This is a genomic window from Bacillus sp. FJAT-27231 (assembly GCF_001183975.1).
GTDB lineage: Bacteria > Bacillota > Bacilli > Bacillales > Domibacillaceae > Pseudobacillus > Pseudobacillus wudalianchiensis.
In genome coordinates, this window is sequence record NZ_LFZU01000001.1 from 3,917,234 (window position 1) to 4,032,576 (window position 115,343).

Below are 115,343 nucleotides of genomic sequence, written 5' to 3' on the forward strand. Positions count from 1 at the left end.
TAATTTAATAAATATACAAAGATATTCATAGAAAGGAACTAGAATTGAATGGAAATTACTACTTCTAGAAGCTCTTTACCGAGTATTTTACGCTTTGTCATTCCTTCCTTAATAGGAATTTTCTTTTTTATGACGCCCGTGCCTATTGATGGCGAGCTGACTATTCCCATTGCTATTTTATCTAACTCTTTGCAGTCAGCCATGGGCAGTGCAATCCCAACCATTATGACTTATTTAGTCATACTGGCAGCTGCAGGCACCATTTTCGTCAAAACAGTACGTCCGGCTTTTGTCCGCCGCTCTCCATTTCTAGCTTCATTGTTTGATGTAGCGCCTGTTTGGGCGTTTGTACGTGTGATCGGCGCGGTGTTCGCTGTGATGACACTTTATAAGCTTGGACCCGAATGGGTACATTCAGAAAATACTGGCGGCATGCTGCTATATTCATTGTTACCTATTTTGTTTTCTACCTTTTTATTTGCCGGATTGTTGTTGCCATTGTTACTTAATTTTGGTCTATTAGAGTTCTTCGGATATTCTTTAACTAAAATTATGCGCCCGCTTTTCAAGCTGCCAGGCCGTTCATCTGTCGACTGTCTCGCTTCCTGGCTCGGCGATGGAACGATTGGCGTATTATTAACGAGCAAGCAATACGAAGAAGGATTTTATACAAAAAAAGAAGCCGCTATTATTGGGACTACCTTCTCTGTCGTATCTGTTACATTCTGTTTAGTCGTAATCGACCAAGTGGGTCTGGCTCGCCATTTTCTTCCTTTTTATGGAACCGTTATTTTAGCAGGAATTGTCTGTGCTTTAATCTTGCCGCGTATCCCGCCTCTTTCAAAAAAAATGGATACGTTTGTCAATGGTGAGAAGAGAAAGAACGATGATGAAAGCATTCCAGAAGGTTATACACCATTCAGCTATGGCTTTAAACAAGCTGTTGCCCAAGCTGAGAAAAATAAACCTGCAGCCGTTGTGAAAGATGGGCTGCAAAACGTAATCGACATGTGGCTCGGGGTCGCTCCTATCGTAATGGCGATCGGTACCCTTGCTCTAATCATCGCTGAAACAACACCGTTCTTCCAATGGCTTGGTACACCGTTCATTCCGCTGTTAGAATTGCTGCAAGTGCCATTTGCGAAAGAAGCGTCGGAGACAATTGTTGTTGGATTTGCGGATATGTTCTTGCCCTCTATTATCGGTACGGGCATTGAGAGCGATTTAACACGCTTTGTGATCGCCAGTCTTTCTGTTTCTCAATTAATTTATATGTCTGAAGTCGGAGGCCTTCTTCTTGGAACAAAAATTCCAGTCTCAGTTAAAGACTTGATTCTTATTTTCCTATTAAGAACACTTATTTCTCTGCCTATTATTGCAGGCATGGCGCACTTATTATTTTAATGAAGCACGTTTACGCACGCTTTCGATTGAAAGTGTGCGTTTTTTGTTTTGTCTTAATAGTTTCTTTATTCCAGTAAGTACCGGTATAATGTGAATAGCAGTTTCAGAGGGCGGAAGGAAGTGTAAAGTTGAGTGGTCAATAAAACGTGGTTTCAAACGGGAATTGCACTAGTGCTAATTCTGATTATTATTTTGTTATTTAGACAAATAAACGATATTTTCAACCCACTAGTCATTGTGGCGAAAACCGTCTTTTTACCTCTTGTTCTTGCCGGGGTTTTGTTTTATTTAACCCGCCCCGTCGTCAACTGGCTAGAAGGAAAAAGATTGCCAAGATGGGCCTCTATATTAAGCGTATTCTTCTTGTTAGTTGTCACCTTTTGGGTTTTATTCTCTATGATTGGTCCAATTGTGAATGAGCAAGGAGCAAGGCTGGCGAAAAATACGCCACAGATGGTCCAAGTTGCAGAGGATGCTATTAATTATTTAATGAACCAGAAAGAGCGGCTTCCTCAGTTTGCGATTCAGTCGCTTGAAGATGCGGAAGGAAAAGTGGAAGATTGGGCGATGGCCTTTGGAACGTGGCTCATTAACTTTTTGCAAGGATTGCTGCAAACCGTGTTCTTAACCGTACTCGTCCCTTTTTTCTTGTTTTATATGCTGAAAGACAGAGAAAAATTTGCTCCGTTTTTAGCTAACTTCTTTTCAGGCCACCGCCGACAATGGATACTGCGGACGTTGAAAGATCTCGATGAAACTCTGCAATCCTATATTCAAGGACAGCTGCTCGTTAGCTTTCTCGTGGGAACTATGCTATTAATCGGCTACTTGATCATCGGCCTGGACTATTCATTAATTTTAGCGCTGATCGGCATGGCAACCAATGTGATTCCTTTTCTTGGCCCTTATCTCGCCGTGACACCGGCGTTATTAGTCGCTTGGGTTCAAGATCCACAGATGGTGATCTGGGTCGCAATCATTATGCTGATTGCCCAGCAAATTGAATCAAACTTAATTTCACCAAATGTGATGGGAAAAGCGCTCGATATCCATCCGCTTACCGTTATTACCTTAATTTTAGCTGCCGGTAATATTGCGGGTATTTGGGGAGTTATTTTGGCAATTCCTACGTATGGCATTCTAAAAACGATCGTTGTGAATTTATATGCAGAACGCCGTGAAATCAAAGATGCTGCCACTAAAGATATTTAATGATGAAGACCGTCTGGCACTCACAGGGCGGTCTTACATCTGGTCTTTCTCCTCTTCTTCGCTGCAGTCAAAACAGAAAACAGCTCCGCTTTCTTTGACACCATTAAAAAAACCATCTAAACAATAAAGGGCTTTTCCACACTTTTTACACGTACCTACTGGCTCTTGCATTTTCCCCTCCCCTTTCCTTTGATTCTTAGTGTTTTATGTTCATTTTTCTGTCATTATTTTTGCATAAACACCTCGTCATTTTTTATATAATAAAAACACTTGAATATCCTCTTTACAAGTGTAGAAAGCTAAAGAAAAAACCACCTAAGAAGGAGATTACAGCTTGTGACAAAGCGACATAGACTTGTATTAGCCTCTCTGCTTGTTTCTCTTCTCATTTTTATCGGTTATGATACCCTCATAGCTAGTTCAAGGACTAATGCTTCTCCTCCCAATGTCACTGTTTTCGTACATGGATATAAAGGGACAGCTGTTTCGTTTCGTTCGATGCTAGAGCGGTTTGAAAAAGATCATCGATGGGGCAAAACAACGATTATTTGCCATGTAAAAGCTAATGGTCAAGTGGTCTTTAACGAAATCGGTAAAGTGCCATCAAGCGGCCGTCTATTTGTTCAACTAATCTTCGAAGACAACCGGGCGAGCTTTCAGGATACGGCCTACTGGCTGTCTAAAGCGCTGCATGCTCTGCACGAAACGTATAAGTTTGAAAATGTAAATATCGTCGGCCATTCTATGGGAGGCATCGTGTCAGTTAAGTTTCTTGAAGAATACACGAAAAAACCAGGTTATCCATTCATTCATAAATTAGTTGTCATCGGCAGTCCGTTTTCCGGATTAAAAGATAAGGATTATTTAAAAAGAAACTGGGGTCCGGCAGCAGCTGATTTGATGCCGAACTCAGCAGCCCTGCAAACTCTGCTCAAACAGAAAGACTCCTTCCCTTCTGATATGAATGTATTGGCAATTGCCGGCACCGGAGACCAGCTTGTCTCAGTTGACAGTGTTCTTACCCTAGAAAAGATTGTTCCACGCTCACGCTTTCAGAAAGCGGTAATAGCGGATCGTCGTATTGATCATAGCGGCCTTCACGAAAGTGAAAAAGTGGATCGTCTTATTGGACGGTTCCTATGGTCAGAATAATAATACAAGGGAATGTTTCTAAACTTAGAAACATTCCCTTTAAGCTGTTGACAGACGTTCGCTTCAACCAGCCTGATGGCATGTACAGGAGACCTGGTCTACCATCTCATTCCGTTTTACGTATTCCATGATTCTGCTCTTTTCCCTATAGCTTCGATATAATGTCATTGCATGTGCTCGCTAGCACCTGCTGATTTGGCGCTTGCGGATAGCAGGCTTGAATCTTTTCCCTGCACTTCTTGCTTTCAGCTAAGTACGCCGTGCCTTTATTCATGAGCTGCCGGTAACGCTCAGCAATCTCTTTAATTTCCGACTCAAACTTTTCATCCGTTCCAGCGGGAACAATTTCTTTATATAAATCAATAGTGCTATCGGTTGCTCTTTCTGGAAAATACTCATGGGGTGCGGTGCTATCAAAAATAGCAAATCCAAGCTCGCGGACAATGACCATGTCCAGACTTGCTGGATCAAACCCGCAGTGGTAAATTTCCACGTCATATCCCTTCTCCTCGGCAGCGGCAGCAATTTTTTTCAGCATCGTTGACTTGCCCGTTCCAGCACGGCCTTTAATAAAATACCTTTTGGAAAGACCATCCGTTAAGTTTCCGACAAAGTCTACTGCTCCTTTTGGAGTGGCTGCTCCTAAAAAACGGTGCCTAACCGTCCCTTTTGCATTTTTAGACGTCCGTGAGATTAAGCGAGCAACAAGCTCATCTGCTAGCTCATTTGCTCTTTTTTTATCAAGCCGTTGAATATAAATATCTTCCCATTCATCATGAACGGCTAATGCCTTTTGAAAACAAGTGTAAGCATTTTGCCGGGCGATCTCCGCCTGCTCTGCCAGCTTTGTGATCTCCTGCTGTTTATCAGCTGGGACTGCTGCTTGCCCTGAAATATTTACATAGTGTACGTGCGGGCCTGTAATAGCAGAGGCAGCCTGTTTGATAAGAATAGCGGCGCCTTTTTCCGTTGCAATAATTCCCTCTAATTGATCAGGATCACCCGGACAATGCAGCAGTTCCATCGCCACTCCTTCTTCCAGCAGCCGATCAGCCAGCTGCTTAAGGCAAGCCGCTCTTTCTGCCGGTGTACCCCCATCTACAAGGAAAACCTGCTTTACCCCTTGTATATTTGACTCAAGAAGACTATGAAGCCCCTTTGCCGTGTTCCCCCTTGCAAAATAGCGAATGACGTTCCTGCTCATTTCTGCACCTCTTTGCATCAGATTTAAAAGTGATCCTCTATCACTATATGCAAGGGCGATTGTCCTTGTGCCATTTTAATATAGTAAACCATCAGGGTAGCAGCGGTGGCACCTCGGCTTGCTTACGGTCATTTTATTTATTTTACAATTTCATGCTCAGTTACTGCATTTGTAATCGCAATTAAGTCCGCTGCTTTTAATTCTATTTGCTGACCGATCTTTCCAGCGCTCACGATAATGTTTTCCTGGGAAATGGTATGGGAATCGAGAAAAGTAGGATAGAGCTTCTTCATACCAATTGGTGAACAGCCGCCTCTTATATACCCTGTGTACTTTTGAATGTCTTTTACAGGAATCATCTCAAGCTTTTTCGCCCCTGCTGCTTTGGCAGCTTTTTTCAGATCAAGCTCTTCAATAACCGGTATAACGAACACATAAATTTGTTTATCCGTCCCGATCGTCACGAGCGTTTTGAACACGCTATCCGCACTTTTCCCAATCTTCTCAGCAGTAGACACGCCGTCAATTTTCCCATCAGCGGAATCATAAGAGTAGGTCTCATACGCCAGCCCTTCTTTATCGAGTATGCGCATCGCATTGGTTTTTCCTTTCATCCTTCCAGCTTCCTTTCTTCTTCAAAATAAGCCTGTTATGATAATTAGTATAAACGATTAAAGGGATGAGGTGTAATCTATGGATCCAGTCACTATATCTTCCATTATGAACGTGATGAAAGAGTTTCTTCCACCGTATACATCGGTTGCGGTAGCTGATTCAGAAAAGTTTATTTACTATCAACCGAGTAAGCTGGTAGACTTGCGCATTCGTGCAGGAGAGCCCTACAAAGCTGGCAGCGGGGCAGCGAAGGCTATCGCGGAGAGACATGAAATCTCTGAATACATTGATAGTGATGTATATGGTATTCCTTATTATGCTGTATCTGTTCCGTTATTTAACGATGCCCAGGTTGTCGGAGCAGTTACGACTATTTTCCCAGCAAAGCCTTCTCCGATCGCCGCCAATTTTTTTACGATTAAGTCTGAAGACTGCTGGTACCCAGTTGCTTATGAAAACATTGTTTATTTAGAAGCGGAAAATAGAAAAACAAAGGTGCAATCTGTTAGTGGAGAAGGCTATCACAAAATGAATTTAACAGAACTGGAATTTATGCTGCCGAATGATTACTTTATTCGCGTACACCGCTCCTATATTGTGAACGTCAAGCATATTGAAGAAATCCAGCCAGATTCCCACTCTACTTTTTTGCTCGTGATGAAAGATCGGACAAAGATTCCTGTCAGCCAAACATATGCAAGCTCGTTCCGAAAAGCACTTAATTTTTAACTTCTGCTTCATGCTTGTATTTTTCTGCTTTGTCCCTTTTTAAAGGCTTTTCATGCGAAAACGAATGAGTAGATGCTGAAAGGTTGTTAGAATTATTTTAAAAGTGGCAAAGGGGGATTTTTGATGAACTCACATATCACTAAACAGCTGCGCAGCAAAGAGCTGCAAAAGAAAATTGTTTCGGCGGGTGAAGCCGCCTCGTGGATTAAGGACGGCATGACTCTTGGTTTGAGCGGGTTTACACGAGCAGGGGACGCAAAAGCAGTACCTTTGGCGTTAGTGGATAGAGCGAAGGATGAAAATTTTCAAGTAAATGTATACACCGGAGCTTCTCTCGGATCGGATATTGATAAATTAATGGCAGAAGCAGGCATTATACATAAACGACTACCCTTCCAAGCCGATGCCTCCATGCGGAAAAAAATTAACGAGGGCGAGCTGCTTTTTACCGATCAGCATTTATCACACGTGGCTGAGATGGTGCGTTCTGATGTATTGAACCCAATCGATTTTGCCATTATTGAAGCGGTCGCTATTACAGAGGAAGGAGACATTATTCCTTCTACTTCTGTTGGAAACTCAGCCATTTTCTTAGAAAAAGCTGAGAACATCATTATTGAATTGAACTTGGCACAGCCTGCTGCACTTGAAGGAATGCACGATATTTATGAAGCAGGCGCATACGGAAAGCGCTTACCAATCGCTTTAACATCGGTGGATAAGCGAATTGGTACAAATAAAGTGAAAGTGAACTTGGACAAAATTAAAGGCATTGTGTTAACGCATGATCTCGATTCTCCTTCAACTATTGTGCCGCCGGATGAAGAAACAGCTATTATGGCTAACCATTTGATTGAATTTTTACGAGAAGAAATCAAAGCAGGCCGCCTTACAAAGGAACTGGCACCACTGCAATCAGGTATTGGCTCTGTCGCTAACGCTGTGTTACATGGGCTGCTTGATTCTGAATTTGAAAATTTAGAAGTGTATTCGGAAGTACTGCAGGATGCCGTATTTGATTTATTAGATAGCGGTAAAGTTCGTTTTGCTTCCGGCTGCTCTATCACCTTGTCGCAAGAAAAGATGAAAACGGTTTTCCCAAAGCTTGATCAATATAAAGACAAGCTCGTCCTGCGCCCCCAGGAAATATCCAATCACCCTGAGATCATTCGCCGACTCGGGCTTATTTCGATCAATACGGCGATAGAAGCCGATATTTATGGAAATGTAAATTCTACTCACGTTTGTGGAACAAAAATGATGAATGGAATTGGCGGTTCCGGCGACTTCGCCCGCAACAGCCGGTTAGCCATCTTTGTTACAAAGTCTATCGCTAAACATGGGGATATTTCCAGCATCGTTCCTTTCATCTCCCATGTAGACCATACGGAGCATGATGTCGATGTATTAGTGACAGAGCAAGGCTATGCAGACTTACGCGGTCTCGCCCCTGTGGAGCGTGCTCGCCTCATTATTCAAAATTGCATGCATCCACTTTATAAAGAACAGATGACAGCTTACTTTGAAGAAGCGCTTAAGCGTGGCGGCCAGACACCTCATGTGCTGGAAAAGGCTTTCTCTTGGCATTTGAGTTATGCAGAGACAGGTACGATGCTGCAGCCTGAATTTGCTGCTGTAAAACAGCATAATATGTAAGTTTTTACTTTTGTAACGTCCGCATGGCGGTCTTTCGCCCAAGTGAAAAGTCACCCCATCTTTTCACATTAAAAAGCGCTTTCGCAGAGGCCGTCCGGCGTTAACTATAAAATATTTATCTTCTTAAATACACTGTCTACAAGGCTGCCTTGACACTCAACATCAGGCGGCCTTGTAGTTTTTATGAAGAGCATTTGTGTATCAACCCCTTATTCTAGAAGCAAAAAAGCCTGATCTGCTAGAGATCAGGCTTGTCTTTATTTGTTAGCTGTCATCGAGCGCGTCGGAGTTTCCTCTTCCACTACAGCCGGGTTAGCTTCTTTCGGTTTAATGTTAGATGGGTCTAACCCATGACCAAGTGTTCCGTAAGCATCTCCACCGACAGGATCAACAAGCTCTACTTGATTGCTATACAAGCGTGGTGTCTTATAAAGAGCAGCAAGCGCTTGGATCATCGGCATTTCATGATATCTTTCCGGCCAGCGTTTTTTGAGTTCCTCTTTTACGAGCGGATAATATTTAGAGCTCATACCTGGGAATAGATGATGCTCCGTGTGATAGGAGAAGTTAAAATGCAACACATCTACCCATTTAGGCACGGTCACTGTCAAACTATTAGCCAGCGGATCGTTGACAGGTACAAGCGGATTTAATCGATGATTTGTTGCAATATAAGCCATCACAATGAAGTTGGCAATTAAAAGTGGAATTAAAAAGGCAAACGTCCACTTTAACGGTCCAATTAATACGAGCAGTCCAATCCACGTTGCCCATGGAAACAGTAATTGCAGCCATACAGATAAACGCTTTTCTGGATTAAACTCTTTTATAAAGCGCTTGAACATCCGGGAAGAGTGCATCGTAAATGTAATCGCCAAAAAGGCCAGCCCTAAAAATCCACGCACTGACAGCGGCAAACGATAAAAAGGCTTTAATATTTTAGCTTTTGAAAACTGCTCAATCGTTGGCCACGCATCCGGATCTTTCTCTTCATCTTGCGTGTGGCGGTGGTGCGTCATGTTATGCCACTTCACCCATAGTTTCGGCCCTGTACTTAATGGAAAGAAAGCGATGCCTCCAGTCAATTCACGAAGCCAAGCTTTTCTTACGACCGTTCCATGTAAAATCTCGTGTCCTAAAAAGCCCATAGCCGCAAAAGATGTACCTAATACAATTGAAATCATTAAACTTATCCATATATTAAAATCAGTTAAACTAATCGTCAGAATTCCCGATACGACGACAATTAAGTAGGCTAGGCCTCCCCATAGACGCTCGGGAGCAGGCTTGAATGCTTTCTTAGGAAGATGCGGTGCTACGCGAGCAGCATACCAGCCAAATGTTTGAAGCTCTTTCAATGTGCTTTCCCTCTTTTCCAATTTTATCTCATTTTATACAATTAACTGACTTGAATCCTCTTAACTAGGGCTAATCGTATCACCTTATTTTCACATTTGTCAATAAATTTGTGACTAGGTATTAAAATCAAGTGGTAGTTCCTGGTACTGTTTTGTTCATAGCAATTATTGTACATAGAAGAAGAGATTGTTTTAAAATAGAATAAACACTGTAGCCGGAAAGGAAGAAAGCTTGTGAAAAACTTCTCTCTTTACCGCATGTTTATTATTATTACGATGTCTGTTAAATTCTTTTTGCAGGTTACTTTTTTTCGCAAAAGACACCGAAAGCGTTGGACAAGCAGAACAACTCAAAAATGGGAAGCGCTGTTAAAGCGCCAGGCCGCAGAATATCGGCAGACTGCTCTGCGTTTGGAAGGCCTGTTAATTAAGCTTGGACAGTTTTTAAGTACACGGGCAGATATTATGCCTCCAGCTTTTATTGAAGAATTAGAAGATTTAATCGACCGGGTGCCAAGTGTTTCTTGGACAGCGGCAAAAGCTGTAATGGAAAAAGAATGGAACAAGCCATACGATAACATTCTCCACCAAATTAGTGAGGAACCTGTTGCTTCTGCTTCTATAGGGCAAGTGTATAAAGCGCTGCTGCCAAATGGAGATACGGTTGCTGTAAAGGTCCAGCGGCCGGGCATTGACCGCATTATCTCCACTGACTTTAAAGCTGTCCGAATTGTTATGTGGCTCGCAGAATTTTTTACCCCCTTTGGCAAGCAAACAAACCTGCCCGCCTTGTATCGTGAAATGGAGGCAACCATTAGTCAGGAGCTGGACTTTTTAAAGGAACTGCAAAATGGTGCCTACTTTCGAAAAAGGTATGAACTGTTTGATAAAGTAAGTGTTCCTTTTTATTACAAGGAATATTCAACAAAAAAAGTGCTAACGATGCAATGGGTTGAGGGTGCCCGAATAACAGATTTGAAATTTCTCCAAGAAAATGGGATTAACCGCCGAGATTTAGCCGCCCGATTAGTTGAAATGTTTCTAGAACAGCTTCTTCAAGAAGGGCAATTTCATGCTGACCCTCATCCAGGAAATATTTTAGTAAAGAAAGATGGCACTATTATTCTAATCGACTTTGGAATGGTTAGTGAGATTCAAAAGAGCGATTCTATTTATATACGCCGGCTCGTAGAAGGTGTGGTGCTCGAGGATTATGATCAAGTAGTAGCTGCCTTAGAGGACTTGCGCTTCCTCCTCCCGGGAGCAAATAAAGAGTTGCTGAAAAATATTATTCGGACGCTCGTCGATAATTACACGAAACACAACTTGTCCGTAACGGACGATTTTGTCATGAAACAGCTGCTAGCCGATATTGAAAAAACCGTGCGGGATCAACCAATTCAAATGCCGAGCGAGTTTGCCTTTTTTGGCCGGGCCGTTTCTACATTTGTTGGTATTCTGTATATTCTTGATCCTGATATTGACTTGCTTGAAGTAAGCAAGCCGCTCATCTTTAAATGGCTGCAGGAAAACCCGGAACCTGGTCCTGCTTCCGACCGGGCAGCTTTCAATTTACTTCTTCAATCTGTTCGTCCCTTGCTATCCATCCCCCGGCAAATCCAGCAGACGCTTGAGGAGCCGCAAAGATACCGAGAATGGAAGCAGCAGCATGAACAACGTCGGTTAGAGCATGATTTCTTATTATCAAAAAAACGCGATGCCTTCTTTTTCATCATCATTAGTTTAATCTTGACGGCCGTTACAAGCTTCTTTGAACAAAAAATTTGGCTTTACGGAAGCGGCCTTCTCGTCCTGATTAGTTTTCTCTATTATATAACGAACCTACGCGCTCATCGCCGGCTGCTCAAACGTTCAAGGTGAACAATCGGTTATTGATTATCGTTCTGGGACGGTTCTTCACACTTCTTACAATGATTATCATAAACAAAAAGAAAGTCCAGCAGACAAGCTTCTGGACTTTCTTTTTGTTTATTTTTTTAGCATATCAAATACTTGCTCGACATCCTTATCACCACGGCCTGAAATGTTTACGATAATAATTTGCTCTTTTTCCATAGCCGGCGCTAGTTTAATCGCTTGAGCCACAGCATGAGCACTTTCCAGAGCCGGGATAATCCCCTCAGTGCGCGATAGCGTTTGGAATGCTTCTAGTACTTCTTCATTTGTTACAGTGTAATATTCTGCACGTCCTGTTTCTTTCATGTAGCTATGCTCTGGACCAACACCTGGATAATCTAATCCGGCAGCGATTGAATAAGTCGGAAGCGGGTTCCCTTCTTCATCCATTAATACGAGACATTTAAAACCGTGCAATTCAGCTGGTCTTCCTTTCGTGAGCGTAGCCGCCTGCTCTGGTTCTGCACCAATAAGGCGAACGGATGGCTCATCAATATAGTGGGCAAAAGCGCCAATTGCATTGCTGCCCCCTCCCACACAAGCGATCACAGCATCTGGCAAGCGGCCTTCTTTTTCTAGAATTTGCTTTTTCGATTCTTCACTAATCACCCCATGGAAATGCTTCACCATCGTTGGATACGGATGAGGCCCCACTGCTGAGCCCAATAGGTAAAACGTGTTTTTATAATTAGCCACATAATCGCCAAGTGCAGCATCAACCGCGTCCTTGAGCCGTCCCTGTCCGCTCTCAACCGCTACGACCTTTGCTCCTAGAAGCTCCATCCGGAAAACGTTCAATGCCTGACGGCGTGTGTCTTCTGCTCCCATATAAACGACACATTCCATTCCAAACATCGCACAGACCGTTGCTGTCGCTACTCCATGCTGACCGGCACCCGTTTCTGCGATGATTCGCTTGGCGCCCATCTTTTTAGCTAGCAAAATCTGACCCATGACATTATTAATTTTGTGTGAGCCTGTATGGTTTAAATCTTCCCGTTTTAAATAAATTTTTGCTCCGCCAAGCTTCTGTGTCAACTGGCTTGCATAGGTTAGCGGGTTCTCCCGGCCAACATATTCTTTTAAATAATATTTGTATTCGCCCATAAACTCGGCATCGTCTTTATACGTCTCAAATTGTTCAGCTAGGTAATCTAGCGCTTCCTTCAAATCTGGCGGAACGAAGCTGCCTCCAAACTGGCCAAAATAACCTTTTTCTGTCTCTACTCTACTCATCTTTCTCTTCTCCTCTCAGTACTAAGACTATTCTGAAAATTAATTATTACTATATCAAGCCTTTGTTTATCCGTCAATCTCTCCTTCTTTCTTTACATTTTTAATTAAAACAAGTTAATTTTTGCCGATATATAAATAGTAAGAAAACTAATTTCCCTTGTACTTCTTAGTCTCTTACTCTACTAATTTATCATATAGGGGATGAATCAATAGATGAACAAACAATGGATCAAATGGATGGCTGTTCCTGCACTTCTTTTATCATTCACTTCTCACCCGCTTGCTGCTCAGCCGGCTGATAATCATAAGGAAGAAGTGATTGTTGTTTATAAAAATGCCACTGGAAAAAAGAAGGCATTAGCGGAAAGTGTGGAAGTAGATCATCAATTTAAATATGCTCCCGCTGTATCTGTCACGATGGAGCAAAGTGATGTTAATAAATTAAAGAAAGACCGCAACATTGCTTATATCGAAAAAAACGTTGTTTTTAAGTTAAAAGGAACAAAAAGTAAAGTCGTAACTAAAAAACAAGTTGATAACGCAAAAGCAAGTGCCTTTGTTTCTAGTGAAGAATCGCAATGGAGCTACCAAACAGTTAAGGCGAATGAGGCTGCTCAAAAAGGGATTACGGGGAAAGGTGTCAAAGTAGCGGTGATAGATTCTGGTATTGCTCCTCATTCTGATTTAGCGATTGCAGGCGGGACTTCCACAGTTGACTATACGTCTTCCTGGGTTGATGATAACGGTCATGGCACCCATGTCGCGGGAATTATAGCAGCACGCCGTAACGGATCAGGTATCGTCGGTGTGGCACCGGATGCAAAACTTTACGCCGTTAAAACAATGAATAAAGATGGCGAAGGTACACTACAAGACATCCTTGAAGGAATTGATTGGTCGATCGCTAACGGAATGGATATCATCAACATGAGCCTCGGTACGGAAGCAGACTCTCGCATGATGCACGATATGATTGACAAAGCTTATCAAAAAGGAATTGTCGTTGTTGGAGCGGCAGGAAATGACGGGACAGCAGACGGTACTGGCAATACGGTTGACTATCCTGCTAAATATGACAGTGTCATAGCTGTAGCAGCTATTGACAATTACTTAAAAAGAGGTTCTTTTTCTTCTACTGGCAATGAAGTGGAAGTGTCCGCACCAGGAGTAAAGGTTCTCAGCACCTATACAAGCGGTTATTATGCCTATATGAGCGGAACATCTCAGGCTACTCCGCACATTACTGGACTGCTCGCTCTTTTAAAACAGCAAAACCCAACTCTATCAGGAAGCTCTCTGCGAAAAGAATTGTTGAAGCACATCACAGACCTTGGTGCAGCTGGAAGAGATCCACTATACGGATACGGCCTGGCTACTTACGGAGAAGCAAGCCCAACAACTCCTGTTTCGACTGTTACTCCGGCACCTGCTCCTGATAACACACTGTTGACTGCTTTAGAAGAAGCAGCGAACAAGCTCGTTCAAGCGAATTCCACGAAAAGACTGTGGGATTATGATTCTGCCCGGCAGGCTATTAGCAAACTTCCAGATCAGCAAGAGAAAAGCAAATTACAGCTTCAATTGGATCAAATTCGCCAGCAGCTTGGCTTAGTGGAATTCTCTTCTCTACTAAACATTAGTCCAACTCATACGTTAACCATTCGGTTTAGTCAAAGCATTGATCCAAAATCAGTCACCCCTTCAAGTGTATTTGTTCGCAATGAAGGAGAATTTGTCAATGGCCTTGCCTTATCAACTAGTTCTGATGGCAAAACCGTTACGATTCAAGCACCATCAGCCGGCTATGTGTCTGGTGGAACTTATTTTTTATATGTAGACACTACCGTTACCTCGCCTGCGGGAAAAGCGTTAAAGGCTCCAGTTATCGTTAGATTTACTATTTCTTAAGTTAAAGAGACTGCTCTTCATAAAAGCTTCTTTTTTCCTATTAGAGCAAGGACTATTGATAGGAAGGCAGAGGCTTTGGAGAGCAGTCTTTTTATTATTTTATAAAAAATCTTTCTATTTGAGTAAAAAATGAGGTTTAAACAAAATATAAATAGGGTATGAGACATAGGAAATTATAACTATATAGGAGAAAAACCATCATGTCTCTTCGTCAAAAAATAATTTTATTTTTCACTGCCGGTGTTGCTATTGGACTGTCTATTTTATATTTTTCCGCTCATCTTTTTATATTAGATCACTTTAAGTCTCTAGAAGACAACCAAGCTCGAGAAAACATGCAACGCACTTTGCATACGCTTACAACATTTGAAGACCATCTCGCTTCCCGCTTAGTAGATTATGCTGCCTGGGACGATACATACGAATACACTCTCAAGCCTAATAAAGAATACGGGACACATCCCTTGCCTAATCAAACATTCTTTACGAATGAATTTAATGTAATGATCATCTTAAATAATGAGCAGGAAATATTATTTAAAAAGGCCGTCAAGCTAGAAGAAAAAAAAGAAACCGCTGTGTCTGCATCTCTTTTGGAAAAATTAGCAACAGACCCCCTCTTGTCGCGCGCTTTGAAGCAAGGTGACTTTTCAGGGATTATTAAGCTAAATGAAGGGCCGATGCTAATTGCCTCTCATCCAATATTAAAAAATGATTTAATGGGACCACGCGCCGGCACTATGATCGCAGGGCGTTATTTAGATGAGAAATTGATTGGTGAATTACAAGATAATACGCTTTTGCCAATAGAACTAGCTGACGTAAAACAAATCATCGTTCCGAAAGTGGCGGCATCATCTAGTCAATCGCCCGCGATTTGGCTGGAGACAAACAATACAAATGACTATAGTGCTTATGCGGCGCTTCCTGACTTACACGGCCAGCCCGCTGCTATATTACATATTACAAACGACCGTTATCTCTATAATCAAGTCAGAAAAAGTGTCTTTTATTTACTGATCTTAATCGCGGTGGCTGCTTTATTATTGTTAAAAGGAGCCCTTTCCTTTGTCGATCGCATGGTTTTTCGTCGTCTGAACCGCTTAATGAGGAACATGGTTGCCATTCAGCAAAGCAACGATCTGTCTGCCCGAATACGAATAAGGGGAAAGGATGAAATTGCTTCATTAGAACGTGAATTTAATACGATGATGGATTCCCTTGACACCTTTCGCCAACATATTACGAAGCTCGCTTATAAGGATAGCCTAACCCATCTGCCGAATCGTACTTTTTTCTATAAAGAAGTCTCTGCACTTTTAGAAAAATTAAAGAGATCGGAACGAATGGGAGCCATATTATTCATTGACCTTGATGGCTTTAAGCAAGTAAATGACGAGCATGGACATGACCACGGTGACTTGTTGCTTCAAAAGATAGCCGATCGAATAAAAGGAGTGATTCGTGAGCAGGACATGGTCTCTCGTCTCGGCGGAGATGAATTTATTATTTTTTTATTTGATTTGAGAAATGAAAAAGAGTCTGCTCATATCGCTGACCGGGTTTGCCAAGTGATCGTCCAGCCGATTGACTTAAACGGAGTACAAGTCAATGTGTCTGCCAGTATTGGTATTAGCTTATTTCCAAAAGATGGACAGCACCCGGATGAGCTTATCAAAAAAGCAGATCAGGCCATGTACGAAGCGAAGAAAGCGGGGAAAAATCAGCTGCATATCTTCGAAGAAAAAATCTGCCAACCATAGACAGGGTTGAAATGGCAGATAAAGTCTATTTACAATATCCAGGCTGATTGCAAGCATTTGTCTTTCAAGGCGCGAAGCTTGGCGAGGAGCGGAGTGAACATGAAGGTTATGAGCACCACTGCTTAACGAGCAACGCAGAAAGCGAACATTTGTCAACAGCCTGAAAACCCGCCAATTAAAGGCGGGTTTTACTTTTTCTTATTGAAAGACAATCGTTTTATTTTCGTGAACAATCACACGGTCCTCTAAGTGCCACTTAACGGCTCTTGCCAGCACGCGTCGTTCAATCGAACGGCCAATTTTCTTCAGATCTGCAATGTGATCACGGTGGTTCACCCGTTCAATATCCTGCTCAATAATCGGACCTTCATCTAAGTCATTTGTTACATAATGTGATGTTGCCCCGATCAACTTGACGCCGCGTCCATAGGCACGCTCATAAGGACGAGCGCCAATAAACGCCGGCAAGAAGGAGTGATGGATATTGATAATTTGATTCGGGAACGCACTAACAAAATCAGACGTTAAAATTTGCATATAACGAGCGAGAACAATTAAATCAATATTATTCTCTTTTAACAAAGCAATTTGTTCTTGTTCCACTTGCTTGCGGATATCTTTATTAGCTGGAATATAATGGAATGGAATGCCTAACGCTTCTACCATGTCTCTTGCCGCTTCATGATTGCTAATCACGAGTGCAATATCTGTCGGCAAGTCCCCGCTTTGCCACTCCCATAACAGCTCGAGCAAACAGTGCGGCTCTTTGGACACGAAGATGGCTGTCCGCTTTCTATCTTCTGTATAAGTGAATTGGTATTCCATCGAAAAGGTATCTGCCAATCCTTTGAAATCAGCTTCCATCATCGTTTTCTTCTCTTCTAAATTAGGACAGTCAAATTCAATGCGAATAAAGAAGGTGCCGCCTTCCGGATCACTAGAATATTGACTCGATTCAATAATATTGGCTTGAAAGTCGGACAAAAACTTAGAGATCGCGGCGACAATACCCGGCCGGTCTGGACATTTGACGAGCAATCTCCCCCGGTTTTTCCGCCCTTTTTCCTGTACCAAAGGGTTTGATGTTGCGTTTGTTTCCATAATAAGCCCTGCCTTTTTCTGATAATTAATTACCCATTATACTGTAAAAAAAAATAAATGAAAACCATTTTCTTTAAGAAGGGTATTGGCAGCCCTATCCAATTGAATTATAGTCAAGTTATCAAGCCATTGATAACTGAATCATTTTTATTCCTACCATATATACGATGAGGAGGAACACTCTGAATGACAGCGAAATGGATAGATATTTCCCAGCCACTTAACGAAAGGATTGCCCACTGGCCCGGCGATACCCCTTTTTCTTATGATCTTTCTTTTACAAAGAAAGAAACCGGATCTGTAAATATTGGCAGAATTACGACGAGTCTTCACACCGGCACACATATTGACGCTCCTTTTCACTTTGAATCTAGCGCTCAAACGATTCTTGATCTCGATTTATCCATCTTTATCGGCAAAGCCCGGGTGATTGATGTGTCCCACTTAAGGAACATTGGAGCAGAACAATTACAAGCATTTTCTCTAGACAAAGCGGAACGGCTTCTCTTAAAAACACTGCCGATAAGCAAGCCAGATACATTCCCTGAAGAAGTGATTCGGCTCGACCCAGATCTTGGCCCTCTCTTGAAAGAAAAAAATATTTGTTTAATAGGCGTTGATGTTCCATCCGTTGACGCGCTTGATAGCAAAGAAATGGCTGTCCATCATTCTTTTCATCAACATCATATCCACATTCTAGAGAATATCATACTTGATCATATTCCACCCGGCGATTATGAATTAATTGCCCTCCCTTTGCCGATTGAAGGAGCGGATGGCAGTCCTGTCCGTGCCGTTTTACGCCCACTTGCTGATCCATTAGGAAAGGAAGGTGCATATGTCAATCCATAACAATGATTCCTCAAAAGAGTCCTCTATTCATACCGACTTTACAAATAATATGACTTATGGCGAGTACCTAGCGCTTGATCGCCTGCTCTCCAGCCAAAAACGCTTATCCGGCCATCATGACGAAATGCTGTTTATTATTATTCATCAAGTGAGTGAACTGTGGATGAAGTTAATTATTCATGAAATGCAAGGGGCTATTTCTGCTATTCAAAAAGATGAACTGCAGCCGGCGTTCAAAATGCTGGCACGTGTATCAAAAATTCAAACTCAAATTATTCAAGCATGGGATGTTCTATCGACAATGACTCCTTCTGAGTATATGGAATTCCGTAAAAAATTAGGGCAGGCGTCAGGGTTCCAATCTTATCAATACCGGCAAATTGAATTTTTGCTCGGTTATAAAACTCCTCACATTTTAACGATTTATCAAAAAGATCCGGAACTTCATGCTATATTAGAAAAAGCGTATCGTGCACCAAGCATTTACGATGCAGCAATTGAAGCACTTGCGCGTGCCGGCTTTCCGATTGATCCTGACTTGCTGCAGCGTGATTACTCGATTACCTACACAGGAAATCCGACTGTTGAGGCGGCGTGGCTAAGTGTCTATAAAGATGTAAAAACGCATTGGGATTTGTATCAGCTCGCTGAAAAGCTCATCGATATTGAAGATTGGCTGCAGCAATGGCGTTTCCGTCATATGAAAACGGTCGAGCGAATTATCGGATTTAAGATGGGCACAGGCGGTTCATCAGGTGTACAATATTTAAAAAAAGTACTCGATCATCGCTTCTTTCCGGAATTGTGGGATTTGCGTACGAAGCTTTAACTTCTTAGATAGAAAAGGTGAATGTTTATGGAAAAAAAAGAACAATGGTCCTCCCGCCTCGGCTTCATTTTATCTTCAGCCGGAGCCGCGATTGGTCTGGGTGCCATTTGGAAGTTCCCTTATGTCACCGGCCAAAGCGGAGGAGGGGCTTTCTTATTACTATTTGTCTTGTTTACTTTATTAATTGGATTGCCGATGCTCATTTCCGAATTTATTATTGGCCGCGGTTCCGGGAGAGAAGCTGTCAGTGCTTATAAAAAGCTAGCTCCGAACAGTTTATGGACCATTATTGGCAAATTAGGGGTTGCAGGCTGCTTTCTTCTCCTTTCTTTTTACAGCGTCGTAGGAGGCTGGGTGCTCATTTACACATTAATGGCACTTGGCGGCCAGGTGATTAGCAGTGGAGCAGATTACGGCAAGCTTTTTGGAGATATTACAGGCTCTCCTATTATTACGATCAGCGGTCTGGCTGCTTTTTTAGTCATTAATGTGCTCGTTATTGCTTCCGGTGTGCAAAACGGCATCGAAAAAGCAAACAAATATATGATGCCGCTCTTATTTTTATTTTTTATCGTACTCGTCATCCGGTCGCTAACGCTTGATGGCGCAATGGAAGGCGTGCGTTTCTTCTTACAGCCCGACTTTTCACAGATAACCGGAGAAGCTGTTCTGTATGCACTTGGGCAATCATTCTTTTCTCTGGCTGTTGGTTTTTCGTGCATGGTTACGTACAGTTCATATTTAAATAAAAGTGTGAGCCTTCCCACATCTGCCGGTTCAGTTGCCTTGATGAATATTTTTGTATCCGTCCTTGCAGGCCTTGCCATCTTTCCAGTCGTATTCGCTTTTGGCTTTGAGCCGACGGAAGGGCCGGGATTATTATTTATCGTTCTCCCTTCCGTATTTTCGAAAATGCCGTTTGGCGGCTTGTTTCTCTTTTTCTTCTTGGCGTTGTTTTTATTTGCTACTTTAACCTCTTCGTTCAGCTTATTAGAAATTATCGTAGCCGCCTTTCTAAAAAATCGGACGTCCCGAAGAAAAATAGCAGCTATCGTTGGCGGCATTGTGTTTGTGGCAGGGATTCCAGCCGCCCTTTCGTTCAGCTCACTAGCCGATGTTCAGTTTTTTGGCAAAACCGTTTTTGATGCGACGGATTATCTTGTGAGCAACATTCTTCTGCCGTTAGGTAACTTACTCATTGCCTTCTTCATCGCTTGGCGAATGAACCGCGAGCTTGTAAGAGAGGAGTTTATGCTCAGCCACCCATTTAGCAATGGCGTGTATTCTACCTGGTATCTTCTAATGAGATGGCTTGTGCCTTTAACCATTATCATCGTTTTCATCAATACACTTGGTTTATTACATTAATTCTGTTTTATGAGGAGCCTTCTTTATATAGAAGGCTTTTTTGTTTAATCTCATTTCGGCATTAATCGCATGTCTTAATGGCATTGACGGTATTATTTAGTGTGCCGTAAGATATAAATATGAGTTTTAACTATTCATAAAATTCTTTATACAGGTGGGAGAGATGGTAATGAACGTAACGCAAGAAACACCTAATCAAAATATACAAGCAGCAAAATCTTATGTAGATAGCGTCTATGAAACAGTTCAAAAACGAAATCCTGGAGAAGAAGAATTTCACCAGGCTGTAAAGGAAATCTTCGACTCACTCGTCCCTGTGTTCGCTAAATATCCTCAATATATGCAAAATGGAATCTTGGAACGAATGGTAGAACCTGAACGTATGATTACCTTCCGCGTACCATGGGTCGATGACCAAGGGAAAGTTCAAGTGAATCGCGGTTTCCGTGTTCAATATAACAGTGCTCTCGGTCCTTACAAAGGCGGCCTTCGCTTTCATCCTTCCGTTAATGCAAGCATTATTAAATTCCTAGGTTTTGAACAAATTTTTAAAAACTCATTAACAGGCCAGCCTATCGGCGGCGGTAAAGGTGGATCTGACTTTGACCCGAAAGGTAAGTCAGACAGTGAAGTTATGCGTTTTACCCAAAGCTTTATGACAGAGCTCGCTCGTCACATTGGGCCAGATACAGATGTTCCAGCAGGTGATATCGGTGTAGGAGCTCGTGAAATCGGCTTTATGTTCGGTCAGTATAAGCGCCTGCAAAACGCTTATCATGCCGGTGTACTAACTGGTAAAGGCGTTAACTATGGAGGTAGCTTAGCGAGAACAGAAGCAACGGGCTATGGCACTGTCTATTTCGTTGAAGAGATGCTGAAAGACAACCGCCTAAGTTTCGCAGGCAGCACTGTGGTCGTTTCAGGCTCTGGAAACGTCTCTATCTATGCGATTGAGAAAGCAACCCAGCTCGGGGCCAAAGTGGTTGCCTGCAGTGACTCGAACGGTTATATTTATGATAAGAACGGCATCAACCTTGAAACGGTTAAACGTTTGAAAGAACAAGAAAGAAAACGGATTAGCGAGTACACAAACGAACATCCGGAAGCTGTATACGTAGAAGGCTGTTCGAACATTTGGAATATTGCTTGCGATATCGCCCTTCCGTGTGCTACACAAAATGAAATTGATGGAAATGCAGCTCGTCTGTTAGTGGAAAACGGCGTAAAAGCTGTCGGTGAAGGAGCCAATATGCCATCTACGCTTGAAGCCATTGATGTCTTCCTGCAAGCAAACGTTCTCTTTGCCCCTGCAAAAGCAGCGAACGCTGGAGGCGTTGCCGTATCCGCTCTAGAAATGGCACAAAACAGCTCACGCATGCCGTGGTCATTTGAAGATGTCGACCAAAAGCTTCATACGATCATGAAAAATATCTACTCTAGCAGCGTTGAGGCTGCCGCTGAATTCGGCTATGAAGGAAACCTTGTCATCGGTGCGAACATCGCCGGATTTATGAAAGTAGCTAATGCGATGCTGGATCAAGGCATCGTATAAGAAGAAACGATCCTAAAAGAGCCAGGCACCTCCTGCCCATTCGGAGATGTTTGGCTCTTTCCTTTTTGAAAAATCCTTTTCATCCTTTCATAAACATACTATGATAAGGAAGCTGGATATTTTTGAGAAAGGCTGGAAATTCATTGAGACATTTTTTAAAAAACTATCAATTTACTTTTTTATTACTTGCTTCTATCCTTCTTGGCGGAGTTGCTGGTGTCTTTTTCGGCCCTAAGGCAGCTGTCGTAAAACCGCTCGGGGATTTATTTTTAAATTTGATGTTTATGATCATTATCCCGCTCGTCTTTTTCAGTATCTCTTCTGCTATTGCTAGTATGGATGGCATGAAACGCCTCGGGAAAATTATGGCGGGCATTGTCATTGTCTTCCTGGCTACAGCTGCCACTGCGGCTGTTATAGGACTTGCTGGTGCCTTTTTATTTAATCCGCTTGAAGGAACAGATCTAACGGCCATCAAAACGATCATGAAGGAATTTGATCCAGCTGCTGCCAAAACAGAAGATGTATCCTTCGCTGCTCAGCTGGTGAATACCTTTACCGTTAATGACTTTTCACTGCTTTTATCAAAGAGTAACATGCTGCAGCTTATCGTCTTTTCGATCTTGTTTGGTCTCGCTGCTGCCATGGCACAAGAAAAAGGCAAGCCAATCGCTAACTTTCTAGCATCCGGAACAGCTGTCATGATGAAAGTTGTATCCATCGTGATGTATTATGCGCCCATCGGTCTTGGCTGTTATTTCGCGACTGTTATTGGAGAGCTAGGTCCGCAAATCCTGGGCGGTTATGCTCGGACGTTTGTTCTTTATCTTGGTTTGACAGTTCTTTATTATCTCGTCTTCTTTACGTTATATGCTTTTATTGCGGCTGGGAAAGACGGCGTAAAAACTTTTTGGAAGCACGCAGCAGCCCCTTCTATCACAGCTATTGCTACTTGTTCAAGCGCGGCGAGCATTCCTGTTAACTTAACAGCTGTGAAAAAAATGGGCGTTCCAAAAGACATCGCGGAAACAGTCATTCCACTCGGTGCAAATACGCATAAAGATGGATCTGTCTTTGGTGGTGTGCTGAAGGTGGTCTTCTTGTTTGCTCTTTTCGGTAAAGAGATGACGAGTGTCACTAGCATTCTAGCGATTCTTGGCGTTTCGTTCCTCGTTGGCGCTGTAATGGGAGCCATTCCTGGCGGAGGCATGATTGGAGAAATGCTGATTTTGAGTGTATTTGGCTTTCCACCAGAAGCATTGCCGATTATTGCCGTCATCAGTACGATTATCGATGCGCCTGCTACTCTGCTAAACTCAACAGGCAATACCGTTTGCGCCATGCTTGTTACACGGCTGGTAGAGGGGAAAAACTGGATGCAGCGTCAGCTTTCTACCGATTCTTAAAAGCTGGGAGTGCCGCTTTTTGGCGCTCTCTTTTTGTTACGATCATTCATAATCATATTGTCCAAATGGAGATGAAACTCGTGGAATTGCTAATGATTATATTGCCCGCCTTTATGATCTTTTTTGCCGGCTTTCTCGGCCAAAAAATCATTGGCTTTGACATCCGATCCATTTCTAAAGCAGCTCTTTATATCATGTCCCCCTTTCTCGCTTTTCGGACATTTTACACGAATGAGCTGACGATGGAATACTTCTATATTATTTTATTCTGCCTTGTGCTTTGTATCGTGCTTGTGTTGATCATTGGCCTCACAGGTTATTTCATGAAAGCATCAAAACCGCAAATGTCAGCTATGATCCTTGGCGGTGCTTTTATGAATAGTGGAAATTATGGAGCTCCTGTCGTTCTGTTTGCCTTCGGAGCAGCCGGTTTCGATTACGCTGTCATTATGATGGTCTTCCAATCGCTTCTCATGAATACGGTTGGGCTCTTCTTTGCTTCGCTTGGCGGAGAAGACGAGTCCTCCCTTACCCAGTCTCTTAAAAGCGTCGTTCGGATGCCCGTCATTCACGGGGCATTTGCTGGTGTGACGTTACAGCTTCTGTCTATACATATCCCTCAAGCATTTATGGAAGCAGTCAGCCTCGTTGCCGATGCTTCGATTCCAACTGTTATGCTCGTTCTCGGTATGCAGCTCGCTGTGATTGCTAGAAAACGGGTCGCTTACCGTTACGTCTCGGCCGTTACGATCATCCGGATGCTCGTATCACCCGTGCTAGCGGTTGCTATTATTGCTTTTATGCCGATTAGTGAACTGCTAAAAGACGTTCTCATTTTGCAAGCAGCCATGCCAGCTGCAGCCAACACGACGATGTTTGCCATTCAATTTGGCACTGAGCCTGATCTCGTCTCTTTTACTACGTTAGTTACGACGCTGCTCAGCATTGGAACGATACCAGTTGTGCTTTTTTATCTAGGTGTTTAATCGCGGCAAAATAAAAAGACAGTCGTGAATCAATTGACTCATGACTGTCTTTTTTGTTCATTTCTTTTATTTCAAAGCAGCAGAAGGCGTTTTTTCCCACACAACCTCGCCGTCCATTAACGTCATGTCCACTTCTGTCTTAAGAATTTCTTCTGGAGACACTTCAAATAAATTGCGATCTAATATAATCAAGTCAGCTAGTTTGCCTGCTTCAAGCGTTCCTAGTTCATTCTCTCGGAAAACGCTGTAAGCCGATCCTGCAGTGTAAGCTTTTAAAGCTTCTGCCAGCGTCACCCGTTCTTGCTCGTTCCAAGTGTCGTTTAGCGTGAAGTCTTTTCTTGTAACTGCGTGATAAAGCTCAATCATTGGCTCAAGCGGAACAATTGGATAATCACTGCTATACGATACAACGGCTCCCGATCTCAATAAAGTAGCATTCGGATAAATATACGATTGCTTCTCTTCCCCCACTCTTGTTGTATGACTCTCTCTCGGCATTAGGGCCATGTGGTACGGCTGAATGGAAGGCATAACGCCTAGCTCTTTAAAGCGAGGAATATCCTCTGGGGCGATGACTTCAATATGCTCAAGCGCATGGCGTGCATCCCGTGGTCCATTCACTTGCTGAGCCTTTTCATAGAGGTCAAGCCCTAAACGAACAGCCCCGTCACCAATCGTATGGAAACGGATTTGGAAGCCTTCCTTGTCCGCTTCAATGACCCATTTTTCCAATTGTTCTTTCGTATAAGCCGTTTCTCCTTTTGTTTCTGGCTTATCTAGATAAGGATCAAGCATGTAGGCTGTATAACCAGTCACTACACCATCGATAAACTGCTTTAGTCCTGCTGTCCGAAGTTTATCTGAAGAATAGTTTTCTCTAAATTTCTTCGCTTGTTCTATTTGGCCATTTAACGGCGGATAAAGGTGGAAGCGGCATGATAAATCTCCTTTATCCTCAAATTCCTTATAAACGGAATAAGCTTCGAGTTTCTCATGAGCACGGCTCGCATACAAATCATTGACGGATGTGACACCAAGCTTCGCGGCGTGCTGCAAGAATTGACTAACCATATCATGCAGCTGCTCCTTCGGAAAATCGTAAGCAAAGTCTGCAGCTAGGGCAATCGCTGTTTCAATTAAAATACCGGTTGGTTCCCCTTTGTCGTCTTTATAAATAATGCCGTACTCTGGATTTTCTGTTTCACTCGTAATGCCGGCAATTTCAAGCGCCTTTGAATTCACCCAGCCGTAGTGCCCTTCCGCATGCAATAACATAACCGGACGGTTCGGCAGCTCCTGATCTAATATATAACGATCTGGAAACTCTTTCTTATCCCATGCTGTATGGTCCCAGCCAGTACCAATCACCCATTGGCTCTCTGGCTTTCCATTTGCATACTCCCGCACTTTAAGAGCCGCCTCTTCCGCTGATGTGACATCCGCTAAAGAAACACAATAATGGCTGAACAAACTGCCTAACATAATATGCAAATGTGCATCATGGAATCCCGGCATGACCAATTTATTACCAGCATCTATCATTTTGGTTTGCTCATCTTGAAATGCAGCGATCTTTTCTTTTGTATCCACTCCAATAATCTTATTGCCTTTAACGGCTACCGCCAAAGCTTCGGGCTCATTCTCCAGCCCGGTAAAAACAGCATTGCTTTTTATAATTAAATCCGCTTTCATTATTCGTCATTCTCCTTTTCTATTGAGATACTAAGCTGATAAATCCATAACTGGCGGCTTTTGTTTAAAGCCTTTCGTTAGAACAACCATATAAATAAAACCGAGTGCAAACCAGATTCCACCTAACACTTTTGAATGGACATCCAAGTTAATAAGCAGCCATAAATCAAGCAGGGCTCCAACTGCCGGTATGATTAAATAAAGTAGAGTTCCTTTTGCAGAACGCTCTTTTTTCCCAACAAAGTAATACATGATAACGGCGATATTTACACTTGTAAATGCAAGAAAGGCGCCAAAATTAATAAATGAAGCAACCAGTGATAAGCTTAGGAACAAGGCAAGTAATGAGATGGCACTAATTAACAAGATGTTATTAACAGGGGTGTTGTATTTGGGATGTAACGAGCCGAAAAATTTCTTAGGAAGCTGACCATCACGGCCCATTGCATAGAGCACACGAGAGGCACTTGCCTGCGAAGACATCGCCGATCCAAACGCAGTAACGGCATATACAGCTAAAAAGACCGAAGCAAACGTTTTGCCACCGACAAATGTAATAATTTCATGGGCAGCAGAGTCTGGATTAGCAAAGGTGCTATAATCCGGCCAGACGTTTTGGGCAAAGTAGGAAACGGTGATAAAGATGGCTCCACCTACCAATGTGATAATGAAGACGGCACGCGGAATATTTTTTTCTGGCTGAACGGTTTCCTCGGCAAAGGCGGTAGCCGAATCAAATCCGAGAAAAGAAAAGCATAGAAGGGCTGCACCCGCCACAATAAATGAAACAGGCTCTTCAGGATTATAAAACGGTTTCAAAGAGAGCAAAGTGCCAGTGCCTGTTCCGCCTGCAATTTCTTTAATGGATAATCCGATAAAGAGAAGGATAAATGCAATAGCGAAGATCGTAATAAAAGCATTAGCCTTTGTTGCCAGCTTAACTCCTCTCACATTAATGACAGTAACTAATATCAACATTCCCAGCACCCAAACGTAATTTGGCACAGCCGGAAAGGCCGCAGAAAAGAAAATTCCAAATAACAAATAATTGACCATGGGGATAAAAAGATAATCCATTAAAATCGCCCAGCCGACGAGAAAACCGACGTACGGATTAATCGCCTTTTGTGTGTAGGCATAAGCAGAACCGGCAGATGGAATAGATTTAGACATTTGCCCATAGCTGTAGGCAGTAAACAGCATGACAATCAAAGCTACTAAATAGGCTCCCGGCACCATTCCATGTGATAATTCGGCCGCGATTCCATACGTGCTGAAGACCGTGGCAAGCGCCATAAATGAAAAACCGAAGAGAACTACGTGAATAAGCCCCAGCGACCTATTCATTTCTTTTCCCTGTGACATAAAACCCCCCCTAAACCTTTTAATTAAATTAGTGCAAATATTATGCCAATTCAAAACTTTATAAAAACCGATCATTTTTTCTTTTTTCGACTTGTTTTTCATTCAAAATGACATAAATTATTCCAAAATGAATAAAATTGGTCAGTTTTTTTGCTTCTCCACATGTTCAGCATTTACATCATAAAAAAAACAGCTGCTAAACTTTATAGTTAACAGCTGTTAAGAACTTTTTATTTACTTATTCTATGACACGCTTTAGTAATTCTCCATAACTATCCGGGCGTCGATCTCTATGAAACTGTAAAACATTACGAGCATGAGTAATCTCCGCAAAATCAACCTCTGCCATAATAATTTCATCCTCTTTCGTTTCAGCTTCTTTAATAATCGTTCCCCACGGATTACTAATAAAGCTGCGTCCATAAAACGTCATATGTCCTTCCTTGCTGTCTTCACGTCCCACCCGATTCACCGCTGCAATAAACATATTATTATGAATACCGTGAGCACGAATAGCATCTACCCAGGTTTGCGACGTGTCTAGGTCTAGATTGTCCGGCTCTGAGCCAATAGCTGACGGATAAAATACAATGTCTGCACCTTTTAAAGCTAGAATACGAGACGGCTCTGGGAACCATTCATCCCAGCAAATTAATACGCCAATGGTGCCGTATTTCGTTTTAAATACCGGGTAGCCCGTGTCTCCTTCAGTGAAATAATATTTTTCAATATACTGAGGGCCCTCCGGAATATGGTGCTTGCGATATTTTCCTAAGTACTTGCCGTCTTCATACACCACAACGGTGTTAAAGTATAAGCCATCACGTACATACTCATACAGTGAAACAATGATCACCACGTTAAGCTCTTCCGAAAGGCGTTGCATCCGGTTAGAAATGGGGCCTGGAATCGGTTCAGCCCACTCATATTTATTTACATCAATGGTCTGTGGAAAGTACTGCCCGCCGAAAAGCTCCTCTGTACAAATAACTTGAGCTCCCTGCTCGGCAGCTTCTCGAATTAATCCTTCTGCTGTTTCTACATTTTTTTCACGATCTTCTACGCATTTATGCTGGATTAGCGCAATATTCACTTTTCCTCTTCCCATCATTCTCTCCCTTTCTGTAAGCAGTGCCTAGTATCATTCCGTTTAATAAAAGATCCATATAACAGTTTCACTATTCTGAATCCTTTTATTGCTAAATGCAAATATTATGCCAATTGAACATAGCCGATCTAACATGGTCTTTTCCTAAAGGATAGAAGGAAGACATAGACAGGGCTTATTTTCCAACCTGGAGGCGGGGTAAATACGTTTGACAACAGACTGAAAAGGACTCTATGCTCACATGCATAAGTCCTTTTCAATTGACCTCTCTCTTTCTTATGATGCTGCGTCTACATCATCCATCGCCATTTCTGGAGGAGCTTTACGAAACATCTTTGTTAAAAATAGTAAATAGATAAAGCCTAATAAGGCCCATATCCCTCCGAGAATGAGTGCATGTTTGTCTAAATTGATGAGCAGCCAGGCATCGAATAACGCTCCGATTAATGGGATCGTCAAATATAAAGATATATTTTTTCCAGAGCGGAAACCTTTCTTGACATAATAGTGGCCAATGACTGAAAGGTTAACAAAAATAAACGTCACAAAGGCACCAAAGTTAATAAAAGAAGTAGAAGTAGCTATATCCATTTTTAATGCAAGCAAGGCGATGAGTGCTACCGTGACAAGGTTAAGAATTGGCGTGCTAAAACGCTGATGAATAAAGCCAAATATTTTCTTTGGAAGTACATTATCGCGTCCCATAGCAAACAGCAGGCGGGCTGCACTTGCTTGAGCAGATAAACCGGAAGCAAATTGAGCAGTGATCATCCCTGCTAGAAAAATAGCGCTAAATAAGTTTCCCCCAACAAGGGAAGCAATTTCAAACCCCGCTGAGTCAACATTCTGAAATTTAGTAAAATCCGGGTAGACAAGATAAATAAAATAAGAGGTAGCAACGAAAATTCCTCCACCAATTAGAGCAACAAGAAAGATAGCACGTGGAATTGTTTTCTTAGGATTAATGGTTTCTTCTGACAATGTGGTAACTGCGTCAAATCCGAGAAACGAATAACAGGCTACTGAAGCACCTGCCAAAACTAAAGAAAAAGACATATCACTATTAAAAAATGCACTTGCTGAGAAAAGTGTTCCGAGTCCAGCCCCGCTTGTTAAACTCGTAATGGAGAAAATGATAAATAAGAAAATAACGAGAAACTGAAAAATCATCATGAGTAAATTCACTCGTGAAGTTGTTCGGATCCCAACAACATTTATAAGGGTCGTAATAATGATAAAAGATATAACCCATATCCATACGGGTACATTTGGAAAAGCAGCTTGTAAGTATACGCTGCCAATTAACCATATCACCATAGGAAGAAATAAATAATCGAGTAAAACTGACCAGCCTACGAGAAAACCTATATTCGGATGAATAGATTTGCGTGTATACGTATAGGCAGAACCAGATACAGGATACGCCTTCACCATCTTCCCATAACTGTACGCTGTAAATAGCATAGCTATTAAGGCTATCAGATAAGCGGTTGGCACCAATCCGTTTGTTGTTTCGGCCAATACACCATAAATACCAAATGAGATCATCGGTGTCATGTAAGCTAATCCAAACAATACAAGCGGTGCTAACGTCAGTGTTCTTTTTAAAGAGTTTTGCTCATTTCCCATTAATGCCACCCCTTTTTTATTTCTTCTCTTTGCCTGTCTAATCTTCTGCGCGCAAAGAGGAAGAAAGCACTTATTAAATCAAATTAGTCAGGTTGTTCTTAACACTTGAATGCAAATTACTCGTGTAAGCAAGCTTAGGATCTCGATTCCCATCCGTTTGAATGTCTATTGTATGAATGGTTTCTTCCGAAGCGAGCTTAGACACTATTCTTCCTTCGCCATCAACAGCCATACTGTGTCCAAAAAAATCAAGATCCCCTTCTTTTCCTATTCTATTGCAAATAACTACCGGCACTTCGTTCTCCATCGCTCTGCTTTGCATGTATACATGCTGATGATTTTCATAAGGTGTCATGTTGGCGGTATTCACTAAAATAATTTCCGCTCCATTCAAACGAAGAAGTCTTGCTACTTCGGGAAACTCTAGGTCGTAACAGATCATCGCGCCCACTTTTCCAAATTTCGTTTGAAATACCGGCCAGCTATCACCACGCGTAAAATAATTTGTTTCTGTGTTAAATAAATGAGTTTTACGGTATGTTCCTACGACAAGACCATTATCATCAATGAGCGCACTGGAGATATAATAACGCCCCTCTTCTTTTTCAGGAAACGAGATAAGCGCATGGATACCCAAGTTTTTGCAATATAACCCAAGAACTTTTAATGACTCTCCTTCTTTTGTTTCCGCAATAGTCGGTAATAGATCTCCTATTGAATAACCAGTAAGAGCCAATTCTGGAAAGACAACAATGTCTGCTGCCTGTCGTTTTGCTTCCTTTAAAGAATGAACAATTTTCTTCATATTCTCTTGTTTATCTCCAAGAACCGGAGAAAACTGTGCTACTGCAACCTTCATTAATTGATACTCCCTTCTAGTGATAAAGCTGACTGTTCACCATTTTGCAAGTACTATGCCAAAACAAAAAGGCTGATTTATTAGTATTTTCTGATATAATGATTGATAAATCGATGATTTTTTTCATTACCTTTAATTATCCCAATAGAAAAACACCTATTTATGGAGCGTTTTAATTAAGTTAATGATTTTTTTCATTATAATGATAAAAATCATTATGAAGGAGTGAAATGGGATTGACCATGTTAGAAAACTACTCAACAAATTTTTTATCTGAACCTTTAATAGCAAAGTCAGAAAAAATGAAAAAAATTATTGATATTATCCAGCGCATTGCTAATGTCAATTCAACAGTTCTTCTGCTTGGAGAATCAGGAGTCGGGAAAACGATGTTAGCCAAATATGTCCACCAACAAAGCACGCGGCAGGAAAAGCCATTTATTTCGGTTAATTGCAGCACTCTCCCTGAAAGCTTGGTAGAATCCGAATTGTTTGGCTACGAATCTGGGGCATTTACCGGCGGAAGAAAGGAAGGAAAAAAAGGACTAATTGAATCCGCTGAAGGCGGAACTCTTTTTTTAGATGAAATAGCTGAGCTGCCTTTCGCTGCCCAGTCAAAGTTACTTGAAGTAATTCAAGAGAATAAATATCGTAAAGTTGGAAGTATATATGAAAAAACAGCGAATGTGCGAATTATCGCAGCAACAAACAAAAATTTAAAAGAACTGGTAAAGCAGAAGGAGTTCCGAGAAGATCTCTATTATCGCTTGTATGTAGTTCCTCTCATCATTCCGCCTCTTCGTGAGCGTCGTGAGGAAATTCCCTATCTCACTGACTATTTCGTACAGACATTTAATCAAAAGTATCATCGCCAGTACAGTCTTTCACCAAAACTACTGGCTAAATTTCAAGCCTATAGTTGGCCTGGTAACATTCGTGAATTAGAAAATACAATTGAACAAATGGTTGTTACCCAGTCGGATCAAATAGACGCAGGTTCGCTTGTAGCAGACACTGCCAATCATTCTTCTTTTTTGACTAAAGAAAACATTCTCCCACTTAAGCAAGCTAAACAACAATTTGAAAAAGAATTAATTTTATATGTCTATCACTTATATAAAAGCACCTATAAAGCGGCAGAAGTTCTTCAAGTCGATCAATCAACCATTGCTAAAAAAATCAAGAAATATCGAGAAGAAGAGGAAAAAGGAGTAACAGAATGATTAAAATTGCTATCGCTCAATTGCGGTGTGAATTAAAAAAGAAAGAAGCAAATTTGAATCGAATTTTACAAACGATAAAAGAGGCAGAGGAAAAAAAGGCAGACTACGTGCTTTTTCCTGAATTATACTTAAGCGGCTATGCATTAGATGAAGATCTATACTCCTTAGCAGAACCAGAAAATGGGGAAAGTATACGCCGCATCCAATTACAGGCTAAAAAGAGTAAAGTCGGAGCTATAGTGGGCTTTCCCGAGCTAGACAAAAACTGTTTGTACAATTCAGCCTTGTTAATTGGAAAGGACGGGAAGATCATTGGCAAATATAGAAAGGTCCATTTATACCACCAAGAAAAACAATGGTTTACAGCCGGAAACTCTTTTCCTGTGTTCTCCCTTCCTGAAGGGGATATCGGCCTCATGATCACGTATGATATGGAATTTCCGGAAGCCTCCCGAATATTGGCGCTAAAGAACGCACAGCTCTTGCTCGTTCTCGCTGCCAATATGCTCCCCTATCAACATTACCAAGATGTCTTTTTACGTGCCAGGGCTCTTGAAAACCATATATATATAGGGGCGGCAAATATGGTCGGCTTAGATAACGAAAATATATTCTTCGGGGAAAGCCAAGTCGTTCATCCTAATGGCAAAACGATTTATAAAGGACGCAATAATGAAGAATTGCCTGTTCTCTCTATCGATTTAAATGAGATTAATCGTGAAAAAGGCCTGCTGGATTACTTACAGAACCGCCGCCCAGACGTATATCACTCCGAACAATCAGAGACGAACAAAGCTTGAAACAATAAAAACCCCCTTTCTAGGTTTTAGAAAGGGGGTTTTCCTTTAAGTATATTCACCACGCTTGCAGCTTTTGCCGCTATCGAAGCTGGTTATCTTGCTCTTCTCTTTTTTCTTAGATGGCCCTTTCTTTTCTTCCTTGTCTTCCGGCTGATGAGGCTGCCTTTTTTGCAGCTCGGAAAAAGACACTGGTGCTGGCAGCTGGGAAAGTATACTTTCCGGAATTAGCGGATGTCCAGGCGCGTATTCCTCAATAAAGCTATTCGCCATCTCTAAGTAGCCTCTAGGGGCTGGATGTACATCTGCTGGATTCGGAATCCAGGCACGAGCATTTTTTCCAAACCGGTTGGATACTGGCACAAAATGAGCGCCGGCCCTGTTGGCTTCTTGCTCGATAATTTTGTTTAAAAGCGCAAGCTGTCCTGCAACGGAAGATTTTTGTTCTTCTTTGACATGCGGGTATGGAAAGTAATAGCCCATCACATAAATGTCTGCGTGCTCATTCACATTCCTTATTTCTTTAAAGATTTTTATATAATTTTTTCGTACACCGTTAAGGGCAAAAGCAGCCGGAATTGCCTGGTAGCTTATCATGCCCCGGATAGAGTCATTTTTAATGAGTGGCAACAGATCGTTCGCTCCAGCAGAAATCGTAATTAAATCTGCTTTCCTAACTAGATCCTTCGCCTCTTCTTCCCCAAGCCGCTCTAACACTTGCCCTGTCGAGTATCCAGGAAAAGCTAGCTGCTTCGAAAAGCTGGCCAGCTGACCTGTGCGCTGCAACGCAAGAGCAATCAAATCTGTATAGCTTGCACCGATTTCTTTATGGGGCGTTTGGCCGGCGGCTAGTGAATCACCGAGCGCTACATACCGAACACCCGCTGCTTCGGTGTTCGTTGGCAAGAAGGAAGCGGTTATTAGAAAAACAGTTATCAACATGAAAAAAACCCGTTTCTTCATAAAACCCTGCCTTTCTCTTTATTAATATGCATAATAGGATCAAGCGTGCTCTTCAATCGTTTTAGTCGAAGTGAGGACGCCTGTTATCTTGCTTTGCTTCTTCTTATATAGTCTAGAAAAGCATCAGCGTCTAATGGCCGGCTGAAAAAGTAACCTTGCGCTGCATCGCATCCTGCTTTTCTTAGTATCTCCATTTGCTTCTCATTTTCCACACCTTCCGCAACAATCATTAGGCCTAGATTGCGGGCTAGACTGATCATGGCTTTGGCAATTGCCTTGTCCGCCTCTTCCTCTTCAATATTTTGAATAAAGGAACGATCAATTTTCAGTGCATTCATTGGAAACTGTTTTAAATAACTGAACGAGGAGAAACCAGTTCCAAAATCATCAATTGAAATAGATACGCCAAGCTGCTGCAGACGCATAAGAATGGCAGCAGCCTCCTTCGGCTTTTCCATTACGGTGCTTTCCGTTAATTCTAATTCAAGAGCAGCCGGTTCTAGCCCCGTTTCCTTTAGAATACGTGCTGTCAGCTCAGCAAAGTCTTGCTTTTGAAATTGGATAGCCGATACATTCACACTTACTTTTAAATGAGTATGTCCCAGCTCGTGCCACTCTTTACATTGACGACATGCTTCCCGCAGTACCCATTCCCCTAAAGGAACAATCATTCCGGTTTCTTCAGCCAAATCAATAAAATCCCCTGGATACACCAATCCGTTTTCACTATTCCAACGAACTAACGCCTCCATGCCGTATACTTCTCCAGTGCTTATGTATACTTTAGGCTGATAATGAAGAACAAATTCTCCTTTTTCTAATCCTTGCGAAAGCGAAATCTCTTTTTCTAAGCGTTGATTGGCAGATTCTCTCATGGAAGTTGTAAAAAATTGATAACCATTCTTCCCTTTATTTTTTAAAACATTTACCGCCAAATCAGCGTGGACTAAAAGAGAATATAAAGTTTCTCCATCCTCTGGATACACACTCACACCTATACTAACGGATATGGGAACTTTTTTATCAAAGACGGCAAATGGCTGTCGAAACCGCTCTAATAATTTTTCACACATTGCAGAGACTTCGCTAATCTCCTTCACATTCGACATGAGAAGGGCAAACTCATCCCCACTTATACGGGCAGCTAAAATGTGCTCTGTCTCTAATGTTCTAAGACGGCGGGCAGTTTCCTGAAGAAGCAAGTCTCCCGCTTCATAACCAAGACTATCATTAATCTTTTTAAAATAGTCTAAGTCAAAGACGAGTAAGGCGGATATTACCTCTTCGCCAGTCCTTAAATAACCATCTCCATAGTGTTCTACATAGCGTCGGTTCGGCAAGCCGGTTAGCGGATCATAAAAGGCCAGCCTCTCTAACTTCTCCTCTGCCTCTATTCGTTCACTAATATCAAGAGAAAAACCGAGTAGGTACTCTTGCCCTTCCTCCTCCCCTTGGATAATTGAGGTGCCCGAAAGCATATGGATCGGCTCTCCATTAAAGTCAACAACGGCTTCTCTTATCCTCAATTGCTTAGTTTCCCAAGTTTCAAGGTCATGAGCACGTACTTCTTCAGCAATAGCAGGGGAGAAAAAATCAAATACTGTCTTACCGATAAGTTCATCAAGTTTCTTGCCGTTCTTTTCACAGGCTAATTTATTAGCAAAGAGCGTCCGACCTTGCCTGTCTTCTATAAAGATATGAACGGGTAAAGAATCTAATATACTTATATTTAACGGAGACATAGCACTAAGCAAACTAACAAACGTTTCGGCCTGATGAAAGGCGTTCGTTTTCTTCCCAGTGCGATCCTGTTTAGATGGATTCATGATCGTTTCTCCTCTGTTATAAAGTAGATAATACCTTGTCGAAATATTACATTTTTATTTCATTTTACCAAAGAAAAGTCGAAAAGTAATTACTAAAGTCACATAAGATAAAAAATACCCATGAGTTGGATATGCTATAATAAAGGCTTATTCTATTCCTTAAATCTTGGAGGCACTATGCTGAATTTTAATGAAAAATTATCGATTATTGAGTCTTTTCCTCAACTGCAACGGAAAGATGTATCTCTTGGCAGAGTTAACTTTCAATTTCCCGAAAGCGTAACGGAAAAAAAGAACATTGTGTACCATCTTCATCCGAACGGAAATGGCTTTGTCTATGCAGGAGAATTGACCAGCTATCCGACAGATGCTAAAGGCATGGTCAATATTCGAGAGTTTTCTGCTGAAGAATTACGTAAAATCATTCATGACTCCATCCAATCGCTTTCTCCTAAAACACTTGAGGAAGAAGCAATTATCGGGGAAGCTTATGAAGAAACATGGATTAATCAAGACGATCAAACTCTTGTTTTAATCGAGGAAGATGATATGTGGAATGTGTACGCCGGCTTGAACTTGGATGGCACGTTCAACTCTTATGGGGAAGCCATTCAATATTTAGATGAGGAAGGTTTTCATCGTTTATCTTAATGGACAAGAGCCCGGCTTCTTTAAAAGAATCGGGCTCTTCCTTAGGCTTACCTTGTTTTTTGCCGGAAGCCTTTATGCAGCTGCATTGTAAGCGAACCAGGCCGGCCGTCTCCAATCTGACGGTCATCAGCAGTCGTAACCGCCAGAACCTCTGATGTTGTGCTCGTTAAAAAGACCTCATCCGCTTGGAACAGCTCTTCAGGTGTAAAGGACTTTTCTACGAATGGAAGCTTTAACTCCTCTGCCACTTCTTTCACGGCTATGCGTGTAATGCCAGCTAGAATATGGTTGGAAAGAGGCGCTGTTTGGATGCGGCCCTCCTTGACAATAAATACATTCGTGCTGGATCCTTCTGTAATGAATCCTTCACGCACAAGCACCGCCTCAAAGCACCCCTGCTTAAAAGCTTCCTGCTTCGCTAAAATATTCGGCAGCAGATTTAACGATTTAATATAGCAATTTTGCCAGCGCTCATCCGGCAGCAGCGCCACTTTAACTCCTTGAGCGCGCACATCTTGAGATAACTCGCGGGCTGGTTTAACCGTTATCGAAATGGACGCCGGGCACGTTGGAAACAAATGATTTCTTGGCGCGATTCCTCTCGTAGCCTGCATATAAAGATCTACATCGGCTAGCCCACTCTTCTCCACTAATTGCAGCATGAGTGTTTCTAGCTCTTCTTGTTCTTTCCCAATCTCTAGTTTAATCGCTTCGGCACTTTTATATAGGCGTTCAAGGTGCTCTTTCATCATAAAAGGTTTCCCCTGATAGAAACGAATCACTTCATACACTCCATCGCCAAATTGATGGCCGCGTTCATCGATCGGTATGACCGGGTCATCTATCCCGACAATTTTTCCATTAAAATATGCTAATGCCATCAGCGGCACCTCCTTTTTTACAAAACAAGAAAAGGTTCATCTCTCTTAGTGAAATTTATGCTTTTTCCAGTCATACATTCATTAGAAAGAGCCCTTTTTCATTATACATAAAAATAAATATTCTCCATAAAGAAACCCTAGCAATGCTTCCACAAACTGTATAGGAAGATACCATTAGAAAGAGTTTGCTTCTATATCAAACGGGTAGGATAAGGGAAAAGATAAGAGGGGAAATGATACTGATGAAAAACCGTGAAATACTTCTAGTGAAACGCCCGGACGGCGAGCCAACAGACGAACACCTATCCATTGAAGAAGCCGCTATTCCTGCCTTATCAGACGGGGAAGCAATCGTTCGGCTGCTATACGTATCCGTTGATCCCTATATGCGCGGCCGCATGAATGAAGGCAAGTCCTACGTAGAACCCTTTCAATTAAATCAACCGATGGAAGGGGGCGCTGTTGCGGAAGTAATCGAGTCACAATCCGATAAGCTGCAGGTTGGAGATATCGTAACCGGCTCCCTTCCTTGGAGAGAATACACAACCATTGCGGCTGAATCTGTTCGAAAAATAGATCCAGCACTCGGCCCGGTAACCACTTCCTTGCATATCCTCGGTATGACCGGTCTCACTGCCTATTTTGGACTGATGGACATCGGCCGGCCGCAAGAAGGCGAAACAGTCGTTGTATCTGGGGCAGCAGGTGCTGTCGGCTCTACTGTTGTTCAAATCGCCACCATTGCTGGTGCCAGGGTAGTAGGCATTGCTGGGGCTGAAGAAAAAGTTCAGCTCGTGAAACAACTAGGAGCTGACGAGGTCATTAATTATCAGGCAGAAGATGTAAGCAATGCTCTTGCCGAGGCCTGCCCTAACGGTGTGGACATTTATTTCGACAATGTAGGCGGTGATATCTCTGATGCCGTCTATCCGCTGCTAAACAAATTTGCCCGTATCGTTCAATGCGGCGCGATCTCTTCCTATAATAAAAAAGACGATCAAGGTCCTCGTATCCAGCACTATTTAATTAAATCAAGCGCGTTGATAAAAGGATTTACTGTTGGCGATTATCGCGAACGCTATCCAGAAGGATTACAGCACCTATCCAAATGGCTGCAAGAAGGCAAGCTTGCTTATGAAGAAACCATTACAGAAGGATTTGAGAATATACCACAAGCCTTTTTCGGTTTATTTACAGGCGAAAACATCGGTAAGCAGCTCGTGAAAGTGAACGAGTCTTCCCGCTTTGGCTCGTAAATAGCCGTTTGTGGTCAATCAATCGTCTTTTATGGTTGATAAACTATTCCATTGCTCAGTAAAAATACATTCGCTTATAAATAAAAGCCGGTACACCTACCGGCTTTTATTATCCTATTTAGTTTTCGGAATTTTCTCTCTCTTCCTACCTCTTCCACCTATTTTTGTTGTAAAATAAGAACACAAGCAATTATTTTAAGCGGAGGTGTCCGAATGATCCCGAAAATTGTTGAAATTGGAGAGATTAAAGTAATTGGCTTGCAAACGACCTGTCAGGAAGCTGAATTGGCAGCAGAGAGAGAAAGAATGTGGAAACAATTTAAGCACTTTGCCGATACGATACCTAATCAGACAAATGGCCATATGATGGAGATTTGTTTGCAAAAACAAGGTAGCCTGATCAGGCACTGTGTGGCGATGGAAGTAGAAAGTGCTGATATTGTTCCTTCTGGCATGACAAGCTTTACCATTCCACCACAAAATTATATTCATATAGAGCATACTGGTTACACCGATACGATTTGGCAGTCATTACATGAACTAAAACAATGGGCTAAAAACTATCACTGCCGCCTCGATCCGAACCATTTTACCATTGATGTAACGATCTCGGAAGACCCGCCTACACACGGACTATATGTAAAACTTGAAGACCAGAAAATAGAATCTGGCGAACTCGTAGTCTAACTCTTTAAGGGACCCCACATTTTGGGCTTTAGAGGTTTATTTTCAATGCAAAAGGCAGACAAGCAACGAAGAAAGCGAGCGTTTGTGAACAATCTGAATGCCCCAGCATCTTTTTAGATGTTGGGGCATTTTATTAACCAAGAGCCACATCCAATATCATCATTACTGTGAATCCTGCCATTAAACCAAGCGTTGCCCAGTCTTTGCTACCGGAAGATTGCGATTGTGGAATCAGCTGTTCCACAACGACAAAGATCATCGCCCCCGCTGCAAATGCAAGTGCATAAGGCATAATCGGCTGTATAGCGAGCACTGCTGCCGCTCCGATAACAGCCGCAACCGGTTCTACGATGGCAGACAATTGACCATAGTTAAACGCACGCAGACGTGACATTCCTTCTCCGCGTAACGGAACAGAAAGAGCGGCTCCTTCCGGCATATTTTGAATGCCGATTCCGATTGCAAGCCCAAGGGCCCCTATTGCTGAAGCGTCTCCAAGTCCAATCGCTGCGGCACCGAAAGCTACGCCAATGGCCAGTCCTTCTGGGATATTATGAAGCGTAATGGCCAAAAAAAGCAGAGTAGTCTTTGGTAATCCTGTCTTCACTCCTTCGGCTTCATTTTCCGATAAACCAGAATCCAGATGGGGCACAACAAAATCCAACAGCCGGATAAAAAGGCCCCCCAACAAAAAGCCAATAGCGGGTGGAAGCCACGGAATTTGTCCGTTTTGTTCACTAAAGTTGATAGAAGGTGCTAAAAGAGACCAAAAAGAAGCTGCAATCATGACACCGGCCGCAAAACCAAGCATTGTATTCATTACATTTTGGTTAATCCGGCGAAAGAAAAAGACAATGGATGCCCCCAGCGCTGTTAATCCCCACGTTAACAAACCGCCAAGCAGTGCTTGAACTGCCGGATTTAAACCTGTGAACCAATCCATCACCATACAGACCTTTCCTTTCTACTAAGCCATTCTATTTCATTCTTTGGCGACACGCGATAACGATACATCCTCATTTTGCACTAGGTAAACTTTTATTGTCAACTCCAATTTTCCTTCCTCTACACGACAGCTGTCTGATTTATTTTATTATTAACTAAACAAATAGGTGTCATAAATTTTTATGACACGGAGACAGGAGAAGGAACCTATCGCTATTGCAGCCTTACAGGAGCATTCAGGATAGATTTATATAAAAAAATGGCAGAGAGCATTTCCCTCTCTGCCAATCTTTTTTACTTCGTCACCATTTTTAATGGCGCTGGTATCGTTTTCTCTACTTTCTTGCCTTTCATCGTGTCACCGGCTGCTTGCACAGCAAGCTGGCCGATGAGCACGGGCTGCTGAGCAACAGTCGCTGCGAGCTGGCCCGCTTTAACAGATTTAATCGCATCGTCGTTCCCGTCAAACCCGATAACTAAAATGTCCTTGCCAGAGCTGGCAATCGCTTCAATCGCACCGAGCGCCATTTCATCATTATGCGCAAACACGGCTTGAATGTCTGGATGTCCTTGTAAGATGTTTTCCATTACGTTCAAACCTTTTGTCCGGTCGAAATCAGCTGACTGCTTCGCTACTACGTCTAGCTTTTTATCTGCTGTTAAGTGGAAGCCTTTGCCGCGCTCACGTGTAGCAGACGCCCCAGGGACTCCTTCAAGCTCGGCTACTTTAGCTCCTTCGCCAAGCTTTTCAACAATTAAATCGCCAGCCATTTGGCCACCTTTCACATTGTCTGAAGCAACGAGTGTCACTACATCTCCTTTATCGGCCGAACGGTCCAATGTGATAACAGGAATGCCAATCGCATTTGCTGATTGCACAGCTGTCGAAATAGCCGATGAATCAGTTGGATTAATAAGCAAGACATCGACTCCTTGCTGAATTAAATCCTCTACATCGTTAACTTGCTTTGCAGAATCGTTTTGGGCATCGACCACAATGGTTTCCATCTGGTTCTTCTTCGCTTCTTTGACTACCCCATCTTTCAAGGAAACAAAAAATGGATTATTTAACGTCGACACGGATAAACCAATCTTTATATCTTCCAGCTTGTCTTTTTTCGCAGGTTTCGCCCATTGAGGGGGTTCAAGCGAGCAGCCCCCAAGCATCAATAGCGAAAACGACAATAGGACCATCCATATTTTTTTCACGTTCATTCCTCCTATGCCGCTTTTTTGCGGTCAATTAACACAGCGATCACGATGACAATTCCTTTAACGACCATTTGGAAAAAGGAAGAGACACCGAGTAAATTAAGACCGTTGTTCAACGTTCCAATAATTAAAGCTCCGATCAGCGTACCGATGATGAGGCCGCGTCCTCCTGAAAGGCTTGTCCCTCCAAGTACAACGGCTGCAATGGCATCCAATTCATAAGAGGTCCCTGCTGTCGGCTGAGCTGAATTAAGCCGTGATGTTAAAATAGCACCAGCTAAAGCCGCAAGCAGACCCGCTAAAGAATAAATCATAATTTTGACACGTGATACTTTAATACCCGAAATCCAAGCTGCTTTTTCGTTGCCGCCAATCGCATAAGTCTGACGGCCAAACGGTGTTTTGTGCAAGATCACCCATAGAACAGCAAAAGCTATAATCATCGTAACAGCAGGTACCGGAATGCCAAGAAAATACCCGCGGCCAAACAATTGAAACAAGTAACTGTCCCCAAGGCCAGTGATCGGATTTCCATCTGTATAAACGAGTGTTAACCCGCGATAAATCGTCATCGTTGCTAATGTAGCGATAAAAGGAGCCATTTTTCCTTTTGTAATGAGGAAGCCATTGATCGCTCCCATGACCGCCCCGAGCAGACAGCCAATCAAAATAGCGAGCATAGGATCAATTCCTGAGACAATCATACCGGCCATTAGAGCACTAGAAAGCGCCAAAATGGAACCAACCGATAAATCAATTCCGCCTGTTAAAATAACAAACGTCATGCCATAGGCAATCAGTGCATTAATCGCTACTTGCCGAAGCAAATTCAAAATATTTAAAGGAGCTAAGAAGCTTGGGTTTAAAATAGAAACAATTAAGATTAAGATAATCAATCCAAGCAGCGGTCCGAGCTTCTGAGTCAGATCGTTCAATGGTTTTACTCCTGTTTTACTCATTTTATTGCCCTCCTGCAGCGAACGTCATGATTTTCTCCTGCGTCGCTTCTTCTTTCGTTAATTCTCCGCTGATTTTCCCTTCATGAAAAACGAGAATGCGGTCACTCATTCCTAACACTTCGGGCAATTCCGAAGACACCATAATAATAGCCACGCCCCGGTCAGTCAGCTCATTCATCAGTGAATAAATTTCCCGCTTGGCACCAACATCTACCCCTCTTGTCGGCTCATCCAAAATTAGAACTTTTGGACCAATGCCAATCCATTTAGCAAGCACTACCTTTTGCTGGTTACCGCCTGATAAGTTCTTAGCACTCGTTTCAGCTGATTCTGTTTTGATCGTTAACCGCTTAATGAGCATATCAACAAATTGCTGCTCATTTTTCTCGTCAATCAATCCTTTAGGGGCGAAGCTTTTGACGCTCGGCAGCGCAATATTTTCACGAATCGAAAAATCAAGAATGAGCCCTTCATCCTTCCGATCCTCCGTAATGAAGCCGATTCCTTTTCTAACGGCCTCGTCAGGCGTGTGGATCACCGTTTTTTGATCATGTATGTAAAGCTCTCCACAATCAATTGAGTCAAGTCCAAAAATAGCCCGCATCACTTCCGTTCGGCCAGCCCCCATTAAACCGGAGATCCCAACGATTTCCCCCTCTTTGACCGAGAAACTGATATTTTCAAATACTCCTTTTCTCGTAAAGTCCCTAACTTCTAATACGGTTTCACCAGGAGAAGGATTTCGCGCAGGAAAACGGTCTTCAAGTTCACGACCAACCATTTTTCTCACAACTTCATTAAAATTCGTTTCCTTTATCCTCTTCGTATCAACGGTTTTTCCGTCACGCATAACGGTAATCCGGTCACAAATGGTAAAAATCTCTTCCATTCGATGAGAAATATAAACGATCGAAACACCTTGTTTGCTTAGTGAACGAATAACCTCAAATAGTGTGGAAATCTCTCTTTCCGTTAACGCCGCTGTCGGTTCATCCATAATAATGACTTCTGCGTTTGTCATAAGTGCCTTGGCAATTTCAATCATTTGCTGCTGGCCGACGGAACAAAGCCCTGCTTCTTTTTCTAGAGGAATCAAAACAGATAGCTTTTCGAACTGCTCTCTCGCCAGCTCTTTCATCTCTTTCGTTTTCAACAATCCGAAAGCATTTCTCCGCTCGCGGCCGATAAAAAGATTTTCCAAAACGGTCATGTCAGGCCAAATGTTTAACTCCTGATGGATAAAAGCAATACCGCCTTCTTCCGCTTGCTTCGGACTGGAAAAAGATCGTTCCTCGCCATTTATTTTAATGATCCCCTCATCATGTTGATGAAGGCCGGTCAGTATATTCATGAGTGTTGATTTTCCTGCCCCGTTTTCTCCCATCAGCGCATGGACCTCACCTGGAAGAAGCTCAAAATCCACACCTGTCAATACATTATTGGCTCCAAACCTTTTATGGATATTCTTCATTTCAATTTGCATGACATTCACCTCTTTCTAGAAGAATACTCCCGCATGCAATAGACAATTAGCGTATGGGGAAGCTTCTCCCGTTCGGATCACTGCTTTCGCCTGCTTCGTTAATGCTTTGAACGTCTCATGCGTCACCCATTCAACCGCTGTATCTGAAAACGTCTCTTCCATATACTGACGTACAGGCTCATTTGCTGTGTTCACTTCCTCAGCCATGGTGACTTTCTCAATGACCATGTCAGCAGCTACAGCTGCCACTGTTTGTTGAAAATCTGGAACACCTACTGTTAAAGCTAGATCGATTTTTGGAACATGGTCTGGAACAGGAAGACCAGCATCAGCGATCACGATAAAATCTGTATGTCCGAGATCAGCTAGCACCTTAGCAATATGACTATTTAATATGCCGTGCTTTTTCATCGCATTGCCTCTTCCACTTCTTGTCTTAGCGGCATGCCGCCTTGTGCACCAAACTTCATCACTGATAACGAAGCAGCGCGGTTGGCAAAGCGGAGGCTTTCCTCAACTGTTTTTCCTTCTGCTAGCGCTACGGCAAAGGCTGCGTTAAATGTGTCCCCTGCTCCTGTTGTATCAACTGCTTCGACTGGATAAGCAGGAACGAGCACCTCATGTTTCCCATTGAAGTAACGAACGCCCCGCTTGCCTTCTGTAATAAAGACTTTTTCCGGGTATTTCTTTAATGCTTCTCCTTGGCTCATGCCGGCAAACAATAAGGCCGCTTCATGCTCATTAGGTGTGATAAAGGCAGCTTTTTCAATAACATTTGAACTAATCGGACGAGCTGGGGCTGGATTTAATAATAGAGGCAGACCAAGCTCGTGGCAGAGATCAACTGCATACTCTACTGTCTCTTCTGGGATCTCCTGCTGGATTAAAACAATATCTGCTTGTTCAATAGCCGGCTTTGCCCGCTTTACGTAGGCAGGTGTAACAGCATCATTGGCTCCTTTTACTACCACAATGCTGTTATCACCTTCTGCTAAAATAATATGAGCTGTGCCGCTCTCCATTTCGGTAACCGGTTCCACATACTTTATGTGAACGCCATTATCCTGAAAGTTTTGAAGAATCGCTTCTCCGTAATGGTCCTTCCCCACACAGCCGATCATCGTCACTTCTGCTCCAAGACGGGCAGCTGCCACTGCCTGATTGGCGCCTTTGCCGCCGGGAACGGTCTTGAATGAGTCTCCAAGCACCGTTTCTCCCGCTCCCGGCCGTTTCGCTGATGTGACGACTAAATCCATCGACGAACTGCCGATCACTGCTACTTTAACCATTCCTCTTCACCTTCCTCGTTGTGTTTCTCTCTATAAAGCTAACGGGCAGTTGAATATTCTGCTCTATTACCCGTTCTTTTCTAATTAATTTCAATAACAATTGCGCTGCTTGCTGGCCCATTTCATAAACCGGCTGTCTAATCGTTGACAAGGCAGGAAACAGAAGCCTGCTCATCGGTATATCATCAAATCCAATAATTTGAACATCGTCTGGGATAGACTTACCAATCCGTAATGCTTCGTGCAGAACAGCAGCTGCCGTTATATCATTGCTGGCAAAGATGCCATCTGTATCTGGGTATTGGCTAAACAACTCTTTCGCACGCTGTTCAGCTTCTTCATAAGTTAAGGAAGCCATCTGGATAACTTGAAAATTCACATTTGAACTGGCGAGCACCTCAACTGCGCCTAAAAAGCGATCCTGTACAGGCTGAATATGCCCTGGTCCTTTTAAAACTGTAATATTATGACTACCCCGATTAAGCAACTCGCGGGCCACAATTCTGCCTCCTTCTATTCCGTCAGCATAGACGGTATAACTTCCCTCATGCGTGCGGTCAAGCAGAACAGTTGGAATCGCCGGGGGCTCATCGTTCAACAGGCTAAACGCCTGAGTCGCTGAAATCAGGCCTACTACCTGATTTTGTAAAAATGTATCAATATAAGCTTTTTCCTTTTCAGGATCCTCATCGCTATTGCCGAATAAAAGGCGAAAGCCCTGCTTTTGAAGCTCATCTTCTACCCCTCTTGCTAATTCTGGAAAAAAAGGATTTGTGATATCAGGAAGAAGCAAGCCGACAAGCTTTGACTCTCTTTTAAAGAGAGATCTAGCGACTTCATTTGGACTGTAATTTAGCTTTTCAATCGCCTCTCGCACTCTCATAAGCGTTTCTTCATGTACATATCCTTTCCCGTTTAACACGCGGGAGACGGTAGCAACAGATACCCCTGCTTCTGCAGCAACATCTTTAATCGTGGCCATTTATCTAGCCCCTTTCATGTGTAACCGATTACACATAGCTTAGCATAATTTAAAAGGAGCTTCAATTTAAAAATAAAGGTATTTTTCCGCTTTTCTTTTCACTCTTTTCAATTGTATTTAATAGGGGCAGGAAAGTTCACCTGCTGCAACCCTGTTGCTCTAGACTCACTCAAATTCTTCCTGGTATCCTTAAGAAGAGAGAAAAAGTAAGTTTGTGGAGGCCTAAAATGGATACTTACAACGATTTAAAACAAGGAGAAAAAGGCGCCTGGCTTAGTATATTTGCCTATATCTTCCTTTCTGTATTAAAACTTGCTGTTGGATATGTCGGCCATTCAAAAGCTTTGCAGGCAGATGGCTTAAATAATACGACCGATGTCATCGCTTCAATCGCGATTTTAATTGGGTTAAAAATTGCCCGCAAGCCGCCTGATGCCGATCATCAATACGGTCATTTTCGCGCGGAGACCATCGCCTCACTGATCGCTGCTTTTATTATGATTAGTGTAGGCTTCCAAGTTCTTTTTGAGGCAGGACGCTCCTTTTTCTTAGAGGAAGATACGAAGCCTGATATGCTCACTGCCTGGACAGCTGTTTTCTGTGCTGTTATCATGTATGCAGTCTATCGCTATAATCTTCATTTAGCTAAAAAAATTAAAAGCCAGTCTATTATGGCAGCGGCTCAGGATAATCGCTCAGACGCACTCGTCAGCATTGGCGCCTTTATTGGTATTACCGGCACTCAGTTTGGGCTAAGCTGGCTTGACACCGTAACTGCCTTTATCGTTGGGCTCTTAATTATAAAAACGGCATGGGACATTTTTAAAGATGCGACCCACGCATTAACAGATGGATTTGATCAGGAGCTTATCGGGGAAATACGAGCAACGGTTGCTCTTGTTTCCGGCGTGCAGCAAGTACGGAGCGTAAAGGCCCGAATGCACGGCAACGCTACTCTTGTCGATGTAACCGTAGCAGTGGATCCCCGGCTTAATGTTGTGGATAGCCACCTCATTACAGAGCAGATTGAGGACATTCTCTTGAAAAAATATGATGTTCAATATGCTGTCGTTCATATTGAACCTGGGATTTCCCTCCAACCGTGAAACTATCACGACTATGATGAGCCGTTCCCTCTTATAGAAGGAACGGCTCGTATGTGGTTCTTCATGATGCCGGCATATATTTAAAGGATCAAAATAAGAAGGGCCAGTCTTGGCCCTTCTTATTTTGATCCTGCTACCCAGTTCATTCCCCAATTGTAAGCTCGGTCCATTTGTTTGTGTCCCGGGAAATATTCAACTAACCTCTTCACACTAAACGTTTCATTTTGAATGTTCTCAATCATGGCAATCGCACACATGATTTGCCCGTTGCGATGTTCATCTAGCTTGACGACAATTTCTTCTCCATGCGCATAAGTGAGTCTTACTACTCCGTCCACTTCAGACCAGTTAGCCGCTCCTTCATAAATAAATGCGTATACGAGGACTCGCTTTATATCCGCAATGCGTGTGCCATTGATGCGTAAGTTTTCTCCCCCGGTAGAAGCTCCGGTCCGATCGTCGTGGTCAAGCTGAATATACGGCATGTTATTCAACGAACCGAAAGCATTGCCCAATGCTTGGACACACCCTTTTTCTCCAGAGTTCAATTCATATAAACAGCCGAGGTCGAGATCAAAGTTTTTCTGGCCGCCCCCAAATAGGGAGGATAAGAAACCACCACTTTTAGCTGTCTTCGGATTTTGATTCCAATTTAAGTTAACAAGAACTTCTCCTATACCGCTGCCTTTTTTGGAGAGATTAATGGATTCCCCTTTTTTCTTCAATTCAATCATTTACGTTTCCCCCTATTTCCCGTAATTTTTCATGCTCTCTTGCAGCTGAGCGATCCGCTTCATCCCATCTTCTCTAGCCCGCTTGTTTTCTTCTTCAATCGCTCTCGTTTCATCGAGCCCTTTCACAATGGTGTTCCAACTTTCTTCAATCGTCTCAATTTTAACGCTTGGGCCACCAGCAAGGCGGGCAATTTCTGTACTTTGATTGGCGATATTTTGTGAGTTACGCAACAGCATTTCATTCGTCCGCCTATCTAGTTCACTCATTGAATCAGCTACAAGCTTTTGTCTCTTCGCTGCTACTGCTTGGATAATGCCATTCTTGAAAATAGGGATCGTTGTAATAAATGCAGAGTTAATTTTTCCAATCAATTTAGTATTTCCACGCTGTAGAAGACGGATTTGCGGAGCTGTTTGCAAAGCAACCATTCTCGCCATCTCCAAGTCATACACTCGTTCCTCTAACGCCTGGATCGCATTGTTTAGCGTACTCAATTCCATTTGTGCCAGCTGGTCTCCATTTGCGACCCGCTGCTCGAGACCGGGAATCATCTTTTTCAGTTCTTCTGTCTTCATTTGGCCGGCTACGACATATTTTTCAAGTGCCATGTAATACTGATAGTTCTGTTCATACATTTGATCCATGTTGTTTGTCGAACGAATCATCTCATCTTTATACTTGGAGATTTCGATATGAATCTTTTCAATTTCCTTGCCGAGTGTCTGATATTTGCCGAAAATCTTTTCGATCACTTTCTCGCCGCGATTAAACAACTTTCCTAAAAACCCTTTCGGCTCTTCAAAATCGTTTTTGTCAAACTTGTCCATCGTTTTTCCAAGCTGCTTTAATAGTGCTCCAGAGTCTGTTACGCTAGAAGAACGCATAGAAGCTAAAATTCGGTCAGAGAAAGCCGAAATCTCTTCAGCCGGTTCTTTTCCGAACTCTAGCAATTCCATTTGATTTCTCGGATCAATGGAGCGAACTAGATTTTGCACCTCTGGTTCATTGCGAAGCTGCAGACGCATCTCTTCCGCTTTGTTTTCATTTTCCGCCAACACTTCAATTTCATTTTTGGTTGTTTCCTGCATGATTCTCATCCCTTTCTGTCAAAAAATTTGCTTAAAAATCCGGCTTAAAATAGATGAATCTTTTTTGCCATTCTGAAATGGTAAATCAAACACCATCTCTTCCAGCAAATGATGATCAAAATATTGTTTATCTATAAATCGTTCTACATCATTGTGTCCTGGTGGATTATACAAGATAATATCTAGCCCAAACTCGCTTAGCAGCAAAAGCAAGGCAGCGTCAGCTCGTGATAGCTCCCCATTTTTTTCGTTGTTGTATAAGATGATTTTTGGTACATCCTGCGAATAATCGAATGTCTGCAGCAAATTCAATATTTCTTCCGGAATTCTGATGGCTTGTGTAAATAAATAAAGACGGAGATCTTCTTCTGTTTCTCCCGCAAGCGGCTTGATTTTCGGATGGGCGCATATACGGGAAATAGCAGCTGCTATCCCTAATTGAAGACCATCGTGCAACTGGCCATATTGCCACCAGTTGCTTTCTATCATTTTTTTTGGATCAAGCTCCTTATTTTTATTTAAGGCATGCCGATAGTGAAACTGGTTATTCGCTTTCCCTTCCTGCATATAAGGAAAACTCGTAATGGTGACCGCATTCGGTCGATTCGTCAACCGATGCATGTTCTCCCAATATTCTTTTCTGTTTTTAGACACTCCTGAAACTTTGGCAAATAGATTGGGGATTTTTACTTCTTCTGCATCAACAGAGAACCCCGGCCGGACAAATGCTTTTTCCTTCGCCAGTAAAAAAATTTCATCGTATGTCGTTTTCAGAATGACAGAGATCGGAAAATGATTGCGAAACTGCCACGGTTTATAAAAAGCTGAGCCCTCATGATTCAACACTTGTTCGATTTCCTTGGAAGCACGATAAGCCACTGTTCCTTGGCGCTTAGGTTCTTCCTGCGGGAACGGCTGCAGCTTCATTGTAGAAGGATACTCAGTCCGTACTGTCCATTTATTCTCTTGATCTACTTCCTTAAAGTCATCCTTTCCTTCGGGATGAAGAATGACAACATCCATTCCTAAAAGGATTAAATAGTATAAAAAGTAAGCTTGGCTTTTGCTCATATCCCCATACCAGATCACGTGCGGCACATCTTGTTCAATCGATATTTCTTTCATCCACGGGTCCAGATGATTCCAGATCCACTTCACCATATCGAGAAACACCCGTCTAAACTCTGGATGGCTGAATGTTCCTGCATGATTCGCCTGAAAGAGAGAAAAAACATCAATCAGTGCCGACCGGACGAGCCGGTTAAATTCCGGATCTTTTTTATACTTCGGCAGCAGCTCGGCTCCTTCTAGAAAGGCGACAAAGCGATTAATCGAGAGCTTCGGTTCATTCTGGATAATGTGATAAATCTTTTGGATCGCTTGAAATCGTTCATTAGGCATCGTCTTATCGAGCGTTTCAGATAAGACAACTACATGGGGCTGCTGGCTAAGCGAATAAAGTGCAAGTAAATACTCTGTTTCGTCAAAACCTGCGCCTAGCACTCTAGCAGCCACCCGGCTGTATTGTATTTCCTCATTTTCATACTGATATTGCACCCGCTCTGTAATGGGTTTCGTTAATTCATGTGCCCAATTCGTATAGTCAACCGGCATGATGATCGGTTTTCTTTTCATCTTCACCCCCCCTTTAAGTAAACACGTTAATACAACTTAGAAGCAGTTTCGAGCCTTTTTGATAAGACTGCCTCAATAATTTCTTCCGCTGCTAAAATGCCTGACGCCTTCGTGAGTCCTAAGTGTCCGTGTTTCGCCGCTGCCTCGCCGTGGCGCGGGATCAAGCCACATCCTGATTTTTCAATGAGACAAATATCCAGATAAGAGTCTCCCGCTGTAAAGACCGTGTTCTTTCCCTCTTTCTTGGAAAGGTATTGAACAGCGTCCCATTTATTAATGAAGCTTGGGATAAAATATACTTTTCTTCCTTGAAGTGAAAAGACCCAGCCGCGCTCAGCTGCCCACTCTGCATACTCACTCATGACTTCTGCCGGAGCAAATTCTGGTTTAATAATCAAATAAATAAAAAAGTGGTCCACTACCCGGATAGACTCTAGCCATACGGCATCCGCTGTTTCTGTGATTTTTCTTTTTACCTCTTCTAATGAAATAGTGTGCTGCTTAATTTTTGTCTGGACATACTCCTGCCAACAAGAGTCTGCTTGGCCATTTTCAAGAATCACGCCGCCGTTGCATGTAATGGCGTACTTCGGCTGAATCTCCTCTTGAAAAATCGAAATCCGCTTATACTGTTCTACTGTTCTTGTCGTGACTGGAATAAACATCATTTGTTCGGATAGCTCGCGTAAAAGGCTGATGGCCTTTTCAGTCATGAACGAAATCTCTTTGCCCTTGTACCGTTCCACACTGCGGACAGGCATCTCTGGCTTTGTTACGTCAAAAAACTTACTTGAATAAATTAAGGTTCGATCTAAATCACTCGCAAAAATCATTGTTTTTTCTCCATGGGCTTAATTAAACCGCAGCACGTGTAAGACATTTTTTTGTATTCCTCCACCGGAACATTTCGTTCTTTTGCTAATTGGAAAATGTGCTTTAAGCGAACATCCTCTTGATCTTTCACAAGAATTTTCCAAGGAATCCGGCGCAGGAGCACTCTCGTCGTTTCTCCTGCTCCCGGCTTGATCAGGTTCGTATCCTCAATACTAAACTCTTTTTGAATCGTTTCAATCGAATGCAGCCCTTGCCATGTCGGTGTTCGATCTGCCTTTTTCACGTCTGCCTTCGCTTGCTTAATAAGAGGCGCAGCTTCTGCAAATTCATTAGTAATTACGTCGATGTAATCATTCGATAGATCCTGATCTGCTAACTCTTTGTATACTTTTGCTCCATGGAAATCAGCATCTTGTATCCAATGGTCATTTAAAACAGTACGGCTGACAAGTCCTGATACAGTAGAATTGAGACAAGCGCTTGGAATGAGAAAGTCCTCTCTTGTACCAAATAAGGAAGAGCAGTGTCCTGGATCGGCTAACACAGCAAGCTCATCATCTAACTCAATGCCATGTTTTTCTTTAAACAAATGGGCAGAGCGTGTCAACTCTTTTGAAATAGCTCCCTTTCCAGTCCAGCCATCGATAAACACAAGCCGTTTGCCGGGATGCTGTTTCGTTAAATAAAGAATAGCATTTTCATCAATCCCGCGGCCTCGAATAATGGAGACACTATAATGAGGAAGCGTGTCGCCATAAACTTCTTTTATATATCGTTTGATTAAAATACCAATCGGTGTGCCAGCCCTAGCGAGAGAAACGAGCACGATGTCTCGGCCCTTTTCTTCCATGATTAATTCAGACACGACGCCGACAGCTGTTGCCACTTTTTGTTTGTATGTATCAAGCGATTCATAAAATAGCTGTAAATATTCTTTTGTCGGCTGATATTCTACCGGCAGCATTTCAGAGTAATGAATGCCTTGCTGAATGGCTCGTTCTCTTTCATCTGTGTTTTTTTCAAGATGAACGGAAGACAAGTCTTTCAGCAAAAAGATAACATCTTCCGCAGAATAGCTGCCCTCAACTGTTTGCACGTCATTCTTTATCATCTCAACACTCCTCTCCGATAAAATCTACGATGTGAACTTGAGGCAGGCTGTTAAACTGTCGTAAAAGCGAAAGGCGTCTTTTTTCCTCTACTGTTCTTTCGAAAAAGATGAACACTTCATCGTAAGCCCCATCTAACACGTTATAGGCATAGTTGACAATAGCCGGGTCATCGGGACTATCAAAGATAAGTCGATTCTTCACTGGATAATTACTTTGGTTCAAAGGAAAAATGGGGCTTCTCGTCGTCGAGTGATACAGAACCCCTTCTCCCATATAAGCCGCCACTTTCATTGGAATGTACATAAATTCTCCCGTGCCGAGACAAAGCGTTTTTTTGCCTTTTCTGTAAGCCTTCAGATAGCGCCCGATTTCATGGCAGTACTGTTCTACTGCTTCTTTCTTTTCCGAGGAAAGACCAAACCTTCCCGTGATCGCTAAATAAGGTGTTTCATTTTTCACTCCTAATGAATCGACGGATGAATAAGCAATCGACGGAACAGGAGGGCAAAAATCATGAAGGCGAATAACTTCATAATTGGGCTCTTGAAGATCCGGCTGTGTGTTTATGTCTGTTGCTTCTTCTAAATCTGGTGATCCCTGGACACGGATGGTCCCTGACATTAAAGAATATGTTTTAATTCGGACGTTCCACTCGTTCTCAAAATCCCGCAATCGTTGCTCATCTTCTTTTGTTCGCCAATCCAGCAGCGAAAGAACGACGTATTCTTTCCTTGGATATTTCTTTTGAATAGAAGCAATAATGTTCAAAGCCGTTTTTCCAGTCGTAATTTCATCATCGACGAGACAAATCGTCTTTTCATGATGCAAGCTTTCTTCCGGTGCATAGCAGCGTTGATCTGTCGCATGAGAATGCTCCTCCTCAAAATAAAGAGTGACATCTTTATCGAGAAGCATTTCTCGTGTGGAGTGGATATAAGTTGATTCGCTAAAACAGTCAAATACCCCGTGACCAAGTGCAGTTGCTGTTTCGGCAAAGCCGATGAATACAAGAGGCTCTTCTGGAGAGTATTGTAAGCCTTTTATAAGAGAATAGGCTGCTTCGAGCTGCTCTGCCGATCCGCTCTTCAAAGCTTCAATCAGGAGTTCCCTGTTAGGCGATGGATGGCCTGTTTCTCTCTCATAATAAAGAGAAGCAAGCAAAGCAGAAGCAATAGATGGAATGTAAGGATGAAGCGGGATGTGCTTTCCTAGCACTTTACTCACGAACAGAAAAGACCGCTTCTTGTTGATCCGCGCAGCCATCTCGTATAACACTTCTGCGGGAAGCCCATATGGATTAGAGTCTATTTGTACGTTTACTTCCAAAGATCCGCCGATTTTATGAGAATACCGGTTCGGATAGTAAATCGATGAATGTGCTGTTTTCATGGAACACCCCGTAAATGTCTGATTTCATTAAAGTTTTCTCTGCCCATTTTAAATGGGGCTTAATTTCATTCATTTTGTTTTGAAACTCACTTTTAAACACACCTTTTTGGCCATTTGCCTGCTGAACGATACTCAAGGCGTCTACATATTCTTCCTTCGAAACGACATGCATAGCTTGCACTGGCAAAAGATGCGATGGATGGATAATCGTTTTTCCAACTAATCCATTGGCTTTATCAAGCAAAGTTTCTTGGATTAACCCATCAAAGTTTTTGCTGATCAGTTCTTTTCTTAATCGCAATCCTTCTAAGCCGAATTGTTTTTCAAAAGGCGTTTCACGTAGCTGCGGCTTTAAAATTCGCTGATTGCTTGAAAAATGCTCCCATACCGGTCCAGAGACAACATATCCGCCCGGTTCTCTGCTAAATAAATTGACAACATCCGTAATTAACTCGTTCACAATGGAGATTTCATACACCGTTGTTTGGCTGTTTCTTCGCAAGCCATATAGTCCGCACAAATCCGTAGCGCCAATCCGAATATTAAGAATCAATTCTTCATATCGGTCAACTATTTCTTTTATACGCAATAACTCGGCCATTCTCTTTTCTTTGTAAAGCACCTCAGGTGACTCCAATATAGGCATACCGTAAAGAAGTGTATCTGATTGTACATTGATTTTTTGCAGCTCTGAAAGAAAACCTTCTCCGTTGACTGAAGAAAACTTAGGGAAGACAAAGCCGGCCACTTGCTCTAAAGAGGAGCCGAGCCTGACGGCTATTTCTGACATCTGCTGGGCGCTTCTAACCCGGATAAAAATAAGTGGAGTGGTTTCATTGATCAGTTGGCCTGCCATTACAGCTTTCGTTACTTTTGCCATGTGAGAAATCAACAATTCCTCCGCCTGCTTAACCTCCAGATCCCCAACTGCGTCCTCCAAACAAATGACAAGAGCGACAAGCTCTTTATATTTGTTCGTCATAATCAATTGGGCAATATCCGGCCGTGTTGCCGGCATGTATAAGAGCGGACCAAGACTATAAGCAAGCTTGCTTCTATCGGTATACTTATTGATCACCTTTGGCTTCTGGTGGAAAAAACCTTCTAAATGCAGTTCCGGCAGATGATTAAAGTATTTCAAGCTTACACCTCCTTATAAATAAAGAAGGAGGCAAGCTCCTTCTTCCAAATTGTAGACAAAGTCTCAATTATACACTCTCTAGGCTAATTGCTTTATAAAACAGCCTAAAAGAAGAAGACAAACTCCTTCTTTTAGTCCTCTTTCTTGCCGGCAGCCGCTTCCTGCTCAGCCAGCTTACGCTGATTGACACGGTGAACAAGAAATGTTGCAAGGAAAGTAATGATTAAAACAACAAAGAACGCATAATGGGAAACTTCAATGCCTACCACGCTTAACGCCATTTTTAAAGCGATAATCGCAATTAAAATGTAAGCTGTTGTTTCTAATTCTGGAATTCTTTCAATGAGCTTTAAGAATACTCCAGCGATTCCACGCATCATGAGAACCCCAAGCATTCCCCCAAGCAAGAGCACCCAAATTTCTTCACTGACACCAAAAGCCGCAAGAACACTGTCTACAGAAAAAGCAATGTCCATAATTTCAACAGCCACTACTGTTCCCCAGAAGGTTCCGAATATACGAATTAGAATTCCTTCTGTTTTCAAACCGCCTTCTGCTTCATCGTCATCGCCGCCGCCTTTTGATTTATCGATAAAATATTTAATCGATAACCAAGCAAGGTACGCCGCACCCAAAATTTTGACCCACCATAATTTAATTAAAAACACACCAATACCAATCGCAATAAACCGGAACGCATAAGCTCCTATCAAACCGTAAAACAGCGCTTTTTTCCGCTGCTTCGGCGGCAAGTGCTTCACCATTACAGCTAACACAAGGGCGTTATCTGCTGAAAGCAATCCTTCAAGAATCACAAGAGTACCGATTAAGCCCCAGCTTACAGGGTCGGTTAACACTTTTGCCCACATATGCCAATCAAAAAAAGCCGCATACGTACTAAAAATACCATGAATAATATCCATTAGTTCCTCCTGTTGAAAAAAACCAATAAAAGGCTGCCCTGCCCTCTATTGGCTTTGAAAGTTAAACTTCTAAACCGTAATTCCGGCAAAGGGCAGCGAGGCCTCCAGAGAAACCACTGCCTACCGCGCTGAATTTCCAGTCATTTCCGTGCTTATATAATTCACAAAATACAACGGCTGTTTCAATAGAGAAGTCTTCCCCTAAGTCAAAACGAAGAAGCTCCTGCCCTGTTGATTCGTCAGCCAAACGAACAAACGCATTCGACACTTGTCCAAAGTTCTGGTTGCGTAAGTCTGCATCATGAATCGTGACCGTAATGCCAATTCTCTCTACATAACTAGGAATCTTTGAGAAATCGACGATTAGCTGCTCGTCATCCCCATCACCTTCTCCTGTTCGGTTATCACCTGTATGAACAACAGCCCCGCTCGGATGTTGAAGGTTGTTATAAAAGATAAAGTCATGATCATTTTGACAGCGATTGCTTGCATCGACAAGGAAAGCAGACGCATCAAGATCAAATTCCCCGCCGCCGGAGTATTTATTCGTATCCCAACCAAGACCGATTACTGCTTTTACAAGGCCAGGATTGGTTTTGGTTAAATCAATCTTTTGTCCCTTTGCTAATGTAATGCCCATTGTCCAATCACTCCCCATTTAGAATAAAGTGAAGCTCGTTTAAGCTTGCAAACCGTAATCTTTAACGAGTGAAGCTAGTCCGCCTTGGTAGCCGCTGCCAATCGCATTGAACTTCCATTCGCCGTTGTGTCTGTAAAGCTCGCCAACAACTACTGCTGTTTCAATGGAGAAGTCCTCACCTAAGTCATAACGAATCAACTCTTCGTTATTTTCTGTGTTGACGATACGAACATAGCTGTTGGATACTTGTCCAAAATTTTGGTTACGTTGTTCTGCTTCATGAATTGTGATCGTGAAAGCAATTTTTTCAATAGAAGCTGGAACATCGGCAAGGGTGATTTTTACTTGTTCATCATCGCCGTCCCCTTCACCCGTTAAGTTATCTCCTGTATGAACAACCGAACCGTTGCCGCCTTCTAAATTGTTGTAGAAAATAAAATCCTTTTCACTTTCACACTTGCCGGCACCGTTTAAGAGGAATACAGATGAATCTAAGTCAAAAGAGTGACCGCCATCGTATTTATTTGTGTCCCAGCCAAGGCCCACTGTAATATTTTTTAATCCCGGATTTCCTTTTGTTAAATCTACCTTTTGTCCTTTGCTTAATGAAATTGCCATGTCAAAACCCTCTTTTCTATTTTTTTATTAAGTGTAGCGGCGAACCAGTTCACGAAGCCCTGTATCGCGTGTACCTGTTCCAACAGCTGCAAATTTCCAATCAGATCCGTGGCGATAAATCTCCGCCACTGTTAAACTCGTAGAACCTGAATAGTCTTCAGACAAATTGAACTTAAGCAGCTCTTCTCTACTTGATGAATTCACCACGCGAATAAAGGCATTTTCTACCATACCAAAGTCTTGCTTGCGGGCGACACAATCGTAAATATTAACTACAAACACAAGCTTATTAATATGAGAAGGCACGCTCTTTAAGTTAATGAGAATTTGCTCATCATCTCCTTCTCCTTCGCCTGTTAAGTTATCTCCTGTATGTACAATGCTGCCACAGCTGCTTTGCAGGTTGCCAAAGTAAATGAGATTTTCATTGCTTACAAACTTGTCATCCTGCAGCATGATGACCGAAGCGTCAATATCAAAGTTCGCATTACCGCCTCCGCCGAACATGCCAAGTAACCCGCCAGATTTTCTCTGTATCGGATCCCAGCCAAGACCGACCATGATTTTCTCAAGCCCTGGATTTCCTTTTGTTAAATCAATTCTTTGCCCTTTCTGAAGGACAATCGCCAAATTAATCACTCCCTCAAGTCAGCAGGAGATCATTCTCCTGTTTGAACTGGCTTTCTTTTTCCATTTTACTATACGTACTATCATACTACAAAAGATAAGCAATTTCGCTAATATTCACTCAATTGATACTTATGATTTATTGAAAAAAGGACAGCTTAAAATTCTTTTCCAGTTACTCGTAACAAAGACAAAAAAAACAATAAAAAGCAGGTAATTATACTTATAAAAACAGCCCTAATGCCGATATCCAACGACCTTAGGGCTATTTCCTCACATTTCGAGCATCATTTTTTCCAGCTCGAGCGGCTCTATGTATTCTCCTTGTTTGTACGCTCTCATATTACCGCCAGAAATCTCATCAATTAATAAGACTTGCCCATTTTTCGCGCGGCCAAATTCAAATTTAATATCATACAAATCAATCTCTTTCTTAGCAAGCTCTTCTTTTACAGTAGAAGCAATCTCTTTTGTCAGCTCTTTCAATTCTTTGTATTCCTCATGAGATAGAATACCGAGCATCGCAAGCGCATCCTCTGAAATCGGCGGATCTTGACGATCATCATCCTTTAATGTAACTTCTACAAACGCATCAAGCGGCTGGCTTTCCTCTGCATACAGACCATAGCGGCGCAGGAAGCTTCCAACAGCCCGGTAGCGGCAAATCACTTCTAACCCTTTTCCAAACACTGTAGCCGGCTGGACCGTCATCGTTGCTTCCTCAATGTCAGCATCAATGTAATGCGTGGGAATATCTTTTTCTTTTAAAATTTCAAAAAAGTGCTTCGTTAAGCGCAGACCAGCCCGGCCAGCTCCTTCCACGGTAAGTCCGACCGTGTTCGCTCCCGGATCAAACACACCATTTTCCCCTGTTACATCATCTTTAAATTTTAATAAATAATGGCCGTTTTCTAATTCGTATACATCTTTTGTTTTGCCTGTATAAATATGTTTCACAAAGTCAGCCCCTTTTTCCATTTTCCATACTTTTTTATTATGCATGATTTTTTCTGAAAATTTAATAGTTCATTTCTATTTTTCAGCTATGATAAGCAAGCTCCGTTATGGAAAGTGACTTGATAGCGTTCTATTTGGTATGCTCAAAGAAAGCAAAAAGGAGGATGGAAAAAATGAATCTTGTAAAAGGGGCACGTGCCGATATAACCAAAAACCAGCCCGGCTTGGATGAGATCATTGTTCAAATCAGTTGGGAAGCGGCATCAGCGCTCGATATTGATGCCTCTATTTTTATGATTGATCACTCAGGGAAATGCCCTGGTGACCCTTATATGATCTTTTACGGTAATAGCAGTTCTTCAGATCAATCAGTCCGCCACTCTGTAAGCAGTCAGTCTTCTAAGAAGACAGAAGCATTTTCCATTAAGCTAAGTGCCATTGATGCAACTGTACAAAAGTTAGTACTTACTTTAACTATTTTTGAAGGAGATCAAAAAGGACAAACCTTTGCCCAAATGAACAATGCTTCTATGAAAATACTAAACAGAACAAATAACACAGAGCTGCTTCATTACGAACTTGGTCCCTTTACAGTCGAAAACTCTCTCGTCGTCGCAGAGATCTATCGCAAAGAGACCGATTGGAAAATCTCCGCTAATACGGGAGGTTTTGCTGGAGGGCTCGCTCAGCTATGTGAGCATTTTGGATTGGAGGTAGAAGAAGAAAATCAAGCAGTTGCTCCTGCTCCAGAACAAACAAAAAATGAAACAGCGGCTACTATTCAAGACAACAAACCGACCGTGAATGGGAACGCACCGACGATCCAATTGTCAAAAATCACGCTTGAAAAGCCTGGTGACTTTATCTCTTTAAAGAAGGCCGATAAAATTAATCATATAGCGGTGAAATTGCAATGGACAAAAGGTGTCGACCTTGATATGCATGCCTTTTACAAAACAAAGGATGGGCAAAATGGCCACATCTTTTTCGGGAACAAAGGAAAAATAGACAAGTCCCCCTTCATCGCTCTAGATAAAGATGCTGGTGTCGGCAACACATCTGGAAACAATGAAGAAAACCTCGTCATCAAAACATTGAAGGATGTAGAGTCTGTTATTATTGCAACAAATATTTTTCGCTTTTTGCCATTTAGAAAAGGCGACAATTTTGCTAAATATGATGGCAAGGTGATTGTCAAAACAAATACCGGCGATGAAATTGATGTACCGTTAACTTCTAATGAACCGGGCCGTTGGTGTATCATTTCTAAAATTGACAATATTAATCCCGCCGCTCCAAAAGTTATTAATATCAATCGTGTCCAGAAAAACCAGCCGAACATCGATGAATATTAGAAAAAGGTCTCTGGACGTATCGACCAGACCTGTCTAACCCAAAAGTCATAGATCATTTCACTAATGTGAAATGGTCTATTTTTATCTCCTTTAAAAACAAAGGGAGCCATATTTTATAAAGAATTTCCTTTGGGGAGCGGCAAATTTTTGTTACGATAAAAAACGATATTAAAATACGTTGAAAGAAAGGCTGTATGTATGATAAAGAAACTAACCTTTATTGGGATAGGCATTCTATTAATTTTTCTTCTATTGTTTGGAACCTATAAATTAATGAACTCTAGAACCTTTCAATTGTTCGGCAGGTTGACAAACCAAGTGGAGACGAACCAAAAGGCAGTCGCCTTAACCTTTGATGATGGGCCGACAAAAAATGTGGATACCATTCTGCCCTTGTTGGAGCAGTATAATGCGAAAGCAACGTTTTTTCTAATCGGGAATGAAATTGAAAAGAATCAGAAAGAGGCAAAGCAAATTGTAAACGCGGGGCATCAAATTGGAAATCATACGTATTCTCATAAGCGAATGGTATTTAAGTCGCCTTCTTTCATTAAGAATGAAATCGAAAAAACCGACCAACTCATTCGAAAAGCTGGATATAAAGATAACATTTCCGTTCGGCCTCCGAACGGAAAAAAACTCGTGGGGCTGCCTTTTTATTTGTATAAACATAATAAAGATACGATCACTTGGAGTCTTGAACCAGATACTTACTACACATCTGCTGCTGACAAAGTAAGTTATGTAAAAGACAATGTAAAACCGGGTTCCATCATCTTGATCCATCCAATGTATGATCATTCTGGCGAGGAATTAAAGGCGATTGAAGGAATCCTACAGTCATTATCGAATGAGGGATACAAGTTTGTTACAGTGAATCAGCTTTTAAAATTAAAAAAATAATTCCACATACAACAGGAGCACCGAATTCGATGCTCCTGTTATAGGCAATGTTACTTTTTCAAACACTTTATCTTACGGCCTTCTTTTTAAGAGCTGACATGAAGTGCAACAGTTACTTTAAAGAGATCGCCATCGACCTCAATATCGAGTGTTCCCTCATGCAAGTCAATAATCGACTTAGCGATAGCAAGCCCAAGACCTGAGCCTTCGGTATGACGGGAACGATCCCCGCGCTTAAAGCGTTCAAACATTTCATCTACATTATCACCAAGCTCATATTTGGTTACATTTTTAAACGTGATGATGGCTTGATCACTCATTGTTTTTATCGAAATATACACCCTCGTATTTTCCAGGGAATATTTCAGGATATTGCCGATCAAATTATCAAACACTCGCCAGATTTTCTGCCCGTCGACCATCGCAAAAACCGGCTCATCTGGATTCGTTACTCGGAATTGCAAGCTTGATTCTCCAATCGCTTCGTCGTATTCTCCGAGCGCCTGCTGAAGCAGCTGCACGAGATCTACTTTTTCTTTCACCAGCTCAGCATTGCCACTCGCCATTTTCGACGCTTCAAACAAATCATCAATCAGCCCTTTCAGCCGTTTAGATTTACGATCAATAATTTCTGTATAGGCGATTCTTTCTTCAGCGGAGATCGTTTCGTTTTTTAACAGCTCTGTGTAACTAATAATGGAGGTCAGCGGTGTTCTTAAATCATGACTCACATTCGTGATCAGCTCTGTTTTCAAACGTTCACTCTTTGCCTGTTCTCTTTGTGAGGCTTTCACATCTTTCTTTAATACATTAATATGTTCAGCCATTTTAGCGAACACTGATCTCCCGCGGACGGGCAAATCAGCTTCTAAATGACCAGCGGCAAGCCTGCCCGTATGCTGGATAATCAGATTTAAGTAAGCCATTCCCCTAAATAATAAAATTAAGGCCGGCAAGGAAATGAATAGGAATAAGACCCCATAAATCGCCAGCAGATCCAAATGAGACACTGCAATTGGCACTCCAAAACCGGTAAAGAAAAAAACAGCCAGCAGCAAAAAGAGTTGAATGCCAATGGAACGAACTAAAAACGCATTGGCCAAAAGACGCCCTAATTTTGCGATTACACTTTGACGCCACTCTTCGCGAATCCCCTCTCCTGCTTTCCACCTCTTCACAAGCAATTTCCCCTGCAATAAGGAAAGAAAAGTTAAACAGAGCGACGCCAATAAGTGACTAATTACGTTCTGGATAAGCGTGTAGGTGTACTCATAATAAATCAACACATTGCTCCATTGTAAGGACACGATCGTCAGCAGCCATGTCACAAGAGCAGCAGCAATACTTACATCCAGCGGAACCCGATTATAGAGAGGCTGTATTTTCTCTATAAGTCCACTTGGAAAAATAAAGAATCTTTTGCCTATGTATAAACTGATCAATAGAAGAATAAAGCCGCTGGCCACGTAGATGATAAAAACTTTTTGATTTTGCTGAAACATTTTATAGTCATTATAAAGCGGACTCGCTGCGGTCGGCCGGCTGACTGCCCCAATTCTCCCTTCAAATTTTCCTCCTCTTGCTTTTAATAAAATACCTTCACCACTCTCCCCATAACCAATGGTTTGTTCCCCTGTTCTCAGTGCATTAGCAGCTTCATACTTCTGGATAAATAACATATTTTTTTGGTTGAAGATCTCTTTAACGGAACTGCCTGCCATATTGACATTTGTATAGACTTTTCCAGTTGAAGTGTCTTTGAAATAATATTTAAAAAATGCTTGATAGTCTTCAAAGTTAGATCGTTCCTCTTCTAATGATTGGTAGTAATCATCAATTGCCTGTTCCTTCTCTACGCGGACTTTTTGTCGGACGTATTCTTCATCTTGAAAATTCTTCGTAATGTCTGCTATCTTTTTATCTCTTTCTTTTATTAAAATTTGTGCTGCTTCTTTGTTATCTGCCGCATTTGCTTCCTGGATAGCCGTTTCATACTGGCTTTTAATGTTAGCAATCTGCTCAGGCAGACTTCCGTAGCGGTATCGGTGCTCCTCTATTTCCTCGGCAGTGACCGTTATCGCTTTTTTCGCTTCTTCTTTCGACATGTTTCCCAGCTCATAGGTGTTTAAATAGGAGATAAATTGATTCAGATGATCGTCAAATTCCATCGTGTGAAAGTAATCTCTCTTAAAGTACGTTCTCCCATCATGAACGGCGGCTACAACACTGCTTAGTCCAATAACAAATAAAAGCAGCCATCCGGCGAACAACAGCCTACTTTTCCATTTTGTATCCAATTCCCCATACCACCTTTAAATATCTTGGATTTTTTGGATCAATCTCGATTTTCCCTCTAATTTTCCGAATATGAACGGCTACTGTATTTTCCGCATTGTAACCGGGCTCATTCCAGACGCGTTCATAAATTTCATCAATCGAGAATACTCGTCCCACATTCAGCATTAATAGCTCTACGATTTTATATTCAATCGGTGTCAGCTTCACTGGCTCCCCATGCACCGTCACTTCTTTAGCTGATTGATCTAGTGTTAAGCCATTTAAATTAATAGTTTTTTTCATTCCTTCATACGTACCAAGCGCTACATATCTTCTCAGCTGTGACTTCACCCGGGCAATGAGCTCCATCGGGTTAAATGGCTTTGTCACATAATCATCTGCCCCCATTTGTAAGCCTAGGATTTTATCGGTATCTTCTGTTTTTGCACTCAGGATAATAATAGGAATGTTCTTCTCTTCTCTTATTTTAAAGGTCGTAGAAATTCCATCTAATCGCGGCATCATGACATCCAAGATAATTAAGTGAACTGTCTGCTCATGGAGCTTTTCAATGGCTTCTATACCATCGCTTGCTTTAATAACCGTAATGCCTTCATTTTTTAAATATATTTCAATCGCATTGCGAATTTCCTCTTCATCATCAACGACTAATACTGTATATGGATTCATTTATTTCGCCTCCTTTCGAAAGTATAGCATGAGTGGTAATTTGTGCTTGATGTTATTTTAACGATTAATTCTTAACATTCAGGCAGCATAATTCTGAAGAATTTCTGAAGATTAGATGAAACAAATAAAAAAGAACCTGTTGGCCATCAGGTTCTCATTCCTCAAATTTCGTATAAGCAGACAGCAGCCCTTTGCCGCTGAAGCCTTCTTTTTCATTTAAATCTTCCGCTAACTTTTCAAGCGAATGAACAAACTTTTCGCTGCTGCCATCACAAATAGCGAGCACCGGCCAGTTTTCTGTTTCTGCTCCTTCATTCAAGAAACGAATCAGATGCTCCCGATTTGCTTTATAGCCGAATCGTCCATAAATATCGCCTATTTCATTCGTATAACGGCATTTGATCGCCCTTAACAGTTCAAACTGGTCAAAATGTTGTTCAAACTCCTGGTCATCAAATGCCAGTCTCGCTTCAATAAACAAATACTTTAAAAAAGGATAGGTAAAAACCGTTTCTGTCGGCGCTAGGTGTTTCTCCCCCTCTGAAACTTTCTCAAATAAAGGATCCAAAACCGTTTGGGGTGAAGTGGCCGCTAAAAAGGAAAGATGGTGACGATGAGGATCCTGCACTTTTGGCAATGTGAACAATTTATTCAATAATTGATAATTCTTTTTCATCACAGCACTAATGCCAATACTATAAAAAACGGCTTGAAGTGGAATTTCCTGAGTCGCTAATAGGGAAGCATCTCCATGATGATGCCGGGAACCAGTCAGCCGCTCGGCGGTCTGAATCAATAGCTCGGCTTGTTCTGACGTTCGGATGTAGTAAGCTAAGATGGCCGCAAGCATAGCGAGCGTCTTGCTTTTTTCAGCGACGGTCTGAATACGAACGGACAGCTCCTCTACTGTTGCCTCCCCCATGTAACGCTGTTCAAAAAGGAAAGACGTAACCTTTCTCGTTTGATCTGTCAGCATTTCTCTTAATTCAATTTCCCGTCGATCTTGAATGTAGTGTTTCAGCCGCTTTGTTTTCACTTGAATGTTCTCTGGGCTTACTTTTTTTATTTTCGCAATATTAATTACATTTTCATATAACTCTGTAAAAAAATGATCGGCCCCTTTTGGATCAACAATTTTAATGGCATCGCGAAAACTGATCAGTTCATCAGCATCTGGAGTCAATTTTTCAGAAAAAGCATGCCAATACCATGAATATCGACGGCCTTTCACCGACTTAATCAACTCCCGAAGCGCTGTATCCCACTCTGCCGACCAACCGGAGACGATGATGCCGTATTCGTCAAATACCCGGCGCAATAGCTGGGCAAGCGGCAATGTATAATTATCAAGTTCATCTGTCACATTTTTAAAGCGGGTATCACGGTAATCTCCGTTTACTTTTAGTACCGTACAATCAGCATGAGCAAGCGGCTTCATGCCCTCAATGTCTGTATCGTGATAAAGTGTCTGGTACTGAACGTTGTGCTCATCGAGTGCATGCTCTAGCAGACGGTCAAAATTTGTCGTAACGATTACCTTTATATATCCGCGTTGGACAAGCTTCGCAATCATATAATGTGCTTCCGTCGGCACCTTTTGCTTTTGCTCTACTTCTTCAAGCGTTGGCTCGAAAAATTCTTTTAGCAATCCATTGCGTTCAGAAGATGTTTTAGCCAATAACTCAATGACTTCATTATATAAAGGGGCTTTCCCATATCTTTTTTCGTACCAGTGAACCGGATCATGTTCCTCTGCCCCATTTACAAACATAATTCTTCGGCAAAACTCCCGCAAGATGCCACGGCCAGTTGGGATGCCTGCTGAATAAGAAATGCCTGAACCTAAAAGCAGGGCGTAGACACCTTTATTTGCTTCTACTGAAAATGCTAGTGACAACAGCTTCTCGTCCATTTCATAACCCCTTTCCAGACAATGACAATCTTTTAGCTAGCGTGCCAGCTATAACGGAACACTATTCATTTTTCCCCTAAAACAGCTTAATTCAACCGGGTGCTTACTTCATATATATGGACGGGTCCTCTCTATCATACTTCATCCAATAGATTCGCTTAATAGAACACAAACCTTTTCACTAAAGTTTTCAAATGCTTATGTTAAAATCAATTCAATACATATAAAAAGGAGCTGTTTTTGAATGAAAAAAGAAATCATTGACAGGTTTACTTCCTACGTCAAAATTGACACGCAATCAAATGAAAGCAGCGATACGACTCCTTCTACACCCGGACAATGGACACTCTTGCACCTGCTCGAAGAAGAATTAAAGCAAATCGGCATGCAGGAAGTCACTTTAGACGAAAACGGTTATTTAATGGCCACCCTTCCTGCCAATACGGATAAAGACGTTCCGGTCATCGGGTTCTTAGCCCACGTCGATACCGCCACTGATTTCACTGGCAAGAATGTTCAGCCGCAAATCGTTGAGCAGTATGATGGAGCAGACATTGTCTTAAATGAATCATTAGGAATTATTTTGTCACCAACTGACTTCCCCGAATTAGCGAACTATAAAGACCATACGCTGGTCACAACAGACGGCACAACGCTGCTTGGTGCTGACAATAAAGCGGGTGTAGCAGAAATCATGACAGCTATGCATTATTTAATACAGCATCCTGAAATCAAGCATGGAAAAATCCGTGTCGCCTTTACACCTGATGAAGAAATCGGCAGAGGCCCTCACAAATTCGATGTTGCGGGTTTCAATGCTGCCTTTGCTTATACGATCGACGGCGGCCCGCTCGGTGAACTCCAATATGAAAGCTTTAACGCAGCCGGCGCCCAGGTGACGATTCACGGAAAAAATGTGCATCCCGGTTCGGCGAAAGGGAAAATGATTAACTCAGCAAAAATCGCGATGGAACTAAATGGGCAGCTTCCTGCTAATGAAGCACCTGAATACACAGAGGGTTATGAAGGATTTTTCCACCTTATCTCTATTAACGGCGATGTCGAACAAACAAAGATGCACTATATTATTCGTGACCATGACAAGGAAAAGTTCCAAGCGCGTAAAGACCTGTTCACCCAAGTGGTTCAAGACTTGCAGAAAAAATACGGAGCAGAGCGAATTTCCTTAGAATTAAATGATCAATATTATAACATGAGAGAAAAAATTGAACCGGTCAAAGAAGTCGTTGATATCGCTTATGAAGCCATGACGAATTTAGGTATCCAGCCGATTGTAGAACCAATCCGCGGCGGAACGGACGGCTCACAGCTCTCCTATATGGGCTTGCCAACACCTAATATCTTCACGGGCGGTGAAAACTTCCATGGCCGTTTCGAATACGTTTCCGTCAACAACATGGAAAAAGCGGTAAACGTCATTGTGGAGATTGCTAAGTTATTCGAAGAAAAGGCTTAAGAGACAACTAGCTGCAAATCTAGCCGGACACATCCAGCTGGGATTTGAGATTGAGATTGTCGACGGAGTTTACTTTATATACCACACGTCAGGCTGATGGCAAGCGAACGTTTGTCGACAGCCTGAAGACCCAGCCAAGTTCGTTCGGCTGGGTCTTTCTATTATTATAATTGACGTGACCAATGGCGATGTTCAGCTAAAGCTGCTATAAACGACTCACTGAAGTCCTTCACTTCTTTGGCATCATGAACTGTGACAACACCTGGATCTGACCCAGCTTGAATGCCAGCCGCAACAAGAAGCTCTCCTCCTTCAGCAGCCGCCCCAATGGTTTTAAAATGCTTAAAGGCATCTTTGATAAATTCAGCGGCCTTTTGATTTTTTTTCATTTGCTCAACACTTGCTTGTCCGCCCGCTACGTAAATCGCATCGAATACAACCGGATCACTCGTTAAGAAAGAATGCACGGCTTCTTGCTGCTGTCCGTCAGTGCTTGTAATCATGCCAACATGACCGCTGACAATTTCCGCATGAACCCCTGATTCTTTCAATGTCTCTATAACAGGTGTAACCGTTGCATCCTCATAACCATCGGCTGCTAAGACAGCTATTTTGCGTGTAGTAGCGCTCTTTTTCTTGTTTAACTCCTGACTTAAAGCGGGTGAGGAAAGGGTCACCTTCGAGGCGCTAACCCCTGTCGGCACCTCTGCTCCAACACCAGCAGCGATCGCAGCCGCCAATTCTTCGTCCACATGAGCAAAGACCTCAACAACTTGCTGTCTCACTTCTTTGCTCTTCACTTTGCCTACCTCAAAATGAAAAGCTTCAATAATGTGTTCTTTTTCAATATCCGTCATGCTGTTCCAGAAAAGCTTAGCCTGCGAATAATGATCTTTAAAGCTGTCACTGCGCTGGCGCGCCTTTCTGCCCTCGACTTTTTCCTGATAATGAACGTAACCACCCTCTGCTTCCGTTGCCGGATGCGGGTCATTTCCTTGCAGGGAGTTTTTATGATAACTTACCTGACCCTTGTCAATGTTCATTTGATGATAGCCGTCGCGTTGATTGTTGTGAACCGGCGCAACAGAGCGGTTAATAGGAATTTGGTGAAAGTTAGGCCCGCCAAGACGAATAAGCTGCGTATCTGTATAAGAAAACAAACGTCCTTGCAGTAGCGGATCATTAGAGAAGTCAATTCCCGGTACGACGTGCCCTGGATGAAAAGCAGCCTGCTCTGTCTCAGCAAATACATTATCCTGGTTACGATCTAACGTCATTTTACCAATAATCTTGACCGGTACAATTTCTTCTGGCCAGAGCTTCGTTGGATCGAGGATATCAAAGTCAAAATTAAATTCCTCTTCCTCCTCAATCATCTGCACGCCCAACTCAAATTCCGGGTAATCGCCCATTTCGATCGCTTCCCATAGGTCGCGGCGATGAAAATCAGGGTCACGGCCAGCCAATTTTTGCGCTTCATCCCAAACGAATGAATGCACACCGAGTACCGGCTTCCAATGAAATTTCACAAAACGGGCTTTCCCTTGTTCATTGACAAATCGGAATGTATGGACACCGAATCCTTCCATCATGCGATAGCTTCGCGGAATGGCTCGGTCTGACATCGCCCACATGATCATATGAGCTGATTCTGTATTATTCGCAACGAAATCCCAGAACGTATCATGTGCTGTGGAGGCCTGTGGCATTTCATTGTGCGGCTCCGGCTTAAAGGAATGGACAAGGTCAGGAAATTTCATAGCGTCCTGAATAAAGAAAACCGGGATATTGTTGCCAACAAGGTCGTAGTTTCCTTCTTCTGTATAAAACTTCGTAGCAAACCCTCTTACATCACGGACTGAGTCTGCTGAACCACGCGAGCCTGCCACGGTGGAGAAACGAACGAAAACGGGCGTCTTCACCGATGGATCTTGCAAAAATTTTGCTTTCGTATACTCTGCCATCGGTTCATACACCTGGAAATAACCATGAGCTCCAAAACCGCGTGCATGCACCACTCTTTCTGGAATCCGCTCATGGTCAAAGTGAGTCATTTTCTCACGAAATTGAAAATCCTCCATTAACGTCGGTCCCCGGTTTCCTGCTTTAAGAGAATGCTCGTCGTCCGACACACGCAAGCCTTGATTAGTTGTCATTTTCTTTCCTTTATGGTCTACTCGAAACTGTTCCAGTTGCTCGTCCTTTACATTGTCTTGTACGTTTTCTTTGTTTTCATCTTTTCTCATTGTTTATTCCCTCCTGATCTTTTCACAAAAATCCAAGGCAATCATCAAAACGATAAGCTAGCCCACAAGTGCGCTCAATTTTTATGTATAATGGGGCTGCTATTGTCACCCAATTTTGGCTATACCCTAACAAACTGATTGTTAAACAAAGTCATATTTGGAAAATAAAAAACCTGCCTCTAATTAGAGACAGGCGTTTTTTGTTAATACAGGACAGCGTATTGACCTCTTTCCCATTCATCTATGCGATAAAAATGTTTGTTCCATTCTTCTCTTTTGACCTTAATGAACTCCTGCCAAATCGGACGGCCGATGCTGTCTGCTAAAATTGTATCTTTCGCCAATGAGTCCATCGCTTCCTGAAGATTACGCGGAACCCACTCGATGCCCATTGCCTCTAGCTCGTTGTTACTCAAATTGCCAGCATCCACTTCAAGCGGTTCGCCTGGGTCAATCCGTTTTCTAATACCATGAAGGCCGGCTGCAATTAAAGCAGCTGACAACAAATACGGATTACAGGTTCCATCTGCCCCTCTAAACTCAAATCTTCTTTCCCGCCTTTTTTCTGGTACACGAACGAGCACGGAACGATTACCTGAACCATAGCAAATGTGAGCAGGTGCCCAAGAGCCTGGAACCATCCGTTTATAAGAATTCATAGTTGGAGCGCCAATCGCTACAATGGAACGGCCGTGATGCAAAATTCCTCCGATGAAATAGTAGGCGTTCTCAGACAGCTCTAATCCTCTTTCGTCATTCAAATCTTTGAATAAATTGTTGTCTTCATTGTACAAGCTCATATGAACATGCAAGCCGCTCCCTGCAAAATCGTTAAATGGCTTTGGCGCAAGCGTGCCGATCATCCCCATGTCTCTTGCCAGGTGTTTAAATAATTGTTTGAATGTAATTTGGTCTTCGGTTGCTTTTAAGCAATGGTCATACTTTAAATTGATCTCTAACTGTCCTGGACCGTATTCACTAGAGATCTGTTCCGTTTCCACTCCCATTTTGCCGATCGTTTCAGTGAATTTCTGAACGAATTCCTCTTGAATATCTACCCCATCCGATGAGAAACAAGTACTGTTATCTGCCGGAACGAGTCTGCCTTCTTCTTCTTTTAATAAGTAAGCCTCTTGCTCATATGCCATAAATATCTTTCCGCCAAGAAGTGCCTCTGCCTCATGAAGAAGTCTTTTTAATGCCCCACGCGGGCACCCTTCCCACGGGTTGCCATTTTCATCCACTAAGTCACAGAACATTCTCGCTGTCTGCTTTCTATGTGGCAAAATAGCAAATGTCTCTGGGTCTGGCATGGCAAAGAAATCGCCGCCATTTGCACCATACACCGGATCAGGTACATAGGTATCAAACATCGTAAAGTCCATGATCGCCGTACTGAAGTTAACTCCTTTTTCTAGAGCGCTTTTTAGAGAATCCTTTCGAATCGTTCTCCCTCTCGTCACACCTGTATAATCTAAAAATTCAATGCGGATAAATTCAATTTGCTGCTCTTCCACCATTTGCAGTACCTGTTCTTTTGTTAATCTTTGTTGAGTAGCGACCATTATTGTTCTCTCCTGTCCTGTAAAAGTGATAAAGCAAAGTTAACGTATAACTCAATTCCCGTTCTTAAGATAGAATCATCAAATTGGAACTTTGGATGATGTAAGTCATAAACAGGCTGATTTTCTTTTTGAATACCAAGCCGGAAATAAATGCTCGGCACTTTCGCCGAAAAGTATCCGAAATCATCAGCGCCCATGGAAGGCTCTTTTAAAGAAATAACCCGCTCCGCTCCAAGCAAACGAGAAGCCATTTCTTCAAACTGATTTGTCATTTGTTCATCATTCACGATTGGCGGATGACCAAGGGTATAATCTACTTCTACTTGTGCTCCCCATTGAACCTCAGCTGCTCGGCAAACTTTTAAAATTTCCTGATAGATTTCTCCTCTTAAACTATTATTCACAGCCCGGGCCGTTCCCTCAAGCACCACTGTAGAGGCTACAATATTGCCCGCTTCGCCGCCGTTGATTTTACCAATATGAATAATTACCGGTTCACCTGGATTAAACCGCTTAACTGTAAGACTTTGAAAAGCTTGAATCATAGAGGCAGCAATCGCAATAGCGTCTATTGCCTGATGAGGACGGGCACTGTGGCCCCCTTTACCGGTAATCGTAATTTTAAAATCATCACAAGAAGCCGTCATGCCTCCATATTTAATGCCGACTGTTCCAAAAGGAAGGTGCGGCCACAAATGCAAGCCCGCCATTGCCTCTATCTCTGGATTACTTAATGCTCCTTGTTCAATTAAGGCTTTAGCTGCTCCGTCAGCCTCTTCCCCCGGCTGAAAAATACAGCGGACAGTACCAGGAAGCTGATCTTTTATCTTATTTAATTCGTACACCGCCCCAAGTAAAATCGCTGTGTGGCCATCATGCCCGCAAGCATGCATGACATGATCATAATGAGAGCGGTACGGTAAATCTGTCTGTTCATGAATAGGCAAAGCATCAATATCTGCTCTTAAACCAATGGCTCGTCCCTCTTCTGTTCCAACAATGTCTACAATTACGCCGGTTTCGCCAATGGATTGATAAGGAATTCCCCAGTTTTGGAGAATCGATTTAATGTACTCGGCCGTTTTAAATTCTTGAAACGATAATTCTGGATGCTGATGCAAGTGCCGTCGTATTTGAACAACTTCTTCTACTTGATCACTTTTCACTTTTATCAATGAATGACTCATGCTGACCTCCCCCGTTTTGATGAGGATTGAAACAATTTTTTATTGAATATTCTGAACACTAAATATAGGGCTGCTAGCCAAATAAATCCCCGAACAAGAGTCATCATAGAGCCAATAAATGTTCCATATAACACAATGGCAATGCCGACAAATCCTAAAATCGGGAATAAAGGATACAAAGGTTGTTTCCATGGTAAATTAGCAATCTCTTCTTTATGATTCTTGCGGTATAAGACACCTGAAATTAAAGCAAGTGTCCAAGAAACAAGCCAAGCTAGAACCATTTGGTTTGTTAATTCTACATAGATAAAATCAGGGTTAAATTGACCGATTAATACGAGAAGGACTGTCATCGCCCAGATCGTCATAATCGCATAAACAGGTGTATGTGTTTTCGGATGAATATAACCTAAAAAGCTTGGCAAAAGACCTTCTCTCGCCTGCTGATAGAAAATCCGTGAAGCAGCGTAAAGCGTCCCCATTAAAATACAAGTGGCCGCTGCGATCCAGGCCGCGATATTCATAATAAACGCACCAGCAATGCCAAATACCTTTCCAGCCGCAACCGTAAATGGTGAACTATCCATCGTTACTTCATTTGATGGAATGATGCCTTGTAAAACAAAATGGGCAAGCGTATATAAAATTAAAAACGTAACACTCGACCAGATTAAGCCTCTTGGCAAATCTCTTTGCGGATTTATACACTCGGCGCCAGCCGTAGCTAGTGTAACGGCCCCTAAGTAAGCATAAGTACCAAGCGGAACGGCTCCCCAGAACCCTTCTACCCCGTGCGGGAACATTGGCTTATAGTTTGCAAAATCAATATCTTTTAAGCCAATCAAAGCAAATAGCGTCATAACGCCTGTTAAAATTAAGACAAGATATAATTGAAAGCGTGCAGTTGTAGCTGCTCCCATTATATTAATAAAAGCAAACAGCGTTAGGAAAAATATCGTAAAAACTGCAGGCCACCAGCTTCCCTCTAATTGAGGAAAAAACCACATGGTGATCTTACCCAATGCCAGCCCAACGCTGCCACCTGCAATAATCCAGCCGATTGCAAAGGTGATCCCTGCTAGAAAGCCCCATGATTTCCCCATGAACCTCTCTACCCAAAGGGACATGGCCCCTGCATTCGGCATGCCCACTGCCATTTCCGTTAACGCAATAACAAGAAAAAATTGAGAAATCCCTGCAATCAAATAGGCTAAAATCGAGCTCGGTCCTGCCATAGCAATCCCTTGTCCCATAAGCAGGAAAATTCCGTCACCGATTACCGCCCCAACGCCAAGGGCCCATATATGCCAGAACGTTAAGGTACGTTCCGGCTGTAAATCAAGAACCGGCTGCTTCTTAAAATCTCCCATATCCATTCCCCCTGGAAATTAAAGTTTTACTTTATAAATATTTTCAAAGTTTTTGTAGAGGATCATTTTTCCGATATAACGAGCCTGATCAGCATCCATGTAGTCTTTTTCAACCCAATCATTCAGTACTCTTTCAAAGCACTCTTTAAAGAGCTTAACGCCAAGCCAATTCATTTCTGGCACCGTGAAAGCATCTGATCCGTACATCACTTTGTCGAACGGGGCTAATTCTAATACCTGCGAAATAATTCGCTCTACGCCATGACCTGTAAACGGATTTTGCAAGGAAATATCCATGTATACATTCGGAAGAATACTCACGATAAATGCTGCTTCTTCCATCCAAGGATAACCACCATGAACTAAATGAACTTTCGTATCCTTATATTCTGGTTTTCTAAACGTATCCAACAGGAATCCTGGGCTGGCTTTTGACAACACGACTTCTCCATCGCCAATGCCTGTGTGGATGTGCATAAATTTGTCTGCTCTTGTACACTCTTCCATAGCAATGTGGAAACAATAATCACGCATTGCTTTTGCTGGCGCTTTGTCATTCAGTAAAAATTCCTTGTAAGCAGCTTCAGCTGCCTGTTCATCTTTTTCACTAATCTCCAGCCCGCTGCGGTAAGCGATAATCGTTTTTAAACCTACTACCCCTTCTTTTTGTAGAGCCTGCCGTAAATTATTACGATACTTGTCAATAAACTTACCAAATGCAAGATCCTGTTTGCCGAGCTCTACCATGACTGGTTCAATTCGATGTATTTCCCAGATTCGCGCTCCACTCATTTGTTGAAAGTCATTACGGTCAATCGGTGGCTGGGGATAACCGAAATCCATAATGAGTCCCTCTAAATTTACGTCCGTAAATAATTCTTTCGTGTAGCCGGAAAAATTTTTTGCTTTTTTGTTTCTTGCTTCCACGATTGAAGTCAAATCATGATCACAATTTAAATACTTGGCCATATGGCGGAACAAGATTTGAATCCACATGTTTGTGCCTGGATACGGCTGAAATTTTTCAACATCTTCTATATTGGTAAACATTTCAGGGATAACCGACAAAGATAGTTTTCTAAGAAAATCAACCGGACTTTCCGGTTCGTTTTGTTCTCTAAATGGATGGGCATGGACATCGACTACTTTTATGCCGTCGAGAGTAACCTTTTGCATATTGAATCCTCCTGGTATAAAAATTTTTTACATTTTCTATAAAAGCAAGATCTATGCCAAGTTTGAAAACGCTATAAAACTGCGTTTTTCTTAGGAAAAACCGAAAATTTTTTTTCAAAGACAAATTTTTTACGAAAAATACTTTTACAAAATTTTTAATTTATTAAATAGTTTGTTTTTTTAAAAAAATTTTGTATAGTAATATTTATTCAACAAGTAAACTCTCTCTCTAAAACTTTGCGAATCGAAAAAATTTTTTCCATGGGTGGTGCTTTATGGATAAAACACCTTCAGCTATCCAGCTTACTGACTTTTGGTCCAGCGCATTTGAAGGAATTATCATGACAGATAAAGCAGGCCGTATTTTGTCATTGAATCGCATAGCTCGCGGTTTCTTTGCGGAAACAGCTTCAGATGACTTGATCGGTTCTTCTGTCATTGACTTTATTTTTTCTAGTGATCTTGAAAAATGCTTTGCTAACGAACAAAACATGCGCAATATTTCTTTATCTATCGGCACAAATCAACTGCTTGCCAACGTACGGTTTATGGAAAATGATTCTGCGTTGCTTGTCATGAAAAATGTAACCCAGCTTCATCAGTTAACGTTTCAATTAAACCAGATGAAAAAGCAGTTTAGACTCTTTGATGCGATCTTAGATCATATCGATGAAGGGATTTGTGTGATTGATAACGAGAAAAAAGTTGTATTTTATAATCGAAAACTTGGAGAGTTGGAAACACTTGAGCCAAACGCTGTGAGAGGACAATATTACCTCGATGTATTTAAAGAAGCAGATAAACATTCAGATCCTTTATTAAACTCTCTATTAACTGAAAGAAGGCTGACAAATAGGGAAACCTTTTTTTCTAATCAAGGTAAAGAGTATTCCGTTGTCATTAAAAGCGAACCAATGCATCTTGGGAATGAAAAAATTGGTGCACTCGCTATCGTGAGGGATTTGTCCGAAATTAAAAAACTAACCTCTACCATTCAACATTTGCAGCTTGCCGAAAAAAAACCGGCTGTTCCACAAAAGAAAAAACAAAACAACACACGATTTACATTCCATGACATTGTTTTCGCAAGCAGCTTGATGCGTCAAACGATTAATAAAGCGATACGTGCTTCCCGTTCGTCATCTAATATTCTTGTAGATGGGGAAACTGGTACAGGAAAGGAACTAATTGTTCAAAGTATTCATAATGAAAGCCCGCGAAAGAATGCTCCTTTCTTTGCACAAAATTGCGCCGCGATTCCCGAAAATTTGCTTGAAAGTATGCTTTTTGGGACAGTCTCGGGGACTTTTACAGGTGCAGTAGATCGACCAGGGTTATTTGAACAGGCAAATGGAGGCACAATTCTGCTCGATGAAATTAATTCAATGGGGCTCAGTCTTCAGGCAAAACTGCTCCGAGCGATCCAAGAGAAAAAAATTATGCGTCTCGGATCAACAAAGGAAAAAAGTGTAGATGTCCGGGTTATCGCGACGATGAATGAAACACCTGAAGAGGCTATCAAGAATAAGCATTTGCGTGAGGATTTATTTTACCGCCTCGGGGTTGTGACCATCCATGTGCCTCCATTAAGGGAAAGAAGGGAAGACATTTCCTTACTCATTGAGCACTTTATCCGCAAGCATGCCCACCTTCTTGATATTGAAGTAGAGGGAATAACCGAGGAAGCAAAGGAAACACTGCTGAATTTCCATTATCCCGGCAATGTTCGCCAGCTAGAACACATTATTGAAGGCGCTTTAAATTTAATGATAGATGAGAATGTTATTACGACCGAATTCTTGCCACTGGCTCTTAAACTTAATGGTTCAGAGGGAGCGAATTTTTCAGCTGTTAAAGAAATGACACCGAATTTTTCAGATACTCTTCCTGCCCAAGTTGAACGCTTAGAACGAAAATTGATTATCAAAGCACTTGAAGAAACGAGTTACCATATCACAAATGCTGCTGAAAAGCTTGGAATTTCTCGCCAAAATTTAAACTATAAAATAAAAAAATTAACTATACCGATTCATAAATAGGGGGAATATCAATGGAAGAAAAATCTGTACTCATTCAAGACCAGGAGTTCATTTCGAATGCCTTAAAGTTAAGATTTCATCCGATTACAGTGACAGAAGGCAAAGGCTGTTATTTGTTTGATGAGAACGGCCGCTCCTTCCTTGACTTAACGGCCGGCTGGGCTGTGGCTAATATTGGCTATGGGCAAGAATCAGTCGCTGAAAAACTGAAAGAACAATATATAAAACTTTCCTTTACTACACAGCTGAGCGCACCGAGTCAAACTATGACGGAGCTAGCTAAGAAATTGATTGAGATGACACCAGGGGATTTCTCGAAGAAAGTATGGTTTGGGCATTCAGGCTCCGATGCTAACGATCTGATCAGCAAGCTCGTCCCTGTAGCAAGCGGAAGGCCGAAAATGATTGCTTTTATGGGGGCTTATCATGGTCAAACGATGGGAGCGCTCTCCTTATCCGGCCATTCTGCTCAAGCAAAATTTGAAGGAAAAGGAAATGTCATTAAGCTCCCTTATCCAAATCCTTACCGGCCTTTTAGTGGGATTGGCGAACGTTTAACTGAACAAACTATCCATTTTATGAATGAAGTGTTTTCGACCATTTGTCCACCTGAAGAAACAGCCGGAATCATCGTTGAAGCCATTCAAAGTGACGGTGGGGTCATACTGCCTCCTGATGACTTTCTTGCCGCCTTAAGACAGATTTGCGATCAACATGGGATCTACCTTATTCTAGATGAAGTCAAGGTAGGAATGGGACGCACAGGAAAATGGTTCTCATTTGAACACTCTCATATCATTCCAGATGCCATCGTTCTAGGCAAATCACTCGGAAGCGGCCTCCCCATCAGTGCCGTCATCGGGCGCCAGGAATTACTCGATTCGGTAACGGCCGGCCACATGTTTACAACGAGCGGCAATCCTCTCTGTACTGCGGCAGCCCTTGAGACTATCCGTATTATTGAAGAAAAAGACTTGATTAGCCAAGCAGAGAAAAATGGACAGCACTTTTTAGAGGGATTACGTTCCCTACAAAAAAAATACCGATTTATAGGGGAAGTTCGCGGAAAAGGATTGGCCCTCGGGGTAGAAATCGTGACAGACAAACTAGAAAAGAAGCCCGACCCTGTAAAAACAGCCGCTATCTGTTACCGGGCGTACGAATTAGGTTTGCTCATTTATTATGTAGGCATTCACGGAAATGTGCTGGAAATTACCCCACCGCTCACAATCAGCCATGAAGAGATTACAAAAGCACTACATCTGCTGGACCAAACCTTTCACGATGTAGCAGCAGGTAATGTGGATTGGGAACAAGTAAAACAATTTTCTGGATGGGCTTAAAATGAAAGAGTGGAATCCGCCGATGGATTCCACTCTTTTATATAGTAAGCTAAAAACTCCTCAATACAGACGGCTCGTCATTAGCTAGCCGTCTATTGATTTTTGGGAGCAATTCATCTAATTCACCAATACTCTCAATCACATAATGAGCTCCGGCTTCTATAAATTTTCCAGCTACTGCCTTCATCTTTTCTGCCAGTAAGACAGAGTCCATCGCTTGAACTTCTTCTTCTGTTAATCCTAATTCACTGCTTCCTTTGATCACGCCTACACTCCAGGCACCAGCGTTAAGTCCTTCCTTAATGTCGCTGACAGTGTCTCCTACTTTCACCATCCGGTTCATTGGATAGACTTCTAGGTTGATCGCATTTTGGTAGAACATCCAAGGGAAAGGCCGGCCTGCAGGTACCTGGCTAGAGGAAACGATCGAGTCCGGAGCATAACCTTTCTTTTTTGCTTCTTGTTTGACGATAGCGATCATTTCAGACGTATAACCCGTTGTTGAGCCGATTTTGATTCCTGCGTTTCTTAACCGTTCAACTAATTCGACAGCGCCGGGAATCGGGTTAGAGTAAGCAGGAAGAATCGAGAAGAGCATCGGTTCAAAATCCGCATACAGCGCATGGATATCCTTCTCTTCTGGTTCTCTGCCATACACGTCTCTCCATAATCGGCTGATCCGGGGCATGCTGCACATTTCACGAATATGTTCACGCTTTTGTAACCCCATCGGTTCTCTTGCTTCCTCATCTAATACGTCAATCCCTCTTTTTTTATAGATCGCTTTAAAAACCTCTAAGGGGGCAAGACAGCCATAGTCAACCATCGTTCCTGCCCAGTCAAAAATCACAGCTTCAATCCGGGGAGTACAGCGATTCAAGGTGACTACCTCCTTTAGGCCAAAAGAGCCCATTATATTCCGGTTGATTCTATACTTTCACTCTCTTCACTCGTTCCTTTTTGAAGGGGGTCCGCCTGGCGGATATTAATCCAGCGAACGGAAAGAGCGCTGACAATTCCAGCAAAGGCTACGTAAATAGCAAGCAAGAGCGGGCTTCCGTTCTGATAGTTAAGCAAGGTGGTAGCAATGATTGGTGTCAGACCGCTAGCGAATATTCCCGAAAATTGATACACAAACGACATGCCTGTATATCTTACCTTCGCTTCAAACAATTCGGCAAATAAGGCGGCTTCCGGCCCGTAGACAGCGGCATAGAGAATGCCAAAAGGAATAATAATAGACAACCAAATAGTCGTTATGCTGCCTCCGCTTTGAGACATGAGCCAAAAGGCTGGCAAAGCAGAAAAACCAGTCACAAGGCTGCCAATCCAATAGGTTCGAGTTCTGCCGATTCGGTCTGAAACATGCCCAAAGAGCGGTATAAAGAAACACATAACGAAGGCGGCAAGCGACACTCCCAATAAGGCATCTGTCCTCGAAATTTGCAGAGTGCTCGTTAAATAGGTAATAGAAAACACTCCCATAACGTTAAAGAACACTCCATCAATGTATCTCGCACCTATACCAGCAAGAACATTGCTCGTATTGTTGTGCCACATCTCTTTAATCGGCATTTTCGATTCTTCTTTTGTTTCCTTCACTTCTGTAAATTCTGGTGACTCCGACACATTTAATCGAATCCACATACCTAGAAATATTAGAGCCGCACTCAGTCCGAAAGCGAGGCGCCAGCCCCACGCCATAAATTGGCCGTCTGATAGAGTAAAAGACAGGAGACCGACGACACCAGAAGCTAGCAGCAATCCAATGGAGAGACCGATTTGCGGAAAGCTCGCATAAAATCCTTTCCTGGCGTCAGGAGCATGTTCGTATGCCATCAACACCGCACCGCCCCACTCTCCTCCCAAACCAATTCCTTGCATAATTCTTAAAAAGAGCAGACAGACAGGCGCCCATATACCGATTTGATCATATGTGGGAATAAAAGCGATGAGCACGGTACTGCCGCCCATGATGGACAGCGTAAGAACCAGCATACTTTTCCGGCCGATTTTATCGCCAAAATGTCCAAAGATAATGCCGCCAACCGGGCGGGCCACGAAACCGACCGCAAACGTTACGTAAGCTAATAAAGTAGAGACAAACGGATCATCCGCCGGGAAGTATAGGTGATTGAAGACAATCCCTGCCACTACTCCGTATAAGAAGAAGTCATACCACTCAATTGTTGAACCTATCAAACTAGCACTAACAACGCGCCTCAACATTTTTCCTTCTGCTTTGTTCATTGTTTTCCCACCCCATTTTTAGTATCCAATAACATCACAGCCAGCTTTTATCTAACAGCCGATGCCTAAGGAAGCGCTTGCAATTGTTTTTTAATTATTTAACAGCGTCTGCTCATTCTTCAATTTGTTTGCTTCTTCCACTTTTTCTGCCAGGCTGCGATAAATACGCTCGATGTCCTGTTCGGCTGGAATTTTTCGGTTTGTCGCAATTCCATTTCCTGACAGCGCATCTGCTACAAGTGAAGGAATAGCCTTGATCAATTGCTCTGGCTCAATATATTTGCTCGCATCCTTCCAAATGCCAAACTGCTCATTGTAATGTTCAATCATTGCAATCGATTGCTCAGCCAGCTGCTCAGTCGTTAACGTCGAGTCTGCCCCGAGCGCAAGCGCCACATCTGCATAGCGTTCTTTACAAGCATCTAAGCCGAACCTCATTACAAAAGGGAGCAATAACGCTACACTTAAGCCATGGGGAATATGGAATTGAGCACCAAGCGGCCTTCCTGCTGCATGAGCCAGATTAGTAGAAGCGTTTGAAAAGGCAAGACCGGCATAACAGCTAGCTAAAATCATGTCCCGTCGTGAATCGCTGTCTTTTCCATTCTCATATACTTTAGGAAGAGCAACACCAATCTCACGGATCGCTTCAAGCGCAAACAGGTCCGTCATCTGAGAAGCCCGAGTCGATACATAGCCTTCAATGGCATGGGTCAAAGCATCTAGTCCCGTGTAAACCGTGAAGCTAGGCGGCAAGCTAAAGGTGAGTTCCGGGTCGAGCACCGCTGCATCCGGGACCAAGTCAGGATGGCTTGGATTCATTTTGACGTTCGTATCCGGATCGGTAATGACCATTATTTTTGTCGCTTCCGACCCTGTACCTGCCGTCGTGGGAACAGCGATTAAAGGCAGGCGCTTTAGCTGCTGCTGTTGAGAAACCTCACTCCATTGCATATTGGGGTTTTCTCCAAAAACAGCGACTGCTTTAGCTAGATCAATAGCGCTTCCCCCGCCAATCGCCACAACGCAATCGGCATGAAAAGCCCGAAGCTGCTGAACTGCAACCTGAACATTCTCCGTTGTTGGTTCACCTGAATAACCGCTGAAAACCAAACAGGAAAAGCCCTGTTTTACCAAAATATCCGCTACCCTTTCATGTAAACTCACAGGCGGATTCGCTAAAAAAGAATCCATAATCACAAATACTTTGCTTCCTCCCTTTGCTGCCACTAATTCATCTAAACGCTCTAGTGCTCCGTTTTCAATTACAATGTGTCTTGGCAAATCAAGTACTGGCATGTAAATCGCTCCTTTTTCTAATGAGTGAACAGTCCCCTTTTATTTTCTTTTTGAACCAAAAGGGTTGTTTTACTATTACTCAATACAAGAATCATGCCAGTGTCTAAAAATTGACAACAGTCAGAATATTTGTTAAATATTCTAATAAAGCGGTATCATTTTAACACCAAAGTGGTAATAAAATGACTGCATGAAGGGAGTGTGTAAAGATGGATGCATTAGTCGACAAGTTAACGGATAAAGTCACAACACTCAAAAAGTTAAATGAACAATTACGAACGATCATTAATTTTTCTTCTGACGGACTTTACGTAGTCGATCACCAAGGTATCACCTTAGAAATCAATAAGGCCTACGAAGAGATGACAGGCATTTCGCGAGAAGAGGTAGTCGGAAAAAACATTAAAGACTTAGTTCTTGGAGAATATTTCGACCGTTCTGCCGCTTACATGGCTCTGCAGACAAAACAAGTCACTACGATTATACAAAAAATTAAAAATCAAAAATACTTTGTTGTGACAGCAACACCGGTATTCAACAATGAAATTGACAAAGAGCGGCAAGTAAAAATGGTCGTCACGAGCGTCCGTGACCTCACTTATTTAAACCATCTGCAAAATCAATTAAGAAAAGCGGAGCAACACACCGAACAGCCTAACCGCCCTCCGGCAAGTACCGAAGACTCCCTTATTATTTTCAAAAGCCCACAGATGAAGAGCTTAGTAGAGCAGGCAAAAAGAATTGCCGCTTTTCCTACACCAGTGCTCATTACGGGGCCATCCGGAACAGGCAAGGAAGTGCTGGCAAACTATATCCATCAGCACAGCCCCCAAAAAGATCAGCCTTTTGTGAAAGTGAACTGTGCCGCTATCCCTCCCGAGTTATTTGAATCAGAGCTATTCGGATTTAACGGCGGCTCTTTTACCGGTGCCAGAAAAGAAGGAAAACCCGGCCTATTCGAACAGGCCGATAAGGGGACAATTTTATTAGATGAAATCGGTGAGCTTCCCTTACCAATGCAAGCTAAGCTGCTCCGCGTTCTTCAAGACCAAGCCGTCACCCGGATCGGAGACGTGAAGCCAAGGCGCCTCTCTTTTCGTCTCATCTGCGCGACCAATCAAGATTTGCAAGAGCTTGTCTATAAGAAGCAATTCCGCGAGGACTTATGGTACCGCATCAATGTCGTTCACCTGCCGATACAGCCGCTCTCAGAACGGACAGCCGACATCCCGCCATTAATTGACTATTATTTCAAAAAGCTTTGTAAGAACTATTATTTAGACAAACACATAGCGCCTGACACTTTATCTATTTTAACGCACTATCCTTGGCCGGGGAACATTCGGGAACTGAAAAATGTCGTCGAATTTCTCGTCGTGTCTGCCCCTTCATCTTCTATTACGCCGCATGATCTGCCTGGACATATGAAAGACCTTAATAGATGGGGATCTGCTTCGTTTATCAGCGAGAAAGAAAGCAATTATTCAGCAAAAATTGTACAGCCAAGCTTAAAAGAAGCCCTTGCTTTATTTGAGTCGCAGAAAATAACAGAAGCTCTTCACTCTTCTAAAAGCATCCGTTCTGCCGCGAAATTACTCGGAATTGACCACGCCAATTTGCTCCGCAGAATGAAGCGGCTTGGCGTTGTACACCCGCCCAAAGATTAGGCATAATGTTCACCAGCTATCAATAAGCAAATAAACACCTGTAAATAATAAGAGCCCGTACAAAAACAGGCGAAATAACTGCTGATTAATTCGCAGAAATAATAAATTCCCTAAGAACAAGCCAGCTAAAACAATAGGCAGGGCCGCCGCACTTGAAAGCCAAATCGTTTTTGAGGTACCGGCAAACACTATCTGAACGAACAGACTCGCCGAATAGATAAATAGGTAATAAGCAAGTGTTGTCGCTCGCAGCTTTTCTTTACCCGTATCGATACCTGAGAAGTATAAGAGTATAGGCGGTCCCGGCATGCCTATACTCGTCGTTAGCATGCCGGAAAAGCCGCCGGCTGCTATATCCCTTGCTTTTGTTGGGCGAATGCGGAATTTACATATTAACAAAATAGTTAACAATAAAATAATGATACTAACGCTAATCTTTAGCTTGCCGATGTCCGCCAACAGGAAAAGGACCATGCCGACAGGCAGTCCAGCTGCGCTTCCGATGATAAACCGTTTCATTAAATGATAATCCGTATCGTTCCATATTTTACGAATAAGCGTACAAGAAATGAACAAGGAAAGAATTAAATTAATTTGAATGGCTTCCTTTGGCTCAAACAGCAGCAGCAGAAAAGGCGTTGCCATAATTGAAAATCCAAATCCCGTGCTTGTTTGCAAAATAGATGCAAGTAAAACAATCACAGTAAAAGAAATAATCGTTTCCAATTGTGCTCCACCTCCCGCTAACTGATTTTGTAAACAATAAAAGCCATGAACTTTACTTACATTCATGGCTTTTATTGTTTATCTATCGTTTAATCATTTCCTCTATCTGTTCTATCTTCTTTCGCCTTTCCATACGCGCCTCCATCGCCTGGTCGATCGTCACAGCGATAAAGCGGCAGGAGGAATGCGGTCTGGATTGAGCGATAAGATCGAGGTCTTGACTAATCACTGTACCAATTGTGACAAAGCCGCCGCCCGTTGTCGTATCATTGTGCAAAACAATCAGCTCTTCTTCATTTGGAAACATGATCGAGCCAACCGGATAAGCGAAATCGACCACATTGGAGAAGCTATTACCCGCTCCAAACGGGGGACTCTGCTGAGTCAAGGAGACTTTTGCCCCTGTATACCGGTAAGCCACGCGATTCGATTCGGGTGATACCTTCCACTCAGAGTTTAAAAAGGCTTTTAGCCCTTCGTCGCTCACAAGATAGCCAGATAAACCGAGCGTTACGCGCAATTCCTGAAAAGACTCAAACGATGGAGTCAATTCAAGCGGGATCGACTTTCCGACTTGCTTAAACGCCCCGGGGAGCGGCTCATTGATTTCAAGCCGATCTCCGGCTGTTAGTTTTCTGCCTTGAAATCCGCCGATTTTACTCGTTTCATACGTCGACTTGCTTCCAAATACTTCTGCCACTTGAATGCCTCCGGAGACACAGAGATAGCTTTTCACCCCTTTTAAACATTCTTTAACTGTCAGGATATCTCCTTCTTTTACATGAATCGCTTCCCAAAAAGGAACAAGCTGCTGATTTAAATAGGCTTTCATCGGTGCTCCAGTTAAAGCCATAATCGTATTCTTTTGAAATTCGATTTCTGCCCCTATGAGTGTCATTTCTAACGCCGCAAACTCTATCGGATTGCCAACAAGAAGATTGCCAATCATAAATGAATACTTATCAGCTGCTCCTGACGGGGGAACACCGAGATGGTACTTCCCAGCCCGTCCCATATCCTGTACAGTTGTCCATAGTCCTGGGCTTTTTATTTCCATCATTTAAAAATCCCCCATCAATTCCTCGATATACTCTTTGCCTTTTGCGATATATTCTATTGGAGAAAGGTCAATGACTTTCATTTTATAACGATAATCACCGCTGCTCACTCTCGCTTGAATGGCCGTATATTCAGATTCCTCTACTGGCCTATACTTCCATATATCACCCGGTCTCGCTAAAAAAGCTGTATCCGTTAAATCCAGTAACCGGCCAGATAAATCCACTACCGGTACAGCAGACATGCCGATTAATTGATAGCTGCCTGTCCCCTGTACAGGATAGACAACATTAAACGCCCCGCCGATTCCTACACTTCTTTCTGGTGTGTCTGTTCTGGGACTTTTATATTTCGGCGCTTGGATAATATCACTCGGCTTCGCTCCAAGTGGAAAATGCCAGGCGGTTCCCGGCAGAAAGCCCACCATCGTAATTAAATAAGGGAGGCTTGAATGCTTCTCGATAAAAGCTTGTTTGTCGGTAAACCCGTTTACTTTCATGACGTAGTCAAAATTAGATAAATCCGGCTCTTGATGCCGATTTCTGAAGCGGCGGGAATATTCTTTCGTTACCGGGTCATCATACCAGATGGGGATTTCTACTATCCGTACAGACAAATCAAGTCCCGCCGGGTCACTTTTGGTGAAATCTATTTCTTTCACATAATCAGCCAGATCTCTTGCCGAAATAACTTCTGGATTGTACCGGACTAAATAAGAGGCATTCGATGAGACAATATCAATAATGCCGGGAATATTTCTTTTCCTTAACTCCTCCGTGACCGCAAGAGCCTTAAAATTGCTTTCTACTCTCATCTCCCGAGATATTTCTGCATAAATATATTCGTCCCCACAAAAATGAAAATTCGTTTCAGGCAGGTTAAACAACTCGCTCCACCTCTTCATTCTTTAAGCTTTTTCATTCGTCTGCTGATTGTAGCTGGACTTACTCCTAATACCTCCGATAATTTCGCAGCCGTCCGATACTTTTGCATCCCTCGGATAATCAACTGTGTTTCCAGCTTTTCTATCGCTTCCTTCAGTGGCATAATCTCAAAAACGAACGGTGGCTTTTCTCGTTTCTGTCCGTCTCCATAAAGTGAGTAGAGCACATTTTCCCGTTGAATCCATTCTCCTTCGCTTAACACAATTAGCCGCTCAATAATATTTTGGAGCTCCCGCACATTTCCTGGCCAATCATATGATTCTAATACATCAATCGCCTCGGGGGTAAAGCTCTTTTTAATTTCGTACATCTGTTTAAATTGCTCGAGAAAAAAGATAGCGAGCGGAAAAATATCTTCTTTTCTTTCCCTAAGCGGTGGAATTTGGAAAGGGATAACGTTTAATCGGTAATATAAATCCTCTCGAAATTCGCCGTCTTCTACCATTTCCTTTAGGTTTTTATTGGTTGCTGCGATGATTCGCACATCTACCGTGATCGTCCGCGTGCTGCCAATTCTCGTAATCTCTCTTTCTTGCAGTACACGCAGGAGCTTTACCTGCATCGTTAGCGGCAGCTCACCAATTTCATCAAGAAAAATCGTGCCATTATGGGCAATCTCGAAAAGTCCCGCCTTCCCATTTCGGTCGGCACCAGTAAAAGCCCCTTTTTCATAGCCAAAGAGTTCACTTTCAATAAGCTGCTCCGGAATGGCACCACAATTTACCCGAATAAAGGCCTCATCTCTTCTTGTACTTGCAGAGTGGATTTTATGGGCAAAGATTTCCTTGCCCACTCCTGATTCCCCTTCTAATAGAACAGTAGAATTCATTTGGGCTACCCGCTGCAATTCAGTTAATAAATTTTCTATTTTTTGTGAGCGGTATACGAGTTTCTTTCCTTGAGTAGCAACCGATGCCAGCTTATCTGTCACAGAGCTTTCCGTTGTTTTTTTAGATGTATGGTGTTGATTCGGAGCATGTGAAATGTCTCTTGAAAGGATGACGACTTTTTCTAGTTTTCCTTCATGATAAACAGGTGTAGCTACAGACCAGATTCTCCTGCTTCCTACTGATTCCTGGAGAGCTGTTATCTTTCTCTTTTGTTTCACACAGAGAGTGAAGACATCAGGCTGAAAGATATTTTTTTTAGTAAACTCGCTGATGTGTTTTCCAATTATTTTTTCAGGCTTGTCCACTTTCCAAAACTTGCTTAAAAATAGACCAGCTACACGAAGTATTTTTCCATCTTCATCAATAACGAGGATTTGTTCTTGCGAGGAGGCATATACTGCTTGTAAATCAGAGTATAAGTTACGTACAAAATCAAGCTCCTGTACAGCTTCTTCAAATACTTCTCTTAAGAAAAACATATGTACAAGTCCGGTTATTTTCCCATCAATTCTAAGGGGATAGAAGTTTCCGCTCATCTGCTTAAAATTCATCGAGCTGTTTAAACTGACGAGTGTTTCTCCACTCATGACCCGGTCGAGATCTTTATCTACTGTTAACAAAGTTTTATAGTTTCGAAACAGAAGAAAAGAACTCGGTATTCCTAAAATATTTTCCGCCGTCTCATTAATAAATTCTATTTCATAATGAATGTTCGTCCTAATAATGCCCACACCAGAGCCATGCAGCAGCTGGTTCAGCTGTGTCAGCCTCAGCTCATTTAGTTTATTTTTAGCTTCCGACACAGTAATGTACCCTGTTTCCTTTTTGTCTAAATCCTCTCCAATGATCATGGAGATGTTATGCGAAAACTCAACAGCGGAGAGTTGAGGCACCCTTAACAAATCTCTTTTATACGAGATAGGCTCATCTAGCCGTCCAGACCTCGCCAACTGCTCCATCACATGACGCATGTGACAATATCCGGCAATCACTCTCCCTTTTCTTACGAGAGCGATCTCTGTCCTGCTCTCTGCAAGCCGCTGAATAACTGTTTCCACTGTGCTTTCCGTGTCGACAACTACATCAATTGGTTTGAGAATGTCTTTCCAAATAATCAACGTACCCCTCCTGTCACTACAAAAAAGCACCTTTTCTACCATTATAATACACTTTTTATTCTAAACATTCAGTTTTTAAATCGTTCTTTTGCTTTTTCATAGGCAATTGGAGTATCAATATCAAGCAGAATTCCCTCATCCTCCACTAGCAGGCGCCTTTTATAAGCGAACTGTTCCGCTATCGCCCTTCCTCCCTGATCACCGTCCAGTCCAGCAAACATCTCCTGATAAATATGTCCAAAAAAAACAGGATGCCCAGGTATATTCTTGTATACCGGGCGAATCATAAAAGGTTCTTTATACTCTTTAAGCATCCTTACACCGCTTTGATAGACAGTATGAATCGTCTGTTCTGCTATAAATGGAAGGTCACCAAGAAAAATCATCACATTTGCCTGTTGAAGTCCTAAACTTTCTATCCCCCGTTTCAGTGAAGAGCTTTGTCCTGAATGATAATCTTCATTAAGAGTCCATTGAAATCGGCTATCCTTAACAGGAAGAAGTTCTTGGATCAAAGCCGCTTCATGCCCAATGACAGCCGTCACTTTTGTGAATTCACCTGTCAGAACGCGGTTGATGACATGACCAAGCAGCAAGTGTTCACCTAATGGGAGCAGTTGTTTCGGTCTGCCCATTCTCGAGGACGTTCCGGCAGCAAGAATAATGGCCTGCACATGTGTATTCATATTTCCCCTTCCTTTTTAATCTAAATTTACGACTTAGCCAGCTGGTGAATACGAGCTGAGTTTTGCAGGAAGCCGCCTTTGTGCCCGTTCTTTACTGCAATAATCTCGGCTAAAATACTAATGGCGATTTCTTCAGATGTCACGGCGCCGATATCGAGGCCGACCGGGCTATACATCCTCTCCAGCTGTTCCTCCTCAAACCTCACTCCTTCCTTTTCAATCGCTTCTAGCATACGAATTCGGCGAGAACGCGGTCCAAGTACTCCTATGTAAGGAGCCTTAGATGGCAGGACGAATTTGAGTGTTTCCTGATCTCTCTCAAGATGGTGATTCATTACGATGACATACGTGCGGCTATCGATCAAAACTTCCTCAGAGAATTTAGTTGTTTCGATAACAATTCTCTCCGTACCAGGAAAACGTTCTTCACTGTTATAAAAAGAACGCTGATCCACAACAACCGTTTTGAAACCTAATGATACGCCACACTTTGCAACAGGAATCGCATCATGACCTGCCCCAAATATCATTAAAGTCAAAGGAGGAATGTACACGTCGATAAACACACTTTCCTCTTCTTTATCCGCTCTCTTCAGAGTAAGCGTCTCTGACTTTGGATTAGATTCATGTAACTTCTGATTCGCTAGATCTTTTATTTGTAAATCGAGGCCCGTGTCGCCGAGTGTTCCTACAGGCTGCCCCTCTTTCGGAATGAACAGGCGTCTTCCTTCTGCCTCTCCTCCTTGCTGCAGGACGGTCGCAAGCAAGCCTTCTTTCTCTTCTTTTATACAGGAAAGCCAAGCATCAAAAGCAAGTTTCTGATACACTACTATCCCCCGCTTTCTCCTCCATTGATTGGCAGCCATCAGGCACCGGTTCAATATAAATTTCCACTGTGCCTGGACAGCCAAGCCCAAGCCCCCATACAACATCTTCGTCCATGGCGTATGTTTTTAATATTGGCGCCCCAGATGCTATTACCTGTTTGGCTGTTTCTGCGACATCCGCCTCCAGGCATCCACCAGAGATCATCCCTGTTATAGTTTCATTCTCGTCAATCAGCATCTTCGCTCCTTCACGGCGATAGGCAGAGCCAAAGACACGTACTACTGTGGCAAGTGCGGCTTTTCGGCCTGCTTTTCGAGTTTCCTCTATTGCTTGCATGACAATAGCTGTTTCTGACATTTTCTTCACCTCCGAATGGTCATCATTCTTGCCAATCTTTCAAAAGACGCCGCACTTTGAGCCTCTGAAAATACATCAATATAGGGAAGAGCCGTCTTCATTCCCCTTGCTTCAGGCTGATAGCCGTTAAGATTGAGAAGCGGATTCAGCCAAATAACAGCAGATGTTCGCTGCTTCATTTCTCTCATTGCCCTTGGCAAGCTAACGATACTGCCGGTGTCGAGTCCGTCGCTTGCGATCATCACGATCGTTTCTTTTCGCAGCATTTGAGGGCCATATTGCTGAACGAATGAACAAAGTGATTCCCCAATGCGCGTTCCTCCTCCCCATTCATCTTGAAAGACAGTCAATACAGGCAGCTGTCCATTGCTTCCTTTTTGTAATTGCGGCGTAATCCTTTTTAGTTTCGTTGAGAAAAGAAACACTTCCACATGGCGAGTATACTCTGTAAGTGCATAGGCAAACTGTAAAAATGGATCAGCATACGCTGACATAGATCGGCTGCCGTCACAGAGCAAGACAAACTTAGCGTTTAGTTTTTTAGGTCCTTTCCAAACAGGATTTACAGGAAACCCTCCTGTTTGCAGACTGGCACGCAATGTGCGCCTGCCGTCAAATCTTCGGCCTTTTCTTTTGACTGTAAGGCGTCTCGACTGCTTCAACTGTATGCATCGGACAAATTTCCGGGCCGCCTTCCTCATCTTCCCCATCTCTGTTGGCGAGATAACGACTTGCCGTTCTACTGCCTGCTGATTCGTTGTGTTGGCAGCCAGCCATCTTAATGCTTTGGAAAGTCCTTTATCCGCAGTTCCCTTTTTCTGATCTTCTTCGCTCCCAGCTGCTATAGAATGACCAGCAGAGCCCTCTGTTGCTTCGCTTGCGCCATTTTTTCGTAACGCTTCTTCCTGCTCTTCTCCTTCTTCTGCTGCATCCTCCTGCTCCTCACGTCCCGTTTGCTGCATGGAAGAAAGAAAGGGAATCTTCTCCTGATCACGGCTGCTTGCTGTGAAAAACAACTTGAACGCTTGATCGAAAATGGCCTGCTCTTCCTTGCTTGAACAGAGAACCGTCTTTAAAGCAAGCCGGAATTGCTCGCGGTCAGTGATATTAATAAAATGAAGCGCCCGTATTCCATCTTCTGCTTCTTTTAATCCAACTAAAAAACCTTTCCTTCTTAAATAACGGCAAAATGACAGGATATGCCCAGACAAATTATTTACTGAAGAACCGCCCGTTATCAATGTGAAAGAACTCCTTGTTCGATTGCCTGGTTCACAGTGTCCCAATCATCACGATCCTTAATAAAGCAGCCGAGTGTTTCACACACTGTTTTCTTATCCAGTTCCTCCCGATGCAACAGCATAAGAGCTTCTGCCCAGTCAAGGCTTTCTGCCACCCCTGGCACCTTCTGCAGCGACATTTTCCTGATTCTTTCCATCATACCGGCAATTTGATCAGCGAGCTGCTTATTGATATGAGGGAGACGCGCTTGAAGAATAGCTGATTCCTTTTCATAATCCGGATAGTCTATCCACTGGTACAAGCATCTTCTTCTCAAAGCGTCACTAAGCTCGCGGGTACGGTTAGACGTTAAGATCACGAATGGACGGTGCTTCGCTTTAATCGTGCCGAGCTCTGGAATGGTAATTTGAAATTCCGCCAGTGCTTCGAGCAAAAAAGCTTCAAACTCCTCATCTGCCCGATCTACTTCATCAATTAACAATACAGGCGAAGCCTCTTCTTCTGTTAAAGCCTGCAATAAAGGACGGGCCAGCAAAAAGTCTTCGCTGAAAATGGCGGCTTCTTTTTCACGAACTGCTGCTCCGCTATTCTCCATCATGCGGATATGAAGGAGCTGCTTTGCATAGTTCCATTCATACAAAGCGTTAGCGGCATCTAATCCTTCGTAGCATTGAAGCCGGATTAACCGGGTGTTTAGAGATTGGGCCAGCACTTTAGCCATTTCCGTTTTTCCAACTCCTGCCGGCCCCTCAATTAACAGCGGCTTTTGCAGTGCTTGTACAAGGTGCAGTGCAGCAGCTGCCGCCTGATCAGTTATATAGCCATTTTGAAGAAAGATCTTTTCTATCGATTGCCTACTGTTATGGATGGTCATCACCCCTGTTTCCCATCTATTTTAAAAATAGAAAGAAATATAGAGGGGACTGTTCAATAAAGAAACGGTCCCCGCTTTTTCAATTATTGCTTTATAGAAGGATAGAGCTCAATGCTCTCTCTGTATAAACCTTGCATAGGTTTTCCCGGTACTCGGCAGAAGCAAATAAATCACTTCCCATTTCCCCTTCCTCAGCAGCCAGCTTTGCTGCTTGTTGAATCAATGCTTTTGAAGGCTTTTGTCCAAGTAAGGTTTGTTCAACGGATTCGGCCCGGAAAGCTATGTCACCGACACCGGTAATGCCTACGCGAATATAATCGATGTTTCCATCTGCTCCCACTCCAGCAACAGCCGCTACCCCTATTACCGGGTAACCAGAAGCAGGATGGAAATATTTTAAATAGACGGATTTTGTATGAGCTGGCGGAATAGCAAACGAAATGCCTGTCACAATGCTATTTTCAGGAAGCATCGTAATTAACGGGCCGATAATAAAGCTGTCAATGCCCATCGTTTCCTCTCCGTCTTCTCCCTGGACAATAATTTCCGCCTCCAATACGACAGCTGCTGCGGGCAGGTCAGCTGCCGGATCGGCATGAGCAATATTTCCGCCAATCGTCCCGCGATTACGGACTTGCAAATCCCCAATCTGGCGCACGGTATCAGCAAGAACTGGAACATGCTCTTTAATAAGCGGGTGCTTGGATGCTTCCTTATGGGTCATTAAAGCACCAACAATTATGCGGTCCCCTTCTTTTCTGGCCTCTTTCAACTGATCGATCCGGCTAATATCAATTAAAACACCTGGTTCCGTCAGTCTGAATTTCATAAGCGGCAGCAGACTGTGCCCTCCAGCAATCAGCTTGCCTTCTCCGCCGCTTTCCTGTAGCAGCTTAATAGCCTCATCGACTGTTTCAGCGTGAGTATAATCAAATTTAACAGGTATCAATCAGTTCCCCTCCCCGTTTTGAATAGCCCGCCACACTTTTTCAGGAGTAAGCGGCATCTCAATGTCTTTAACGCCATACGGCTTCAATGCGTCCATCACTGCATTCATCACTGCTGGAATCGATGCGGTAGTGCCTGTCTCTCCTACCCCTTTCGCACCGAGCGGATTGACCGGCGACGGTGTTTCCGTAAAGGACGATTCAATATGAGGGAAAAAGCGTGCTTTCGGCAGCGCATAATCCATCAATGTACCCGATAACAGCTGCCCTTCTTTGCTGTAAACAGCACCTTCCCAAAGAGCCTGGCCAACTCCCTGTGCAACGCCGCCATGCACTTGCCCTTCTGCTGTGAGCGGGTTAATGACACGTCCGACATCATCGACACAAACGTAGCGTTTCCATTCGATCTCGCCCGTATCTTTATCCACTTCTACAATGGCGATATGTGTACCGAACGGATAAACGAAGTTCTCTGGGTCAAAGAAGGACTGGGCTTCTAAAGAAGGCTCCATTCCTTCCGGCAAATTCCACGCCATATTTGCTGATTTCGCGATTTCCTGGAAGCTGCGCTGCTGACCAGGCACTCCTTTTACTTGGAAAACGCCCCTTTCAAACACAATATCCTCTACAGCAGCTTCCAATTCATGGGCCGCAATTTTCTTTGCTTTTTCAACAACACGGTCAGCAGCAATAGCTACTGCTGCTCCTCCCACGGCTGTGGAACGAGAACCGTATGTGCCCCAGCTCATTGAAATGGCTCTTGTATCGCTGAACACTAACTCAATATCTTCCATCGGCACTCCAAGCTTATCTGCGACGATTTGGCCAAATGTTGTTGCATGGCCTTGGCCGTGCGGAGAAGTTCCTGAATAAACGGTTACTTTACCAGAAGGATGAACACGCACCGTAGAGTTCTCCCACACGCCGCCTTGGAAACCAATAGCACCGGCTACTTTGGAAGGGCCGAATCCACATAACTCCACGTAAGTAGACAGACCAATGCCGATTAGTTTTCCTTGTTTGCGGAGTTTTTCTTGCTCCTGGCGCAGCTGCTCGTAATTTACGATTTCAAGTGCTTTTTGAAGCGGCTTTTCATAATCACCGCTGTCATACACAAGCCCTTGGGCATTCGTATAAGGGAAGGCTTCTTTACGAACAAGATTTTTTCTGCGAAGCTCGAGTGGATCCATGCCGATTTCTCGTGCATACAAGTCAATAATCCGCTCAATTTGATAAGTAGCTTCCGGCTTCCCAGCCCCTCTGTATGCATCAGTCGGTGTTGTATTCGTATAAACGCCGATCGTTTCACAAGAGGCGTGAGGAATATCGTATGCACCGGTAACCATCAGGCCAAAGTCAATCGTTGAAACCCCTGGTCCCATGGTAGATAAATAAGCACCTAGGTTGGCTGTATTTTTAACACGGATGGCTGTTAGTGTACCATCGCGCTTTCCGGCCAGCTCCACGTCGATAACTTCATCGCGCCCAGCGTTAGAAGAGGTAAAATGCTCACTTCGCTGCTCAATCCATTTAACAGGCCTGCCTAAGTCACGGGCAGCATAGCCAATCAATGCTTCATCGGGATAGACACCAATCTTGCCACCGAAGCCGCCTCCCATATCAGGAGCAATGACTCTGAGCTTTGCTTCAGAAATGCCAAGAACTCCCGCTAGAACCATCCGATGAATATGAGGATTTTGAGAGGTGCACCATAAAGTTAATTCTTCACTTCCCGGATTGTACTGTCCGATCGCTGCCCGTGTCTCAATTGGACTTGGAAACACCCGTTGGACGTAGAAGCTTTCCCGTACTACTACTTCAGCATTCTCCATTATTTCTTCTGCTACTTCTCCAGCCTTCCAGTGCAGAGCGATATTGTTTTCAATATCATCATGCACGAGCGGTACTCCTTTTTGTATCGCCTCTTTTTGGCGAACCGCAGCCGGCAGCACTTCGTATTCTACATCGATTAAGTCAAGTACATCTCGAGCGGCATAGCGATCATCAGCAATAATTAAAGCCACCCCGTCTCCAACGTAACGAACACGGTCAATGGCAAGCGGGTACTGCGGGGCCTCTTTTAAGTTACAGTCCGGAACGAGCCAGGAAGAAGGAACAGGGCCTATCTTTCCTTCAAGGTCCTTTCCTGTGTAAACTGCTACAACATGGGGGGACTTTAATGCCTCTTCGACGTTAATTTTTTTAATTTTGGCGTGCGCATGCGGGCTTCTTAAGATTACCGCATGCAGCATGCCCGGCAATTGAATATCATCAGCAAAGCAGCCATTTCCTGTTAACAATCGAGGATCTTCTTTACGCTTTAACGGAGCGCCAACTGCATTAGCCATTATAGGTTCCCCTCCCCTACTAATTGACTGGCAGCGACTTTTTGATCGTTCTTCTCGTTTGCTTCTGCCATTATTTTTGCTGCCTTTTGGACAGCACTTACAATGAATTGGTAGCCTGTACAGCGACAGATTACGCCTTCCATGCCTTCGCGGATTTCCTCTTCACTTGGATTTGGATTTTCTTTGAGGAGTCCGATCATCGCCATCATGACTCCTGGCGTACAATAACCGCACTGGAGGCCGTGTTCTTCCCAGAAGCTTTGCTGCATTGGATGCAGTTCATTCCTTGTGCCTAAGCCCTCCACTGTCATAATTTCTGCCCCGTCTGCCTGTACAGCCAGCATTGTACAAGATTTCACAGCATCGCCATTTACCGTAATCGTACAGGCTCCGCATTGGCTCGTATCGCATCCAATATGAGTTCCTGTTAAGCCGAGGTCGTCGCGAAGATAGTGAACTAGTAATTTACGCGGTTCTACTTCCGCGCTTCTCTCTTGCCCATTAACAGTGACTGTTACTTTCCGATTTTCAATTGCCATTCATTGCACCCCCTGAATAATTTCAAGATTAAAGCTTGGCCATTTCCTGTGTTTCCTTTTGAATGTCTTTGAAAAACTGTCCGAGTATAACCTTGGCTACACCTCCCATAACCCGCTGTCCTACAGCCGCCAAAACACCTGTTACTTTCACGTCTGCCCGGCAAGTCAGTATCGTTCCCTCAGCAGTCTCCTCAAGGCTCATTTGAGCATCCGCATCAATCTCACCAGGCTTTCCCTTTCCTTCAAGAAGCAGGCGGTAGGATTCCGGCTCGTTAATATCTACTTGGCGGACAACACCTGTGAAGGCGCCTTTCACTGGCCCGATATTGATGCCAAGCTCCGCATTAAATACGTTGTCTTCCACTTCCTCAAATGATTGGCAACCGGGCAGTGACCGCCGCAGTGCCTCTTTGTTTTGAAGTGTTTTCCATAGCAGCTCCCGTGAAACTCCCTTAAAAGTATGTGAGGATTCAATATTCAACAGCACATTCTCCTTCCTAATACATGGATCTTCATTCGTAAACTTACATCCTATTATTTTATGATCCTTTTGATTGGTACAATTTCAACGCCGCCAGCTTTTAAAGCTGCCGTAATCGCTTTCGCTAATGCCGGAGCACCCGGTGTGTCACCATGAATGCAAATCGTCTCTGCCTGGATCGAAACATCCTTTCCGTCGTACGTCACTACTCGCTCCTCTTTCACCATTCGAACGACACGATTCGCCAGCGCTTCATAGTCATTGATTTCCGATCCTCTTCTCGTTAAGACGATAGAACCGCTCTCCGTATGTTCACGGTCGGAATAGGCTTCTTTTGCTACCGGCACGCCCATTTTAACGGCTTCTTCGTATACTTCTGATTGATTAAGGGCAAACACTATCATATCTTGGTCTGTTTCATGGATGGCTTCGAGAATGGATCGCGCCAGCTGTTTGTCTTCCATCGCTTTCATAAAAAGGGCGCCGTGGGGTTTACAATGCTGCATTTTCACATTTGCTGCCCGGCAAAATTCACGTAAAGCTCCCAATTGGTAGGTGACGTAATCTTTTACTTCAGCTGGTGTACATGTCATATACCGGCGGCCAAAGCCTAATAAGTCCGGAAATGAAGGGTGCGCGCCAATCCCTACATCATATTTTTTTGCGAGCTCCACCGTTTTTCGCATAACATGGGGATCACCCCCGTGAAAACCGCAGGCAATATTAGCAGAAGTGATGTATTGCATCATTTCCTCGTCGTTTCCCAGCTCATAGAGCCCAAAGCTTTCTCCCATGTCGCAGTTCAAGTCGACCTTATGCATTCCGTTCACCTCCTAGGACAAAATTTCTGTTTTTTCTAAAAATTTCGTTGTGTAATCTCCACTCTTAAATTGATCGTTCCTCATGATAGACTCTAAAAGTGGAAGATTTGTTTTCAGTCCCTGAACTTCAATCTCTGCTAAGGCTTGTTCCATCTTCTTAATAGCTTCTAGGCGTTCTGTACCATGAACAATGATTTTACCGATCATTGGATCATAAAACGGCGAAACAACGCTGCCTTCTATTACGCCAAAATCCAACCTTACTTCTTCTTCGGGCAGCTGCAGCTGATTGATTGTGCCAGGTGAAGGAAAGAACGTCTTTGGATCTTCCGCATAAAGCCGGCATTCGATGGAATGTCCCGCCTTCTTTATTTCCTCCTGACGAAGCGGAAGTTCATGTCCAGCGGCTATTTTTAACTGCCATTCAACGAGGTCTACCCCTGTAATTTCTTCTGTCACCGGATGCTCTACTTGCAGCCGTGTATTCATCTCCAAGAAATAAAAGTTCTTATCCCCATCAAATATAAACTCCATCGTGCCAGCATTGGTGTAACCCATTTCCTTTACTCCCCGGACAGCCGCCTCCAATAATTGCTGACGAAGAGATTCATCTAGAAATGGAGAAGGACTTTCTTCTATCACCTTTTGATTTCTGCGCTGAATGGAACATTCTCTTTCATACAAATGAACGACATTTCCAAAGCGGTCTGCTGCCACTTGCACTTCAATATGACGAGGATTGGCAACCCACTTTTCGAGAAAGACAGCCCCGTCATTAAAAAATGATTCTGCTTTCTGTACAGTTGAATGGAAAGCTTTCTCGAGCTCTTCCTGGTCCCGGACAAGCTGCATGCCGATTCCGCCTCCGCCAGCGCTTGCCTTCAGCATAAGCGGATAGCCGAGTTCCTCGGCCAATGCTGCCGCTTCTTCCACCGAGCCGATTTGTCCCGCAGAACCGGGAACGACAGGCACTCCGGCTTTTTGCATTTCCGATCTCGCCTCAAGCTTCGATCCCATTCTTTTTATGACATCAGCGGAAGGCCCGATAAAGACAATGCCCTCTGCTTCACAGCGTTCAGCGAATTGCGGATTTTCCGATAAAAAACCATAGCCGGGATGAATGGCTTCTGCTTTTGTTTGCTTAGCTGCTTGAATTACCTTCTCTACATCCAAGTAGCTCTTTTTAGCTTGAGCCGGACCGATGCAAACAGCCTCTGATGCCTCGCTGACAAATGGCGCCTGGGCATCCGCCTCTGAATAAACAGCCACAGTCTGGATGCCGAGCCGATGACATGTCCGGATAATTCTTCTTGCGATCTCACCTCTATTAGCGATCAATACTTTGCTGAAATATGACATAGGTCTCCTCCACTAAAAATTTCTGCTTCGTTATTGGACTGATATAACAGCGATTTCTTGTCCTGCGTCTAAAATGTCTTCCTCGTTAACTAGGAAGCTTTCGAGCACTCCATCCGTTTCGGCTTTAATCTCATAAAAGTTTTTCATTACTTCAACTAAGCCGATGACGTCTCCAGATTTCACAGCGTCGCCTTCTTTAATAAATACTTCTTTGTCGGGTGCCGGTTTGCGGTAGAACACTCCCGGAATCGGTGAAAGCACTTGGCTTTTTGTACTAGGCATTCATCATTCCTCCTATGACAGTTGTAATTGCTGTTTCATTTGTGTCACTTTATCTTTATATTCTTTTCTCGCCTGCAATGCTTCTTCAATGCTGACAGCAACAAAGCGAACTTTTTCATTTGTTTTGATTTGGGCCATTTTATTTAAATCCGTGCTGATAATCGTACAAATTGTTGCATAGCCTCCGCCTGTTACAGCGTCGTTTAATAACGCAATCGGCTCTACACCATCCGGAACTTGAATAGATCCAATCGGATAACCGAGATCCACTACGTTGGATGGATTGCTGCCGGCACCGAATGGCTGCTCTCGTTCTACAAAGTTCAAGCGCTCCCCTTTGAAACGATAACCAACACGATTGGCTTCTGGCGTGACCGTCCAGTCGATAGAAAAGAAACGCTCCTTGCTTTCCTCAGTAAGCCGATAGCTGCATAGCCCAACGACCACTCGAATTTCATTTGTTTTTGAAAAAGTCGGGATAAGCTCATCCTGTATACGTGTGCCTATTTTTACTTGATGCTTCGCCTCATAGCCGATCTTCAGCTCGTCACCCGCCTGCAGCGGACGTCCATCTAGCCCGCCAATCCCGCATAACGTGTAAGTAGAACGGGAATCCATAATGAGCGGAACATCTAGCCCGCCTGCTACTGCCAAATAAACACGAGCTCCTTGTTTTACAAAATCAAATGATAGCTGGTCCCCTGCTTTTACAGCTAAAGTCTCCCACATCGGCACAGGCTGCCCGTTCACTTTTGGCGGTATTTCTCCTCCAGTCAAAGCGATAACGGCATCCTGATGGAACTCCAGAACAGGTCCCATGTAAGTAATTTCAAGTGCGGCCGCGTTTTCATCGTTGCCGACGAGTATATTGGCAGCTGTGTAGGAATACTTATCCATCGCTCCCGATGGCGGCATACCCACTTCGTAATAGCCGATTCTTCCATAATCCTGCACTGTCGTCTGCAAACCGGGCTGAATCACTTTAATCATGCATACAACCCCCCTAAAACTTCATCAGAAAATGCTTTTGGATTTTCCAGTACCTCTTGCGGTTTAAACGTAATGTCTCTCGTTAAGTAGCGGAACGTACCATCCTCTACTTCTTTCTCAATGGATTGGAATTCTTCCATTGTGATGCTTCGATATCTAAAAATGTCTCCCTGCCTTGGGAAGGTGATGGAATCTTTGAAATCATAGAGCCGCTGCTCTTTTTGATAAATCGGCGCCGCAGCAATTCCGAACAATTGATAGCCTCCTGCTCCTTGCACCGGGTAAATAACCGCAAAGGCACCACCAAATCCGAAAGCCCGCTCTGGTGTATACGTACGTGGACGAACATACTTCGGCACCTCAATCTGCTGCTCACGTGGCACCATTTGATAACACCAAGGCAGACCCGGAACAAAGCCAATCATCGATACAAGATAAGGATAATCCGTGATTGCTTTGATTAACTCTTCTTTTGAATCAAATCCATTAATCCGGGCCGCATATTCTAAATCTGTCGATGTTGGATCCTGATGACGATCTCTAAAACGCATTAACGCTTCATTTGTCCAAGGATCATCGAATAAAATCGGTACATCTACCACTCTCGATGAAATATTAAAATCATCAACAGACACAGACTGCTCTAATTCTTTCAATTTTGAAATCAGTTTATCTGGATGAATGTCTTCTGGTTTAAAACGAACCATATAAGAAGCGTTAGAAGGGCAAATATCTAATATGCCTGGCAGTTTCTCTTCTCTTAACTGTTTCGTAATAGCCATCGCCTGAAAGTTCGCTTCCAGACTCATAGATTCAGATAATTCCACAAAAATAAACTCGTCACCACCATACTCGTAACGGGTCAATTCACTTCACCTCGCTCAATTAATTTCTCACTCTTCCATACATATTAGTAAATGCAACATTCATACCAATTTATTTTTCGTGATATTTTTTAAACTATTCTGACAAAAAGGGCAATTTTTTCTTTTTCTAGGAATCAAAATCTTTCATTTATGAAATTTTTTATTTCATAAATGAAATAAAAAATACATTCTATTATGTTTGGTTGTTGGTTTTCGTTGCAGATTGTCCGTGAGCCCCCTCGTTGCGTATACTTTCACCAAGAAACGCCTCCTTCCACTCTAATCAACCATTAAAAAAACAACATACATCTTTAATAGAACCCAAAAAAACCCTGCAAAGAGTTTTCTCTTTGCAGGGTTCAAATCGAATGTTAATAAAAAATGAATGTGTGCAATTAGCCATAGTTGCGTTCTGAAGCGTAAGATAAAGCATCCATCAAAGAATAGAAGCATAGCTCAATATTCTTTTTATTCCCTTTATCTTCTCTCACTACGCAAAAGTGTTCATCTACCTTTTTAATAGCAACTTGCTCATTAAGTTTTCTTTCCATTCCTCTCACTCCTTTTTATTTATTCTTATACTTCCTGCGGCACAGGAAGACCAAGCCCCTCAGCTATGCGTGTACCGTATTCTAGATCTGCTTTATAAAAATGGCTGATCTGACGAAGTTTGATTTCTTCACTTTTTACTGGTTTCATTGCGCCGACAATGTTTGCTACAAGGCGTGCTCTCTCCTCTTCACTCATTAAACGGTAGAGATCACCGGCCTGTGTATAATGATCGTCATGATTATAGTTATGCGTGCCCGCCTGTCCTGTTACCTCAAACGGTGTCATATTCGCTTCTGGTACTTCTTTTGGGCCGCCAAAGCTATTTGGTTCATAATAAACAGACTTCCCGCCGTTGCCATCAAAACGCATTTGGCCGTCACGCTGATAATTGTGAACCGGGCATTTCGGTGAATTAATTGGCAATGCGTTATGATTCACTCCTACACGATAACGATGAGCATCCGCATAAGCAAACAAGCGGCCTTGAAGCATTTTATCAGGTGATGCTTCGATTCCAGGGACAAATGTTCCAGGAGAGAATGTAGCCTGTTCTACTTCCGCAAAATAATTTTCTGGATTCTGGTTCAATACCATCTTTCCAACCTCAATGAGGGGATAATCTTTTTGTGACCAAACCTTTGTTACATCAAATGGATCCCACATATATGTGTTTGCATCTTCTAGCGGCATCATTTGCACATAAAGTGTCCAAGAAGGATAATCTCCTTGTTCAATGGCGTTGAATAAGTCCTCTGTATGGTAATCAGGGTTTTCCCCTGCTAATTTCGCAGCTAATTCGACATCCAGGTTTTTAACTCCCTGATCTGTTTTAAAATGATACTTCACCCATACTGCTTCCCCTTGTTTGTTTACCCATTTAAACGTATGACTTCCAAATCCATGCATATGGCGAAGTGTTGCCGGAATGCCGCGATCGGACATTAAGATTGTCACTTGATGCAGTGATTCAGGAGACAATGACCAGAAATCCCAAACAGCTGTTGGATTTTTTAAATGTGTCTGCGGATCTCGCTTTTGTGTATGGATAAAGTCCGGGAATTTGATAGCATCACGAATAAAGAAAACAGGGGTATTATTTCCGACTAAATCATAGTTGCCCTCGTCTGTATAAAACTTCACAGCAAAACCACGCGGATCACGGACAGTATCTGCAGAACCGAGTTCACCTGCTACAGTTGAGAATCGAGCGAACAGAGGAGTGCGTTTTCCAGCTTCAGATAGAAAATCTGCTTTTGTGTAATTAGCAATCTCGCTGTTTGTCACTTCAAAATAACCATGGGCCCCGGCTCCTTTGGCATGAACCACCCGCTCAGGTACACGTTCACGGTTAAAATGAGCTAGTTTCTCAAGTAAATGAACATCCTGAATTAATGTAGGTCCGCGTTGTCCAGCCGTTTGTGAGTTTTGATTATCTCCTACTGGGGCACCCCAGCTTGTTGTTAGTCGGTTACTCATTATCCTATCACCTCGTCAATTTTGGTTGGTAACTCAATAATAACATCTCTCAAAGAAAAATCAATACTAAATTATAATTATTTTAATTAAGTAATGATTATCTTTAATTTTAACTAATAATCCCTAAATTGAGACAACCTAGTAAAAGAAGATGACTGTTAGATAGTTAACAATCTATTAAACTCCAAATATATGATTTGACTTTAGGCTACAGAAAATAGATTATGGAATTGTAAGTGCTTTCTTTCATAAATTTCTATTTTTAAAGGGGGAGTCGCAATGATTTATGCAAATCCAGGCCAGGAAGGGTCAAAAGTAACCTTTAAGAAGCGATATGAAAATTTTATTAATGGAGAATGGCAGGCACCTGTCGGCGGACAGTACTTCGAAAATATTTCGCCAGTGACAGGAGAAGTCTTTTGTGAGGTGGCCCGTTCACAGGCAGAGGACATTGAACTAGCGTTAGATGCCGCTCATGCGGCGAAAGATGCCTGGGGACGGACATCGGCGGCCGAACGAGCGAATATTTTAAATAAAATTGCCGACCGCATGGAGGAAAACCTCGAAACGCTGGCGGTCGCTGAAACGTGGGACAACGGAAAGGCCGTTAGAGAAACGTTAAATGCCGATCTTCCGCTGGCCATTGACCATTTTCGCTATTTCGCCGGTGCTATCCGGGCGCAGGAAGGGTCACTGAGCCAGATTGATAATGATACGGTCGCTTACCACTTCCATGAGCCGCTTGGCGTTGTCGGCCAGATTATTCCATGGAACTTCCCGCTTCTAATGGGCGTTTGGAAGCTTGCGCCTGCTCTTGCGGCCGGAAACTGTGTGGTACTGAAACCAGCTGAACAAACACCTGCTTCCATTCTTGTCTTTATGGAACTCATCCAAGACCTGCTTCCTCCAGGCGTTGTAAACATTGTCAATGGCTTTGGCCTAGAAGCCGGCAAGCCGCTCGCTTCCAATAAACGCATTGCTAAAATAGCCTTTACAGGCGAAACGACAACGGGCCGCCTGATTATGCAATATGCTTCCCAGAACCTCATCCCTGTTACGCTTGAGCTCGGCGGCAAATCACCGAATATTTTCTTTGACGATGTGATGGAAAAAGATGATGCTTTTCTGAACAAAGCGATCGAAGGGTTTGTGCTGTTTGCTTTAAACCAAGGAGAAGTCTGTACCTGCCCTTCCCGTGCCCTTATCCACGAAAGCATTTACGACCAGTTTATGGAACGGGCGATTGAACGCGTCAAACAAATTAAGACCGGTAACCCGCTTGATACCGAAACGATGATGGGGGCACAGGCTTCCAGCGAGCAAATGGAGAAAATCCTGTCTTATATCGACATCGGCAGCCAGGAAGGTGCTGAATGCCTCGTCGGCGGCGGCAAAAACACAATCGCAGGCTTGGAGAATGGCTATTATGTGAAGCCGACGGTCTTTAAAGGCGCGAACAACATGCGGATTTTCCAAGAGGAGATTTTTGGACCGGTCGTTTCCGTTACGACCTTCAAGGATGAAGAAGAAGCGCTTGCCATTGCCAATGATACGCTGTATGGGCTCGGTGCCGGCGTCTGGTCCCGTCACGTGAACCGCGCCTATCGCTTTGGCCGCAATATTCAGGCGGGCCGCGTCTGGACAAACTGTTACCACCAGTATCCGGCTCATGCGGCATTCGGCGGCTACAAAATGTCGGGTGTTGGCCGTGAGAATCACTTAATGATGCTGTCCCATTACCAGCAGACGAAAAATCTGCTCGTCAGCTATAGTGAGGATGCTCTTGGATTCTTTTAATTAATTTGAAAGCGCCACATCTTCTGCCCTAGCAGAAAGGAGCGTATTTAAATGGTTGAACTCGTAACCGCCACTCCTGCCGCCCTTGGATTAATTGACAAGCTGAAAGAGAAATATGGTCCCCTTATGTTTCACCAATCAGGAGGCTGCTGTGACGGCAGCTCTCCAATGTGCTATCCCGAGGGTGAATTCCTAACGGGTGACAGCGATGTATTGCTTGGAAAAATCGGCGGCTCCCCTTTTTATATTAGCGAAGCTCAATATGAATACTGGAAACATACACAGCTTATTATCGATGTCGTCGATGGACGCGGCGGCATGTTTTCACTTGAAGGACCTGAAGGCAAGCGATTTTTAACGAGATCACGCGTCTTCACACCTGAAGAACGTCAAGAATTAAATATATGAAAATAGAGAGATCGGTATTTCACCGGTCTTTTTTTATTGCCTGTTATCTTATGGTTTCTCTTTGCACCAAAAAAGAATATGTACAAGCCAAAAAATAATCTTTACAATGAAAGAAGAAAGAAAATTCAAACTTCGTCCTTTAGGAAGAAGAGTGAATAACGATGTTCGTAAAAAACCATACAAAAGAGTGAGGTCAGATAAGATGAATCAGCAAGAGGGGTTACTATCAGTTGAAACAGTTGGTAAGGAAATCCATTTTCCTCTTTCATTTGAAGAGTGGGAACAAAAAGCGGCCGGCATGATGCAGCCAGGCGGCTATGGCTATGCCTGCTCAGGTGCAGGAAGAGGAGAAACAGGCAGAAGAAATGAGGAAGCCTTTGGAAAGTGGGCGATTGTGCCAAGAATGCTGAGTGATGTATCGAGTGGAGATATGAGCGTCACGTTATTTGGCCGGACGTATAAGACGCCATTTTTATTGGCACCTATTGGTATGCAAAAGCTGGCTCATCCGGAAGGCGAACTTGCCTCTGTGAAAGCAGCTGCCAATTTAAATGTTCCTTTCGTATTAAGTACTGTCGCGAGCCATTCAATCGAGGAAGTAGCTGCCGCTGCCCCGACAGGTTCTAAATGGTTTCAGCTTTACTGGTCGAATAATGAGGAAATCTCCTTTAGCATGGTAGAAAGAGCAGAAAAAGCAGGCTATGAGGCGATTGTTGTGACGGTAGATACAGTTAGAACAGGCTTCCGTGAGACAGATATTCGCAGTGAGTTTTCTCCGCTCACCAAAGGCTTGGGGAAAGCAAATTATGTAAGTGATCCAGCATTTATGAAGGCACTAAAAAGCCAAGATGATGATACTATTGTCGCCTCCATACTAGAAAACATTCAAACCTTGTCTCTTCATTGGAGACATATCGCCAAATTAAAGGAAAGAACAAACTTGCCTATTTTATTAAAGGGCATTTTACACCCAGAAGATGCCCAAACGGCATTGGAATATGGTGTAGATGGCATCATCGTTTCTAATCACGGAGGACGGCAGCTCGATGGCGTTATCGGTGCCCTTGATGCGCTTCCTTCCATTGCTGAAACTGTTCAAAAAAGAATACCGGTTTTATTTGACAGCGGCATCCGACGCGGCACCGATGCCGTGAAGGCTCTTGCTCTAGGCGCAGACGCTGTGCTCATTGGGCGCCCATTTCTTTACGGCTTAGCTGCTCACGGACAGCAAGGTGTAGAAAAAGTGATCGAGGATTTTGTCCGCGAAACCGAAATTTCTCTCTCCCTTTCCGGCGTGGCTAACTTATCTCAAATTGGCAGAATTAAGATGGTAAGAGCCTAACGATTATTTTTCAAGAACTGATTTAATGCCTGTTTGACAGGTTGTTAAATCAGTTCTTTTTATTAGCAAACAGCTGAAAAAGACAGGATATTAGCCGTTTTTCCATTTTATTATCTAAAACTACTGTTATATTGGCCATTTTCTTTATTTTATTATCCCCCCTGTTACATTAGCCAATCGCTGCCCCCATAGGCAATTCACTGGAAGATTGCCTCTAAACCTTGTATCATTGCTTAGTGCAGAGCCCATAAGGAGGGGAAAATATGACTGCCATTCAAACAAAACACTTTCAGGGTATTCCTTTATCCGTACTAGATCTAGCTCCGATTACAGAAGGGAGCCACGCAGAACAGTCTTTTAAGAATAGTACCGACCTAGCTCAACATACAGAAAAATGGGGATTCCATCGTTACTGGCTAGCCGAGCATCATAATATGCCGGGTATCGCTAGTTCCGCCACCTCTGTCATTATTGGCCATATCGCCGGAGCGACTAAGCGGATTCGTGTCGGCTCAGGAGGTATTATGCTCCCTAACCACGCCACACTTGTGATAGCAGAACAATTCGGAACGCTCGAATCCTTATACCCTGGGCGAATCGACCTTGGGATTGGCCGCGCCCCGGGCAGTGACCAAGCAACCGCTTTTGCCCTGCGGCGCACCCTTCACAGCCGCGTCGAAGATTTTCCGTTACAGTTAGACGAGCTTCAAGCCTACTTTGAGGTAAACCCGTCCGCTCGTGTGCGTTCGTTTCCTGGGGAAGGCTTGAATATACCGATCTGGCTGCTTGGCTCAAGTGATTTCAGTGCCCGCCTTGCTGCTGAGAAAGGCCTTCCTTTTGCCTTTGCAAGCCACTTTGCATCGGAGTATACATTGCCGGCTTTAAAAATTTATCGCGATCACTTCAAACCTTCCCATGTCTTGAAAGAACCCTATGCGATGGTTGGAGTGAATATCATTGCCGCAGACACGGAAGAAAAGGCTCAATGGCTAGCCACTTCCCAGCAACAGCAATTTTTGAGCTTAAGAAGAGGAGAGCCGACACAGTTAAAGCCGCCGATTGATGATATTGATGCCGTGTGGAGCCCTTTTGAGCGTGCAGCTATTGAAAAAACGCTTGATTCACGGGCAACCATTGTCGGCACGCCTGATATGGTCAATCAAAAGCTAACTAGTTTCCTTGAAGAGACAAATGCTAATGAAATTATTGTAAATTCACAGATTTTCTATCATGAAGACCGGCTGCGTTCTTATGAAATTGTAGCGAACATGATGGAATAGCTGCCATATAAAAAGCCCGGCAATGACCAATTGCCGGGCTTTTTAATTTATCGATCTACTCGGTTTTTATTTGTCATTCAGCAGTTCTGCTTTTTGTTTGATGTCCTTGTTTAGCTGCTTTCTCCAAACGACGAAAACGCCGTAAATCTGCTTTTCGAATCGGAAGCGGTTCTTTTCTAATCAGCTTTGCTGAAGAAACCATCATGAGCAGCAAAAGGACCGTAAAAGGCAAAGCCGAAATAAGAGAAGCAGTCTGTAAGGCTTCTAATCCGCCTGCATATAGTAATACACCTGCAATGGCTGCCATCAGAACACCCCAAACGAGCTTAGCAAACAATGGCGGGGTGAGACTGCCGGATGTCGTCATGCTCGCCAAAATATACGTAGCAGAATCTGCAGAAGTAACTAAAAATGTAAAGATTAATAAAATAGCAAGTGCTGACAAGATACCGGTTAACGGTAAATGCTCAAACGTCTTAAAAAGAGCCGACGTTAAATCCATATTCACGGCTTTTGCTATACCCGTTCCCTTATTTAAATCAAACCATAAAGCCGTTCCGCCAAATACAGCTACCCAAAGACAGGAAATAGCCGGCGGAATAATCATAACCCCCATCACGTATTCCCGGATCGTCCTCCCTCTTGAAACCCGGGCTACAAAGGCTCCGACGAAAGGTGACCAGGCAATAACCCACGCCCAATAAAATATCGTCCATTTGCGTACCCAGCCCGACCCTTCATAAGGCTGCATCCGTAAGCTGTATTGAATAAAGTTCGAAATATAATCGCCGATAGCCAATGTAAAGGTTTCCAAAATAAACCGTGTAGGACCAGCAGCAAAAACAAAGACAAGTAAGCCAAGCGCAAGCCAAAAATTCATATTGCTTAAATAGCGGATTCCTTTTTGAAGACCTGTTGTGGAGGATAACATGTAAGCCACAAACATGAGGCCAATGATAATCATCTGAAGCCAGACGGAGTTATGTGTTCCGATTACCGCATTTAGCCCGCCGTTTATTTGCAGCACGCCAAGACCAATTGATGTAGCGAGGCCCATCACAGTAGCAATGACGGCAAAAGAATCAATCGACTTCTTAACAAGTGGTTTGTGCCCCGTGATCGGCTCTAGTGCTGTCGAAACCAAACCGTCTCTTTGTCTGCGAAACTGCATAAATCCAATCATCAATCCTACCATTGTAAACACAGACCATTGACTGACTCCCCAATGGAAAAATGAGTAGGCCATAGCAATTCTAGCAGCCTCCTCTGTTTGAGCTTCCGTTCCTGCAAAAGGCGGCGAAAAAAAGTGACTCATCGGTTCAGCGACTCCCCAGAAGACGAGCCCAGCACCAAGACCGGTAGAAAAGAGCATAGCCACCCATGTAAAGAAAGGAAACTCTGGCTTCTCATTTTCCCCTCCTAAACGAATGGCGCCATATTTGCTAGTAGCTAATACAAGCAAGAAGATCGTAATAATAAAAACGGCAAGCAGATAAAACCAACCAAAATTGATGGTAGTAAAGTCAAACAACTTGCCAGCTACGATGCCGAATCTTTTTGGCATAATGGCTCCTAATAGAACCAAAAACAGGATCACCGCAGCCGACACTGTAAAAACAGGGTTTCTCCAAATGTTCCTGTCCATGCCAGCCTCCTCATGACTATAATTTTTATAAACATGCTATAAAGAATAAAGAGATACTTCCGGAATTAATCATTTTTACCCTATAGGAATCAACCTGAAACAACCTGCCTTTTTGACTATAAAAAATAGCCTGAAGCGGCGTTATGACCGCTTCAGGCTATCTTGATTTTTATTCATGTACTAGCTGTTTCAGCTTTACATTTCTTGCTTCTTGTTCTTCTTCAGAAGCTAAATCATATTTTTTTAATAAATGAAATAGTTCATTCAAAGTGTCTTGTGCATGCTCAGTTTTCAGGAAATTATGCAGAGTTTCATATAAGCTTGGAGAGATAAATGCCTGTTGGCTTTCAAGCTTCTGAATGACATCTTCATGTGAATGATCAATGTTACATTGTCCCATGGAACCCATCCTTTCCGATTGTTCTATTTCTCTTCTTATCTACAATCTAACACAAAAGCAAGGGCTCCTCATCTTCCCCGCTCACGGACAGGCCAGCCTGGAACATTTAAAATAGACTTTGACTATACTCTGAATAGGCGTTAGTAGCCTCTATAAACATAAGGATCTTTCGGCTTATCAATACTATGCCAATCTTTTATAAGCAGAACAGGGATCGTTGATTTAAACGGCTGATAATACATCGATGATAATGTGCCTTTTACGTGTATCCAATCATCGTCTCTAAGATTGTTTCCTTTAGGAAATTGAACGAGCATCCCAAAAGCACCCGAATCGGCAACACAGTGAATCACACCAAAGCGAAGAACAAACAGTTGACGCTTATCTGTGTTTTCACCATGAAAGGCAAAACCATCGAATTCAATTTCCTTTCCAAGAAAGTCGCCAGGGAAATCATAGATCGTTTCCATCCCTTTTAAAAACTGGTCGTCATTCAGAACAATGTGCTGCTTAGAGACATATTTGGCTAACTCCTTCGCCATTAATTCCTCATAGCCCTCTTTTCCATAATAAATACTCGTATCAGGCTTCAAATATTGAGTTTGGGCATAATGATCAGCCGCCTCTATTTGCTCCATTGGCTTGAATGAAAATCCCTTTGATTTAACGATGGTCGAATCAAGTGTAGCAATTGGAAAGAACAAACCCGATATTAAAGGAAAAACAAACACAAGATAAAAAAGCCAACGCTGATAAAAAGGCTTTTCCTTTTCATGAATGTGATCATGGTCACATTCATGTTCATCTGCCGATTCCCCATCTCCTCTGAAATAGTCATAAGCCTGGACAGCTGTAAGCAGCGCAAAGATAAAAATAGCGCTATAAGACAAATAAGCGTATTTCATATTAATGTATTTGGAAATGTTACCGGAAGCATGGAGATGAAAAAAGAAAAAAGTAAACAGCAATAATATATAAACTCTAAACATCCCATCCCCTCCTTTAAATTAACAATGAACCAATGAATACAAAAATGGCAATATAGACGATCAAATACATGACAAAGCGCTTTTTAAATGTTCCTAGCATCATTAAAAGATTTTTAATGTCTACCATCGCTCCGAAAACAAGAAAAGCAATTAAGGAACCTGTGGAAAATGTGCTTCTAAAAGAGGACGCAATAAAGGCATCTGCCTCTGAACAAAGGGATAAAACAAAGGCTAAGCCCATCATGACAAGATGAGAAGCAGCTTCTGTCTGTCCGATTTCTAGCAGAGTCGAGGTTTTTACATAGGTTTGCATCGCTGCAGCAATGAATGCCCCGATAATTAAATATTTACCGACCGAGAAAAATTCCTCTATCGCATGACGCAGCATGCCGACAAACTTTTTACTAAACGTCTGCTTCCCTGGAGCATGACAATGAGTATGCAGGGAGCTTTTATCTAAAAGCTGGTTCCCGCTAAATTGCCACGAAATAATCGATCCAACCAAAATCGCTACGATAAATGACAAACCCCCGCGGTATAAAGGCATGTCCCATTGGTTTCCAAAGGCAATATAGGTTGAAAATAAAACGATGGGATTGATGACAGGCCCTGTTAACATAAAGGCAATGCCCGCATGCAAAGGGACTCCCTTTAAAATCAGCCTGCGGACAATGGGCACAATGCCACACTCACAGGCCGGGAACAAAGCACCGATAAACGCCGCAGATAAGACAGCTAGAAAACGATTTTTTGGTATAACTTTTGCTATCATTTCCTCTGTAATAAACATCTGAATAAAGCCAGAAATGAAAACGCCGATTAACACAAAGGGAATCGCTTCTATTAGAATACTAATAAAGATCGTGTTTAATTGTAAAAATGATTGCGAGAACATATACATCCACACCAATTTGACAGTTTTGTAGATCAACGACCTATTATAACACGGTGTTCCTTCTTCCCTCTCTTGAAACAACCTCCGTACATAAAAAAGGACTGTTCCAGAAGCCAACGCTTGCGAACAGTCCTTGCTTCTATTCCTCTTTTGGAGTGTCTTTTTTAAAAAACCATCTTACTTCCGGTCTTTCGTGCGGTGTGAGATTCATGATGAAATAGCCAATAATCAAAATTAAGACGACAAGCGAGTATAGCAATGTATTAATCGGATGATCGTGATCTACAATAATCAACCGAATCATAGCCGTAATACCTATGTACAGAAAGTATCTGAGCGGAAAATGATAGTCTTCTTTGAAATATTTCACAATCATCGTGATAAACTCAAAATATAGAAAGAAGATAAGGATATTCGCAAGAAAAAGCTTATAATCGTTCGTACCGCTTTCGACTAAAATATTACCGAAAACAATTAGTTCCTTCACTAATAAAAAAGATAAAATAATAGCAAGAAGAATGAGAGATACATTCAATATCGTTTGAAGAACCTTAGGAATGACCTGCAAGATATCGGTGAAGTCCTTTTTAGTTTTAGTCACGCAACCTTTCCCCCATTCTATTTCGGAATAAGACCATTCATCTATTTATGCATTTATCTGTTTATGGTAGGTAATCAGCCCCTTAAAAACGATAATAAGTATATATCTTATTCTAACTATTTTTAAAATTCAAGATAGTTTTATCCGTACTCTTTACAATTTTTTAAACGTTAAGCGGCTTTAAGTTTACAATTCGTTTCATCTAACCGAGCACCATTTACTTTGCTGATTTAACAATTCCATGAAAAAACGGCTCCTTTTTTAGAGCCGTTTGATTATTCTCCACAGATTTGTAAATTAGAAAGATCATTGTAAGACTTGACGCGATTCCTGCCGTCTTGTTTAGCCTTATATAAAGCTTTATCTGCAAACTCTATGAACTGGTTTGTATGTTCATCTTTTGTTGGAATAACGGTTACGGTCCCTAAACTGATCGTGACATACTGGCTGATTTGTGAACCTGAATGCGGGATTTTCAAATCTTCTACCGCATGTCTAATCGTTTCCGCTGCTCGCTGGACGCCATCGTGATCCGTCTCTGGCAAGACGACACTAAACTCTTCTCCCCCATACCTAAAGATCATGCCTCCAAACTCTATCACAACGTCACTAATTTTCGCAGCTGCTTTTCTTAAGCAATCATCTCCTGCTTGATGGCCATACGTATCGTTATAAGCTTTGAAAGAATCTATATCAAGCATGATCAGAGAAAAAGATGTAGAATTTCTTAACGCACGGCTCCACTCTATTTCTAATTTCTCATCAAACGTCCGGCGATTCCACACCCCTGTTAATCCGTCTTTGGCAGATAAATCATGTAAAATTTTATTGGCTTCTTCGAGTCTTTGCTCTGCCAATTTTCTTTCAGTTATATTGCGGGATATTACGATTAGTTGAGGTTCCTCTGGATCTTTCCCTTGTAAACTCTTAATAGAAGACTCAAACCAAATGTACTCCCCATCTTTTCTACGAATTCGATAAGTCGAGACAACATATCCAGTATCGAATAAAATTTGATGGTTTTCTTTTATCATTTCTATATCATCCGGATGAATAAAGAGGTAACTGTCGTGACCTATCACTTCTTCATCTTCATATTGCAATATTTCCTTTCCTGCTGGTGATACGTACAAATACTTTCCGGATGAATCATGTATCGTAATCACATCACTTGAATAGTCCGCAATCATCCGGAATCGCTCTTCACTTTTTGCAATGGAGTCTATATGACTTTCAATCAACTCACCCATGCTATTGAAATTATCACAGAGTTCCTGAAGCTCTCTTGCATCCTCTTTATAAGAAGTTTTATCTAAACGATATTCATAATTTCCTTGGCCAATTTTTCTTGTTCCTATTAATACTTTCCGGATAGGGGCTTCTACTTGGTTAGATACCCAAATCATTAAGATGTACCCTATTATAATCACAAGTAAAATAACGAAAGAAAATATCATAACCATGTGGTAAAAGGACTCATAAATTTTACTTTCTGTTATTTCACCAATAATAAGCCACTGATTATCATGAACCCATCTATAATCTCCTAGTACAGTCTCACCATTAGGGGCTGTGTAAAATTGACTCTTAATGTTACTTCCCGCTAATGCTTGTTTATATATTTCGGATTTAATATTTTTCCCTATTTTGCCTTGGCGTGATTCGCTGATTAACATACCATTTCTTTCAACCAAATAGGTTTCCCTTGAACTATCCTGATATTGCCTCATGATATTGTTAATGGTTTTGATTGGAACTGGTCCGAATACTAGCCCCTGAAAATGCCCCGCCTCATTATATACAGGAACAGAAAAAATAATAATCGGCTTATTGGACTGCCTGCCAATCAATACATCTGTAATGAAAATCTTGCCTTTTTTCGCCTCTTTAAAATAAGGCCGGTCTGATAGATCCAATCCTATAAGTCCTGTCGTATCAACTTCTGTTATTCCATTCTTATTCACATATACAATACCGCTAAACTCCGGGTGATTTTTATCAACTGCTTTTAATGCACCCTCCATCTTTGCTATATCCCCTGCTTTTACAGTCGGGAGTTCAGAGATAGATTTAATATCTGCTAACCTATCCTCAAACCAATTGTCTATTACTAATTGCTGCAAGTTCATTGTTTTCTCAATTGCAACGTTAGCTTCCTCTCGCTTTTGGCTTCTCTCTATTATGACGAGAGGGATGGAGGCCAATAAAACGAACACTACCGTAAAGCAGATGAACCAAAATCGCAGCCTGCCCTTTAAGCTTGATATTTGAAATAAGTGAACTATACGGTTAAGAAACATCAGATCCCCTTTCTTCACCATGTTAAAAAACAAAAAAGACCAACAAGTGTTGGTCGGTTGCATCACTCGCTCCCTATACTTCAGATGCCCAAGTTAGAAGTATAGTTCATAGCCCCATCTTCTCTTTGATAATTACTTTTTATATGATTCAGTAGATTTCCAGTTTATACATCAATTTCAATTTCATAATATATCATAAAATGATAAATTTCAACAGTTTTAGCTATACTAACCTATTACTAAATACCCATTAAAGAACATTAATTAGTCTATCTATCCTCAGAAGCAATAAAAAAGCAGATCTTTGCTGGAAACAAAGGTCTGCTTTTTTACATTATTCACCTAAATCTACATTGTGATACACTTGTTGAACGTCTTCCAAGTCTTCTAAAGCATCAATCATTTTTTCAAATTGAGCTTTTGCATCTTCTGGAAGCGTCACTTCATTTTGTGCGAGCATGGTCAGCTCAGCTACTGTAAATTCTGTAATCCCAGCGCTCTTTAATGCTTCTTGTACGGCATGGAATTGATCAGGTTCAGCGTAGATGATGACAGCGTCGCCTTCTTCAAGAATGTCGCGTGCATCCACATCTGCTTCCATTAAAATTTCTAGTACTTCATCAGCTGTTTTGCCTTCTACCCCGATAACAGCCGTAGCGTCAAACATATAGGCAACGGATCCGCT

General features: G+C 42.7%; 100 protein-coding genes, 1 pseudogene and 1 riboswitch (1 of these 102 cut by a window edge). Of the genes and pseudogenes, 30 read left to right on the forward strand and 71 right to left on the reverse strand.

Annotated elements, in window-relative coordinates:
* The first annotated feature begins 48 nt into the window (after positions 1 to 48).
* The gene (locus tag AC623_RS18785; protein WP_049665460.1) at positions 49 to 1,404 is read left to right on the forward strand and encodes a YjiH family protein; all 1,356 of its coding nucleotides are present in this window, start codon (positions 49 to 51) and stop codon (positions 1,402 to 1,404) included.
* A 132-nt stretch (positions 1,405 to 1,536) separates the two neighbouring features.
* Positions 1,537 to 2,616, forward strand: a complete 1,080-nt coding sequence (locus tag AC623_RS18790) for an AI-2E family transporter (protein ID WP_049665462.1) — start codon at positions 1,537 to 1,539, stop codon at positions 2,614 to 2,616.
* Positions 2,617 to 2,649: 33 nt separating this feature from the next.
* On the opposite strand, the gene AC623_RS21845 is transcribed toward AC623_RS18790, so the two are convergent.
* Entirely contained in the window at positions 2,650 to 2,787 is a 138-nt protein-coding gene (locus tag AC623_RS21845; RefSeq protein WP_197090995.1) for a hypothetical protein, read from the reverse strand.
* 165 nt (positions 2,788 to 2,952) lie between these two features.
* Between AC623_RS21845 and AC623_RS18795 the strand changes: the two genes are divergently transcribed.
* On the forward strand, positions 2,953 to 3,768 hold the full coding sequence (locus tag AC623_RS18795) for an alpha/beta fold hydrolase (protein ID WP_049665464.1): 816 nt from the start codon (positions 2,953 to 2,955) through the stop codon (positions 3,766 to 3,768).
* Between the two features lie 145 nt (positions 3,769 to 3,913).
* Here AC623_RS18795 and AC623_RS18800 read toward each other — a convergent pair whose 3' ends face one another.
* Together AC623_RS18800 and ybaK are read right to left on the reverse strand one after the other, a co-directional pair.
* On the reverse strand, positions 3,914 to 4,972 hold the full coding sequence (locus AC623_RS18800) for a hypothetical protein (protein WP_049665467.1): 1,059 nt from the start codon (positions 4,970 to 4,972) through the stop codon (positions 3,914 to 3,916).
* 137 nt (positions 4,973 to 5,109) lie between these two features.
* Positions 5,110 to 5,586, reverse strand: coding sequence for a Cys-tRNA(Pro) deacylase (gene ybaK / locus AC623_RS18805; protein ID WP_049665469.1), 477 nt, complete (start codon positions 5,584 to 5,586; stop codon positions 5,110 to 5,112).
* Between the two features lie 79 nt (positions 5,587 to 5,665).
* Here ybaK and AC623_RS18810 point away from each other — a divergent pair, with 79 nt between their 5' ends.
* Together AC623_RS18810 and AC623_RS18815 are read left to right on the forward strand one after the other, a co-directional pair.
* Positions 5,666 to 6,316, forward strand: a complete 651-nt coding sequence (locus AC623_RS18810) for a LytTR family DNA-binding domain-containing protein (protein WP_049665471.1) — start codon at positions 5,666 to 5,668, stop codon at positions 6,314 to 6,316.
* A 123-nt stretch (positions 6,317 to 6,439) separates the two neighbouring features.
* Positions 6,440 to 7,972 (forward strand): acetyl-CoA hydrolase/transferase family protein, encoded by a 1,533-nt coding sequence (locus tag AC623_RS18815; RefSeq protein WP_049665472.1) that lies wholly within the window; start codon positions 6,440 to 6,442, stop codon positions 7,970 to 7,972.
* A 257-nt stretch (positions 7,973 to 8,229) separates the two neighbouring features.
* Here AC623_RS18815 and AC623_RS18820 read toward each other — a convergent pair whose 3' ends face one another.
* Positions 8,230 to 9,330 (reverse strand): fatty acid desaturase family protein, encoded by a 1,101-nt coding sequence (locus AC623_RS18820; RefSeq protein ID WP_049665474.1) that lies wholly within the window; start codon positions 9,328 to 9,330, stop codon positions 8,230 to 8,232.
* A gap of 234 nt (positions 9,331 to 9,564) precedes the next feature.
* On the opposite strand from AC623_RS18820, the gene AC623_RS18825 reads away from it, so the two are divergent.
* Positions 9,565 to 11,211, forward strand: coding sequence for an ABC1 kinase family protein (locus tag AC623_RS18825; RefSeq protein WP_053104179.1), 1,647 nt, complete (start codon positions 9,565 to 9,567; stop codon positions 11,209 to 11,211).
* A 108-nt stretch (positions 11,212 to 11,319) separates the two neighbouring features.
* Here AC623_RS18825 and trpB read toward each other — a convergent pair whose 3' ends face one another.
* On the reverse strand, positions 11,320 to 12,483 hold the full coding sequence (trpB, locus tag AC623_RS18830) for a tryptophan synthase subunit beta (protein WP_049665476.1): 1,164 nt from the start codon (positions 12,481 to 12,483) through the stop codon (positions 11,320 to 11,322).
* A gap of 213 nt (positions 12,484 to 12,696) precedes the next feature.
* Between trpB and AC623_RS18835 the strand changes: the two genes are divergently transcribed.
* On the forward strand, positions 12,697 to 14,391 hold the full coding sequence (locus tag AC623_RS18835; protein WP_053104181.1) for a S8 family serine peptidase: 1,695 nt from the start codon (positions 12,697 to 12,699) through the stop codon (positions 14,389 to 14,391).
* A gap of 200 nt (positions 14,392 to 14,591) precedes the next feature.
* Entirely contained in the window at positions 14,592 to 16,154 is a 1,563-nt protein-coding gene (locus tag AC623_RS18840) for a sensor domain-containing diguanylate cyclase (protein ID WP_049665480.1), read from the forward strand.
* Positions 16,155 to 16,352: 198 nt separating this feature from the next.
* On the opposite strand, the gene purU is transcribed toward AC623_RS18840, so the two are convergent.
* Positions 16,353 to 17,255 (reverse strand): formyltetrahydrofolate deformylase, encoded by a 903-nt coding sequence (purU, locus tag AC623_RS18845; RefSeq protein ID WP_049665483.1) that lies wholly within the window; start codon positions 17,253 to 17,255, stop codon positions 16,353 to 16,355.
* 186 nt (positions 17,256 to 17,441) lie between these two features.
* On the opposite strand from purU, the gene kynB reads away from it, so the two are divergent.
* The 6 genes from kynB to AC623_RS18875 all read left to right on the forward strand — a co-directional run bounded on the left by kynB (position 17,442) and on the right by AC623_RS18875 (position 24,248).
* Entirely contained in the window at positions 17,442 to 18,107 is a 666-nt protein-coding gene (gene kynB / locus AC623_RS18850) for an arylformamidase (RefSeq protein WP_049665486.1), read from the forward strand.
* Positions 18,094 to 18,936, forward strand: a complete 843-nt coding sequence (gene kynA, locus AC623_RS18855; protein WP_049665488.1) for a tryptophan 2,3-dioxygenase — start codon at positions 18,094 to 18,096, stop codon at positions 18,934 to 18,936. The genes kynB and kynA overlap by 14 nt, the downstream gene beginning before the upstream one ends.
* Positions 18,937 to 18,963: 27 nt before the next feature.
* On the forward strand, positions 18,964 to 20,304 hold the full coding sequence (locus AC623_RS18860; RefSeq protein WP_049665490.1) for a sodium-dependent transporter: 1,341 nt from the start codon (positions 18,964 to 18,966) through the stop codon (positions 20,302 to 20,304).
* Between the two features lie 169 nt (positions 20,305 to 20,473).
* Positions 20,474 to 21,856 carry an NADP-specific glutamate dehydrogenase gene (gdhA, locus tag AC623_RS18865; RefSeq protein WP_049666807.1) on the forward strand — a complete coding sequence of 461 codons (1,383 nt, stop codon included), beginning with the start codon at positions 20,474 to 20,476 and terminating at the stop codon, positions 21,854 to 21,856.
* A 143-nt stretch (positions 21,857 to 21,999) separates the two neighbouring features.
* The gene (locus AC623_RS18870) at positions 22,000 to 23,262 is read left to right on the forward strand and encodes a dicarboxylate/amino acid:cation symporter (RefSeq protein WP_049666808.1); all 1,263 of its coding nucleotides are present in this window, start codon (positions 22,000 to 22,002) and stop codon (positions 23,260 to 23,262) included.
* Between the two features lie 71 nt (positions 23,263 to 23,333).
* A complete protein-coding gene (locus AC623_RS18875; RefSeq protein WP_331457022.1) occupies positions 23,334 to 24,248 on the forward strand; it encodes an AEC family transporter in 915 nt (304 codons plus the stop codon).
* A 66-nt stretch (positions 24,249 to 24,314) separates the two neighbouring features.
* Here the strand turns inward: AC623_RS18875 and AC623_RS18880 are convergent, their stop codons facing one another.
* The 5 genes from AC623_RS18880 to AC623_RS18900 all read right to left on the reverse strand — a co-directional run bounded on the left by AC623_RS18880 (position 24,315) and on the right by AC623_RS18900 (position 30,901).
* Positions 24,315 to 25,940 (reverse strand): amidohydrolase, encoded by a 1,626-nt coding sequence (locus AC623_RS18880; RefSeq protein ID WP_049665495.1) that lies wholly within the window; start codon positions 25,938 to 25,940, stop codon positions 24,315 to 24,317.
* Between the two features lie 30 nt (positions 25,941 to 25,970).
* Positions 25,971 to 27,305, reverse strand: coding sequence for an APC family permease (locus AC623_RS18885; protein WP_049665497.1), 1,335 nt, complete (start codon positions 27,303 to 27,305; stop codon positions 25,971 to 25,973).
* A 238-nt stretch (positions 27,306 to 27,543) separates the two neighbouring features.
* The gene (locus tag AC623_RS18890) at positions 27,544 to 28,413 is read right to left on the reverse strand and encodes a carbon-nitrogen hydrolase (RefSeq protein ID WP_049665500.1); all 870 of its coding nucleotides are present in this window, start codon (positions 28,411 to 28,413) and stop codon (positions 27,544 to 27,546) included.
* A gap of 276 nt (positions 28,414 to 28,689) precedes the next feature.
* Entirely contained in the window at positions 28,690 to 30,042 is a 1,353-nt protein-coding gene (locus tag AC623_RS18895) for an APC family permease (RefSeq protein WP_049665502.1), read from the reverse strand.
* Positions 30,043 to 30,115: 73 nt separating this feature from the next.
* Entirely contained in the window at positions 30,116 to 30,901 is a 786-nt protein-coding gene (locus AC623_RS18900; protein ID WP_049665505.1) for a carbon-nitrogen hydrolase family protein, read from the reverse strand.
* A 242-nt stretch (positions 30,902 to 31,143) separates the two neighbouring features.
* Between AC623_RS18900 and AC623_RS18905 the strand changes: the two genes are divergently transcribed.
* Positions 31,144 to 32,124, forward strand: coding sequence for a sigma-54 interaction domain-containing protein (locus AC623_RS18905; RefSeq protein ID WP_231603669.1), 981 nt, complete (start codon positions 31,144 to 31,146; stop codon positions 32,122 to 32,124).
* Positions 32,121 to 32,924: a carbon-nitrogen hydrolase family protein gene (locus AC623_RS18910; RefSeq protein WP_049665507.1), complete on the forward strand. Its 804-nt coding sequence runs from the start codon at positions 32,121 to 32,123 to the stop codon at positions 32,922 to 32,924. Before AC623_RS18905 ends, AC623_RS18910 begins: the two co-directional genes overlap by 4 nt.
* Positions 32,925 to 32,969: 45 nt before the next feature.
* Here AC623_RS18910 and AC623_RS18915 read toward each other — a convergent pair whose 3' ends face one another.
* Together AC623_RS18915 and AC623_RS18920 are read right to left on the reverse strand one after the other, a co-directional pair.
* Positions 32,970 to 33,884 carry an SGNH/GDSL hydrolase family protein gene (locus AC623_RS18915; protein ID WP_053104184.1) on the reverse strand — a complete coding sequence of 305 codons (915 nt, stop codon included), beginning with the start codon at positions 33,882 to 33,884 and terminating at the stop codon, positions 32,970 to 32,972.
* Between the two features lie 83 nt (positions 33,885 to 33,967).
* A complete protein-coding gene (locus AC623_RS18920) occupies positions 33,968 to 35,710 on the reverse strand; it encodes a sensor domain-containing protein (RefSeq protein WP_049665509.1) in 1,743 nt (580 codons plus the stop codon).
* A 177-nt stretch (positions 35,711 to 35,887) separates the two neighbouring features.
* On the opposite strand from AC623_RS18920, the gene AC623_RS18925 reads away from it, so the two are divergent.
* Positions 35,888 to 36,361: a hypothetical protein gene (locus AC623_RS18925; RefSeq protein WP_049665512.1), complete on the forward strand. Its 474-nt coding sequence runs from the start codon at positions 35,888 to 35,890 to the stop codon at positions 36,359 to 36,361.
* 47 nt (positions 36,362 to 36,408) lie between these two features.
* Here the strand turns inward: AC623_RS18925 and dat are convergent, their stop codons facing one another.
* Entirely contained in the window at positions 36,409 to 37,242 is an 834-nt protein-coding gene (gene dat, locus AC623_RS18930) for a D-amino-acid transaminase (RefSeq protein ID WP_049665514.1), read from the reverse strand.
* A 242-nt stretch (positions 37,243 to 37,484) separates the two neighbouring features.
* On the opposite strand from dat, the gene AC623_RS18935 reads away from it, so the two are divergent.
* Both AC623_RS18935 and AC623_RS18940 read left to right on the forward strand, forming a co-directional pair.
* Positions 37,485 to 38,498 (forward strand): NADP-dependent oxidoreductase, encoded by a 1,014-nt coding sequence (locus AC623_RS18935; RefSeq protein ID WP_049665516.1) that lies wholly within the window; start codon positions 37,485 to 37,487, stop codon positions 38,496 to 38,498.
* A gap of 213 nt (positions 38,499 to 38,711) precedes the next feature.
* Positions 38,712 to 39,185 (forward strand): GyrI-like domain-containing protein, encoded by a 474-nt coding sequence (locus tag AC623_RS18940; RefSeq protein ID WP_049665519.1) that lies wholly within the window; start codon positions 38,712 to 38,714, stop codon positions 39,183 to 39,185.
* A gap of 133 nt (positions 39,186 to 39,318) precedes the next feature.
* Here AC623_RS18940 and AC623_RS18945 read toward each other — a convergent pair whose 3' ends face one another.
* From AC623_RS18945 to AC623_RS18975, 7 genes are all read right to left on the reverse strand, one after another.
* Positions 39,319 to 40,131, reverse strand: a complete 813-nt coding sequence (locus tag AC623_RS18945) for a ZIP family metal transporter (RefSeq protein ID WP_156187141.1) — start codon at positions 40,129 to 40,131, stop codon at positions 39,319 to 39,321.
* Between the two features lie 293 nt (positions 40,132 to 40,424).
* Positions 40,425 to 41,345, reverse strand: a complete 921-nt coding sequence (rbsB, locus tag AC623_RS18950; RefSeq protein ID WP_442853544.1) for a ribose ABC transporter substrate-binding protein RbsB — start codon at positions 41,343 to 41,345, stop codon at positions 40,425 to 40,427.
* A gap of 5 nt (positions 41,346 to 41,350) precedes the next feature.
* Entirely contained in the window at positions 41,351 to 42,301 is a 951-nt protein-coding gene (gene rbsC / locus AC623_RS18955) for a ribose ABC transporter permease RbsC (RefSeq protein ID WP_049665526.1), read from the reverse strand.
* A gap of 1 nt (position 42,302) precedes the next feature.
* Positions 42,303 to 43,784, reverse strand: coding sequence for a sugar ABC transporter ATP-binding protein (locus AC623_RS18960; protein WP_049665529.1), 1,482 nt, complete (start codon positions 43,782 to 43,784; stop codon positions 42,303 to 42,305).
* Between the two features lie 15 nt (positions 43,785 to 43,799).
* Entirely contained in the window at positions 43,800 to 44,195 is a 396-nt protein-coding gene (gene rbsD, locus AC623_RS18965; RefSeq protein ID WP_049665531.1) for a D-ribose pyranase, read from the reverse strand.
* Entirely contained in the window at positions 44,192 to 45,073 is an 882-nt protein-coding gene (gene rbsK, locus AC623_RS18970; RefSeq protein ID WP_049665532.1) for a ribokinase, read from the reverse strand. The genes rbsD and rbsK overlap by 4 nt, the downstream gene beginning before the upstream one ends.
* Entirely contained in the window at positions 45,066 to 46,055 is a 990-nt protein-coding gene (locus AC623_RS18975) for a LacI family DNA-binding transcriptional regulator (RefSeq protein ID WP_049665534.1), read from the reverse strand. The genes rbsK and AC623_RS18975 overlap by 8 nt, the downstream gene beginning before the upstream one ends.
* A 227-nt stretch (positions 46,056 to 46,282) precedes the next feature.
* Here AC623_RS18975 and AC623_RS18980 point away from each other — a divergent pair, with 227 nt between their 5' ends.
* Entirely contained in the window at positions 46,283 to 47,161 is an 879-nt protein-coding gene (locus AC623_RS18980) for a cation diffusion facilitator family transporter (RefSeq protein WP_049665536.1), read from the forward strand.
* A 119-nt stretch (positions 47,162 to 47,280) separates the two neighbouring features.
* Here AC623_RS18980 and AC623_RS18985 read toward each other — a convergent pair.
* From AC623_RS18985 to AC623_RS19040, 12 genes and pseudogenes are all read right to left on the reverse strand, one after another.
* A pseudogene (locus AC623_RS18985) lies at positions 47,281 to 47,892 on the reverse strand (TerD family protein); the annotation flags it as partial.
* Positions 47,893 to 47,907: 15 nt separating this feature from the next.
* The gene (locus AC623_RS18990) at positions 47,908 to 48,984 is read right to left on the reverse strand and encodes a toxic anion resistance protein (protein ID WP_049665543.1); all 1,077 of its coding nucleotides are present in this window, start codon (positions 48,982 to 48,984) and stop codon (positions 47,908 to 47,910) included.
* Between the two features lie 18 nt (positions 48,985 to 49,002).
* Complete coding sequence (locus AC623_RS18995; RefSeq protein WP_049665545.1) at positions 49,003 to 50,619, reverse strand: YceG family protein; 1,617 nt, start codon at positions 50,617 to 50,619, stop codon at positions 49,003 to 49,005.
* A 26-nt stretch (positions 50,620 to 50,645) separates the two neighbouring features.
* Positions 50,646 to 51,452, reverse strand: a complete 807-nt coding sequence (locus AC623_RS19000; RefSeq protein ID WP_049665547.1) for an HAD family hydrolase — start codon at positions 51,450 to 51,452, stop codon at positions 50,646 to 50,648.
* The gene (locus tag AC623_RS19005) at positions 51,449 to 52,564 is read right to left on the reverse strand and encodes a cysteine protease StiP family protein (RefSeq protein WP_049665551.1); all 1,116 of its coding nucleotides are present in this window, start codon (positions 52,562 to 52,564) and stop codon (positions 51,449 to 51,451) included. Before AC623_RS19005 ends, AC623_RS19000 begins: the two co-directional genes overlap by 4 nt.
* A gap of 1 nt (position 52,565) precedes the next feature.
* On the reverse strand, positions 52,566 to 53,954 hold the full coding sequence (locus tag AC623_RS19010; protein ID WP_049665554.1) for a phosphoribosyltransferase family protein: 1,389 nt from the start codon (positions 53,952 to 53,954) through the stop codon (positions 52,566 to 52,568).
* Entirely contained in the window at positions 53,905 to 55,095 is a 1,191-nt protein-coding gene (locus tag AC623_RS19015) for an HpcH/HpaI aldolase/citrate lyase family protein (protein WP_049665558.1), read from the reverse strand. The genes AC623_RS19010 and AC623_RS19015 overlap by 50 nt, the downstream gene beginning before the upstream one ends.
* A 131-nt stretch (positions 55,096 to 55,226) precedes the next feature.
* Positions 55,227 to 56,018, reverse strand: a complete 792-nt coding sequence (locus AC623_RS19020) for a TerC family protein (protein ID WP_049665561.1) — start codon at positions 56,016 to 56,018, stop codon at positions 55,227 to 55,229.
* 61 nt (positions 56,019 to 56,079) lie between these two features.
* Positions 56,080 to 56,658 (reverse strand): TerD family protein, encoded by a 579-nt coding sequence (locus AC623_RS19025; RefSeq protein WP_049665563.1) that lies wholly within the window; start codon positions 56,656 to 56,658, stop codon positions 56,080 to 56,082.
* A gap of 39 nt (positions 56,659 to 56,697) precedes the next feature.
* Positions 56,698 to 57,276: a TerD family protein gene (locus AC623_RS19030; protein ID WP_049665565.1), complete on the reverse strand. Its 579-nt coding sequence runs from the start codon at positions 57,274 to 57,276 to the stop codon at positions 56,698 to 56,700.
* A gap of 27 nt (positions 57,277 to 57,303) precedes the next feature.
* Positions 57,304 to 57,906, reverse strand: coding sequence for a TerD family protein (locus tag AC623_RS19035; RefSeq protein ID WP_049665569.1), 603 nt, complete (start codon positions 57,904 to 57,906; stop codon positions 57,304 to 57,306).
* A 270-nt stretch (positions 57,907 to 58,176) separates the two neighbouring features.
* Positions 58,177 to 58,860 (reverse strand): phosphoribosylaminoimidazolesuccinocarboxamide synthase, encoded by a 684-nt coding sequence (locus AC623_RS19040; RefSeq protein ID WP_049666815.1) that lies wholly within the window; start codon positions 58,858 to 58,860, stop codon positions 58,177 to 58,179.
* A gap of 173 nt (positions 58,861 to 59,033) precedes the next feature.
* On the opposite strand from AC623_RS19040, the gene AC623_RS19045 reads away from it, so the two are divergent.
* Both AC623_RS19045 and AC623_RS19050 read left to right on the forward strand, forming a co-directional pair.
* On the forward strand, positions 59,034 to 60,215 hold the full coding sequence (locus AC623_RS19045) for a TerD family protein (RefSeq protein ID WP_049665574.1): 1,182 nt from the start codon (positions 59,034 to 59,036) through the stop codon (positions 60,213 to 60,215).
* 198 nt (positions 60,216 to 60,413) lie between these two features.
* On the forward strand, positions 60,414 to 61,118 hold the full coding sequence (locus AC623_RS19050; RefSeq protein WP_049665577.1) for a polysaccharide deacetylase family protein: 705 nt from the start codon (positions 60,414 to 60,416) through the stop codon (positions 61,116 to 61,118).
* Between the two features lie 86 nt (positions 61,119 to 61,204).
* Here AC623_RS19050 and AC623_RS19055 read toward each other — a convergent pair whose 3' ends face one another.
* The 3 genes from AC623_RS19055 to AC623_RS19065 form a co-directional block, all read right to left on the reverse strand.
* Positions 61,205 to 63,415 (reverse strand): sensor histidine kinase, encoded by a 2,211-nt coding sequence (locus AC623_RS19055; RefSeq protein ID WP_049665580.1) that lies wholly within the window; start codon positions 63,413 to 63,415, stop codon positions 61,205 to 61,207.
* Positions 63,393 to 64,085, reverse strand: a complete 693-nt coding sequence (locus AC623_RS19060; RefSeq protein ID WP_049665582.1) for a response regulator transcription factor — start codon at positions 64,083 to 64,085, stop codon at positions 63,393 to 63,395. The genes AC623_RS19055 and AC623_RS19060 overlap by 23 nt, the downstream gene beginning before the upstream one ends.
* Positions 64,086 to 64,239: 154 nt before the next feature.
* Complete coding sequence (locus AC623_RS19065; RefSeq protein ID WP_049665587.1) at positions 64,240 to 65,997, reverse strand: SIR2 family protein; 1,758 nt, start codon at positions 65,995 to 65,997, stop codon at positions 64,240 to 64,242.
* 244 nt (positions 65,998 to 66,241) lie between these two features.
* On the opposite strand from AC623_RS19065, the gene pepT reads away from it, so the two are divergent.
* Positions 66,242 to 67,474 carry a peptidase T gene (pepT, locus tag AC623_RS19070; protein ID WP_049665591.1) on the forward strand — a complete coding sequence of 411 codons (1,233 nt, stop codon included), beginning with the start codon at positions 66,242 to 66,244 and terminating at the stop codon, positions 67,472 to 67,474.
* Between the two features lie 164 nt (positions 67,475 to 67,638).
* On the opposite strand, the gene AC623_RS19075 is transcribed toward pepT, so the two are convergent.
* The 5 genes from AC623_RS19075 to AC623_RS19095 all read right to left on the reverse strand — a co-directional run bounded on the left by AC623_RS19075 (position 67,639) and on the right by AC623_RS19095 (position 75,018).
* On the reverse strand, positions 67,639 to 69,720 hold the full coding sequence (locus tag AC623_RS19075) for a catalase (protein WP_049665594.1): 2,082 nt from the start codon (positions 69,718 to 69,720) through the stop codon (positions 67,639 to 67,641).
* A 203-nt stretch (positions 69,721 to 69,923) separates the two neighbouring features.
* On the reverse strand, positions 69,924 to 71,285 hold the full coding sequence (locus AC623_RS19080; RefSeq protein ID WP_049665597.1) for a glutamine synthetase family protein: 1,362 nt from the start codon (positions 71,283 to 71,285) through the stop codon (positions 69,924 to 69,926).
* On the reverse strand, positions 71,285 to 72,472 hold the full coding sequence (locus AC623_RS19085; RefSeq protein ID WP_049665600.1) for a M20 metallopeptidase family protein: 1,188 nt from the start codon (positions 72,470 to 72,472) through the stop codon (positions 71,285 to 71,287). Before AC623_RS19085 ends, AC623_RS19080 begins: the two co-directional genes overlap by 1 nt.
* Positions 72,469 to 73,842: an APC family permease gene (locus tag AC623_RS19090; RefSeq protein WP_049665603.1), complete on the reverse strand. Its 1,374-nt coding sequence runs from the start codon at positions 73,840 to 73,842 to the stop codon at positions 72,469 to 72,471. Before AC623_RS19090 ends, AC623_RS19085 begins: the two co-directional genes overlap by 4 nt.
* An 18-nt stretch (positions 73,843 to 73,860) precedes the next feature.
* Positions 73,861 to 75,018: an amidohydrolase family protein gene (locus AC623_RS19095; protein ID WP_049665606.1), complete on the reverse strand. Its 1,158-nt coding sequence runs from the start codon at positions 75,016 to 75,018 to the stop codon at positions 73,861 to 73,863.
* A 275-nt stretch (positions 75,019 to 75,293) separates the two neighbouring features.
* Between AC623_RS19095 and AC623_RS19100 the strand changes: the two genes are divergently transcribed.
* Positions 75,294 to 77,057, forward strand: a complete 1,764-nt coding sequence (locus AC623_RS19100; RefSeq protein WP_049665608.1) for a sigma-54-dependent Fis family transcriptional regulator — start codon at positions 75,294 to 75,296, stop codon at positions 77,055 to 77,057.
* 11 nt (positions 77,058 to 77,068) lie between these two features.
* Positions 77,069 to 78,400, forward strand: coding sequence for an aspartate aminotransferase family protein (locus AC623_RS19105; protein WP_049665610.1), 1,332 nt, complete (start codon positions 77,069 to 77,071; stop codon positions 78,398 to 78,400).
* A gap of 49 nt (positions 78,401 to 78,449) precedes the next feature.
* Here the strand turns inward: AC623_RS19105 and phnX are convergent, their stop codons facing one another.
* From phnX to AC623_RS19120, 3 genes are all read right to left on the reverse strand, one after another.
* Entirely contained in the window at positions 78,450 to 79,280 is an 831-nt protein-coding gene (gene phnX, locus AC623_RS19110; RefSeq protein ID WP_269429929.1) for a phosphonoacetaldehyde hydrolase, read from the reverse strand.
* 32 nt (positions 79,281 to 79,312) lie between these two features.
* A complete protein-coding gene (locus tag AC623_RS19115; protein WP_049665612.1) occupies positions 79,313 to 80,650 on the reverse strand; it encodes an MFS transporter in 1,338 nt (445 codons plus the stop codon).
* A 90-nt stretch (positions 80,651 to 80,740) separates the two neighbouring features.
* A complete protein-coding gene (locus AC623_RS19120; protein ID WP_049665613.1) occupies positions 80,741 to 81,949 on the reverse strand; it encodes an iron-containing alcohol dehydrogenase in 1,209 nt (402 codons plus the stop codon).
* A gap of 209 nt (positions 81,950 to 82,158) precedes the next feature.
* Between AC623_RS19120 and AC623_RS19125 the strand changes: the two genes are divergently transcribed.
* Complete coding sequence (locus tag AC623_RS19125; RefSeq protein WP_053104187.1) at positions 82,159 to 83,616, forward strand: sigma-54 interaction domain-containing protein; 1,458 nt, start codon at positions 82,159 to 82,161, stop codon at positions 83,614 to 83,616.
* A 9-nt stretch (positions 83,617 to 83,625) separates the two neighbouring features.
* Here the strand turns inward: AC623_RS19125 and AC623_RS19130 are convergent, their stop codons facing one another.
* From AC623_RS19130 to katA, 20 genes are all read right to left on the reverse strand, one after another.
* Positions 83,626 to 84,342, reverse strand: coding sequence for a sulfite exporter TauE/SafE family protein (locus AC623_RS19130; protein WP_231603555.1), 717 nt, complete (start codon positions 84,340 to 84,342; stop codon positions 83,626 to 83,628).
* Between the two features lie 82 nt (positions 84,343 to 84,424).
* Positions 84,425 to 85,402: a biotin-dependent carboxyltransferase family protein gene (locus AC623_RS19135; RefSeq protein ID WP_049665615.1), complete on the reverse strand. Its 978-nt coding sequence runs from the start codon at positions 85,400 to 85,402 to the stop codon at positions 84,425 to 84,427.
* Complete coding sequence (locus tag AC623_RS19140) at positions 85,403 to 86,287, reverse strand: 5-oxoprolinase subunit B family protein (protein ID WP_049665617.1); 885 nt, start codon at positions 86,285 to 86,287, stop codon at positions 85,403 to 85,405.
* 14 nt (positions 86,288 to 86,301) lie between these two features.
* Positions 86,302 to 88,353, reverse strand: coding sequence for a sigma 54-interacting transcriptional regulator (locus tag AC623_RS19145; RefSeq protein ID WP_049665619.1), 2,052 nt, complete (start codon positions 88,351 to 88,353; stop codon positions 86,302 to 86,304).
* 68 nt (positions 88,354 to 88,421) lie between these two features.
* Positions 88,422 to 89,039 (reverse strand): nucleotidyltransferase family protein, encoded by a 618-nt coding sequence (locus AC623_RS19150; protein WP_049665620.1) that lies wholly within the window; start codon positions 89,037 to 89,039, stop codon positions 88,422 to 88,424.
* Positions 89,040 to 89,065: 26 nt separating this feature from the next.
* A complete protein-coding gene (locus AC623_RS19155) occupies positions 89,066 to 89,866 on the reverse strand; it encodes an XdhC family protein (protein ID WP_049665623.1) in 801 nt (266 codons plus the stop codon).
* Positions 89,844 to 90,224 (reverse strand): XdhC family protein, encoded by a 381-nt coding sequence (locus tag AC623_RS19160; RefSeq protein ID WP_049665625.1) that lies wholly within the window; start codon positions 90,222 to 90,224, stop codon positions 89,844 to 89,846. The genes AC623_RS19155 and AC623_RS19160 overlap by 23 nt, the downstream gene beginning before the upstream one ends.
* A 5-nt stretch (positions 90,225 to 90,229) precedes the next feature.
* The gene (locus AC623_RS19165) at positions 90,230 to 91,465 is read right to left on the reverse strand and encodes a vWA domain-containing protein (RefSeq protein ID WP_049665627.1); all 1,236 of its coding nucleotides are present in this window, start codon (positions 91,463 to 91,465) and stop codon (positions 90,230 to 90,232) included.
* Positions 91,462 to 92,340, reverse strand: coding sequence for an AAA family ATPase (locus AC623_RS19170; RefSeq protein ID WP_049665632.1), 879 nt, complete (start codon positions 92,338 to 92,340; stop codon positions 91,462 to 91,464). The genes AC623_RS19165 and AC623_RS19170 overlap by 4 nt, the downstream gene beginning before the upstream one ends.
* Before the next feature lie 91 nt (positions 92,341 to 92,431).
* Positions 92,432 to 93,289 (reverse strand): FAD binding domain-containing protein, encoded by an 858-nt coding sequence (locus tag AC623_RS19175; RefSeq protein ID WP_049665635.1) that lies wholly within the window; start codon positions 93,287 to 93,289, stop codon positions 92,432 to 92,434.
* Positions 93,290 to 95,635: a xanthine dehydrogenase family protein molybdopterin-binding subunit gene (locus tag AC623_RS19180; RefSeq protein WP_049665637.1), complete on the reverse strand. Its 2,346-nt coding sequence runs from the start codon at positions 95,633 to 95,635 to the stop codon at positions 93,290 to 93,292.
* Positions 95,635 to 96,174 carry a (2Fe-2S)-binding protein gene (locus AC623_RS19185; RefSeq protein WP_049665639.1) on the reverse strand — a complete coding sequence of 180 codons (540 nt, stop codon included), beginning with the start codon at positions 96,172 to 96,174 and terminating at the stop codon, positions 95,635 to 95,637. The genes AC623_RS19180 and AC623_RS19185 overlap by 1 nt, the downstream gene beginning before the upstream one ends.
* Positions 96,175 to 96,202: 28 nt before the next feature.
* Positions 96,203 to 96,655, reverse strand: a complete 453-nt coding sequence (locus AC623_RS19190; protein WP_049665641.1) for a CoxG family protein — start codon at positions 96,653 to 96,655, stop codon at positions 96,203 to 96,205.
* Between the two features lie 53 nt (positions 96,656 to 96,708).
* Positions 96,709 to 97,476 carry a LamB/YcsF family protein gene (locus tag AC623_RS19195; RefSeq protein WP_049665643.1) on the reverse strand — a complete coding sequence of 256 codons (768 nt, stop codon included), beginning with the start codon at positions 97,474 to 97,476 and terminating at the stop codon, positions 96,709 to 96,711.
* A gap of 12 nt (positions 97,477 to 97,488) precedes the next feature.
* Complete coding sequence (locus AC623_RS19200; protein WP_049665644.1) at positions 97,489 to 98,835, reverse strand: acetyl-CoA carboxylase biotin carboxylase subunit; 1,347 nt, start codon at positions 98,833 to 98,835, stop codon at positions 97,489 to 97,491.
* A 30-nt stretch (positions 98,836 to 98,865) separates the two neighbouring features.
* Positions 98,866 to 99,117, reverse strand: coding sequence for an acetyl-CoA carboxylase (locus tag AC623_RS19205; RefSeq protein ID WP_049665647.1), 252 nt, complete (start codon positions 99,115 to 99,117; stop codon positions 98,866 to 98,868).
* A gap of 12 nt (positions 99,118 to 99,129) precedes the next feature.
* Positions 99,130 to 100,107, reverse strand: a complete 978-nt coding sequence (locus tag AC623_RS19210) for a biotin-dependent carboxyltransferase family protein (protein WP_049665650.1) — start codon at positions 100,105 to 100,107, stop codon at positions 99,130 to 99,132.
* Positions 100,104 to 100,973 (reverse strand): 5-oxoprolinase subunit B family protein, encoded by an 870-nt coding sequence (locus AC623_RS19215; RefSeq protein ID WP_049665652.1) that lies wholly within the window; start codon positions 100,971 to 100,973, stop codon positions 100,104 to 100,106. Before AC623_RS19215 ends, AC623_RS19210 begins: the two co-directional genes overlap by 4 nt.
* A gap of 395 nt (positions 100,974 to 101,368) precedes the next feature.
* The gene (locus AC623_RS21635) at positions 101,369 to 101,524 is read right to left on the reverse strand and encodes a hypothetical protein (RefSeq protein ID WP_156187088.1); all 156 of its coding nucleotides are present in this window, start codon (positions 101,522 to 101,524) and stop codon (positions 101,369 to 101,371) included.
* Between the two features lie 25 nt (positions 101,525 to 101,549).
* Entirely contained in the window at positions 101,550 to 103,004 is a 1,455-nt protein-coding gene (gene katA, locus AC623_RS19220) for a catalase KatA (RefSeq protein WP_049665655.1), read from the reverse strand.
* Positions 103,005 to 103,280: 276 nt separating this feature from the next.
* Here katA and adh point away from each other — a divergent pair, with 276 nt between their 5' ends.
* The 4 genes from adh to AC623_RS19240 all read left to right on the forward strand — a co-directional run bounded on the left by adh (position 103,281) and on the right by AC623_RS19240 (position 107,828).
* Positions 103,281 to 104,798, forward strand: coding sequence for an aldehyde dehydrogenase (gene adh, locus AC623_RS19225; protein WP_049665657.1), 1,518 nt, complete (start codon positions 103,281 to 103,283; stop codon positions 104,796 to 104,798).
* 51 nt (positions 104,799 to 104,849) lie between these two features.
* On the forward strand, positions 104,850 to 105,206 hold the full coding sequence (locus tag AC623_RS19230) for a DUF779 domain-containing protein (protein WP_049665659.1): 357 nt from the start codon (positions 104,850 to 104,852) through the stop codon (positions 105,204 to 105,206).
* Between the two features lie 202 nt (positions 105,207 to 105,408).
* Positions 105,409 to 106,548, forward strand: a complete 1,140-nt coding sequence (locus AC623_RS19235; RefSeq protein WP_049665663.1) for an alpha-hydroxy-acid oxidizing protein — start codon at positions 105,409 to 105,411, stop codon at positions 106,546 to 106,548.
* Positions 106,549 to 106,811: 263 nt separating this feature from the next.
* Complete coding sequence (locus tag AC623_RS19240; protein ID WP_049665665.1) at positions 106,812 to 107,828, forward strand: LLM class flavin-dependent oxidoreductase; 1,017 nt, start codon at positions 106,812 to 106,814, stop codon at positions 107,826 to 107,828.
* Between the two features lie 73 nt (positions 107,829 to 107,901).
* Here AC623_RS19240 and AC623_RS19245 read toward each other — a convergent pair whose 3' ends face one another.
* The 7 genes from AC623_RS19245 to AC623_RS19275 all read right to left on the reverse strand — a co-directional run.
* Entirely contained in the window at positions 107,902 to 109,473 is a 1,572-nt protein-coding gene (locus AC623_RS19245; protein ID WP_049665666.1) for a BCCT family transporter, read from the reverse strand.
* A 169-nt stretch (positions 109,474 to 109,642) separates the two neighbouring features.
* Positions 109,643 to 109,873, reverse strand: coding sequence for a hypothetical protein (locus AC623_RS19250; RefSeq protein WP_049665670.1), 231 nt, complete (start codon positions 109,871 to 109,873; stop codon positions 109,643 to 109,645).
* 140 nt (positions 109,874 to 110,013) lie between these two features.
* Complete coding sequence (locus AC623_RS19255) at positions 110,014 to 110,862, reverse strand: TIGR03943 family putative permease subunit (protein ID WP_049665672.1); 849 nt, start codon at positions 110,860 to 110,862, stop codon at positions 110,014 to 110,016.
* A 13-nt stretch (positions 110,863 to 110,875) separates the two neighbouring features.
* Positions 110,876 to 111,757: a permease gene (locus AC623_RS19260; RefSeq protein ID WP_049665675.1), complete on the reverse strand. Its 882-nt coding sequence runs from the start codon at positions 111,755 to 111,757 to the stop codon at positions 110,876 to 110,878.
* 139 nt (positions 111,758 to 111,896) lie between these two features.
* Positions 111,897 to 112,358 (reverse strand): phosphate-starvation-inducible protein PsiE, encoded by a 462-nt coding sequence (psiE, locus tag AC623_RS19265; protein ID WP_049665677.1) that lies wholly within the window; start codon positions 112,356 to 112,358, stop codon positions 111,897 to 111,899.
* Positions 112,359 to 112,633: 275 nt separating this feature from the next.
* Positions 112,634 to 114,658 carry a diguanylate cyclase domain-containing protein gene (locus AC623_RS21640; protein WP_049665679.1) on the reverse strand — a complete coding sequence of 675 codons (2,025 nt, stop codon included), beginning with the start codon at positions 114,656 to 114,658 and terminating at the stop codon, positions 112,634 to 112,636.
* A 42-nt stretch (positions 114,659 to 114,700) separates the two neighbouring features.
* Positions 114,701 to 114,783: riboswitch (cyclic di-GMP riboswitch) on the reverse strand.
* Positions 114,784 to 114,992: 209 nt separating this feature from the next.
* Positions 114,993 to 115,343 carry the end of a YebC/PmpR family DNA-binding transcriptional regulator gene (locus AC623_RS19275; protein WP_049665681.1) on the reverse strand. 369 nt of this gene lie beyond the right edge of the window, so only the last 351 of its 720 coding nucleotides appear in the window; the start codon falls outside the window, past its right edge; its stop codon occupies positions 114,993 to 114,995.

Excerpts from the sequence above, each read along its gene's own strand:
- AC623_RS18785 (WP_049665460.1), top strand. The coding sequence starts at position 49 with ATGGAAATTACTACTTCTAGAAGCTCTTTACCGAGTATTTTACGCTTT.
- AC623_RS21845 (WP_197090995.1), bottom strand. The coding sequence starts at position 2,787 with ATGCAAGAGCCAGTAGGTACGTGTAAAAAGTGTGGAAAAGCCCTTTAT.
- AC623_RS18800 (WP_049665467.1), bottom strand. The coding sequence starts at position 4,972 with ATGAGCAGGAACGTCATTCGCTATTTTGCAAGGGGGAACACGGCAAAG.
- ybaK (WP_049665469.1), bottom strand. The coding sequence starts at position 5,586 with ATGAAAGGAAAAACCAATGCGATGCGCATACTCGATAAAGAAGGGCTG.
- AC623_RS18810 (WP_049665471.1), top strand. The coding sequence starts at position 5,666 with ATGGATCCAGTCACTATATCTTCCATTATGAACGTGATGAAAGAGTTT.
- AC623_RS18815 (WP_049665472.1), top strand. The coding sequence starts at position 6,440 with ATGAACTCACATATCACTAAACAGCTGCGCAGCAAAGAGCTGCAAAAG.
- trpB (WP_049665476.1), bottom strand. The coding sequence starts at position 12,483 with ATGAGTAGAGTAGAGACAGAAAAAGGTTATTTTGGCCAGTTTGGAGGC.
- AC623_RS18835 (WP_053104181.1), top strand. The coding sequence starts at position 12,697 with ATGAACAAACAATGGATCAAATGGATGGCTGTTCCTGCACTTCTTTTA.
- AC623_RS18840 (WP_049665480.1), top strand. The coding sequence starts at position 14,592 with ATGTCTCTTCGTCAAAAAATAATTTTATTTTTCACTGCCGGTGTTGCT.
- purU (WP_049665483.1), bottom strand. The coding sequence starts at position 17,255 with ATGGAAACAAACGCAACATCAAACCCTTTGGTACAGGAAAAAGGGCGG.
- kynB (WP_049665486.1), top strand. The coding sequence starts at position 17,442 with ATGACAGCGAAATGGATAGATATTTCCCAGCCACTTAACGAAAGGATT.
- kynA (WP_049665488.1), top strand. The coding sequence starts at position 18,094 with ATGTCAATCCATAACAATGATTCCTCAAAAGAGTCCTCTATTCATACC.
- AC623_RS18860 (WP_049665490.1), top strand. The coding sequence starts at position 18,964 with ATGGAAAAAAAAGAACAATGGTCCTCCCGCCTCGGCTTCATTTTATCT.
- gdhA (WP_049666807.1), top strand. The coding sequence starts at position 20,474 with ATGAACGTAACGCAAGAAACACCTAATCAAAATATACAAGCAGCAAAA.
- AC623_RS18875 (WP_331457022.1), top strand. The coding sequence starts at position 23,334 with ATGAAACTCGTGGAATTGCTAATGATTATATTGCCCGCCTTTATGATC.
- AC623_RS18880 (WP_049665495.1), bottom strand. The coding sequence starts at position 25,940 with ATGAAAGCGGATTTAATTATAAAAAGCAATGCTGTTTTTACCGGGCTG.
- AC623_RS18885 (WP_049665497.1), bottom strand. The coding sequence starts at position 27,305 with ATGTCACAGGGAAAAGAAATGAATAGGTCGCTGGGGCTTATTCACGTA.
- AC623_RS18890 (WP_049665500.1), bottom strand. The coding sequence starts at position 28,413 with ATGGGAAGAGGAAAAGTGAATATTGCGCTAATCCAGCATAAATGCGTA.
- AC623_RS18895 (WP_049665502.1), bottom strand. The coding sequence starts at position 30,042 with ATGGGAAATGAGCAAAACTCTTTAAAAAGAACACTGACGTTAGCACCG.
- AC623_RS18900 (WP_049665505.1), bottom strand. The coding sequence starts at position 30,901 with ATGAAGGTTGCAGTAGCACAGTTTTCTCCGGTTCTTGGAGATAAACAA.
- AC623_RS18905 (WP_231603669.1), top strand. The coding sequence starts at position 31,144 with ATGTTAGAAAACTACTCAACAAATTTTTTATCTGAACCTTTAATAGCA.
- AC623_RS18910 (WP_049665507.1), top strand. The coding sequence starts at position 32,121 with ATGATTAAAATTGCTATCGCTCAATTGCGGTGTGAATTAAAAAAGAAA.
- AC623_RS18915 (WP_053104184.1), bottom strand. The coding sequence starts at position 33,884 with ATGAAGAAACGGGTTTTTTTCATGTTGATAACTGTTTTTCTAATAACC.
- AC623_RS18920 (WP_049665509.1), bottom strand. The coding sequence starts at position 35,710 with ATGAATCCATCTAAACAGGATCGCACTGGGAAGAAAACGAACGCCTTT.
- AC623_RS18925 (WP_049665512.1), top strand. The coding sequence starts at position 35,888 with ATGCTGAATTTTAATGAAAAATTATCGATTATTGAGTCTTTTCCTCAA.
- dat (WP_049665514.1), bottom strand. The coding sequence starts at position 37,242 with ATGGCATTAGCATATTTTAATGGAAAAATTGTCGGGATAGATGACCCG.
- AC623_RS18935 (WP_049665516.1), top strand. The coding sequence starts at position 37,485 with ATGAAAAACCGTGAAATACTTCTAGTGAAACGCCCGGACGGCGAGCCA.
- AC623_RS18940 (WP_049665519.1), top strand. The coding sequence starts at position 38,712 with ATGATCCCGAAAATTGTTGAAATTGGAGAGATTAAAGTAATTGGCTTG.
- rbsB (WP_442853544.1), bottom strand. The coding sequence starts at position 41,345 with ATGAACGTGAAAAAAATATGGATGGTCCTATTGTCGTTTTCGCTATTG.
- rbsC (WP_049665526.1), bottom strand. The coding sequence starts at position 42,301 with ATGAGTAAAACAGGAGTAAAACCATTGAACGATCTGACTCAGAAGCTC.
- AC623_RS18960 (WP_049665529.1), bottom strand. The coding sequence starts at position 43,784 with ATGCAAATTGAAATGAAGAATATCCATAAAAGGTTTGGAGCCAATAAT.
- rbsD (WP_049665531.1), bottom strand. The coding sequence starts at position 44,195 with ATGAAAAAGCACGGCATATTAAATAGTCATATTGCTAAGGTGCTAGCT.
- rbsK (WP_049665532.1), bottom strand. The coding sequence starts at position 45,073 with ATGGTTAAAGTAGCAGTGATCGGCAGTTCGTCGATGGATTTAGTCGTC.
- AC623_RS18975 (WP_049665534.1), bottom strand. The coding sequence starts at position 46,055 with ATGGCCACGATTAAAGATGTTGCTGCAGAAGCAGGGGTATCTGTTGCT.
- AC623_RS18980 (WP_049665536.1), top strand. The coding sequence starts at position 46,283 with ATGGATACTTACAACGATTTAAAACAAGGAGAAAAAGGCGCCTGGCTT.
- AC623_RS18990 (WP_049665543.1), bottom strand. The coding sequence starts at position 48,984 with ATGCAGGAAACAACCAAAAATGAAATTGAAGTGTTGGCGGAAAATGAA.
- AC623_RS18995 (WP_049665545.1), bottom strand. The coding sequence starts at position 50,619 with ATGAAAAGAAAACCGATCATCATGCCGGTTGACTATACGAATTGGGCA.
- AC623_RS19000 (WP_049665547.1), bottom strand. The coding sequence starts at position 51,452 with ATGATTTTTGCGAGTGATTTAGATCGAACCTTAATTTATTCAAGTAAG.
- AC623_RS19005 (WP_049665551.1), bottom strand. The coding sequence starts at position 52,564 with ATGATAAAGAATGACGTGCAAACAGTTGAGGGCAGCTATTCTGCGGAA.
- AC623_RS19010 (WP_049665554.1), bottom strand. The coding sequence starts at position 53,954 with ATGAAAACAGCACATTCATCGATTTACTATCCGAACCGGTATTCTCAT.
- AC623_RS19020 (WP_049665561.1), bottom strand. The coding sequence starts at position 56,018 with ATGGATATTATTCATGGTATTTTTAGTACGTATGCGGCTTTTTTTGAT.
- AC623_RS19025 (WP_049665563.1), bottom strand. The coding sequence starts at position 56,658 with ATGGGCATTACATTAGCAAAGGGACAAAAGATTGATTTAACCAAAACC.
- AC623_RS19030 (WP_049665565.1), bottom strand. The coding sequence starts at position 57,276 with ATGGCAATTTCATTAAGCAAAGGACAAAAGGTAGATTTAACAAAAGGA.
- AC623_RS19045 (WP_049665574.1), top strand. The coding sequence starts at position 59,034 with ATGAATCTTGTAAAAGGGGCACGTGCCGATATAACCAAAAACCAGCCC.
- AC623_RS19050 (WP_049665577.1), top strand. The coding sequence starts at position 60,414 with ATGATAAAGAAACTAACCTTTATTGGGATAGGCATTCTATTAATTTTT.
- AC623_RS19060 (WP_049665582.1), bottom strand. The coding sequence starts at position 64,085 with ATGAATCCATATACAGTATTAGTCGTTGATGATGAAGAGGAAATTCGC.
- AC623_RS19065 (WP_049665587.1), bottom strand. The coding sequence starts at position 65,997 with ATGGACGAGAAGCTGTTGTCACTAGCATTTTCAGTAGAAGCAAATAAA.
- pepT (WP_049665591.1), top strand. The coding sequence starts at position 66,242 with ATGAAAAAAGAAATCATTGACAGGTTTACTTCCTACGTCAAAATTGAC.
- AC623_RS19075 (WP_049665594.1), bottom strand. The coding sequence starts at position 69,720 with ATGAGAAAAGATGAAAACAAAGAAAACGTACAAGACAATGTAAAGGAC.
- AC623_RS19080 (WP_049665597.1), bottom strand. The coding sequence starts at position 71,285 with ATGGTCGCTACTCAACAAAGATTAACAAAAGAACAGGTACTGCAAATG.
- AC623_RS19085 (WP_049665600.1), bottom strand. The coding sequence starts at position 72,472 with ATGAGTCATTCATTGATAAAAGTGAAAAGTGATCAAGTAGAAGAAGTT.
- AC623_RS19090 (WP_049665603.1), bottom strand. The coding sequence starts at position 73,842 with ATGGGAGATTTTAAGAAGCAGCCGGTTCTTGATTTACAGCCGGAACGT.
- AC623_RS19095 (WP_049665606.1), bottom strand. The coding sequence starts at position 75,018 with ATGCAAAAGGTTACTCTCGACGGCATAAAAGTAGTCGATGTCCATGCC.
- AC623_RS19100 (WP_049665608.1), top strand. The coding sequence starts at position 75,294 with ATGGATAAAACACCTTCAGCTATCCAGCTTACTGACTTTTGGTCCAGC.
- AC623_RS19105 (WP_049665610.1), top strand. The coding sequence starts at position 77,069 with ATGGAAGAAAAATCTGTACTCATTCAAGACCAGGAGTTCATTTCGAAT.
- AC623_RS19115 (WP_049665612.1), bottom strand. The coding sequence starts at position 80,650 with ATGAACAAAGCAGAAGGAAAAATGTTGAGGCGCGTTGTTAGTGCTAGT.
- AC623_RS19120 (WP_049665613.1), bottom strand. The coding sequence starts at position 81,949 with ATGCCAGTACTTGATTTGCCAAGACACATTGTAATTGAAAACGGAGCA.
- AC623_RS19125 (WP_053104187.1), top strand. The coding sequence starts at position 82,159 with ATGGATGCATTAGTCGACAAGTTAACGGATAAAGTCACAACACTCAAA.
- AC623_RS19135 (WP_049665615.1), bottom strand. The coding sequence starts at position 85,402 with ATGATGGAAATAAAAAGCCCAGGACTATGGACAACTGTACAGGATATG.
- AC623_RS19150 (WP_049665620.1), bottom strand. The coding sequence starts at position 89,039 with ATGAATACACATGTGCAGGCCATTATTCTTGCTGCCGGAACGTCCTCG.
- AC623_RS19160 (WP_049665625.1), bottom strand. The coding sequence starts at position 90,224 with ATGTCAGAAACAGCTATTGTCATGCAAGCAATAGAGGAAACTCGAAAA.
- AC623_RS19170 (WP_049665632.1), bottom strand. The coding sequence starts at position 92,340 with ATGACCATCCATAACAGTAGGCAATCGATAGAAAAGATCTTTCTTCAA.
- AC623_RS19180 (WP_049665637.1), bottom strand. The coding sequence starts at position 95,635 with ATGGCTAATGCAGTTGGCGCTCCGTTAAAGCGTAAAGAAGATCCTCGA.
- AC623_RS19185 (WP_049665639.1), bottom strand. The coding sequence starts at position 96,174 with ATGGCAATTGAAAATCGGAAAGTAACAGTCACTGTTAATGGGCAAGAG.
- AC623_RS19195 (WP_049665643.1), bottom strand. The coding sequence starts at position 97,476 with ATGCATAAGGTCGACTTGAACTGCGACATGGGAGAAAGCTTTGGGCTC.
- AC623_RS19200 (WP_049665644.1), bottom strand. The coding sequence starts at position 98,835 with ATGTCATATTTCAGCAAAGTATTGATCGCTAATAGAGGTGAGATCGCA.
- AC623_RS19205 (WP_049665647.1), bottom strand. The coding sequence starts at position 99,117 with ATGCCTAGTACAAAAAGCCAAGTGCTTTCACCGATTCCGGGAGTGTTC.
- AC623_RS19210 (WP_049665650.1), bottom strand. The coding sequence starts at position 100,107 with ATGATTAAAGTGATTCAGCCCGGTTTGCAGACGACAGTGCAGGATTAT.
- AC623_RS21635 (WP_156187088.1), bottom strand. The coding sequence starts at position 101,524 with ATGGAAAGAAAACTTAATGAGCAAGTTGCTATTAAAAAGGTAGATGAA.
- adh (WP_049665657.1), top strand. The coding sequence starts at position 103,281 with ATGATTTATGCAAATCCAGGCCAGGAAGGGTCAAAAGTAACCTTTAAG.
- AC623_RS19230 (WP_049665659.1), top strand. The coding sequence starts at position 104,850 with ATGGTTGAACTCGTAACCGCCACTCCTGCCGCCCTTGGATTAATTGAC.
- AC623_RS19235 (WP_049665663.1), top strand. The coding sequence starts at position 105,409 with ATGAATCAGCAAGAGGGGTTACTATCAGTTGAAACAGTTGGTAAGGAA.
- AC623_RS19240 (WP_049665665.1), top strand. The coding sequence starts at position 106,812 with ATGACTGCCATTCAAACAAAACACTTTCAGGGTATTCCTTTATCCGTA.
- AC623_RS19245 (WP_049665666.1), bottom strand. The coding sequence starts at position 109,473 with ATGGACAGGAACATTTGGAGAAACCCTGTTTTTACAGTGTCGGCTGCG.
- AC623_RS19250 (WP_049665670.1), bottom strand. The coding sequence starts at position 109,873 with ATGGGACAATGTAACATTGATCATTCACATGAAGATGTCATTCAGAAG.
- AC623_RS19255 (WP_049665672.1), bottom strand. The coding sequence starts at position 110,862 with ATGTTTAGAGTTTATATATTATTGCTGTTTACTTTTTTCTTTTTTCAT.
- AC623_RS19260 (WP_049665675.1), bottom strand. The coding sequence starts at position 111,757 with ATGTTCTCGCAATCATTTTTACAATTAAACACGATCTTTATTAGTATT.
- AC623_RS21640 (WP_049665679.1), bottom strand. The coding sequence starts at position 114,658 with ATGTTTCTTAACCGTATAGTTCACTTATTTCAAATATCAAGCTTAAAG.